At 56.4% G+C, this 86,160-nt stretch carries 74 protein-coding genes and 1 tRNA gene; 39 read left to right on the top strand and 36 right to left on the bottom strand.

The features are described from left to right. Positions 1-1,230 (bottom strand): tetratricopeptide repeat protein (locus VFU50_17565; protein HEU5234673.1); only part of this gene is annotated, 1,230 nt, incomplete at its 3' end. An 89-nt stretch (positions 1,231-1,319) separates the two neighbouring features. Here VFU50_17565 and VFU50_17560 point away from each other — a divergent pair. Then, positions 1,320-3,755, top strand: coding sequence for a M1 family aminopeptidase (locus VFU50_17560; protein HEU5234672.1), 2,436 nt, complete (start codon positions 1,320-1,322; stop codon positions 3,753-3,755). A 124-nt stretch (positions 3,756-3,879) separates the two neighbouring features. On the opposite strand, the gene VFU50_17555 is transcribed toward VFU50_17560, so the two are convergent. After that, positions 3,880-5,562 (bottom strand): hypothetical protein, encoded by a 1,683-nt coding sequence (locus VFU50_17555; GenBank protein ID HEU5234671.1) that lies wholly within the window; start codon positions 5,560-5,562, stop codon positions 3,880-3,882. A 76-nt stretch (positions 5,563-5,638) separates the two neighbouring features. Here VFU50_17555 and VFU50_17550 point away from each other — a divergent pair, with 76 nt between their 5' ends. Next, entirely contained in the window at positions 5,639-6,397 is a 759-nt protein-coding gene (locus VFU50_17550) for an ATP-binding protein (GenBank protein HEU5234670.1), read from the top strand. 229 nt (positions 6,398-6,626) lie between these two features. Next, positions 6,627-7,661, top strand: a complete 1,035-nt coding sequence (locus VFU50_17545) for a PRC-barrel domain-containing protein (GenBank protein HEU5234669.1) — start codon at positions 6,627-6,629, stop codon at positions 7,659-7,661. 109 nt (positions 7,662-7,770) lie between these two features. On the opposite strand, the gene VFU50_17540 is transcribed toward VFU50_17545, so the two are convergent. The 4 genes from VFU50_17540 to VFU50_17525 all read right to left on the bottom strand — a co-directional run bounded on the left by VFU50_17540 (position 7,771) and on the right by VFU50_17525 (position 12,135). Then, positions 7,771-8,700 (bottom strand): hypothetical protein, encoded by a 930-nt coding sequence (locus tag VFU50_17540; protein ID HEU5234668.1) that lies wholly within the window; start codon positions 8,698-8,700, stop codon positions 7,771-7,773. Between the two features lie 186 nt (positions 8,701-8,886). Beyond that, positions 8,887-10,101: a hypothetical protein gene (locus VFU50_17535; GenBank protein HEU5234667.1), complete on the bottom strand. Its 1,215-nt coding sequence runs from the start codon at positions 10,099-10,101 to the stop codon at positions 8,887-8,889. A 129-nt stretch (positions 10,102-10,230) separates the two neighbouring features. Next, a complete protein-coding gene (locus VFU50_17530) occupies positions 10,231-11,484 on the bottom strand; it encodes an HD domain-containing phosphohydrolase (GenBank protein HEU5234666.1) in 1,254 nt (417 codons plus the stop codon). A gap of 111 nt (positions 11,485-11,595) precedes the next feature. Continuing rightward, positions 11,596-12,135, bottom strand: a complete 540-nt coding sequence (locus VFU50_17525; GenBank protein ID HEU5234665.1) for a hypothetical protein — start codon at positions 12,133-12,135, stop codon at positions 11,596-11,598. Between the two features lie 566 nt (positions 12,136-12,701). Between VFU50_17525 and VFU50_17520 the strand changes: the two genes are divergently transcribed. Continuing rightward, the gene (locus tag VFU50_17520) at positions 12,702-13,859 is read left to right on the top strand and encodes a histidinol-phosphate transaminase (protein HEU5234664.1); all 1,158 of its coding nucleotides are present in this window, start codon (positions 12,702-12,704) and stop codon (positions 13,857-13,859) included. Positions 13,860-14,084: 225 nt separating this feature from the next. After that, positions 14,085-14,378, top strand: a complete 294-nt coding sequence (locus VFU50_17515) for a GlsB/YeaQ/YmgE family stress response membrane protein (protein ID HEU5234663.1) — start codon at positions 14,085-14,087, stop codon at positions 14,376-14,378. A 92-nt stretch (positions 14,379-14,470) separates the two neighbouring features. Here the strand turns inward: VFU50_17515 and VFU50_17510 are convergent, their stop codons facing one another. The 5 genes from VFU50_17510 to VFU50_17490 all read right to left on the bottom strand — a co-directional run bounded on the left by VFU50_17510 (position 14,471) and on the right by VFU50_17490 (position 17,787). Further along, positions 14,471-14,743, bottom strand: coding sequence for an isocitrate/isopropylmalate family dehydrogenase (locus VFU50_17510; protein ID HEU5234662.1), 273 nt, complete (start codon positions 14,741-14,743; stop codon positions 14,471-14,473). A gap of 32 nt (positions 14,744-14,775) precedes the next feature. Continuing rightward, positions 14,776-15,531, bottom strand: a complete 756-nt coding sequence (locus VFU50_17505; protein ID HEU5234661.1) for a metallophosphoesterase family protein — start codon at positions 15,529-15,531, stop codon at positions 14,776-14,778. An 18-nt stretch (positions 15,532-15,549) separates the two neighbouring features. Continuing rightward, positions 15,550-16,077, bottom strand: coding sequence for a DinB family protein (locus VFU50_17500; GenBank protein ID HEU5234660.1), 528 nt, complete (start codon positions 16,075-16,077; stop codon positions 15,550-15,552). Positions 16,078-16,215: 138 nt separating this feature from the next. After that, a complete protein-coding gene (locus tag VFU50_17495; GenBank protein HEU5234659.1) occupies positions 16,216-16,602 on the bottom strand; it encodes a DUF3224 domain-containing protein in 387 nt (128 codons plus the stop codon). A gap of 204 nt (positions 16,603-16,806) precedes the next feature. Next, entirely contained in the window at positions 16,807-17,787 is a 981-nt protein-coding gene (locus VFU50_17490; protein ID HEU5234658.1) for a YafY family protein, read from the bottom strand. A gap of 83 nt (positions 17,788-17,870) precedes the next feature. Here VFU50_17490 and VFU50_17485 point away from each other — a divergent pair, with 83 nt between their 5' ends. Continuing rightward, entirely contained in the window at positions 17,871-18,431 is a 561-nt protein-coding gene (locus VFU50_17485; protein ID HEU5234657.1) for a hypothetical protein, read from the top strand. 184 nt (positions 18,432-18,615) lie between these two features. Continuing rightward, entirely contained in the window at positions 18,616-21,153 is a 2,538-nt protein-coding gene (locus VFU50_17480) for an AMP-binding protein (protein ID HEU5234656.1), read from the top strand. Here VFU50_17480 and VFU50_17475 read toward each other — a convergent pair. Continuing rightward, positions 21,150-23,075 (bottom strand): alkaline phosphatase family protein, encoded by a 1,926-nt coding sequence (locus VFU50_17475; GenBank protein HEU5234655.1) that lies wholly within the window; start codon positions 23,073-23,075, stop codon positions 21,150-21,152. The genes VFU50_17480 and VFU50_17475 overlap by 4 nt on opposite strands. A 57-nt stretch (positions 23,076-23,132) precedes the next feature. Then, positions 23,133-24,695: a galactarate dehydratase gene (garD, locus tag VFU50_17470; GenBank protein HEU5234654.1), complete on the bottom strand. Its 1,563-nt coding sequence runs from the start codon at positions 24,693-24,695 to the stop codon at positions 23,133-23,135. Between the two features lie 90 nt (positions 24,696-24,785). Between garD and VFU50_17465 the strand changes: the two genes are divergently transcribed. Together VFU50_17465 and VFU50_17460 are read left to right on the top strand one after the other, a co-directional pair. Continuing rightward, complete coding sequence (locus tag VFU50_17465; protein HEU5234653.1) at positions 24,786-25,838, top strand: 2-dehydro-3-deoxygalactonokinase; 1,053 nt, start codon at positions 24,786-24,788, stop codon at positions 25,836-25,838. Continuing rightward, positions 25,835-27,544, top strand: a complete 1,710-nt coding sequence (locus tag VFU50_17460; protein ID HEU5234652.1) for an IlvD/Edd family dehydratase — start codon at positions 25,835-25,837, stop codon at positions 27,542-27,544. The genes VFU50_17465 and VFU50_17460 overlap by 4 nt, the downstream gene beginning before the upstream one ends. A gap of 262 nt (positions 27,545-27,806) precedes the next feature. Here the strand turns inward: VFU50_17460 and VFU50_17455 are convergent, their stop codons facing one another. Then, positions 27,807-29,525: a dihydroxy-acid dehydratase gene (locus VFU50_17455; GenBank protein HEU5234651.1), complete on the bottom strand. Its 1,719-nt coding sequence runs from the start codon at positions 29,523-29,525 to the stop codon at positions 27,807-27,809. A 245-nt stretch (positions 29,526-29,770) separates the two neighbouring features. Further along, positions 29,771-31,048 (bottom strand): MFS transporter, encoded by a 1,278-nt coding sequence (locus tag VFU50_17450; protein ID HEU5234650.1) that lies wholly within the window; start codon positions 31,046-31,048, stop codon positions 29,771-29,773. A 456-nt stretch (positions 31,049-31,504) separates the two neighbouring features. Between VFU50_17450 and VFU50_17445 the strand changes: the two genes are divergently transcribed. Together VFU50_17445 and VFU50_17440 are read left to right on the top strand one after the other, a co-directional pair. Next, the gene (locus VFU50_17445; protein HEU5234649.1) at positions 31,505-32,314 is read left to right on the top strand and encodes an aldolase/citrate lyase family protein; all 810 of its coding nucleotides are present in this window, start codon (positions 31,505-31,507) and stop codon (positions 32,312-32,314) included. Next, complete coding sequence (locus VFU50_17440) at positions 32,311-33,279, top strand: aldo/keto reductase (protein ID HEU5234648.1); 969 nt, start codon at positions 32,311-32,313, stop codon at positions 33,277-33,279. Before VFU50_17445 ends, VFU50_17440 begins: the two co-directional genes overlap by 4 nt. A gap of 11 nt (positions 33,280-33,290) precedes the next feature. On the opposite strand, the gene VFU50_17435 is transcribed toward VFU50_17440, so the two are convergent. Then, positions 33,291-33,716, bottom strand: a complete 426-nt coding sequence (locus tag VFU50_17435; protein HEU5234647.1) for a type II toxin-antitoxin system VapC family toxin — start codon at positions 33,714-33,716, stop codon at positions 33,291-33,293. Continuing rightward, positions 33,713-33,979: a hypothetical protein gene (locus VFU50_17430; GenBank protein ID HEU5234646.1), complete on the bottom strand. Its 267-nt coding sequence runs from the start codon at positions 33,977-33,979 to the stop codon at positions 33,713-33,715. Before VFU50_17430 ends, VFU50_17435 begins: the two co-directional genes overlap by 4 nt. 163 nt (positions 33,980-34,142) lie before the next feature. Here VFU50_17430 and VFU50_17425 point away from each other — a divergent pair, with 163 nt between their 5' ends. Next, a complete protein-coding gene (locus tag VFU50_17425; GenBank protein HEU5234645.1) occupies positions 34,143-34,331 on the top strand; it encodes a type II toxin-antitoxin system VapB family antitoxin in 189 nt (62 codons plus the stop codon). Between the two features lie 600 nt (positions 34,332-34,931). Next, positions 34,932-35,537 (top strand): hypothetical protein, encoded by a 606-nt coding sequence (locus VFU50_17420; GenBank protein HEU5234644.1) that lies wholly within the window; start codon positions 34,932-34,934, stop codon positions 35,535-35,537. 41 nt (positions 35,538-35,578) lie between these two features. On the opposite strand, the gene VFU50_17415 is transcribed toward VFU50_17420, so the two are convergent. The 12 genes from VFU50_17415 to VFU50_17360 form a co-directional block, all read right to left on the bottom strand. Continuing rightward, positions 35,579-35,655 (bottom strand) — tRNA-Pro (locus VFU50_17415). 83 nt (positions 35,656-35,738) lie between these two features. After that, positions 35,739-36,746, bottom strand: a complete 1,008-nt coding sequence (locus VFU50_17410; protein ID HEU5234643.1) for an alpha/beta fold hydrolase — start codon at positions 36,744-36,746, stop codon at positions 35,739-35,741. 466 nt (positions 36,747-37,212) lie between these two features. Then, positions 37,213-37,734, bottom strand: a complete 522-nt coding sequence (locus tag VFU50_17405; protein ID HEU5234642.1) for a hypothetical protein — start codon at positions 37,732-37,734, stop codon at positions 37,213-37,215. 154 nt (positions 37,735-37,888) lie between these two features. Further along, positions 37,889-38,746, bottom strand: a complete 858-nt coding sequence (locus VFU50_17400) for an AraC family transcriptional regulator (protein ID HEU5234641.1) — start codon at positions 38,744-38,746, stop codon at positions 37,889-37,891. Positions 38,747-38,884: 138 nt separating this feature from the next. Continuing rightward, positions 38,885-39,688 (bottom strand): hypothetical protein, encoded by an 804-nt coding sequence (locus VFU50_17395; GenBank protein ID HEU5234640.1) that lies wholly within the window; start codon positions 39,686-39,688, stop codon positions 38,885-38,887. Between the two features lie 335 nt (positions 39,689-40,023). Continuing rightward, entirely contained in the window at positions 40,024-40,533 is a 510-nt protein-coding gene (gene def, locus VFU50_17390; GenBank protein HEU5234639.1) for a peptide deformylase, read from the bottom strand. A gap of 124 nt (positions 40,534-40,657) precedes the next feature. Beyond that, positions 40,658-41,842 (bottom strand): chorismate synthase, encoded by a 1,185-nt coding sequence (gene aroC, locus VFU50_17385; protein ID HEU5234638.1) that lies wholly within the window; start codon positions 41,840-41,842, stop codon positions 40,658-40,660. 191 nt (positions 41,843-42,033) lie between these two features. Beyond that, positions 42,034-43,299, bottom strand: coding sequence for a glycosyl hydrolase family 18 protein (locus VFU50_17380; GenBank protein ID HEU5234637.1), 1,266 nt, complete (start codon positions 43,297-43,299; stop codon positions 42,034-42,036). 410 nt (positions 43,300-43,709) lie between these two features. Beyond that, on the bottom strand, positions 43,710-45,491 hold the full coding sequence (locus tag VFU50_17375) for a hypothetical protein (protein ID HEU5234636.1): 1,782 nt from the start codon (positions 45,489-45,491) through the stop codon (positions 43,710-43,712). Between the two features lie 2 nt (positions 45,492-45,493). Further along, positions 45,494-46,258, bottom strand: a complete 765-nt coding sequence (locus VFU50_17370; GenBank protein HEU5234635.1) for an ABC transporter ATP-binding protein — start codon at positions 46,256-46,258, stop codon at positions 45,494-45,496. A 16-nt stretch (positions 46,259-46,274) separates the two neighbouring features. Continuing rightward, complete coding sequence (locus VFU50_17365; GenBank protein HEU5234634.1) at positions 46,275-46,538, bottom strand: hypothetical protein; 264 nt, start codon at positions 46,536-46,538, stop codon at positions 46,275-46,277. Continuing rightward, positions 46,538-46,894, bottom strand: a complete 357-nt coding sequence (locus VFU50_17360; GenBank protein HEU5234633.1) for a helix-turn-helix transcriptional regulator — start codon at positions 46,892-46,894, stop codon at positions 46,538-46,540. The genes VFU50_17365 and VFU50_17360 overlap by 1 nt, the downstream gene beginning before the upstream one ends. Positions 46,895-47,033: 139 nt before the next feature. On the opposite strand from VFU50_17360, the gene VFU50_17355 reads away from it, so the two are divergent. Next, entirely contained in the window at positions 47,034-47,366 is a 333-nt protein-coding gene (locus VFU50_17355) for a helix-turn-helix transcriptional regulator (GenBank protein HEU5234632.1), read from the top strand. Further along, positions 47,363-48,022: a permease prefix domain 2-containing transporter gene (locus VFU50_17350; GenBank protein HEU5234631.1), complete on the top strand. Its 660-nt coding sequence runs from the start codon at positions 47,363-47,365 to the stop codon at positions 48,020-48,022. The genes VFU50_17355 and VFU50_17350 overlap by 4 nt, the downstream gene beginning before the upstream one ends. A gap of 129 nt (positions 48,023-48,151) precedes the next feature. On the opposite strand, the gene VFU50_17345 is transcribed toward VFU50_17350, so the two are convergent. Together VFU50_17345 and VFU50_17340 are read right to left on the bottom strand one after the other, a co-directional pair. Beyond that, positions 48,152-48,871: a GvpL/GvpF family gas vesicle protein gene (locus VFU50_17345; protein ID HEU5234630.1), complete on the bottom strand. Its 720-nt coding sequence runs from the start codon at positions 48,869-48,871 to the stop codon at positions 48,152-48,154. Between the two features lie 35 nt (positions 48,872-48,906). Beyond that, a complete protein-coding gene (locus tag VFU50_17340) occupies positions 48,907-51,015 on the bottom strand; it encodes an ArsA family ATPase (GenBank protein ID HEU5234629.1) in 2,109 nt (702 codons plus the stop codon). Positions 51,016-51,377: 362 nt separating this feature from the next. Between VFU50_17340 and nadA the strand changes: the two genes are divergently transcribed. From nadA to VFU50_17290, 10 genes are all read left to right on the top strand, one after another. After that, on the top strand, positions 51,378-52,490 hold the full coding sequence (nadA, locus tag VFU50_17335; protein HEU5234628.1) for a quinolinate synthase NadA: 1,113 nt from the start codon (positions 51,378-51,380) through the stop codon (positions 52,488-52,490). Positions 52,491-52,627: 137 nt separating this feature from the next. Beyond that, complete coding sequence (locus VFU50_17330) at positions 52,628-53,065, top strand: DUF2203 domain-containing protein (protein HEU5234627.1); 438 nt, start codon at positions 52,628-52,630, stop codon at positions 53,063-53,065. 87 nt (positions 53,066-53,152) lie between these two features. After that, positions 53,153-54,382 carry a hypothetical protein gene (locus VFU50_17325; protein HEU5234626.1) on the top strand — a complete coding sequence of 410 codons (1,230 nt, stop codon included), beginning with the start codon at positions 53,153-53,155 and terminating at the stop codon, positions 54,380-54,382. A 106-nt stretch (positions 54,383-54,488) separates the two neighbouring features. Further along, the gene (locus VFU50_17320; protein HEU5234625.1) at positions 54,489-54,719 is read left to right on the top strand and encodes a hypothetical protein; all 231 of its coding nucleotides are present in this window, start codon (positions 54,489-54,491) and stop codon (positions 54,717-54,719) included. An 18-nt stretch (positions 54,720-54,737) separates the two neighbouring features. Next, positions 54,738-56,399, top strand: a complete 1,662-nt coding sequence (locus VFU50_17315; protein HEU5234624.1) for a hypothetical protein — start codon at positions 54,738-54,740, stop codon at positions 56,397-56,399. 79 nt (positions 56,400-56,478) lie between these two features. Then, positions 56,479-56,991 carry a DUF1572 family protein gene (locus VFU50_17310; GenBank protein ID HEU5234623.1) on the top strand — a complete coding sequence of 171 codons (513 nt, stop codon included), beginning with the start codon at positions 56,479-56,481 and terminating at the stop codon, positions 56,989-56,991. A 93-nt stretch (positions 56,992-57,084) separates the two neighbouring features. Further along, a complete protein-coding gene (locus VFU50_17305; GenBank protein ID HEU5234622.1) occupies positions 57,085-58,395 on the top strand; it encodes an enolase C-terminal domain-like protein in 1,311 nt (436 codons plus the stop codon). Between the two features lie 241 nt (positions 58,396-58,636). Then, on the top strand, positions 58,637-59,368 hold the full coding sequence (locus VFU50_17300) for a response regulator transcription factor (protein ID HEU5234621.1): 732 nt from the start codon (positions 58,637-58,639) through the stop codon (positions 59,366-59,368). Between the two features lie 7 nt (positions 59,369-59,375). Then, on the top strand, positions 59,376-60,089 hold the full coding sequence (locus tag VFU50_17295) for a HAMP domain-containing sensor histidine kinase (protein HEU5234620.1): 714 nt from the start codon (positions 59,376-59,378) through the stop codon (positions 60,087-60,089). A 107-nt stretch (positions 60,090-60,196) separates the two neighbouring features. Beyond that, positions 60,197-60,550: a hypothetical protein gene (locus tag VFU50_17290; protein ID HEU5234619.1), complete on the top strand. Its 354-nt coding sequence runs from the start codon at positions 60,197-60,199 to the stop codon at positions 60,548-60,550. On the opposite strand, the gene VFU50_17285 is transcribed toward VFU50_17290, so the two are convergent. The 5 genes from VFU50_17285 to VFU50_17265 form a co-directional block, all read right to left on the bottom strand. Beyond that, positions 60,504-61,523 (bottom strand): Gfo/Idh/MocA family oxidoreductase, encoded by a 1,020-nt coding sequence (locus VFU50_17285; protein ID HEU5234618.1) that lies wholly within the window; start codon positions 61,521-61,523, stop codon positions 60,504-60,506. The genes VFU50_17290 and VFU50_17285 overlap by 47 nt on opposite strands. Further along, positions 61,520-62,278 carry a glycosyltransferase family 2 protein gene (locus tag VFU50_17280; protein HEU5234617.1) on the bottom strand — a complete coding sequence of 253 codons (759 nt, stop codon included), beginning with the start codon at positions 62,276-62,278 and terminating at the stop codon, positions 61,520-61,522. The genes VFU50_17285 and VFU50_17280 overlap by 4 nt, the downstream gene beginning before the upstream one ends. A gap of 15 nt (positions 62,279-62,293) precedes the next feature. Continuing rightward, positions 62,294-63,562, bottom strand: coding sequence for a hypothetical protein (locus tag VFU50_17275; GenBank protein HEU5234616.1), 1,269 nt, complete (start codon positions 63,560-63,562; stop codon positions 62,294-62,296). 178 nt (positions 63,563-63,740) lie between these two features. After that, positions 63,741-64,469, bottom strand: a complete 729-nt coding sequence (locus tag VFU50_17270; protein HEU5234615.1) for a GntR family transcriptional regulator — start codon at positions 64,467-64,469, stop codon at positions 63,741-63,743. Positions 64,470-64,541: 72 nt separating this feature from the next. Continuing rightward, positions 64,542-65,285, bottom strand: coding sequence for a GntR family transcriptional regulator (locus VFU50_17265; GenBank protein ID HEU5234614.1), 744 nt, complete (start codon positions 65,283-65,285; stop codon positions 64,542-64,544). Between the two features lie 193 nt (positions 65,286-65,478). Here VFU50_17265 and VFU50_17260 point away from each other — a divergent pair, with 193 nt between their 5' ends. From VFU50_17260 to VFU50_17195, 14 genes are all read left to right on the top strand, one after another. Next, a complete protein-coding gene (locus VFU50_17260; protein HEU5234613.1) occupies positions 65,479-68,955 on the top strand; it encodes a TonB-dependent receptor in 3,477 nt (1,158 codons plus the stop codon). A 99-nt stretch (positions 68,956-69,054) separates the two neighbouring features. Beyond that, on the top strand, positions 69,055-69,984 hold the full coding sequence (locus VFU50_17255) for a tetratricopeptide repeat protein (GenBank protein HEU5234612.1): 930 nt from the start codon (positions 69,055-69,057) through the stop codon (positions 69,982-69,984). 135 nt (positions 69,985-70,119) lie between these two features. Next, the gene (locus tag VFU50_17250; protein ID HEU5234611.1) at positions 70,120-71,859 is read left to right on the top strand and encodes a CRTAC1 family protein; all 1,740 of its coding nucleotides are present in this window, start codon (positions 70,120-70,122) and stop codon (positions 71,857-71,859) included. A gap of 374 nt (positions 71,860-72,233) precedes the next feature. Beyond that, complete coding sequence (gene ispH, locus VFU50_17245; GenBank protein HEU5234610.1) at positions 72,234-73,223, top strand: 4-hydroxy-3-methylbut-2-enyl diphosphate reductase; 990 nt, start codon at positions 72,234-72,236, stop codon at positions 73,221-73,223. Between the two features lie 8 nt (positions 73,224-73,231). After that, on the top strand, positions 73,232-75,181 hold the full coding sequence (shc, locus tag VFU50_17240; protein HEU5234609.1) for a squalene--hopene cyclase: 1,950 nt from the start codon (positions 73,232-73,234) through the stop codon (positions 75,179-75,181). Positions 75,182-75,313: 132 nt separating this feature from the next. Then, entirely contained in the window at positions 75,314-76,432 is a 1,119-nt protein-coding gene (gene hpnH / locus VFU50_17235) for an adenosyl-hopene transferase HpnH (GenBank protein HEU5234608.1), read from the top strand. A gap of 135 nt (positions 76,433-76,567) precedes the next feature. Beyond that, positions 76,568-76,972: a hypothetical protein gene (locus VFU50_17230; protein ID HEU5234607.1), complete on the top strand. Its 405-nt coding sequence runs from the start codon at positions 76,568-76,570 to the stop codon at positions 76,970-76,972. 37 nt (positions 76,973-77,009) lie between these two features. Next, entirely contained in the window at positions 77,010-77,972 is a 963-nt protein-coding gene (locus VFU50_17225) for a S1/P1 nuclease (GenBank protein HEU5234606.1), read from the top strand. 91 nt (positions 77,973-78,063) lie between these two features. Further along, positions 78,064-78,621 carry a sigma-70 family RNA polymerase sigma factor gene (locus VFU50_17220; protein ID HEU5234605.1) on the top strand — a complete coding sequence of 186 codons (558 nt, stop codon included), beginning with the start codon at positions 78,064-78,066 and terminating at the stop codon, positions 78,619-78,621. Next, a complete protein-coding gene (locus VFU50_17215; protein HEU5234604.1) occupies positions 78,618-79,382 on the top strand; it encodes an anti-sigma factor in 765 nt (254 codons plus the stop codon). The genes VFU50_17220 and VFU50_17215 overlap by 4 nt, the downstream gene beginning before the upstream one ends. 87 nt (positions 79,383-79,469) lie before the next feature. Continuing rightward, positions 79,470-81,377 (top strand): malto-oligosyltrehalose trehalohydrolase, encoded by a 1,908-nt coding sequence (gene treZ / locus VFU50_17210; protein HEU5234603.1) that lies wholly within the window; start codon positions 79,470-79,472, stop codon positions 81,375-81,377. Between the two features lie 13 nt (positions 81,378-81,390). After that, entirely contained in the window at positions 81,391-83,577 is a 2,187-nt protein-coding gene (locus VFU50_17205) for an amylo-alpha-1,6-glucosidase (GenBank protein ID HEU5234602.1), read from the top strand. Between the two features lie 54 nt (positions 83,578-83,631). Next, positions 83,632-85,554 carry a non-homologous end-joining DNA ligase gene (gene ligD / locus VFU50_17200; protein ID HEU5234601.1) on the top strand — a complete coding sequence of 641 codons (1,923 nt, stop codon included), beginning with the start codon at positions 83,632-83,634 and terminating at the stop codon, positions 85,552-85,554. A 44-nt stretch (positions 85,555-85,598) separates the two neighbouring features. Further along, a partial coding sequence (locus VFU50_17195) for a class IV adenylate cyclase (GenBank protein HEU5234600.1) occupies positions 85,599-86,160 on the top strand: 562 nt, incomplete at its 3' end.

The following is an 86,160-nucleotide window of genomic DNA, read 5'->3' as shown; positions in this document are numbered from 1 at the left end:
CGTGTCGCGGATGTATTCCACGTAGGCGAGTGATTCGACGTAAGCCACGGCGGCGCGATTCGAGTCGTAGCCGATGAAGCTGCCTTCGAGGGCTTGCAAAGGAGCTTGTTTGCCATCATCGAACAACTTTGCGAGCTGCATCCGATAGCGAGCGGCAGATTGCGGTTCCACTAACTGCGCGAAACCTTCGTTCAACCAGACGGGGCAATGGCCGTTCGTCGCCTGACGAATGAATGAGTGCGCCAGTTCGTGCTTGAGCACGCGCGAAAGTTCGGGCGTGACACCGGTGAGCCCTTCGACTGGAATTCGCAGCTTGCCATCATTCAGCGCGGCAGTCCACGCAGGAGCGAGGGTAACGTCGAAATATGTTTGGTTGGTGTATAGAACGACGATGATCGGGTCGCGAGGCAGCAGACCCATGGTCGAAACGAGGTCGCCGAAATGGCGCTCCAGCGTGAGCAGAATCTCCTGGCGCAGCTTGGGCGTTGCCATCTCGCCTTCGTAACGCATGTTGAAGTGCGTGCTGGCCTCGCTGCGGAAATCAGCTTCTGCCTTCGCCTGCCGCGTGATTGTCTTGAGGTAGTTCTCGGCTTCCTTATCGTTGGGATCGAGTTCCTTGGCTTTGGTCAGCTCGTCTACTGATTCGCGAAGGCGATCGAGCTTGTAATAGATCATCCCAAGAATTTTGTGCGCGAAGCCGGAATCCGGATTCTTGCGTACGGCATCTTCGCCATAGCTCTGCGCCTGAGTCGCCTGATCCTGCTTGAGCAGTGCCCACGCATAAATGGCGGATGCCTCGCCGTTTTCTGGCGCCAGGCTGACAGCGCGCTCCAGATGAGCGCGGGCATCATCAAATTTGCTTTGCTGCTGCTCCTGAATTCCTAGTGTGATGAGCGCGGCTATCAACTCTTCTTTGTTGCCGCTCCGCTCGATTTGAGCGAGGCGCTCAGGAGTGATTTGCCCGTCGGTATGCTTCAGGTTCCCCGAAGCAACTCTCGGCGCGGCGATGTTTACGCTCGCGGAGGATGCTCCGGGAACGCCGGCCCCTGCTTCTATGTGATCGACGGTGGAGGAGGGGATAGCGTAAGTGTCGTCGCCGATGTCATACTCCACTCGCTCCCCTTTTTGTCTTGCGGCGTCAGCCAGAATGGTGCGTCCATTCTTCAGATAGATCGTGTCGGCCGTAGCGGCACACGAGAGCGCAAGCAGGATGGCAAACAGGGGACGCACAGCGCAGATTCTAGCAAGCTGAATTCGCGGTTCAGCACAGCGCCACTGCGAAGGAACTGACCTTGGTAACACACCCGAATCCGAAGTTCATGGCCTGCAATCGCGTTGTGTGCGTGCTCGCAACTGCGCTCCTGGCCATCTGCGCAGCAGGAGCGCAGGTACCCGGGGCAAATTCGGCCTCCAATCTATACCGCAATCTGTGGGATTCGGGACTCGACATCGCCAAGGTGTATCACGTGCGCGACGCAACATTTGATCGCGAAGATCTGCACTTCGCGCTGAACGATGGCTGGATCATCGTCGGAGAAGAAGTCGCCGGCCACGTGAATGCTGTCTTCTTCGTGGGCGATGGAGAGGTGCTGGTGATTCCACCGGATCGAAGCGAACGCGCGTCGATTGGACTCTTCCTGAATACTGGCGTTCTCGAAGAAAAATTTACCTCGGCTTACTTTCGCTTCTTTGATGATCGATTTCTTCAAGACCTCGATCCCGCGCTGCGCAAAGAGGACAACCCGGAGATCGTCGATAAAGCCAACGCTGCCGCCAAGGAACTTGCCCGCACCGACGCTCTGCGCCTGCTTCTTGCGTACATGAACACGCCAGTTGGTGGTCACCAGGATAGATTTCTTCACGCGCGGGTAGTTGGCGTGTCGCGCGGCACCTTCGATGTTTTCTATGACGAGGCCGCTCCGGAGCAAATCGCCGTGGGACAGGTGACATACGCTCCCGGCGGAAGGCCTTTTTATAACGTCTGGACATCATTCGTGTCGCGTTCCCATAGGGACGAAGAGCCATCGGCGACCGCAGGGCTGCCGTGGGTACCAAAATCCTTCCACGTAAAAGTGAACGTCCATCCTCCGGAATCACTCGACGGCGATGCCGAAGTCGAGCTGGAGACCTTGCAGCCAAACACGCGCGCTGTGCTCTTCGAACTCTCTCGCGCGCTGAAGGTCTCGTCGGTGACAACTGATGGACATGCGGTTCAATTTCTGCAAAACGAGGCCGTTGAAGGTTCGCACATCTCGCGCGAAGGAAACGATTACGTCGCGGTTGTCCTCCCGGCAGCTCCGCAGAAGGGTCAACGATTCAAGCTGCGCTTCCTCTACTCCGGTTCCGTGCTGGCCGATGCCGGCGGAGGACTCCTCTACGTCGGCTCGCGAGGGAACTGGTTTCCTAATCTGGGACTCAATATGGCGATGTTCGATCTGGAGTTTCGCTATCCGCAGGAGTGGACGCTGGTGGCGACAGGCAAGCGGATCTCGCAGCAAGTCGTTGAAGGAGACAACGTTTCCCAGTGGGTTTCTGAGCACCCCATTCCAGTTGCTGGATTCAATTTGGGACATTACCAGGCATCGGAGGTCATGGCGGGCAACGTTAAAGTGGAGAGCTTCGCTGCACCAGGAGTTGAGAGGAGTTTCCCAACCGCTACACAGACGGTAGTGGAACCCATCATTCCTCCTCGTCGAGGCGATCATCCTCACACCGTGCAGGTCCCGCTTCCCAAACCAAAACCCGCCGGAGAGATCGCCGCGACGGAAGCGGCTGCCGCGATCGACTACTTGAGTCCGCGCATTGGCCCATTTCCCTTCAGCAGTCTTTCTCTTACGCAAATGCCTGGCGATCTCAGCCAGGGCTGGCCAGGGCTCATCTTTCTTTCCAGCTACGTATTTGTGCCGCAGCAGGAGCGTGGAGCGGCGGCCAACTCGGATTTCGATCGCGTGCTCTTCGATCGACTTATGGTGCCGCACGAGACCGCGCATCAGTGGTGGGGCGATTCAGTCTACTGGTCTACGTATCGGGATAAATGGATTTCCGAGGCTCTGTCGAACTACTGTGCGCTCTTGAGTTTTGAGCGAGACTATCCAAAGGACTTCCGCGAGGTGCTGGAATATTACCGTACGCGGCTTAATGACAAAAACCCGGAAGGAAAACCAAATCGGGAGGCCGGGCCGGTGACACTTGGTCATCGCTTGAACTCCTCCGCGTTTCCACAGGGTTGGGACCTGGTTGCTTATGGACGCGGCGCCTGGCTGATCCACATGTTGCGCGAATTCCTGCGCGACGGCACCCGCATCCGCGGCAGCAGCGGATCCGACGATCTCTTCTTCTCCGTTCTCCATGAGCTGCAGCACGATTACGCTGGCTCCCAGATGAGCACGCTCGACATGCAGCGCGCATTCGAGCGCGTGCTGCCGAAATCGCTCTATTACGAAGGCAAACCTAAACTCGACTGGTTCTTCGATGGATGGGTGAACGGCACTGCGATGCCGCATTACCAATTGACAAATGTCCGCTTCAACCGACATGCTGCCGGCGTGCGCGCAACGGGAAACATCCTGCAGAAGGATGCGCCGGAGGAGTTGGTGACCGCAGTGCCTGTCTATGCGGAACTGCAAAAAGGCGATCTGCGATTCGTCTCGCGCGTGTTTGCAGATGGCAGCGAAACGCAATTTTCATTGACCGTGCCTGCAGGAACGAAACGGCTGGTGGTAGATCCTTACGGCACCATCCTGACTTCGCCATAGCTGACGTGGAGCCGGGCGCCCTCGCCCGGGTTTTCGCGGATGCGAACCACTCTGTTTGCTGATTAGAGAACCTTTCATGCCCGGAACACCCGCCCGAGGGCGTCCGGCTCCACGGAATCGCGATCTAAATCGGATCGATCTCGCCGTTCACGATCATCGATTCGGCAATTTTGCGTGCACGGCGGAACGTAGCGGATTGGGGATCACCGGACGGAAGAGCATCGACGAGCTTCGCTAACTCCTCGTCGAAGAGGCGCGTGATCAACTCCGGCGTGTGCTTCACCGACTTTCCGTCATCATCAGCGATCTGCACGCGGTCGCGATGCTGCACGCGTTGCGCGATCATTAGTCGATAGATGCGATCGGTGGCGAGATCCTCCATGTATCCGTCCAGCAGGCTGGCTCCCCTACCGTTGAGAACGCCATTGCGATAGCGAATCACCGTCCGCACAGCAGCACGAGTTCCGGCCAACGTTCGCTTGCCCACATTGGTTGGTTTGGGCCGGAGGTTGGGATAGCGTTCGCCTACAGCTTTGTGTGTCTTGATCTGGTTCGGAAATGGGAATTGTTCGACCGCAATCTGGTTTTGATCAGGATGTCCCGTCCAGGCTCCGTCGAAGCCACGGTCGGCCTCGTTCTTTTTATCTTTTTCCAGAACTGAAAGTGCACGGGCGTTTAATTCAGGGTTGGTGCGATCAGGATACAACGCGGTCATGCCACCGATGGCAAGCGCACCTCGGCCGTGGCAGATCGAAACCAGCAAATCGCGCAGATTCTGGAAGAACGGTACGTCATGTGGAATCGTGTTGCGGTCGGGAAGGATCCACTCCGAATCGCTGAGATTGAAATGGATCAGCGAAGCCATGTAATCCCAGCGCCCAAGATTCAGCCCGAGCATGTGGTCGCGCAGATTGTAAAGAAACTCTTCCATCTGGAAAGCGAGCGGATGTGACTCGACGAGCGCCATGCATTTGATGTAGCCATGCTGCCATCCGCGCCGGCTCTCGATCTCATTGAAGAGCTCGTTCCACCAGAGGGCCTCTTCCGCCGATTCCGATTTGGGAATATAAAAAGAAAGCGGATGCCGGAGCTTGGCTGCGTCGACTTCGAAGGCGATGCGGCAAACATCGTAGAGCGAGGCGGAGGTCAGGTCGTGGCTTTGGTTCTCGGCCGCATCGGGGCCGGAAAACTCGGCTTTTCGGCGCTGGTCCGAATCCTGCTTACCTCCCGACATCAGTCCGGGTAGATGCTGCGAAAGATGAAGCCCGCGCGCGCGTGTGAAGATCACCGTCTTACTCGGGGCAATCGTCACCTCCTTGTTGCGCTTCTTATCGAAGTAACTCAGCTCGCCTCGGAGCGCCGAATGAATGTTCTTGATTCCGAGCTCGAGATGATCCCAGAAGTTCGCCATGGAGTCTTCGAGATCGAGCATCACGCCGGGGGCTCCTGAGTTGAGCATCTTCACCACCAACTCGGCGTCATCCGCAGGGCCGGTCATCTGATTGCGCTGGTCCTGGCACCAATCTGGAACCGTGATACTCCATTTACTGGTTGTCGCTTCCGACTCAGGAAGATGATTCGGCAGCTTGCCCGCGTGCGACTCAGCGAGTACTCGCTTGCGCCTGGCTACGAGCTCCCGTTGCCGCGGAGCAAAGCGCGCATGCAGGGGAAGATAGAAATCGAGAAATCCGGGAGGAAGGTCACGCTTGAGGTCGATGTTTGCGGGCGCGGAGTTGATGGCAAATCCGTGGAGTTGTTCCATGCTGCTTGAAACTGTAGCAGAGCCAACGTGGAGCCGGTTGTTCACTTCGCGGCTCTACCCTATGATGAAGTTCCGGCTGCTCTCCTGAGCGGAGCAGTTAGTTTCTTCAAAACGAGTCCCTGTGTCGGTAGAAACTTGTCCTCAGTGCGGCGGATCTGGGTGGAGGACCATCCCTGCGACTTCCACAAAGCCGCAAAGTGTTACGCGCTGCGAGTGCCGGGTCGGCAACTGGTCAGAGCGGCTGCTGAAAAAGGCGCGCATTCCGGCGCGCTACGAGCATTGCACGCTCTCGAACTTCGACTCGGATTTCCCCGGAGCAGATCGGACTCTCCCGGGCGCCCTGTTCCAGGCGAATCGATTTGTCGAGGAGTATCCGCTGGAGAATACTGGCCTGATGCTGCTGGGGCCAATCGGCGTTGGCAAAACGCATCTTGCTGTTGGCATTCTGCGGGAGTTGGTGGTTCAAAAGAATGCCTCCTGTCTCTTTTACGACTATCGCGAGCTGCTGAAGGAGATACAGAATTCCTATAACGCAAGCGTCCAAACCACGGAGCTGGAAATTCTCAAACCGGTCTTTGAGACCGAGGTGCTCGTTCTCGACGAACTCGGCGCAGTCAAGCCGACAGAGTGGGTGTGGGACACTGTGAGCCACATCCTTAACACCCGCTATAACGATAAGCGAACCACCATAATCACCTCGAACTTTGCTGACCTCCCGCCTGCCGCGACTGAAGCGAGAAGCGCCTTAGGGCGCGTCGCTCGCGACGAAACTCTCGGCGACCGCATTGGCGAACGTATGCGGTCCCGTTTGCACGAGATGTGCCGCAAAGTTGATATGCAAGGCAGCGATTTCCGCCAGAGCATCAGAAGAGCGCACTAGGAATCGGGTGATCGGGCGATCGGGTGAAGTGAAACCACTGTCAGTTAAGAGTTGTGAGCCGCGAACCGTCAGAAAAGCGGGCCGGAAAAGCAATGGTTTTTAGATCACCCGATGACCCGATGGCCCGATCACCCAATGTTCGGCCTCCCCTGCCGACTACGTCGCATCACAACTATTGCCGGAGTTTCTCTTCTGCTACTCCGGTCATCTTCATTTCAGGAGCACTGGCATGTCTCACGTGGGGACTCTGCGCGACTTCCGTTTTGACAATCAGGCCGATGACATTCGCGGCGCCGCTTTGTACGGACGCGACAACGAGAAGCTCGGTAAAATCGACGATGTGATCTTTGATCACTCAACCGGCCAATTGCGATATGTGGTCGTCGACACCGGCGGCTGGCTGACGAGCAAGCACTTTCTCGTTGCGCCTGAACGCATCCGCGCTCGCAGCAACAAGGAAGACGAGTACCTCACGGACCTCTCGAGGAAGCAGATCGAAACTCTGCCTGCATACGACGAGAGCAATCTACGCGATGAAAAGCACTGGGAGGAATACGAGGGCGACTATCGCAAAGCCTCCGGACTTGAGGAGACCGGCGGGGTGATGCATCAGGCTGGAGGCACCAACATCCTCGTTCCCGACACCCTTCCGGCAGAAGGCCCCGCTCCCACGACGCGCACTGGTCAGCCCGTTTCGGGATACAAGAGCCCGATTCATCATCGCCAGAGCGGACTGATGGACACTACTCCGATAGGCGTAGGCCGAAACGCGGACGACGAACGTCTAACCTTCGTTCCCGACGCGATCGATGCGGATCGCGGCGATATTAAAGACATGCCCGCAAAGCCCGAGGCCGCGCAAAACGCAAATCTTTCAGGCAGCTCGTCGGGACTGGCCACCGAGGTGGTTACAAACGCTCGTCCCAGAGATATCGTTCATCGCGGCGATGACCGCATCGATCATCCACGTTCGGAAGTCGTGGAAGAAACCATTGAAGGCGATGCGATCTTTAATGCAGAAGACGTAGAAGGGCGAACACATCATCGGGGGAACGTACATGATGCGGATCTGCCGAGCTATCCAACCGTCGGCGGAGAAGAAACGCAGACTACGCAAGGCCGCCTGCCGAACTATCCGGATGCCAGCCAGGGACAGCGCTGGGCTCGCTTTGAAGAAAATCTGCGCCGCCAGCGGCCGAAGATTGTAGGTCGTTGCAGCGTGTGCGAGGAGTTCCAGAATCGCCGCAAAGAAGACGCCGCGTAAAATCCGGGGTTAACACGAAGGTCACGAAGGTTAAAAAAGGAAAGGTCACGATGTGCAATTATTCGTGACCTTTCTTTTTCGAACTTTGTAACCTTCGTGTTAACCCCTGTCACATGTTTGTGTGCCCGCTGCGCATGGTCTCATTGAACTTCGGCTTCAGCAGGGCAAGGGATGATTCCATCTGCTTCGCAAACACTCCTGACTGGGCCGCTAATTTGTCGGTTGCGGCAGCATATTCGCCGGAGGCATCCAGCGTGAGCCATCCCTGGTTTGCCAGGTCACGCGCGCGAGCACGTAGATCTTCGATCGAGCAGTCAAGGTATTGGGCGTCAAATGGATCGGCTATCCATGCCGGCTGACGCTCACCCAAACGCGCGCTGATCCAATAGACCTTGCAGCAGAGAAATTCGTTGCGCTTGGTTTCGCTAGTCTCGCTGAAGATGAAGCGCTGCTGGCGGAAGCTGTAATAGCGCGTGCTCACCGGCACAGGCTGGCGATTGCCGCTCTTGAGCAGCTCCAGTTGACCGAGATCCAACGTCTTCCGTATGGCATTGAAGGTCACGGCTTCGGCATAGGGTTGTTCCAAAGTGGGAAGGACTTCGGCGAAAGTCACGGTCAGGCTGGCGGCGATCTTCGCGTGAAGAGGACTGCCCGGCTCAGCCAGTTGAACCACTCCGTGGAGGATGAAGGAATCTGCTCCTGAGGTGGAGCGATGGTACGGCCAAGTGAACTGCTGCATCGACAGTGGCAGGCCGTGCAGGGTCAGGAAAACATCAGGACGCGGCGAGGACATGCGCTTCGCCAACGTTTTGAAGTAAGAGGCGAGTTCTTCGCCGAGAGCGGGCTTCTGCTCGATCTCCGCGCCGAGGCGCTCACTGGTTTCGATGGTCTGCGTCACTCCGGTCGCAGACTTCAGCTGCAATTTTGCCGTCGGCGCTCCCGTGAAATCGGTTCCTGATTCAACTGCGGCGATCGAAAGTTTCGCTTTAGTCGTGTATTCCTGAAGTAGTTGTGCGATGGATTCTGATGCGGTGGGCATAACGCGAATTTATTTTACTAAGAAGACGCAAGTTCGGTACCGTTCGCGGTAGGGAATGGGTGTCTCGATCATGACTCGCCTCACTCCGCACAATCGGACCGACCAGGCGTTTAGAAGGGATGAGACTCTCATGAGAGAGCTAAGGACTAAGACTCATGATATTTATGCGGCACCGAACGTCAGCGGCTACTGCAGCATCTGTGGGTTTCGGTTGGCCTGCAGAACCTGCTGCGCTCGAGAAAAGAGTTCGAGCACTTCGAGCGGCTTGGTGACGTGGGGCAACATGGCGGTTTCGAGAATTTCGCGAGTTTCGGCGTTCGGTTTTCGCGATACCGTCAGCAGCATACGATCGGCGAGTTCGGGGCGATGCTCGCGAATCCATGAAACCATGCGCTTGCTGGAGAAATTTTCTTCGAGCTCTTCGTCGAGAATCACAGCGTCCATCTTCTTCGTACGAAGCAAATCAATGGCATCGTTCGCGGTGAGTGCCGGGACGATCTCTGCTCCCAATGCACTCAACACCGAACGTTCAAACTCCAGCACGGCTTCGCTGCGCTGAATCAGCAGAATGCGCGAGCTGCCGGATTCAGACGGGTTCGGCTGCCACACCGGAGCGGCTTCGGCTGTCTCAGGCCGCTTTACGAGCAGAGGCCGTGGACGCGTAAGTTCCGTCTTGGGAGCGGCGATTGGAGCTTCGACACGCGCGAACCTCGGTTGTCCCGATACGGTGGAGAGCGCCGCGATCACGCGCCTGGCTTTTTCAATCTGCTCTTCCATGCGCGCGACCAGATGAGTGGAGCGCCCCTCGATTGTTTCCGCTTTGAGTAACTCGATGTAGCCGAAGATTGCGGCCAACGGGTTGATCAAATCTCGCGCGATGCCGCCAACCAATTTCGAAAACTCGTGATATGCAGCCGCTTCATTGCTGCGCATGGCGTCGCGTCCGACCTGCGATTCGAGCCCGAGCTTGACGACGTTTGCGACCAAGTCGGCAATCTTCTGCTGCGTGCGCTCGAAGCGACGCGAGCAGTGATCGAAAAAAGCAAGGGTGCCGAAGATGCGATCTTCGTTCTCGACGCTTACCCACAGCGACGCCGAACTCGCAAAGTCGAAATTGGGAAGGATGGTGCTGAGCGCGTCCCAATCACGCGAGACGATGATTCGTCCTGATTGGCGCCGCACATGATCGGCGAAGGCGGGCGGCAGAGCATCGGGAATCTGCAGTTCATTCCCGGCGCGCTGATTTACGCGCACAGTGCCAACATGATCGAAAGGCGAGCCCGGAGTGGCATAGAAAGCGCAGCAGCCCACTTCGAGAAGATCTCCAGCGGCCTGCAAAGCGCAAAGAAGAAATTCCTGCTCAGTACGGCAGAACGCGGCCGCCGTGCCGGTGGCAATCATCGCGTCACAAATTTCTTCGATCGAGTACAAAGTTTCCCAGTTATGAAAAAGGCATGAGCAACGTCATGCCAAACAAATCCAAAAATCTGATCCTGCAAAACTTCGACAAATTAGGCGGCGACTCCGACCTTACGCCGAATACGCGCGATGCCCCGTCAATCTGCCGACCAAATCGCATGACAACCGATCGAGATCCGCAGTCGTAATCTGCGTTGTACGCTGCGGCGGCAACAAGCGGGTCTCGCTTTTGCCTTCCACATCGCGCCGCAAATGCACGAGCAGGGCCTGAACTACGCTAGAATCAAACTTCGTCGGCGACAATCGAACCAGCTCATGACAGACGCTCGCCACCGAACTCGACGCCCGATACGGACGATCACTGGTCATGGCGTCAAACGTATCCGCGACCGCGACGATGCGGACCGAAAGCGGAAGCTCGTCGTTGTGCAGGCGATCGGGGTATCCGGAACCGTCGGCGCGCTCGTGATGCCAGCGCACCACCTCGGGCACTTGTGGCCACGGGAAACGCACGGACGAGACGATCTGATGTCCCATCACGGTATGGTCGGCGATTGCGCGAAATTCTTCAGGACGCAGTGTCGAGGCCTTCGAGAAGAATTGCTTGTCGACGGTTACTTTGCCGATGTCGTGCAGATGACCCGCAGCGCGGATTCCCGCCACTTCTTCTTCATTCATGCCTAGCGTGCCGGCAATCCCGGCAGCGAAGCGGGCGACGTGTACCGAATGTCCACGCAGGTACTGATCCTTGCAATCAATCGTAGTTGCGAACGCTTCGAGAGCATCGTCGTAGGAATGATGAAGCGAGCTGAGCAAGCGCAGATTGTCCGCGATCTGATGCCGGAGAGACTCAGCCAGAGAATGGTTGTGCAACACTAGCGCCAGATGTGGCGCGAGCATGTCGAGGCATTCGATGTCGGGTGCGCCGTACGACTCGCGTCCTAAACGCGCGCCCAGCACGAGCATGCCCACCGGGCCTGTGTTCACGCGCAATGGCGCCACGCATTGAATTGAAGAGAGGAAAGGAAGGTCCTGAGAACCGAAGAACTCTTGTATGTCCTGCGGGCGAATGGGAGCACGCGGCCCGCGCGCCTGCTGCCAGTTTTGCGGCTGCGCTCCAAGGAGCGGCAGTACCGAATTGGGACTCAGCGATGGAAATCCGTGAGCGGCAACGCAGGTAAGCTTGGTGAAGTTGCCGTCGAGCAGCAGGATCGCCGCCTGCTCGGCGTCGAACGCGATTGCGACTCGCTCCAGGATTTGCCGGACCGAATCGGAAAACTCCCGCTCCGACGTCGCCACGGGGCCGATGTCGGCAATGGTCCTCAGTACGGCGAAGAGGCGGACGAGCTTCGAGTTTTGTTCCATCGAAAGACGAAGCGACGGAACCGACAGAGCAACTAAAACATAGCACCGCAGGCAGGGCATCCCAGTGGATTTGTGAGGAGTGGTTAGTTGCTGGTTTGGTACATTCCAGCTTTACCGCGTGTAGGTGGGAGGCTCCTCGGGATCGAGGGCGACCTGGTCATGAATCTCCCGAATCCTTCCGTAGACCGCACGCCGAATCGTTTCCAGATTGTACGTGCGCACAATGAAGATCTCGGTGGCGTACAGGAAATTCCACTGCTCATCATCCATACGTTTGCGAATACCGGCGGGCGTAGCCACGACGTAAGTCACTGTCCAGCGAAAGTCTGAAGCCGAGTCGTAAAGCTCGATGATCAATTCGTCGGCGAAGCAATCAGGATCAGGAGGCCCGGGAGCGGCGTCGAAGTGCTCGAAGTTGAACTGGGTCACCCGCACGCGTCCGAGGTGGTCGGAGACGGGTGCCAGATCGGCTTCTCGTGCGGCGCGCGAGGAACCGGCGAATGCGTGGTCGAATCGGCGTTCGAGCCTGGGATCGAGCGGAGCATAGTCGCCCAATTTGCCTTTGTCTTTGCGGGTAAACATCAGGCGTACAGCCGAATAGAAGACGATGCCAACGACCACGAACAGCGCAAACTCGATTTGCTTATTCATGCAGGCCCCTTGCTTGCGCGCTGCCACCGGCCTTGGAAGGCTTTCCGATGCTACTCAAGCCGGAGTTTTTCCACAGGTTTGTCATGAAAGATGTCCAACCAGAGTCGCTCCTGGGGCATCGCACTTGGGATGCCGTGGGAGTTCTCCGGGCATACCAGGTCCAATGGCCAAGAGGAAGACGCATGCTGCAGTGAAGCCCCTCCAGAAACAAAGGACTCCGAGGCTCTGGATCGACACCGCTAATCTTCCCACCTCTCTAGCGCGGCGAAAAATGAGGCCGCAGCCGCTTTGGAAAATGACATCTTCCCCTCCGGAAGGCTCGCAAAATCATTATCTACAGTTAGCAGATGCAGTTCTGAAGCGAGTCACGTTCGATTCGCCCACGGGGCTGAGGGAGCGCCTGCCCCATCTGGTTTCCAAAGTCGGCTAAAGCTTCCATCGACCGCACTGCTATAACGGCGCTACAATCCTGCGTGGTTTAGGATGGCGCACACAGGACCGTCAAAGCTCGTGAACGGCCTTGGTCGTAAGTTGTTGGTTCTTTGTCCTGTCCGGAACGGCTTTCGATGATTACGCGTCGGCGATTTCTCCACTCGCTCGGATTTGGCGCTGCGGCTGGCGCTGCGCTCGGGTCGTTACCATCCGCGCTCAACGCCTTCGAGCCCTCGCGACATGCCCAGGCGGTTGGCGCCAAAACGGCACTCGGAGCTGCGCGTGCGAATGCCATTCTGCTGAACAGCAACGAGAACGCTTACGGACCTCTGCCGAAGACCGTCGCCGTAATGCAGCAGGCGCTCGGTTGGGCAAATCGCTATCCTGATTTCGATTACGATGCGCTGGTATGGGCTATCGCCGATCTGCACAAGATCAAGCCGCAGCAGGTAGTGACAGGTTGCGGATCGACAGAAATTCTGCGAGTCTCCGCGGCTGCGTTCCTCGGACCCGGTAAGAGACTTATTACTGGGTGGCCGACGTTCGAGGCGATCGCTTCCTACGCCGATGCAGCGGGCGCAGAGGTCGTAAAGATTCCGCTGACGAGCAGCTACGCCAACGATATTGATGCGATGCTGTCCCAGGCGCAGAGCGCGCCATCGTTGGTGCATGTGTGTAATCCCAACAATCCCACGGCGAGTCTCACTCCACGCAAAGATCTCGATACCTTTATCTCTAAACTGCCGGAGAACACGTACATTCTCATTGACGAGGCATATCATCATTTCGCAGTCGGCGCCCCTGAGTACAGTTCGTTTCTCGATCAGCCAATCGACAATCCGCGCCTGATCGTCGCGCGGACGTTCTCGAAGGTGTATGGCATGGCGGGCATGCGCCTTGGGTACGGCGTGACTTCGATCGAAACCGCGGAACGCTTGCGTCGCTTCCAAACTCAGGACAATGTCAACATGGCAGCAGCTCAGGCCGGACTCGCTGCTCTTGAAGATACGGACGAAATGCAGACCGCAGTTCGTCGTAATACAGCTGACCGACAGGAATTTTTTGCGCAAGCCTCACGACGGAATCTGAAAGCTATTCCCTCTTACGCAAACTTCGCAATGATTGATGCTGGACGTCCTGCCCACGCAGTGAACAGCTACTTCAAGCAGAACGGAATCTTAGTAGGACGAAAATTTCCGCTCATGGATAACTTCGTCCGCGTGTCTTTCGGGAAGCCGAACGAGATGCAACAGTTCTGGCGTGTGTGGGATGAAATGAAGAAGAGCTCCTAAGCTTCTAAGCTGCTCAGCTCCTAACCTTGTAAGCACGTTAGTCCTCTCCCTTCATAGTGCAACAACACTGGCGCTGCATGGTGTTTTTACAGGCATCTTCATTGATGGTGCACCGATTCTCGAAGCTTAGGAGCTTAGAAGCTCAGCAGCTCAGAAGCTTGCCTGTCATCCTCGCATTCGCTCAACCCATCTAACCCTCAAAAGCTTTCCAGGGAGGAACACAGAATGCACGGGGTAATTTGGTGGATCATAGTCGGTCTCATCGCCGGCTGGATTACGGGCAAAATCATGCGCGGCGCAGGTTATGGCGCGCTCGGCGATATCATTTTGGGAATCATTGGCGGGGTTATTGGAGGCTGGATCATGCGTGCGATCGGATTTTCCGCGCAAGGCGGCATGATCTACACCATCATCGTAGCCGTGATTGGAGCCGTGATCCTCACAGCAATATTCAGAGCGATTACCGGCCGAGGGCGAGGAAGAGGCGACACGTCGTCGAATTTGCGACGGGTGGCCTGAACCTGTCAAACTTCGTTAACGGCGTCGTGAGACGCCGTTTTTCTTTGTCCAAATTGAGGACGTGCAAATCAGCACGGCAAGGTTGTCTAGATCTATCTGAGAGCACCCGCGTCTGTAGCGCCCTTTGCGTGAGCGACCTCGGCAAGAATTGCGCTTCCCAAGTCCTGCGTTGTTGCATTTCCACCCAGATCTGGAGTCTTTGGTTCACTCGCTGCAATCACGGTTTCGATAGCCTTTTCTATCTCTAAGGCAGCCCCCTCGCCAAGATGTTCGAGCATCATCGCGCCTGACCAGATTTGCGCGAGAGGATTGGCGATTCTTTTGCCTGCTATGGCGGGGGTCGAACCATGCACGGGTTCAAACATCGAAGGAAATTCCCGCTCTGGATTCCACGATTTCAGCTCATTCCATGCTGAGTAAATAGCTCCAACATCGAAGCTTCGCTGGGGGAACTCAGCACGTACTTCGCTGCAAACTCCTCTGCCTCAGGATAGGCAGTGCCACGTACGCGCGCCGCGGCTCGCGGCAGGTCGTAGTCGGTATGGCGTAGCTCGACGCCGGGTCCGAGCAGCAACCAGTCTGCACCTGTTTTTCCGAAGGGCATGCCTACGCTGCCCGCATTCAGTACGCGAACGTTACCTATCGTGCGATCGAACTGCATGTGCGTGTGGCCGCAGACTACTACTCCTGCTTCCACTCCGGCGAACGCCGGTAACACCGCACTTTCGGGAGTAAGACGAGTGAAAATCTCGTTTTCATTTCGTGGCGTCCCATGGCAAAAGAGAACTTCCCCCAGGCCCTCGATGTTCTCGGTAAGCGTTCGCGGCCATGAACGCAATACGTGCTCGTCCGACGCGCTGATCTGGGCTGCACACCAGCGCATCGACATTTTTGCCGACTCTGGCATTCGTCCCGGGTCCCTGCCTTCGCATGCGGTGAGGAGGGCTGCTTCGCAATTCCCGAAAATAAACTCGGTTGGTTGTTCAAGGCTCCGAACTCGTGCGAACGCCTCGATGGCCATTGGTCCAGGAAATACATCTCCTCCGATGACAATCTGGTCCACGTCCTCGCGGCGAAGCTCGTCCAGCACTGCCTCCAGCGCAGGCAGATTGCCATGGACGTCGTACAACGCCGCAACTCGCTTGAAGCTCACAAGATTTACTTCAAGTGTCTATTTCACTCCGTTCTTTGGGTCCCAGGAGCCTTGTTCTTTGCGCACGTAGATGATCTGGCCGATGTGGTACGCATTATGCGTGCTGATGTGAGTAAATAACTGGGCGTTTTCCTTTACTTTGGCTTCATCGGCGGTCTCAACCCATTTTTCCAAATCGGCCAGGACTTGATCGAGTTGTTGCACCACATCGTTCCAGCTCTTCTCGTCGAAGTTATTGAAGGTGTCATCGTTGTTGCCGCTGAACTTCTCCGGCTTCTCACCTTTCAGTTTCGCCAGGCTCTGCCGATTCCAGAACACGAGGTGATAGGCAAGCTGCCCGACCGAGTGGTTTCCCTTGCCGTCGGTCCATTTGGCCTGCTCCGCCGTGAGGCCCTTCACGGCGATGTTCGCCGGCACGAACCACTCTTCGCTGTTGTGGGTTGATTTGAGTTCTGCGAGCAGCACGTCGCGAAGGTTGGTGGGCTTCTTATTTTGTGCAAAAACGGGAACCACGGACAACAGCAGGACCACTATGTGTTTCTTCATTCGCCAGTTCTCCGGAGAGTTAGGTTTGCAGTCACTGATTCTAAGGTGTCAGGACGTACATTTGCTGCCAGATGAGAAGAATTGTGACCAGTACACGGGTTGAAGCTACGGAATGTGCGCACTTCCAGTGCTCCAAAGTCACTGTGATTCGGGCAGCGTGTATTCGAAGTCGTAGGAGTGCTTTCCATCCGGGGCAATAATGATATTCATCTTACCTTCGAGACCAGTGAGTTGACCGGTTCCGGACGTGGGTACAACCGTGATCGTCAGGGTGGGCGTGCCATTAACCATTGTGGCCTCGTGTTGCAGAACAAATGTTCCTGTGTGTCCTCTCAGAGATCCTGTTACCTTCTCGAGAGCAACGTAGGCAAGTCTGGCATAAGCAAGCATCTCGCCTTTGCTGCTGGCTTCAAGGTCTCCGTGAAACTGCTTGTCGATCGACATTCTGCCGAAATCCTTGTCGTCGTTATAGGCGGGTAGCGGATTGAGCTTGACGTCAAACGGTCCGGTGGCGTGATGGGTCATTCTGGCTTCTTTCTGGGTTGAAGGCGACGAAGAAGTTTGGGCATACACGGCGCAGGATAGTGCGGAGATGCCCAGCAGGAAAATTGCAAGGCTATAAAATCTTTTCTGCATATACCTCACTGTTCCATTCTGAAACCAGAGTCGCTAGCGAGAGCTAACACTTCGAAACGACCGTAATATCTGGTAATCATTCTTGAGCAGCCGCTAGGCGTGAGCTTCCAGAATCACTGTTTCCAATCTGTGCACACGTTCGAGCGCCGCCGTTAATTCCGCTGCGACACGTTTACGAAGACTCAACGGCTCTATTACATCGACACGCGCCCCTTGTGCGAGCACCAGAAAGCAGGCCTGATCTTCGTCGTCGAAGCGCACATTCATCGTGAACCACCCATCGGCATCCGGACCGCGCCCGTCTTCAGTGGCCATGTGCCATCTCTTCATTTGCTTTGCGCACTCCGGATGCAGCCGCAGAACGGCATCGAAGTGAGGCCAGCCATCGCGAAATCGCTGAGCCGACGACCGCCAGTACTTAGCGAGGTCGAAATCGCTGGGGCGCTCGCTTCTCTGCTCGAGCAAATTCGCTTTTTCGATGCGGGAGACACGAAACGTCCGCAGTCCCGCCTGTGTATTCGCAACCAGGTACCACGTTCCGCTCTTTGCCACCAGCCCGAGCGGATCGATGATTCGGTCCTCACTCTCGCGACCATTCTTCGCGTAGCGGATCTTAAGTTTGCGGTCACGCGAGACGGCGTCCTGCACGATCGGCAGCGTGGAGAGGTTTTCTGGCGTTCCTCGCCAGCCCGTGGTATCTACGAAGAGCCGCTGCTGAATTGATGCTGCCTTTTGCCTCATCGAATTCGGCAACGAAGCGAGCAGCTTCGCTAAAGCGCTCTCGGCTGCGGCCGCGAGTCGAGCGTCGCCGATCACTCTCGGCTGGGCCATGAGCAGGGCTCGCAGTTCAGCTTCATCTAGGCCCGGGACTTGCGTTCGCCAATCTTCATCGAGCTGCCACCCACCGCGTGCACCGCGCAGCGCAAAGACCGGCACGCCGGCAGCGCTTAGTGCGTCCATATCGCGGTGCAGCGTACGCATCGAGACCTCAAGCCTCTTGGCCAGCTCACGACCGGACATCCGTCCGTGCGCTTGCAACAACATCACGGCAGAAAGTAAACGATCGGCTCTCATGAACCTGCCCTCTTCGACCGCCAAGGATTATTTGGGCGGAATTATGACATGAGCTGTCATAAATGGACGGCTACAGTGCCGGAGTGGCGATTTTATTGGTCGATTCGAAAGATCGAAGAAAGAGGCTGCAGATGAAGCTGACTGAGCTGTTCTTAGCACAATTGGAACGTGAAGCCGAAGGGACTCGCCATGCGCTGGAGCGCGTGCCCGAAGGTCGCAACGATTGGAGACCTCACGAGAAATCGATGCCGCTTGGTTACCTGGCGGCACTGGTTGCCAGGATGCCCGCCTGGGTGGCAATGACCATCAACACGGATGAACTCGTCCTCGGCTCCAATGGTGGATCAAAGTTCACGCCCAAGCCGTTGGCCACGAGAGCTGAGCTTCTGCAGTCGTTGGAAGAGTCCGTTGCCGAGGCACGCGAGGCGCTTAGCAGCACGAATGATGAACATCTGCTGAAACCGTGGCGCTTCGTCGCCGGCGGTCAGGTACAGAGCGAAGATCCGCGATACATTGTGCTCACTGATGCCGTCTTCAGTCATCTTGCGCATCATCGTGGTCAGCTGACGGTTTACTTGCGGCTAAATGAGGCGTCGGTGCCGGCCATCTATGGACCCTCGGCTGACGAAAGACAGATCGCCTGAAGACAAACAGAACTGTCAGGAGCAGCAGCACCTAAGGCTTAAGCAAGCTCGCCCTTCAGCCTTTCGCGTTCTTTTAACATCAGCAAGAGCCCCGCGTGTAGCAGACGACCCTTATATCTCGTCTTAAGGCCAAGAACACGTGTATCGCTCGTTCAAAAGGTAAGTCGGTTATTTACACTGTCTCGTGCCGCGAACCTCCGTTACTGAATACCTGGAACAATTCTCACGTCATCGGCGTGACATAGCTTGTGTATTCCCGCGCGGGTACCGCATAGTTCGCTGGACGTACAGTGAGCTCCTCGGCCAGGCGCAACGCGTTGCCACGTTTCTCGACCACATTGGGATAGCAAAGGGCGACCGCATCATGCTCTGGGGGGCAAACTCCGGAGAATGGCTCGCATCCTTTTGGGGCGCGGCTATGCGCGGAGTGGTTGTCGTTCCCATGGACAACGCTGCCGCTCCGGAATTCGCGCAGAGAGTATTTGAACAAGTTCAAGCCAAACTCCTGATCAGTTCACGCGGACTCACGTTGGCAGCGGCCAATGGAAAGACTCTTCACTTTGAGGGCTTCTCGTCGCTTTCCGTTTCCGCAAAGGCAACTGCGACATCGGTGAGTTCTTTGAGCCGCGAAGATCTGCTGCAAATCGTGTTCACCTCCGGAACAACCGGAGAGCCAAAAGGCGTCGTCATTACTCACGGCAATGTCCTCGCAAATCTCGAACCGATCGAGCGCGAAATACAGAAATATTTGCGTTACGAGCGTATATTCCATCCACTTCGTTTTCTCAATCTGCTTCCGCTCAGCCACGTCTTCGGACAATTCATGGGCATTTTTGTGCCACCGCTGATTGGAGCTATGGTCCATTTCTCTGAATCCATCAAGGCTTCAGACATTCTCAATACGGTCCACCGAGAGCGCATCTCGGTGCTGATTACAGTACCGCGGCTGCTTGGCTCTTTGCGGGAGATGCTCGAGGCTTCGCTGCGGGAACGACTTGGAGAAGAACGTGTCCGTTCCGAAATGGAATCAGCCGGCCAGGAACACTTTGCAAAACGCTGGTGGCGCTTCCGTCGCATTCATTTTCAATTCGGCTGGAAGTTCTGGGCAATTATCAGCGGCGGGGCCACTCTCGATCACGATGACGAAGAGTTCTGGCGCAGCCTCGGCTTCGCGGTGATTCAAGGTTATGGACTCACTGAAACTACTTCTCTCGTAAGCCTGAATCATCCTTTCAAACTCGGCCGTGGCTCCATCGGCAAGGCGCTTCCTGGGCGCGACATCAAACTCGACGCATCAGGCGAGATTCTCGTGCGCGGCGACAGCATCGCCAAAACTTATTGGGTGAACGGGCAGCCTGTCGCCGCGCGCGAAGGCGAATGGTTCCACACCGGTGACTTGGGCGCGATCGACGAAGCCGGCAATCTGTACTTCAAAGGCCGCAAAAAGAACGTGATCGTTACCGCGGAAGGGATGAACATTTATCCCGAGGATCTGGAAGCACAAATCCGCGCGCAACCTGAGGTGCGCGACTGCGTTGTCGTCGCAGTGCAGAGAGGAGGAAATGCCGAGCCGTGCGCCGTTTTAATCCTCCAACCTGATTTTGCTCACGACGGCGGTGGAGCGGCTGCACAAGCCATTGGTCATGCAAACCAGAAACTCTCCGCACATCAACGCATTTGGCGTTGGCTTATCTGGCCCGACTCCGATTTCCCTCGAACCTCTACCCAAAAGCCTCGCCAGGATCTGATCTCTGCCTATGCTCATGCGCAAGTTGAGCGCTCCGGAAATGGGAATGTCCCGCGAAGCGCTGTTGAGCAGGCTATTGCTGGTCTGAGGAAGCGGGGAGCAGGCTCATCCGCGAAGCTCGATGACGATCTGAATCTAAGCTCCATTGATCGCGTGGAGCTGCTCACGGCCCTCGAACAGCGATATCAGGTCGACTTGGATGAGAGCCGCTTCTCCGAAGCTAGCACGGTCGGAGAGGTAGAGCGCATCCTCAACGAAGCTAGCCAGGCGCCGCGAAGCCGAAAGTATCACTATCCACGATGGGCTCAGAAGTGGCTCGTCCATTGGCTCCGCGTCGCAATTTATTACCTCTTTACCTGGCCCGCGACGCTCATTATGGCGAAGCCCACGGTCGTTGGAGGCCAGCGGCTCAGAGCCTGCAATTCGCCACTGCTCTTCATCAGCAACCATGTAACGTATATCGACGCTGGGCTGCTGATGTTCGCCATGCCGCCAAGATATCGCCAGACGCTCGCAATCGCCATGCAGGGCGAACTGCTCGCCGAAATGAGAAATCCTCCAAAACAGATGAATGTTTTTCAGAGAGCAATCGAAGTGCTCTCCTACTGGCTCGTGACTGCATTGTTTGACGTGTTCCCTTTGCCGCAACAGTCAGGTTTTCGCGAGAGCTTTGCGTTTGCCGGACGGTCGATCGATCGCGGATACAGCGTTCTTGTCTTTCCCGAAGGGCGTCGCACCACAGATGGAGAGATGTCTCCATTTCGTGCAGGCATCGGCATCCTTGCGCAGCAACTCAAAGTACCTGTCGTGCCAATGAGAATCGACGGGCTGTTTCCGCTGAAATCGGAACAGCGTCATTTCGCTCGCCGAGGCCAGATTAAAGTGATTGTCGGGGAGCCCGTGCAATTCCCTGAGCACATGAGCGAAGAAGACATCGCGCGAGCTTTGGAAGAACGCGTGAAGTCCCTAACTTAGAACGTAGGTCCTACCTCGCGCGATTGACTGCAGACCCCATTCGTCGGCTGGGTTGGCAAAGCTGGAGGCGTCTTCCAGGCCGGCGGCTGTGTGAAATCGAAAAACTCGCTCATGTCATCCGCCCACGCGTCCCGTTTCGTAAGCGCCGGCACGTCGAACGTGCTCTCGATCAGCTTCAGGATCGAGGTCAGCTCGCGCGGTTTATGCGAGACAAAATGCGGTTTCACCCACGGTGAAATGACCATAATGGGAATGCGGAAACCGGATAGGTTGAAGTTTGCCTTTACATCGCCGCTCTTCAAAATTGGAGCAATATCATCGGGCGGCGGCACCTGGATTGGCGGCACGTGATCGTAGAGTCCTCCGCCTTCGTCGTAGGTAAGAACAAATACTGATGACTGCCATGCCGTGCTATTCATCAGCGCCGAGATAATCTTCTGCACCAGCGCCGCACCGCTCTGGACGTTGTTGTCTGGATGCTCATCCAGTCCCGTGGCTCCGGCGCGTTCGATAAAGACTACCTGGGGCAGGTCATCATCTGCGGTTGGGGACGCGAGTACACTGTACCAATTGCTGATGTTGTAGACCTTGGGCTTTATATCGCTACGATAATAATCAGCAAAGTTGCTCAGATAGATATCGCTGTCCTGATAGTAGTAACGCCAGCTCACGCCAGCGTCATTTAACGCGCGAAAGATCGTCTCTTGTGACCAGCCACCGGCTCCGGGAGTCGCGTTCACCGTATGTCCGAAAGAGGTGCCTGTGAACATGTACATGCGGTTCGGAATCGTGTTCGACGGCACGGATGAGAAGAATCGATCGCTCGTAGCAAATTGCGTCGCCAACTCGTAGTAATAGGGAAGATCCGTCTGATCGTAGTGGCCCATCTGCCTGGTTCCGTCGGGATCTTTTGTCGTTGTATTCAAGGTTTGCGCGAACTTGTCCATCAGGAACTTCGCGCCGCTGAAGTCCGATTCCATGAACGTGTCCGGCGCCTGAAGATCCATGTCGGTGTGGCTCTCATTCCAGGCGAAGTCGAGACCCTCCGTACAGACTGTCTGGTAGTGATACGGCTTGACCAGTTTTCCCGTTTTGGTCTTCAGCTCAGTATTCGGATTGAATCCATCAATATCGGTGGCACTGGCTCCAGGAACTTTCGACGCTCGGTACGCTCCAAGCACTCCGAAGTAGTTGTCGAAGGTGCGGTTCTCCTGAAGCATGACGATGATGTGTTTGATCGGATGATCCGGAATCACCGGTGGCGGCACGGCTACGCTGACTACAACCTGCTGACTCAGCTTCGCGCCGCTCTGATCCGTAGCAGTGGCTGTGTAAGTTGTCGTCACGCCCGGCGCTACCTTGAAAGAGCCGTTCGGCAGAAGCGCGCTTAGGTTTCCGACTCCCTGGTCAACCGACAATGAGCTGATTCCCTGCGAAGTCCAACTCAGCATTGCGCTGCCGCCCGGTTGAATCGTGTCGGGCTCGACCGAAAAGTTGAACTGCACCGGCAGAACAGTGATCGTTGCGCTCGAACTTGCCTGATGGCCGCCGGCGTCCGTCACCGTAGCGACATAAGTGACGGTGGTGCTGAGCGGGAATGTTGCCGATCCGGTGGGAAGCGTGAGTTGGCGATCCTCGGCTTCAGGCAACGAGGGAGAAAAAGTGATCGATGCGGCATTGCTCGTATTCCAAGTCACGGTCGTGAGCTGTCCGGCCACAACCGTCTGCGGGTTTGCCGAAAGCGAGACGCTCGCCGTTTGGCCGGGCGCTGTCAATGGATTTGCGCCGCTGCCCACCGATGCAACCTGCGGCGATGCGCCACCCCCACATCCGGCACAGAAAATAATGATGAGAATTGTTGCGAAAACCAAAAGCTGCTGAAGATTTATATGACGAATGTTCACGACCCGGACTCGACTCACGAGCTTTGATTCAGCAGCTCTGGCCAGAGTTGCCGGTCGTGTATTTCTAAGTCTGCATCACGTTACGGGCGCCGGATTGAATGGTGCGAGCGCGTTGTGAAGGCCCCAGTGCTCGGCCCAGGTCTTCTTACTCCCACTGGCGACCTCAAGGATGAACTGAAAAATCTCCCAGCCGACCTCCTCTACGGTTGCCTGGCCGGTCGCGATACGTCCGGCATCGATGTCGATCAGGTCCGGCCAGCGTTCAGCGAGCGCCGTTCGCGAGGAAACTTTCACAACTGGCACCATCGCCAGGCCGTAAGGACTGCCTTCCCCAGTCGTAAATATGTGAAGGTTCATCGAGGCAAGTTGCTGCGTTCCACAGACGAAGTCGCTCGCCGGAGTCGCGGCAAAGACAAGTCCTTTCGATTTGATCTTCTCTCCTTGGGAAGCGACGGCCATGAGCGCCGACGTGCCTGATTTGGCGACTGATCCGAGGGCTTTCTCGACGACATTGGCCAAGCCGCCGCGCTTGTTTCCTGGAGTGGGATTCGCAGTTCTATCTGCTCCGCCGCGGGCGAGGTAGTCATCGTACCAGCGCATCTCCCGGATCAAGTCACGCGCGACCTGCTCGTTGATCGCGCGAGGCGTAAGCAGATGTACCGCGTCGCGAACTTCCGTGACTTCCGAAAACATGACCGTTGCTCCGGCTCGGACCAGCAGATCAGCCGCATAGCCAACCGCCGGGTTGCAGGTGACGCCAGAAAAAGCATCGCTTCCGCCGCATTGAAGCCCGACCACCAGCTCCGAAGCAGGAACCGTTTGCCGACCCCTGCCATTGAGTTGCTCAAGCCGCTTCTCGGCGGCGCGCATGATCGCCGCGACTACCTCTCCAAAACCGTGCTCATCCTGCATACGAATAACAAGCGGATCGGATTCCAGAATGGGAAAGGCCTTTGTATCGTGATCAGGAAAGAGTCGCGATGGCTGCAGCTTCTCGCATCCCAGACTAACCACCATTGGGGTCGATCCTAAATTCGCGTGCATTCCGATGTGCCGTAGCGTGGCAACCGGAATCTCTGAACCGGGCGCATCGAGCGCAACTCCGCACCCGAAAGTGTGCGTGATAGCGATCACATCATCCACATTCGGGAATCGCGGAAGGACTTCGTTCTTGATACGGCGAACCGCATAATCCACAGTGGGAGCAACACACTGAACTGTTGTCGTTATCCCCAGAATGTTCTTTGTTCCGATGCTGCCATCGGCATTGTGATATCCCGCAAACGTGTAACCGGTGAGAGCCGGTTGGCGAGGCGGCGGAGTCGTGGCCAGCGGAAGGTCATCGAGAGGAGGAGCTTGCGGAACATCAAGCATCTCCTCGCGCACCCAAGCGCCCGCACGAATGTTGCGATTCGCGAAAGCGATCGTGTGCCCATATCGCACCACGGGTTGGCCCTTGTCGATGTCGCACAACGCGACCTTGTGTGCCTGCGGAATTTTGTCGAGCAGTGTTGGCCCGTCGGGAATCTGAGTTCCGGCAGATAAGCCATCATCCGCGACCACAATGGCCACGTTGTCGCGCGGATGCACGCGAATGCACAGCGGTGCTGAGCGGCTTGGCTGCATGGATATGGCCATGTTAGCGCCTCTTCTTTAATCAGCAAGAGCGCACGTTTCGTGTACTAAGAAGCAATTCCTTTCGTCCTGACGTATATTGCAGAACATTCCATGTCATCACCAAGTGAGCCGCGCGAAAAGCTCTGCGCCATTTACGTGGACATGGGGACGACCAATACTCGAGCGTGGCTGATGGAAGGAAGCCATGTAATCGCACGGGAGTTCTCCCCTGTCGGCATCCGCGACTCAGCTCGCGAGAAGTCGCCGAAGATAATTCACGAAGGTTTGCACGCGCTGATCGTACGACTTCGTGAGGTTCGTTCTCGTCATTGCAGGCCAACACACATCGCCGCAGCGGGGATGATTGGCTCCTCTCTCGGCCTGACTGAAGTCCCGCACGTTATTGCTCCAGCAGGATTCGACGAATTGTCAGCCGCCGCGCAGTGGCACCGTTTCGAGCACATATCTGATTTGCCGATTCTTGTGGTCCCGGGAGTGCGCTGCGGCCCCACGAATCCCCGTATCGAACAGATTGAGTCCGTGGATGTGATGCGTGGCGAGGAAACGCTCTGCGCAGGGCTCGTTGCTCTCAATGTTGTGAGCCGTTCCGACGTCGTTTTGAACCTGGGTTCGCACTGGAAGGCAATTCAGCTCGATGCAAAAGGACGAGTGTCCTCCAGCAGTACTTCATTATCAGGCGAACTGATTCACGCGACGCAGCAACATACAATTCTCGCCGATTCCATCGCGATGAACTGGCCCGATCGGCTCTCGCTGGAATGGCTCAAATCGGGAATGGAACTCGCCCGGCAGTCTGGACTCGCGCGTACACTCTTTTGCGCGCGGCTGCTTGACCTTTCTCATACTGGTACTTCAGAAAATCGTTTTGCATTCGCGGTTGGAGCTTTCGTCGCATCAGACCTGGATGCACTGCGAAAACGGGGTGCTCTCAGTTCACAGCACAAGATCAGCATTCTCGGCAGCAAAGCGCTTTCCGAGGCATGGCAATTCGGTCTCAGCGATGCCGGCGTTCCATCTGCCACCATCGACTCGGGAACTGTCGAGAATGCCTTTTTAACCGGGCTAAGGCTTATTCTGGAGAAAGCACGCCATTCGCTGGATCGATCTTCAGCTCACAATATTCGGAGGAACTTCAGCTCATGAAGCTGCGCAGCACGGCGTGGTTTGGGCCACGCACTCGCGACGGATTCATTCATCGCAGTTGGATGAAGAATCAAGGCTTGCCCGATCACCTTTTCGACGGGCGTCCCGTTATAGGAATCTGCAACACCTGGTCAGAGCTCACGCCGTGCAACGCGCATTTCCGCCGCATCGCCGAATTTGTGAAGCGCGGCGTGTACGAAGCTGGAGGCTTCCCTCTCGAATTCCCGGTGATGTCTCTCGGCGAGACGCTGATGCGTCCGACCACGATGCTCTTTCGCAATCTGGTGAGCATGGACGTGGAGGAATCAATCCGCGCGAACCCGATCGACGGAGTCGTGCTCCTTGCCGGTTGCGACAAGACGACGCCTGCGCTCCTGATGGGCGCAGCTAGTTGCGATCTGCCCTCGCTCATGATCTCCGGCGGCCCGATGCTCAATGGAAAATTTCGCGGGCAGGATATTGGGTCCGGCACAAACGTTTGGAAGTTCAGCGAAGACGTGCGCTGCGGCGTGATGAGCATCGGCGACTTCATGGATGCCGAAGCCTGCATGAGCCGCTCCGCCGGACACTGCATGACCATGGGCACCGCTTCCACGATGGCCTGCGTCGTCGAATCGCTCGGTATGGGACTGCCGATGAACGCCGCGATTCCCGCCGTCGATGCGCGTCGCTACACGCTGGCGCACAATGCTGGGCGTCGCATCGTGGAGATGGTGAAAGAGGATCTGCGCATGTCAAAGATCCTTACGCGCAAAGCATTTGAGAACGCGATTCGCGTAGTGGGCGCAATTGGCGGCTCGACGAATGCAGTGATCCATCTCATCGCGATCGCCGGCCGGGTCGGCGTGGAACTCTCGCTTAAAGATTGGGACACCCTCGGACGCAACGTTCCCTGCCTGCTGAATCTCATGCCCGCAGGCAAGTACCTGATGGAAGACTTTTACTACGCCGGCGGATTGCCCGCGATCATTCGCGAACTCGGCGATCTCATCCATCGCGATGCCCTGACCGTGAACGGGAAGACGATTGGCGAGAACGTGAAAGATGCTCCTTGCTACGACGCTGATGTCATCGCTCCACCGGAAAAACCGATTCGGGAACACAGCGGAATCGCCGTCCTGCACGGAAATCTCTGTCCGAATGGCTCCGTGCTGAAACCATCTGCCGCAACTCCCGAACTGATGAAGCACACAGGTCGTGCCGTCGTCTTCGAAAACATCGAGCACTTCTACGAGCGCATCGATGATCCCAATCTGGACATCGATGAGCGCTGCGTGATGGTGCTGAAGAACTGCGGTCCACGCGGCTATCCGGGCATGCCGGAGGTCGGCAATATGCCTCTGCCTTCGAAGATTCTGAAGAAGGGGATCACTGACATGGTTCGCATCTCAGACGCGCGCATGAGCGGCACTGCGTATGGAACCGTCGTCCTGCACGTTTCCCCGGAGGCGGCAGCCGGTGGCATTCTCGCCGTCGTGAAAGACGGCGACACGATCGATCTGGATGTTGAGGCGAGAAGGCTGCATCTGAATGTTCCCGATCAGGAAATCAAACGCCGCTTAGCCGACTGGAAGCCGCCGAAGCCGGTCTTCGAGCGTGGGTACTACAAGCTCTACTTCGATCACGTAATGCAGGCCGATAAGGGAGCCGACCTGGATTTTCTGCCGGGCGGCAGCGGCGCCGGCGTGCCGAGGGATAGCCACTGAATCAGAATCGGCAACTTTCTTGAAGGAACAGCGATATATACAGGGAATGGATTCGTGAAAACACGAAAATCCGCAAATTTGGCCGCAAATTCGAAAATTTCTTTCACGACCAGGGAATTAACAGGGAAAGCGGGCATTTGGGCGGTAATGCAAAGACATCACAGGACTTCCTTGCACTGACTCGGGCTTTCAAAGAATTAACAGGGAAACAACAGGGATTTTTTTGGCAAAGCGCACGCAAGACAATCAGCGCCGAAATAAGTTAATCCTTGCCGGCAGTCCTGGTCGGCTTCACAAGAAAGTCGAAGTCGCACCCTTGCGGTGCCTGCATGACGCAGCGGCGGTACAGTCCTGCGTAGCCGCGCTCTGGAACTGGGGGCGGTCGGAATCCTGCGAGTCTTGCCTTCCGCTCTTCTTCTGAGATCAGCAGGTCGAGGCGTTTCTTCGAAACGGATAACGCAATGCGGTCCCCGGTTCGCACAGCGGCGAGCGCGCCTCCGGTCGCAGCTTCCGGAGCGACATGGAGCACGACAGTTCCAAACGCGGTACCGCTCATTCGCGCATCGGAAATGCGCACCATGTCTTTCACTCCTTTACGAGCGAGTTTGCCAGGTATGGGAAGATAGCCCGCTTCCGGCATCGCCGCGGCCAATGGCCCGGCGTTCTTGAGCACGAGAAAATCCAGCGGAGCTACGTCGAGATCGGGATCATCAATGCGCGTCGCAAGATCATCCAGTCCATCGAAGACAACCGCACGACCTTCGCATTCGAAAGATGAAGGATTTGCAGCAGCGCGTTTGAAGATGGCGCCGTCGGGAGCGAGGCTCCCGCGCAGAGCAACGATGCCTCCGTCAGGCGAAACGGGTTCAGATAGTCGATGAATCACTTTGTGATCAACAAAGGTCGAGTGCTTGTCGTCTGTGAGCCGTTCACTCAACTTGCGTCCATCGACGCCTATGCAGTCGAGATGAAGCAGCGGACGCAGTTCACGCAGCAGAGCCGCCATTCCACCGGCAGCGTGAAAATCTTCCATGTAGCCCTCGCCCACCGGCTTGAGATCGACCAGTACCGGAGTCTCATCGGACATTCGATTCAATTGGTCGTATGAGAGCGGAATGCCAAGCCGGCCCGCGATCGCGGTGAGGTGAATCACTGCATTAGTCGATCCGCCAATCGCGAGCAGAACTCGCAGGGCGTTCTCGACAGATTTCGGCGTGATGATTTGTTCGGGAGAAATAGGCTGATTAGCGAGACGTACAGCTGTCTTCCCGGTGTTCTCGGCAGCGACGAGTCGCGCCGCGTGAACCGCTGGAATCGCTGCTGTCTCTGGTAGCGTCATGCCAAGCGCCTCGGCGACGCAGGCCATCGTGCTCGCCGTTCCCATTACGGCACAAGTGCCGGCAGTGACTGCGAGATTGCCTTCAACTTCAAAAATCTCTTCGTCGCTCACTTCGCCGGCGCGATACTTCGCCCAAAACCGGCGGCAGTCCGTGCAAGCCCCAAGACGCTCACCGCGATAGCGTCCAGTCATCATCGGTCCGGTGACAAGCTGAATCGCCGGCTTTCCCGCCGAGGCCGCGCCCATAAGCTGCGCCGGAACCGTCTTATCGCAACCGCCGATCAGAACAACCGAGTCCATCGGCTGCGCCCGGATCATCTCCTCCACATCCATCGACATGAGGTTGCGAAACATCATGCTGGTGGGATTTAGAAAAACTTCGCCGAGAGAAATCGTTGGAAAGGGCAGAGGAAGCCCACCGGCCGCGAGTACGCCACGCGAGACAGCCGCGACGAGATCCTCCATCGTGCGATGACAGTTATTGAAGCCGCTGCCCGAGGTCGCAATCCCGACTATCGGCCTATCGAGCATTGCTCCGGAAAAGCCCATGGAACGAGCAAACGACCGCCGCAGATATCGCGAAAACTTACGATCGCCATAATTGGTGAGCCCACCATCGAGCCCCTGCGGTTTATCGCTCATTCGTCTTCATCGCCTGGAAAAGTCAACATTCAGTTCAGCATGGAGCCACGGAGAAAAAAATAATTTGAACACGGAGGGCACGGAGGACACAGAGGGATCAAGACGCCAAAAAGCCTGATTCCGTTCCAGGACCAGTGTTGAAAGTGTGTAGCGATTTTTCGAAGCCTGAATCTACCTCTGCGTCCTCCGTGCCCTCCGTGTTCAATTGTCTTGCTGTGCCTGTCTGTCCACGGCTCCGTTGCGACTCAAGTAGCGGCTCGTCGCTGAGCCGGGCGCAGACAGAAGCACAGCACGGCCCCAAGCAGCAGCGCGGCGCCTAAGCTTCCGAACCCATACACGAATCCGCCGGAGCGCTTCAGGAAATATCCGATCACGACCGGTCCGAAATAGCCTCCGAGATTTCCAATTGCATTGATCAGTCCCATTGCACTGGCTACTGATTTCTGCGGCAAAGTTTCCGTGGGGATCGCCCAAAATGGTCCAAGCGACGCGTACACGGCGCCGACTGCTATGGAGAGTAATGAGAAGCAAAGCAATGGTCGCTGCTGCACAGCCAGCGCGAGCAAAAATGCTCCACCCGAGACAATGAACGTTACGCTCATGTGCGCACGACGTTCGCCGGTTCTGTCGGAGCTCTTGGCGGTTGCCACCATCATGATTGCTGCCAAAATGTAAGGAATGCTGACGATGTTTCCCAGCGTGAGCTCGCTGAGATTCTTGGCTTTTTCGAGGGCGGATGGCAGCCAGAACAGCGATCCGTAACTGCCGAAATTGCGCATGAAATAAATCACGATCAAGAGCAGCACTTGTGGGGAAAGCAGCGTAGCCAGGTATCCTGTGCGTTCCGCGCTTCTTGCCTCGGCGGCTTCCTGAGCGAGGGTGGTTTCGAGATAGTCGCGCTCGCCCGCCGAGATCCATTTCGCATCTTTGGGATAGTCGTCGATCATCGCCAGCCAGATGAGCAGCCACAGGAACGGAAAGGCGCCTTCGACGATCAGCAGCACTCGCCAGTTCCAGTGCTTCAGCAGCCATCCGGAGAACGGTGAGGAAATCACGACCGAGAGCGGAAGGCACAACATCCAGTAGGCGTTCGCGCGCGCTCGCTCATGGCGCGGAAACCAATGCGCAACCAATACCAGCACCGCCGGCCAGACTCCGCCCTCTGCCAGTCCCAAAACGAGACGCATGATCCAGAACTCGCGCGCCGTGTTCACGAGGCCAGTTGCAATCGAACAGAGTCCCCAGGCAACCAGCAGAATGGCCACAACGCGTTTCGCGCTCCAGGTTTGCGCGAGATGTCCGGCAGGCATCTGGAGGAAAAGGTATCCCCAGAAGAAGATGCCCACCGCATCTCCCGCCTGCTGCGGATCCATGTGCAACTGCGCGCTCATTTGCGGCAGCGCCATCGACACGTTGGTGCGGTCGATGTACGAGATGGTGTACATGACGAACGAAACGGTGAGAATGCGCAGCCAACGTTGATCCTGCGTGCTAGCGGGAGCCGGGGTGATGGTCGATGACAACGTTTGCCTCAGCGTAAAACTGGGGATTTCAGCGTTTTTGTAGATTCATTCTGTGGATGTCGATGTTTTTCGGTTCTGTCATCCTGAAGCGCTTCTGTTGCGCGAAGGATCTCCCGTAAAGGCATCTGACTTGATCGCATTCGAGTGGCTCCTTCACCATACCGTCACGACCGCTCGGCCGAAGGGCCTCTCAAGGGCATTTCAGCCTGAAGCATCATCGGAGATCCTTCGCGCAAAGGATGCGCTTCAGGATGACAGAAAGTAGAAGGGCTCGTTGCAAATGAATTCGGCCTTTCCCGAACTAGAGTCTCATCTTCCAAAAACCGAAAACCTCCGTCTTGATATTCTCTGCTGTTCCGGACTTGAACCCGGCATTCTGCTGAATAAAACCGATGAAGCCAGCGTGCACCGAACATTATCCACATCACACGATTCCTGTCACCGGGCGACCATTCGATGAGTGAAAAAAGAACAACGCGCGTGAGCCGCGCAGTTAAAGAATCCGGCGCACCTCTGCTGGGCATCGCTGCATATTTCTACGATCCGATCTTTGTCGAGATCGCAGCCAAGCTTGGCTTTCGCGTGCTCTGGATCGAGATGGAGCACGCGCACATTACGTTCGCCGAAGCAGCCAATCTGTGTCGCATTGCTTCGGGCGCTGGGATGCTCACGATGATTCGCATCCCCGACAATCGCCGCGAGAGCGTGCTCAAGGCGGCCGAGTGCGGACCGGACATCCTCGACCTGCCAATGGCTGACTCGCCGGAGATCGTGCGCGCGTTCACCCAGCACGCCCGTTTTCGGCCGGCAGGCGCGCGCGGATATTTCAGCGTTCCTCGCGCACTCGATTATGGAATCACCGACAGCCTTCCCGCCGCTCAGCAGAAGGTCAACTCTGAACTTTGCCTGATGATCCAGATTGAAACTGAGGAGGCGGTAAATCGCGTCGATGAACTCTGCGTGATCGATGGCATCGATATTTTCATCGGCCCAGCGGATCTTTCCGCGAGTCTTGGCGTGCCCGGCCAGACAACGCACCCGAAAGTGGCCGAAGCGATTCAGAAGATTCTGCGCAGTGCGCGGAAGCACGACAAACTGGTCGCGGTCGGCGCTCCTCTCCCTGACGTGCAGTTCTGGGTCGACCAGGGAATCGACCTGCTTTTCTGCGGCAACGACATTGCGTGTCTGCGGATCGGCGCGCAGACGATTCTTAAACAATTAAACGAGGCCATTCATAACCGGAAAGCGAGCACTCCTGCCCGATGATGTTCAAGAAGCTCAATCGTACTGACCTGAATATCTCCCGCCTTTGCTTCGGCACCATGACATTCGGCAAACCTGCGGATCAGGCGACCTCGACGCGCATGGTCGATCAATGCATCGAGGCCGGTATCAATTTCTTCGATACCGCCAACATGTATCAGCTTGGTGTTGCTGAAACCATGCTCGGCGAGGCTTTGAAAGGGCGCCGCAAGAACCTCATCCTGGCCAGCAAGGTCCGTTTCAAAATGGGAGACGGCCCCGACCAGAGCGGCCTCTCGCGCAAAGCCATCCTGCGCGCAGTCGAGGAGAGCCTGAAGAGGCTGCAGACCGACTATCTCGACATCTACTATCTGCATTATCCCGATTACGACGTCGCGACTGAGGAAACGCTCGACACGCTCGAATTGCTGGTGAAGCAAGGCAAGATTCGCTATCCGGCTACTTCCAATTACGCTGCATGGCAGCAGGTCGAAATGCTCTGGATCGCCGAGAAGAAGAACTACAAGCCGGCGGTGATCACGCAACCGATGTACAACCTGTTGGCGCGCGGCATCGAGCAGGAATGGCTGCCGATGACCAAGCACTACGGGTTATCCAACATCGTCTATAACCCGCTCGCGGCCGGCCTGCTTACCGGCAAGCACCAGATGCAGACGGTCACTCCGGGCACGCGGTTCGACAACAACAAGCTCTATCAGGACCGCTACTGGCACAAGCAGGACTTTGAAGCGGTCGAGAAACTGAAAGTCATTTCGGAGAAATCGGGACGCTCGCTGATCAGCATTGCCTTCAACTGGCTCCTGCATCACACCGCGAGCGATTGCGTGATCCTCGGCGCATCGCGTCCGGAGCAACTCGCCCAGAACCTCGCGGCGTGTGAAGAAGGACGTTTGCCAGAAGATGTGGTCAAAGCGTGCGATGAAGTCTGGAGAGAATTGCGTGGTCCAATTCCGGTTTACAACCGCTAACCGAGCCGAAACTAAAGTTTCGTCATCCACGGATCGATTATGGGAACGGGAAGATCGTCGAAGTGGGGTTTATTGCGGGTGGCCAAGGCCGCATTCGACGCGAGAGCAATTCCGGCGATCATTGTGTCTCTCAGTTCTACTGGACGTCCGGCTTTCTTTCTGCCCGCCATGAGATCGGCGGCGTGTTCAGCAGCGCTTGCGTCAAAGGCCGCAATTCTTCTATCGAGGTTTTCTGTTACCAGGGTCTCGAGCCGCTGCATCAGTGCCGAGCGCTTGCGGCCAGATGCAATGATTTGCAAACCGTAATGGAGCTCCAGCAGCGTGATGGATGTTGTCCAAATCGAGGAACGCGGTTGCCGGTCGAGCCAGGCAATCACTTGCCCATCGGCTGGGTGGCGCATTAGAGCGGAGATTACATTCGTATCGAGAATGATCATTCGTCGAACCTGACCGTTTCGATCGCGTGACCCCGTAATTCGGGAATTTCTGAATCCAGGCGACAATCAGCGAACAGACGAGCAATAGCAGTCCCCAGACCACCGGTAGCCTCGGCGTTCTCCTTGACGGCGTTGCGCAGTATGTCACGGACCTCGTCTTCCATACTTCGGCCGTGGCGGGCCGCGCGCTTCTGCAGACGGCGTTTAGTCTCCGGCTCGAGATTGCGAACAACAAGTTGCGCTTTAGCTTTTCGACTTGCCATAGATTATATGATATCACGATATCATTTAACAGCCCGTCAACCCTTTGCCTTTCGAGTTCCGCAGAGAAGCTTTTTTCGGTGTGTCCGTGGCAACATATCCGTCGCTACTATTGAATTGATATATATGGTGTTGGTAGTATGTATATACATTTAGACAGAACATATGGCAGTGGCTCTTACATCTATTAGGCTCGATAAGCGACTGGCAGATGAGGCAGCCGAGGTTTTGGGCGTCAAATCCCGAACGGAAGCTGTTCACGCCGCGCTGCGCGAGATCGTTGCTCTTAAGCGTTTCAAGAAGCTGATGTCGAAGTACGGCGGAAAGCTCGAATTTTCCGGCTACGATGAGTAATTTCGTTGTCTTCGATACTTCAATATTTATCGATCATCTCCGTACAGGCCGACACGAGCAGCGCCTCGCAGCAACGACCGGCCTGGTGCGAAATTCAGCCGTAGTGCTCGCAGAGCTAAGCCGGGGAGCCACTAAGCTGTCAGAGCACGAATTTGTCGAACGACTTGCTCGGAACCATCCAATCTTGACGCCGAACCGAGCAGAACTGGCTTGAATCAGGACGCTGCTTAGCAGGATTCGTGCCGACAAGGTCTTCCATGCGGAAAAGCTTCGCGATTTACACTTTGATCTCCTGATCGCACTGACCGCCAGATCTGCAGGAGCGCGTCTCGTGACCGCAAATCATGCTGATTTTGAGCTGATTGCCGGCTATCGCAAAGTGCAACTAGAGCTCTGTTGAGCTGGCAAAGCGATAGTCCAGAGCGGTCCGAGCATATGTTTCTCGATGTCGGAACAGCCCATTCGGCAGGCAAGGCCCAGCGCTGGAACAGTTGCTTTGAAGGCAGTTCTCTTGCTTGTAAAAGCGGCCGAGATTCGCGTAGCATTAGCGCCCGGATTAGGCAAGCTCGGAGCGCTATGCCGCCGCAGGGGGAGGTAATTTTGGCAAAGCTGGAAGACAACGACGACCAAGAAAAACGGATTGAGGACTTGAAGCGCCGTGCAGAAGAGCTTTGTGGCGGCGAGATGGAAGTGGGCACAATGGATGACTGCCCGGCGGAATTGGAGGAGTCATTCTGGAAGTACGTGGTCGACTACGAGGAAGCTCCATTGACCACGAACTTTCAGCAGCTGGAGGATGCTGGCGTGTCGCTTCCCGCACCGGATTCGTTGAATGACGAGGAACTCACGGCAAAGCTTTGGGAGGTGATCCATAAGCTCGCGTTGCTTCGAGTATTCATCTCACAAACAGACCATCTCAGCGACCGCGAACTCTATACGCATCTCTGGACCGAATCCCTGCGCGAGGAAACTCCGATGTTGCCGGCGTCTGCAAATGGGGCCTGGCACATCGAAATCCTGGGCGGCTGGAGCGCCGAGGATACTGAGCTCTACCTCAAGTACTACGCTGATGAAGCCTGGCGCCGCGACTGGCATAGGGATTGGCCCAACGATCCTATACCCCCGCACGAGGCCTTGCCCTACGACCGTGACCGACTGCTGCCCAAAGCGGATTACGACCTTCCCGTCAGCGGAGAGCCGAACTGATGTGGAGATTGGTGTTGGCAGCTGACTGATAGCTGGATTGCTGGTCGGGGCGGAGGGATTTGAACCCACGACCCTCTGCTCCCAAAGCAGATGCGCTACCAGGCTGCGCTACGCCCCGACTAATCCGATTGTAACTTACCTGCTTTCAAAACCCGCAAAGGCACGCTCCTGTGTTGAGGCTCCGTCGGGTCGGGCCGAAATTCACGGCCGACTGGCAGGTTCTTTGATGAAATCGATCACTATTCTCTCCGCCCAGCGCCCATCATAGCCGTTGGGAGCGGCAAGAAACGCGCAGTGGCCGCCGTTGCGAGTTTCGATCAAGCGAATCGCAGGGTTGCCCACCAGCTTGGCTCGGGTTTCCGGCAGGATGCGGATGAAGGGATCGTCATCAGCGTGAAGTACCAAAGTGGGAACGCGAATCTGTTCTAAAACACGAGCTGCTGCTGCGCGGTGGTAGTAGTCGTCTGCTCCGGCGAAGCCTTCGTAGCGCGCTGTGATCTCGTGATCGAACTCGCGAATGCTGGCGAAGCGGCGTAGATGCGCGAGATCGTACACGTCGGGAAATAGTATGGCTTTGCGCTGATAGCGTTTGCGTAATCCGCGGAGAAAACGCTGCTCGTAGAGCCAGTTGCGCCAGGAGTGCAGCGCGTCGGCCGAGGCGGCAAGGTCCATGGCAGGTGAGACCGTTGCGAACACTTTTACTTGTTTCGGCGCATGATCGCTCCATTCACCCGCCAGTTTGAGCGCCAGATTCCCTCCCATGGAAAATCCCACAATGGAAATCCGCCGCAAGCCTTCTTCTTCGATTAGCGCTTCCGCCACTGCGCCTACGTCGGCGGATAGTCCAGAGTGGTAGAGCGTGGGAGTGAGCGTCTCGGTGTCGCCGCAGTTGCGCATGTTCATGCGGATGACGCTCATGCCGGCAGCCCAAGCCTTGCTGCCGGTTCCAATCACGTACTGCGATTCAACCGATCCTTCCAGGCCATGAACGATGATGACGGCCATTGCCTCCTTACGATTCGATTGCCAGTGGCAAACGCATTCGACCTGAATGTGCGCGCCGGAGCGATGCTCATCGACGACAAAGCGCCGCCGCTCGCCTGGGGGAAGAAGATTGGTGCGCGGCAGGAAGTTGCCGGCGATCGTCTGCAAATGTCCGTGCCGGAGCCCGCGCCGGGGAATGAAGTTGAACTCGGAAGAGATGTCCATGCCGAGGTTACAGGTGACGGGTAACAGGGAACAGGAAAAACATCGAGCCGACTCGATTGCTCAGGGACTGGCGAGTCTTTCCTGTTCCCTGTAACCTGTCCCCTGTACCCTAATTTCGTATGCCTATCTTTGAGTATATCTGCAAGGATTGTGAGCGCCGCTTTGAAGCGGTCGTTCGTGGAACTGATTCTGCCGTTTGTCCCTCCTGTTCAGGGAAGAATCTTGAGCATCAGTTGTCGAGCTTCGCGGTGGGGAGTTCGGAGAAGAGCTTCGCGTCGTCACCAGCGCCATGCGGGAGCTGTGGCGATCCTCGCGGCCCAGGCGCCTGCTCGATGAACTGAGTTCTGCAACTTCACAAGACTTTGCGGGAAACGCAGGACTCGTGTTCGCTGTGCCGACTGTCGAGCTTGCACTTCGGCCCGTTTCACATGCAGCAGAGTGCGCCGCACGATGTACCTTGATTAACTTACGCGGATTGCGATGCGCCACGAGCGGTGCCGGGAACAACCTCCACGTTTGCTATTCCCATAAACTTGCGAGCGGCGAGTGCGATGGGTAGTCCGACAATGAGCATGTGCTCGACCAAATTGACGACGAACAACATTCCAATCACTGGCCATCGGTGAATCGCGGATAACGGGATTACGACGAAGTTCATGAACAGATAAACAGCAACGCCGAAGAACAGACCAGAGTAGAACGCCCGGCGAATCATCCACGTGAGTTTTCGGCTCGCAAGGCAATAGGTCACGGCTGCGCCGAAGGCGATGGTGAAGTGCAGAAGCAATCCAAGCAGGGCAGTCGCCCCGCCGCCGCGAAGCGCAGCCGGACCGACCAGGCCTCTGGCGATTCCTTGCAGCAAGCGTAGCGGCGGAACGCCTCTGGCGCCATAAAGTGCAAAAGCATAGGCGATGTCGAGAACTCCGCAAATGAGTCCACCCCAGAAAATAGCCATTCCCATTCTGGGCTGACTATTCTTGTCCTCCATTTCAAGGCTCCTCGGTCGGAGTCGGAGCCAGCGCGCAAGCGCTCCTGCGCAGCGCATTACGCGCTGGAACTCCGTCCCACGTCGCACAGCATGAACAAAACTTCGAACGTAATCGCGCAGAATCGGCTGGAAATCGAACAGATTCCGACGAAAACTATCGCTTCAGAGACTTGGGCGAAATCCCGAGGACTCGCTTCATCTGCGCCGCCAAATGACTCTGGTGCGCAAACCCAGTCTCGAGCGCTACCTGGCTGACCGGCAAGTCGCCTTTGCGCAGCAGCTCTGCCGCCCGATCAATCCTTCGCCGGATCACGTACTGATGCACCGGTACACCAACCGCCTTGCGAAATAGAACCTTGCAGTGAGAAACGCTCAGGCCCGCGACATCGGCAATCGATTGCAGGGAAAGATCGGCCCCGAGGTTCTCCTCGATAAACGCCAGAACCTGTTTGAGCTTGTGGGGGGATAGTCCGCCGTTGAGGTTTGGAGAAGTCTGCAGCGAACTATGGTTCGTCACCAGCTGCAACGCCAATGCCGTTGCCAGGCTGTCCATGTATAGGCGCCCGCCTGGACATCCAGTTTCCATCTCCGCCTTCAGCGCCCAGGCAATGTGTTCCAGGCTGGTATCGCGAGTCTGAAATCGGTTTCTGATTTCAACTCTGCCGGGATCGGCGTCGAGTTCCTCTGCCGCACGTTGCAAGAGCTCCGGCTCAAGGCCAACGACGAGAGCGGTGTCTTTGTGCTTGAGTTCCCAAGTGCCGGGGAGAAACGGCGGAATTACGTCAATATCACCGTGCACGGCATTCCCGGTATGGGACACGCCACCGCGGCGGCACGTCATCACGGCGGCAGGTCCGACGTGGATTGAAACAATCGTCCGAGCCGAACCGCCGAATTCCACCAGCCCAGGTTCATCCGACATCAAGGTCACGCGCACCCGGTCCGTCGAGGAGGTAAAGAGAATCTCGCGTCCGGGAATCGGTGACAGGAGAACTGAGCTGCTCGTCTGCATAGGCTAAAAGACGTATGAGCTGCCCATCAGTTTGCAATCCGCCACGGCGAGAGTCGAGCAAAAACGGACGATAAAGAGCAGATTAAGCCCGATGCTCCAAGGTAGGTTAAACGCTGAATATGGAAGGTTCTAGAGATCCTAGTCGTAAATGCAGAAGTAGCGCCTCTGCCGCGTATCCTTCCCCTGGCGCAGCAGATCGATCGACTGTTTGGCGCATGCGGATTCAGTGCTCTGCGGATATTTCTGGGTGAGCTGGTTGTAGTAATCCAGAGCTCGTTCGCCGACGCTCGCGCCATCGACATACCGCTCCGGCTCTACTTCCTCTTCGTTATTCTGTGGCGCCTTCCCCAACGACCACCAGGTTTCATAGGCCTGCGCAAGATCGTAATCAACTGTCGCCGCGTGCGCGTTCTCAGGATGCTGTTTGAGGAATGCTTCGCCCTCGCGAATCACATCGCGAAACTGATCACTGCCTTTCGCGCAAACGCTGCTGGTATCCCAGCCATGCTTTAGCAGCAGAACGAATGCATCCTCCCCACTGGGCGTGTCGGGGTAATCACGCCACAGGACCCACAGCAAGTCGTTCTGATATTCATAGCTGCCCCCCAGCTCCGCCCATGAGACGGTTAAGCCATAGCTCTTGAGCTGATCGATCTTCTGTGTCATATCGGGAGTCGGTGGATAGGTGAAAGGAAAAAAAAGATTGGCAGCAACCTGGTTGGCTGCGAGCAACAGTACAGGTTTTCGGTCGGCCGAGGCGTTGCCGGCATCTTGCAAGATCTGAATTAACATCGAGAATCTTTGATCAAAACTCGCCTTCGTATCTTCGGGCACGACAAGGTTACCCAAATTGGGAAAGTCCTTCTCCAGCTCTTTGATCAGCAAGCCTGCAATTTCTCTTCCCGTTGGAGGCTCGCAGGCATCCGGCTCTTGTTCATCCATTTCTGCCGCTGCCGGGGAGATCGGTTGTGCTGCAGGGGGCGCCGGAAGCGGCTGCTGAGGTGGCGGCTGAGACTTGGGTGTCGCCTCGACTCGAAGCGTTGCTATGGCCCGCGCCGTTTGTGGCGGTCGAGGTTCTCGGAACCGGGTAGCCATGAGCCACGTGCCGGCAGCGAGCATCGCAACGACAGCAAACCAGCGCCAAACCCTTCGCGAAGACAGAAGGCTCACTTTGAAACTCACTTATCTGAGTTGAGTCAGAGTCTGCCATATGCGGCGCGCGTTTCGTCCCACTGTCGGCAACCAAAGGTCACCTAAGTGTTAGCTCTCCTGATTCGCTACCACTCTCCGGCTTTCTGCAGCTTTCGAATTTTGCGTTTGATGAGGTCCCGCTTGAGTGCGCTGATATGTGAGATGAACAACTTTCCATTCAGGTGATCGGTTTCGTGCTGCATGGCGCGCGCGAGCAACTCTTCACCGTCAGACTCGAACCATTTGCCTTCGACGTCCTGCGCCCGCACCGTGCACTTCATCGCGCGCGTCACGTTCTCGCGAAAATCCGGGAGGCTAAGGCAGCCTTCACTATGCGTCTGGCGGCCTTCTTTGCGGACGATCTCAGGATTGATGATTACTAGCTTTGCCCCGGGATCTTCCTTGAATGAGCAGTCGATTACGGCGATGCGTTTGGAAATCCCAATTTGGGGTGCGGCCAGCCCTACGCCATGGGCGGCGTACATGGACTCGAACATGTCGTCGATCAGCTTCGTGAGTTGTTCGTCAAAGACCGTGACTGTGGCGGCGGGCTTATCCAGAACGGGATCGCCATACTTCACGATGGGATAGATCATTTTGTAGTCGTCGAGGTCCTCATCGATCGAGGGGTGCGGGCGATAGGCGATAGGCAGTAGGCTTCAATAAACCGACGTATTGCCCATTGCTTACTGCCTATTGCTTACTGCTTATTGCGTTCGTTTAATACTCCGCGATCTGCTTGCAATAACTTTTGTAATTCCGTTCGAGCTCGGTCGCCGAATCTCCGCCGAATTTCTCCAACGCAACGCGCGCCAGAGTCAGCGCGACCATCGCTTCTGCGGCAACTCCCGCTGCTGGCACCACGCAGACATCCGACCGCTCGTAGGCAGCTTTCACCGGCTCGCGTGTAGCGAAGTCGACAGATTCCAGCGGACGCCGCAGCGTGGAAATCGGCTTGAGGTAGCCGCGAACGACGATATCTTCTCCATTAGAGATGCCGCCTTCGATCCCGCCGGCATTGTTGCGAGCGCGTGTGAAGCGAGTGAAACGATCGTCACCATTCTTTTCGCCGGAATAACCGATCGCATCGTGGACCTGTGAGCCGAACGAAACTGCCGCCGTAACCCCGCGTCCGATCTCGACCGCTTTCACCGCCTGCAGCGACATGACGGCGGCAGCAAGCTGGGCGTCGAGACGCTCGTCCCAATTCGAGTACGTTCCCAATCCGGGAGGAACGTGATGACCGATCACCTCGAAGATGCCCCCTACTGAGTCACCCGTTCGCAGCGCCTGATCGACCTCGGCTTTCATGCGCTGCTCGGCTTCGACATCGGCGCATCCCAGCAGGACTTCTTCTTTTCGCGCGAGAGCCCGCACCTGTTCCCAATCGGGAATGCCGTCGTAATTCGCTTTGCCCACAGCGATTACGTGACTGAGTACTTCTACCTCAATGCTCTTGAGCAGCAGTTTTGCCACGGCACCAACTGCAACGCGAGCCGTCGATTCCCGCGCCGAAGCTCGTTCCAGTACATATCGCGCTTCGGGAAGGTTGTACTTGAGCGCTCCCGCCAAGTCAGCGTGACCAGGACGGGGCGATGAGACTCGTTTGTGCTTCGCCGGATCACCTGCGCCTACGGGCAGAACCTCTTCCCAGTTCTTCCAATCGCGGTTTTCAATGCGCAGCGAAATCGGAGAGCCGATCGTCTTGCCATGCCGTACCCCGGAGATGAAATGTGCCGTATCGCGCTCGATGCGCATGCGCCCGCCACGGCCATAGCCTTGCTGACGCCGCCACAGCTCGTGGTTCACGAACTCCTGATCGATCTCGATCCCCGCAGGAATGCCCGAGATCACCGCGATCAGGGCTTCTCCATGAGATTCACCGGCTGTGCAGAAACGAAGCATGAAGCGTTGATTCTAATAGAAGTGGTGCATACGGGTGTGTCGCGCCGCGTGAACCTGTTCGAAGCGATTGGCCATGGTGATAGGCAATAAGCGATAGGCAATAGGCGGTAGGCGAAAGCCAAACAGCGAAAGTCGGTTCGGTACGGTGCAACCTTGCTTTGTGAATGGTTTTTTGTGTTGTTGCCTACTGCCTATTGCCTATTGCCTCTGCTATTGCTCGGAGGCATCCGACTACCGCCAGCCAGTGCCCGCAACAGCTCCGCATCCAGCGTGTCCTGGCCCATCTCCCAGAACATCACCCCTCCGAGATGGTGTTGGCGCACATACTTGAGCTTCGCCTGCATTGCCTCCGGACAGTCATAACTGAAGAATTCGTCGTCGTTCCAAATCGAGCATGTCGCGAGCTTGGCATAGTACTGGCGATCAGCGCTCGCAGGCAGTGTTTTCAGGTTGCGATACTCCGGCGGAAGTTTCGACGCATCCTTGGCTGGTTGATAGAGACCATGATTGGTGTCGCTCACGCCAGTCCAGCCTTTTCCGTAAAAGGGAACGCCAAAGACAATCTTGCGCGGCGAAACACCGGCGCGAAGGAAATCCTCGACGGCGTGCGCGCCGTAATGTGTGTCCATCGGAGGCTTCGAAGGATCCGCCGGATCGTGGAAGAGCGCGCTGTGCAGGTTCGTGGTCTTCTCGCCGTTCCAGTGAAGGTCATAAGCCATGATCGAGAGATCGTTCATGTACCGGCTAAGCGTTTTCAGATCGAAGTGCTTGTAATCTTCCGAGCCTGCTGGAATGGCCGCCGTGAGCAACAACCCAGGACGAACCGCGTCGAGCTGACGCCGAAACTCAGCCGCCATGGCATTCATGTTCTTCGTGTCTTCCGGACGGCCGGGAATCATGCCTCCGTCCACCGGATATTCCCAATCGATATCGATGCCGTCGAAAACTCCCGGCGCATGAATGCCCGGAGCGAAGTTGCCCTTGATGTAGATATCCACGCAGGACCGCACAAAATCGCGCACGTTGGCCGGCTGCGCCGCGTCAGAAAATCCATCGGAATTCGCCCAGCCGCCCAGCGAGATCAGGATTTTCAATTTGGGAAACTTCTTCTTGAGCTCCTGAAGCTGGTGAAAAGTGCCATGGAGCTGATTCGAGTCGGAGGAATCGGCTGTCCCATCCACAGTCTGCTCCGCAGGAAACTGCTTTTTCAACTCGACATCGGGATTAGGAACTTCGCATCGTTTCTTCGCGACTTTGCCAAAGGCGTAGTCGAGTTGAGTGAGAATCCCCGCGGCGCCATTTTCGGCAAATTGTTTGAGTGGATAGTCGCCAGAAACAGCGTGGCGCTCGGCATAATAGCCGACTACCTGAAATCGAGGAGCTTGAGCGAACAAAGGAACAGCAGCAATCAGGAAGAGAAGGACTTCGAGTCGCAGACGACGGGAGTAATCGAGCATTCAGTCCTTTTATTGCACAGCAAATGCGAAGTTTCTGCGCTCTGGCGACAGCAATGTATCCGACCCAGATGTCCACCGGCTCAGTGACAAAATGTTATCTATTCTCGCTATTAAGCGGCTATTTTTCGCCGATGCTTTTAACGTCTGTCATCCTGAAGCGCTCTTTTGCGCGAAGGATCTCCCGGGCTCTTGGCCAATGAACATAGCGTTTCTCGTAGAGAGCCACTCTAAAGCATTTCAAGCCGAAACATCCCGGGAGATCCTTCGGCCAAAAGATGGCCTTCAGGATGACAAATGATTGAGAGCATCGCCGGGAACAATCTCCAGAAATCCAAATAAGCTCGAGAGATAGGAGAGGTGGACTAGATCGCCTGGAAACACGCTGTAAGAATCTCTTCTTGCGTCGAAGTCTATGAGGGTTGCTTCCGCGTCGCTCCAGCGGCTTGCGAATCTACGTTCTCATCATCATTCGTGAGATCGCGATCGCCCGCCAGATCGAGCGAGAAGAAGGAGTCAGGCGGAACATCGTCGAATTGGAGCGAGATGTGAGGAGCATTGGCGAATTCCGCTCTGCGATGAAAGGCTACTGCCGCGAATGCAGCCACAACAATTAACACGACGACGTACGCAACCAGGCGATTCAATGTCCAGGTTTCAATTGCACCCAGGGCATTCATTCCGAAAAAGATGATCGATCCGTACAGCGCCAGCGTGACCTTCAGGTTCGCCTTTCCCGGCAGGTATGAGCACGCGAACGGTATTTTGCGAAAACCGTTGAGTGATCGTTCAACCATGAAGACTCCGATCAGGATCAACACGAGAATGTGTTCGAGTGCAGGCCGGCCGGACCACATGCCGGCAAACAGAACGGCGCAGACGATCCAAATCGGGAAGGCAGAAATCAAATACAACGAGCTACGCACCGCGTTCAGGTACTCCGATGGCCGGTGGACCAGGGTGGTACGGAAGACCCAGTTCGCCCGCAGCGTGTGTGGAAGAACAAAGGACGCACGGACGGAGAGAATCGCGAAAAACAGCAGGAAGAGGCTGGCCGTGATAAACGCATGTATAGGCAATCTTTCCTGCACGTTGCTCTCCCGAAACGTATTGAAGTACGCGAGCGCTATGGCAACTCCGATACCGAAATAGAACGCAATCAACAAGCGATGCTGTCTACTGCGCGCCAGTGTGCGCGCCGTAAAGAGCACGAGTGCGCGTTGAAGCGGTTTCCTGAATGCTCTCCGCTGTAACCATCGCACAAGCATCCCAGTGCCGTGGCTCCGTTCTGCTGGCAGAATGTCAGGCTGCTCGACAATGCGGCGCATCGTCCGCGCGTAGCTTAGAGCGTAGGCCACTGCCGCACCGAGCAATGAGGCCAGCAGCGCCCATATTGCGCGGAGGGCTAGCCAATTGAATGCGCGTCCGGGCGCAGATCCGTTCAATTTGTGAAAGAGCCCGAAGAACCAGTACGAGGGCGTCCACAGCAGCCACTGGCTCGGGCGAGAAGCAAACAGGTCCCTCGGCGTGGCTAAGGGCGGCTTCAAGAAATAGATCGCCAGTACGAAGAAGAAGACAGTGACCTGCAGCAATCCTGAGATTCGGAAGAAGAGACGCTGAGGAAGTACCTGGGTGAGAATTCCCTGAATGGAAAGAACGGCGCAGGCAATAAAGATTCCCGCTGCAAGCATCGTGATCCAATACGCAAGGAATGTGCGCAGCAGAGTGAAGAATCCGCCGGCACTCGGAAGCAGGACGAGCGGATAGCAGAAACTGGTGAAGATGTTTACCAGCACCACCGCCGCGCCGGTCGCGCTGCCAATCGCCGCAAGTTTCGCCAGCAGGATTGTGCGGCTGCGAACCGGTAGAACTCCAAGCGCAATGCAGTCGCGCCGATCAGGAATCAAAGTATCCCAAGAAAGCACCATCAAGAAAGCAGAGACTGCAATCGTCGTGGCGATCAGGAACTCTTCGTCGTGCCAGGCGTTCACGATGAGCGCTGCATGCGATTGTGTTGATGTACCGTAGCGAGGGACCAGAAGAATCGTAAGAACGAAGCTAAAAGCTCCCAGCAGCGCCGCAAATTGGACGAGCAGGTTTTGCGATTCGGCGCCGTTCGACAGCAACTCGAAATCGAGAATGCGGCTGAGGAAAGCGCGGAACAGAATCTTGACCTGCTTCGCCTCGCTGAGCATGACTACGTCTCCATCAGTTCGACGATCTCTCGTGTCACTTCGCTCGGATCCTGCTCCACCGCGAGTTGCGCAAAAATCTTTTCCAGCGACGCAAGCGACATCAGCGTCCGCAGCTTCTCGATGGAATCGTTTGCGACCAGATGCCCTTTGTGCAGGATGATCACGCGCGAGCAAACGCGCTCGACCGTCTCGAGTTCGTGCGAGCTGAACAGCACGACTTTGCCGCGTGCCGCGAGCTGGCGGATTAGATCTTTCAAGATCATCGCCGAGTTCACATCGAGTCCCGAAAAGGGCTCGTCGAGCAGGATGAGATCGGGATTGTGGAGAAGAGCAGAAGACAACAAGACCTTCTGGCGCATGCCCTTTGAGTAAGAAGAGATCGCGACGTGACGGTTGTCTTCGAGCGAGAACAGGCGCAGGAATCCGTTTAGCCGCGCTTCTAACTGCTGCTCAGGAATCCCCCGCAGCTCGCCCACCATGCGGATGTACTCTTCGCCGGTGAGGTGTGGATACAGTTGCGGCTCTTCGGGAACGTATCCGAAGGATTGCCGGTACTTGATGCGATTGCGGCTGATCGGTTCACCACGAAAAAGAATCTGGCCTTCGCTGGGGTCGATCAGACAGGCGATCATCTTCAGCGTTGTCGATTTGCCTGATCCATTTGGCCCGAGATAGCCGGTTACTTCTCCGGCAGGTGCTATGAAGCTGACGTCAGAGACGGCGGGAATCGCCGCGTAGAGTTTCGTAACGTGCCGCAACTCGAGCATAGAGTCGCCAACTTTCTCAATGACGATGGTTAGCTGCGAAGACTCCTGCCAGCGCGACCGCCACCTGCAGCGCTCCAATCGCAATCCCGATCGCCCACTTCCATGCGGCGCGGCGAAGAATCCACTGGCGTGCGAACGACTTGATGATGTCGAAAAGCAGGTTGAGCTTGCTTGCACCGCGCGCGGCTTCCTCATCGAAGATCCAGAGAAGTTCCTTCGAGTATTCCGAGTGAAACTCGTCTGGATGCAGATCCAGGAAAAACAAATAGAGCTGCCGCATCAGGTCGCCCTCCGCGGCTTCGGTACAAGAGCATGTGCTCGCGCTTCGCGCAGTACGCGCTCCAGGCGCGCGACATCCGCCTCGAGTACACCACGTCCGAACCGGGTCAGCCGATAGTACTTCCTTCGCGGATCCTCACTCGCTCCGCGCGAGGACACCGTCTCGATCAGCCCCTGTTCTGTTAACTTCTGCAGGTTGTCATAAAGCGTGCCAGGGCCGAGCTTGTAGCGTCCTTCGGACTGACGTGCGACATCCTGCATGATTCCGTACCCATGCCGATCTTCGCCTGCTAGGGCGAGCAAGATATGCAGGCTCGCGGGTGAGAGAGGCAGGTGAGGTGTGTAGTCGTCGGTCATAGACGCTCGGATAACGTTATATCGGAATCCGAGCTATGCGTCAAACTCGGAACCGACTCGCGCTGAGCTGGCGATACGGCCAGCGAAACGCGCAGGTCTTTGACTTTGGTACGCCACTTTCTTCTATAATGTATAGGTAATGCCTACTCACGATTTTCTCGGTGAATTCGAACACATCGTTCTTCTGGCAGTTTTGCGCCTCGAAGATCGCGCTTATGGCGTTACTGTGCGACAAGAGATCGATTTGCGAACCAAGCGGGAGGTGTCCATTGGTGCCGTGTATGCGACTCTCGATCGATTAGAAATAAAAGGGTACGTTAAATCGCGCAGCGGGGATCCTACCCCAGAGCGTGGTGGTCGGTCGAAGCGCTTTTTTCAGGTGACAGCTAAGGGAATGGCGGCTGTGAACCGCACACAACGTGCACTCCGGAGTCTGACTCAGGGACTCGATCTAATCGGGAGTTATTCATGATTTTCCAAACTGATTCGACCTGCCCGCCTCATCTGGCTGCATGGCTGATCACTCTATTTAGCCCTTCCAAAGAAGCGGAGTGTGTATTGGGTGATCTGCTGGAGGAATACTCCCACCTGTGCTCGCACTCGGGAGTTGCCTTCGCACGAAGCTGGTACTGGCGACAGACACTTAAGACAATCGCAAATTTTGCAATGGCTGGATACCGCGCCGCGCACTGGTCGATGATCGCCGCAATACTCGGCGGCTGGCTCCTAAATGGCTTTTTGCATGGCTTGCTCGACAAGGCACTGTCCGCTGCTACCGACAAATACCTCTTGTACTGGTCGAATCATTTCAAACTTTACCTGTTTCTGGCGGCAAGGGGAATGTTGATCGGAAACCTCATTGCTTCGACGCTGGTGGGATCCTTCGTCGGGTTTGCGAGTAGAGGCAGGGAGATGCTCGCCACAACGACTCTAAGTCTCGTCCTCGGCGCAATGGCTGTTGTCGGCTATCTCGTCGTGGCGCTTATAGGTCGGCATATCTTTTTTTGGGGGATCGCATGGTACTTCGCAGGTCTGTGCGCAATCGTGGTTGGCGGAGCTATTGTTCGGATGAGCAGGTCGCGCCGTCAACTCGATCTTGCCGATGCGCAATTGCACATTCCATCGTAGGCTTGTTGACAAATTCTCGCGCAAAAGAACAGTCATAGATTGCCGGTTCTACCAACTCAGAGCCGGAGGCCGTCTATACGGCCATCTCCGGCACCGCCTACCGGCTGCGGCGATTCCGTTTGCTCCTGGCTACACGAACGAATACGGCGGCCAAGGTCCGGTGCATTGAATTTCGCGGCGGTCGGCCCAGCGGGTGGCATACTTCTTTAGGGCCTTGTCCCATTTTGGGCGATCCTTCTTTCGTACTAAGAACGTTGCCTGCCATTCGAGTTTTGGCTGGCTGGAGCTGACTTTGCCGGTTGGAGCAGAATCAGCAGCGATGGATTGGAGTTCGCGAGCGAACTCCGCCACTTCGGGGTCGAGTTCGGTGCGGCGCTTTACCTGGGTCGCCGCCGATTTGGCGCGCAGGTAGTCGCGTCCGGAGGCTACGTTGATCTCTGCAGCCGGCGCGGCAGTGTTCAGAAATACCTTCACTCCCCATTCCTCTGCACCGTCGATGCGGGCGAGCTTTTGTTCGAGTTGGTCCTTCTGCTCGCGGATGTGGTCGGCGAGCGATTTCTCGGTTTTGAATACAGTTCCAAATCGGGCAGGGAGCAGAGTGACTGCTTCGGAGATCTGGGCGACGGTTCTTTGATGACGGACGCTCACTGCCGAAAGCCACTCGAGGTTCTCCATGTTCGCAGCTAGCCGCTCGCCGAACTCGACGGGCGAAACTCGGCTGTACCAGGCGGTGAGGCCGGCGGCTTCGAGGTGCTCTAAAGGGGAGGCGCCGTCGATCGAAGTTGGCACCTTCAGCTTCGGAGCTTTGGCGCTGATGCCGTAGAGATAGAGCAGGTGCTTTTCTGGCATTTCAAGAAACCGGGGTTAACACGAAGGTCACGAAGTCAAACAGAAGGCCACGGAGAGCGTCTTCGTGAACTTCGTGTTGCCTTCCTGACCGGAGCCCGCCCTGAGCTGGTCGAATGGGTGTTCGCTCTTCTTTCTATTTCCCATAATCGTTCGGTCAATCGCTCCAGTCCATCTTCTCCTGAAATCTGACGGGAGAAGTCAGGGACTGCGAAATACTTCCGCTCGGAGCTCAAACGTGACAACGTTGCTAACTGCCATTCCCGCGCCAGGCGGCAGCGTGGGCATTTCCCATTCTGGTTCGGCAGCAAGCGATTCACGAAGATTGCTGCCGGTTTGAGTTCGAGATCGTCAAGGCTCGCAAGCAAGCGTCCCGTCTGGCGGTCAGGCAGCGGCTCGGCGAGCAACACGACAAACACGCTTGCGCGCTTGCGATCTTTCAATAGTTGCGCCAACTCTCTCGCGCGCTGCGAGATCGATGCGACCTCGACAGCCAGTTCTTGCGCCAGCGGCAGTGTACGGTGCGCTGACAGGCTTTTCAACAGCAGGCGCGTCCAGACGACTAGACGCTCAGGCGTGCGCAGAAGTTCGAGCGCGTGTCCGGTGGGCGCCATGTCGATCACCAGCGTCAGGTCGCGGGATTCGATGAAGTCGAGCAGCTTGAAGACGGCGAAGATCTCGTCGACTCCGGGGGGTACGATGTCGAGCAATGCTGAGAGCATCTCGTGCTCGAACGAAAGTTCGACATGCAGCCCGCCTTGCTGCACCTGCAGCGATTGCGCGATCACCTGCTTCACCTTGCGGCTCCAGGCTAGGTATTCGGCTGTGGAATCGACTTCGACGGCCTGAAACTGTTTGTCGTGCAGTACCGGTTTGGGAACTGGTCCGACGTTTTGCTCGAAGAGGTCGTCTAGCGACGGCGCGGGGTCGGTGGAGCAGATGAGCACGTTTGCCCGCGGATGTTGTTGGCGGTGGGTGTAGGCCAGGCCGCCGGAGATGGTTGTCTTGCCGACGCCGCCTTTGCCGAGCGTGAGAGTGAGTTGAGTGCTGGGATCGGGCCATTCCGTGGGCTGGAGGGTCACTTCACTGGCTTTCTTGGGTCGAACTGATTTCAGCTTCATCGCAGCATGGTGCTGCTCGGAGCTGGCCATTCGGCCAGCTCCGACCCCCCGGCTACCGCCGGCGGTTCTGTTTTCTGCGCGCCTACCGGTGGCGGTTCCGTACACTTGCCCGCCGAAAGCGCGCAGGTTTTCGAGGCCGATCGGCGGCGCGCCGGAATCTTCTCCTACGCGAATTTCCGCATTCGGGAATCTCCGCGAGACGAACCTGCGTGCCGCTTCGTAGAGATGAAATCTTTCCTGACAGCGTTTGCAGGTGGTCTTGCGTGTCACTGCGCGATTGATGACTACTTCGGCTATCTCTGCTTGCGAATCTTCCTCCAGCATCCGCGCCGTTCGCGATGCCTCTTCGAGCGAAAAGCGCTCTGCGCTCGTGACCATCACCAGCCTGGCTTGTTCGCTGGAGAGCGCTCGGCGCAGCGAAGAGAGCACTGCGTCCCATTGATCAACGACTGCGGGACGCCTGGCTCTGGTGCTTCCGCCGAAGTGTTCGGCTAGTACTTGATCGCGGCGTCCGGAGAGTTCGAGGAAGTCGAGAAAGCGGGCGAGCTGGTCGGGAATCCGGAAGAGTTGGAGTGTATGTCCGATGGGAGCGGTATCGACGACGATCTCGTCGAACTTCGCACTCTCCAGCAAGTCGGAGATCGTGAGCAGGGCGCTTACTTCGGCCAGGCCGGGCAGCGCGGTTTCGAGGAACGACTCGATCTCATTCCTCGAGAGGAACGTTCCTTGTTCCATTAGTTCCGTGATGGCGCCGCGATAGTCGTTGAGGAACTCCTGGAATCGGGCTCCGGCATCAACTTGCCAGACTGAGAGCTTGCCTCCGTTCCCGGTGCGCAGATTTTGGAGTCCGGATTTGAGCTTTGTATCCAGCACATCTCCCAAGGAATGAGCCGGGTCGGTCGAGATCAGTACTACGCTTTTTCCGGGTTTGGAGCTGGCATGCAGGGCATAAGCGGTGCTGACCGTGGTCTTGCCGACCCCGCCTTTGCCGAGAAAAAACGTTAGTTTGGGCTGGCGTTTCGGCATACGGAGGAGCGAACACAAAGGTCACGAAGGCACAGAGAAGGTCACGGAGTCCGGCCTTAGTAATCGTACAGAAAGGCTACTGGTAATGGCTAAGCGGCAGATATCCGCTGTTCGCGTTGCACCGAGGGCCTCAGAAATGCGACACTATATAGGTCTAAGCGCCTGAAAACGCCAGCAACCTGGCGACTTTTGGGCGGCTGGGACATCGAATAGATGTCGGCTTCAACATCCCCGTAGGTCGGGCGCGAACCAGCGTAGTGGACCTACTGGAGCCGGCGGATTGCTTTCAACATCCCCGTTTCGAGCAGCCGAACCGAGTGAAAGCCCGGCGGTTGTGTCGAGACTGAAGGCGGAAAATAGACGTGACGACTGCAACTGCACAGGTTTCCTGTTCGCTTGAGAACTACTTAGTTCTCCCCGATCACACCATGGATGAGCGCATTGCCGCTGCCCGGCGCGAGCTGGGACGCGATTGCGTAATATTGGGCCATCACTATCAGCGAGATGAAGTGATCCGCTTCGCCGACTACACGGGCGATTCCTATAAGCTTTCCAAGATCTCGGCGCAGGCCGATGGGCGATTTATTGTCTTCTGCGGCGTGCATTTCATGGCGGAAAGCGCCGATATTCTGGCGCGTCGCGAGCAGCAGGTGATCCTGCCGGATCTGAATGCCGGCTGCTCGATGGCCGACATGGCAGAAATCGGTCAGGTAGAGGACTGCTGGGAGCAGCTAGAGCGGCTTGGGGTTCTCGAAAACGGGCTTGTTCCTCTTACTTATATGAACTCCACGGCGGCGATCAAAGCGTTTGTCGGTGAGCGTGGTGGGCTCGTTTGCACGTCGTCGAACGCTGGAAATGCCTTCCACTGGGCCTATAAGAAAGCTCCGAAAGTCTTATTCTTACCCGATCAGCATCTTGGCCGGAATACCGCTTACGCGATGGGAATTCCGCTTTCGGAGATGGTGGTCTGGGATCCTTACATGCTGAATGGCGGAGTCACACCCGAGCGTCTGCGATCCGCCAAAGTGATTCTCTGGAAAGGACACTGCTCGGTTCACCAGCGTTTCCTGCCGGAGCATGTGGACAAGGTTCGGGCCAAATATCCGGGAATTCAGGTGATCGTCCACCCGGAATGCCGGTGGGAAGTCTGCCAGAAGGCTGACCGGCTCGGCTCAACCGAACGGCTGATCAAGATCATCGAAGAAGCTCCGAGCGGCACAATGTTCGCCGTTGGAACTGAAATTCACCTGGTCAACCGCATGGGCAAGCGCTTTGCTGAGCAGGGCAAGAAGGTGATCACGCTGGACGACTCTGGCTGTTTGTGCACCACAATGTTCCGGATTTCTCCGCAGCACCTGGCGTGGGCTCTCGAAAACCTTGTTGAAGGCAACGTCGTTAATCGCATTCGAGTTGCGGATGACGTGAAGTATTGGGCTAAGGTTGCGCTGGACCGAATGCTGGAGATCGGAACCTAGACGGAACCTCTTCGAGAGCGCCGCGCTGGTGTAATTTCGTGATTTCCCGATTTCGCGATTGTGTGATTTGTATCGCGAAAGCCAGATCGCGAACTCAACCGGCTGCTTTGCAATCAATTAAAATAGTTTCTGACACCATGGCACAAAAGCATTTCACTCTGCAGGAAGCACAAGTACTGCTTCCTGTACTCAAGTCGCTGCTGAAGCAGGCGATTGACGGCAAGCAGCTGATCGAAACCATCGACGCCGAATTCCAGGAACTCGCGCAGCGCATTTTCCTCTCCGGCGGTTTGTTGGTCGAGATCGGCAAGGCGGCGATGCGGCGTGCCGAGCGCGAAAAAACCGCACAGCGAATCAAGGATGCGGTTGCTGAAATCGATGCTACTGGCGTTCAGGTAAAAGATCTTGATATGGGCCTGCTGGATTTTCCGTGCGTTGTCGATGGCAAGACCATTCTGCTCTGCTGGAAGATGGGAGAAGAAAAAATCACGCACTGGCACGATCTTGAGGAAGGCTACGCCGGTCGCAAGCCAATCGACGAGACGATCACGAAGGTCAAGAAGAAGCCTAACTAGATTGGTCCGCACAGCTTCGAGATTGCCGCTATCGGGAGCTACAATTCTGTGTAGCCCTAACTCCTTGATTCAGAGTCAGACTGTTTGGTGAAAATCAGTTCCCCTAAAGCTTCTGTAAGCATTTTTCTCCTCTGCGTATTCGCAGCCTTACTGTTCTCTGCGTGCGGGCACGGTGACGGAAAGCAAGATGAAATCCTGTACGTCACCGCCGCTCCGCAGGCTGCGCTTCGCGACCGCGTCGCGCCTGTGTATTCCAAAACGGGAATCGTTAAGAACGGCGATAAAGTAGTTGTCCTGGAGCGCGGCAAACGCTGGGAGCGCGTACGCAACGAGAAAGGTGAGGAGGGATGGCTCCAGGACCGTTACCTCGTCGGTGAAGATGTTTTTCGCGGCTTTCAGCAGCTCAATCGCGACCACCAGAACGATCCTGTGCAGGCGCATGGCGTGCTGCGCAGCGACTTCCGCCTGCATCTCACGCCCGGGCGTGACACCGATCGCCTCTTCCTGCTGAAAGAGGGAGACAAGATTGATCTGCTGCAGCGCGCAGCGGTTTCGCGTGCCGCGAGTTCTGCGCCTCCGCCACCTCTGCTCCAGGCATCGGCTTCAGCAACTGCGGAAAAATCCGAAGAGAAGCAGGATGCAAGCGACGCCGCGAAGGAAGACGAGACCGAATACAAAAGCAAGGAACAGCCGGCCTCTGCTGCGCCAGCCAAGGCTGCGCCAACTAGCAAAAAATCCTCCAAAGGTAAGCCGCAACGTGTTGCCGAAGATCAGCCTGTAGTGCCGGCAGTGCCCATGGAAGACTGGTGGCTGGTTCGCACTTCCCAAGGGCATAGCGGGTGGGTTCTTGGGCGCATGATCGACATTGACGTGCCGCTCGATATCGCGCAGTATGCGGAAGGCCAGCGCATCGTTTCGTTCTTTCCCCTCACCACCGTTCATGATCCCGAGCTAAACAAGGACGAGTCCTATTATCTTGTCCTGCTCACCGAACCCAAAGACGGCATGCCCTTCGACTACAACCAGGTTCGCGTCTTCAGCTGGAACGTAAAAAAGCACCGTTATGAAACGGCTTACCGCGATCGCAACATCTTTGGTCTGCTGCCGGTCTCGGTGGGACAAGAACAGTTCGAAAATCTTGGCACTGAGCCAACATTCACCATCCACGTGCGGGACGAAAACGGCAGCACCGTCGCGCAGAAGTATCGGTTAGAGGGTGTGATCGTCAAGCGAGTCCTCGCGCCGGGCGAGACTCCAGTGAAAGCTGCTCCTGCGAATCTTCAATCCAAAGGCAAAGCGAGGCGAGCAGCAAAGTAGCCGGTCTGACTTGTTTGCTCGCGTCAAACTGCGCCGACGCAGCGGCTGATTCTGCTGCCATCCTGGGCGGGCATCAGGCTGTTACGTTAACGAATCCAAGCAAGCCATGGCAGAAAAGGTGAAGCAGCTTGGGTTGAAGCGGGACTACGCAAAGTACCTCTACTTCCTCGACAAAGACGGCAACGTTTGCCAGAAGCCGAAGTCGGGTGAGGGCAAGACTGAGGTCCTCGTCGAGCATGCAGTCGATCGCGATAATCAGTTTCTATATTTCATCGACAAAGAGGGCGACGTCTCGCGCTCCCCGCGGGTCACTCGGGGCAAGAACAAAGCTGCATAGCGCGGTACCATTCCAGAGGTGAGTACAGCCGATACTTGGAAGCTTCTTGTCTTCCGCGATGGGCGGAGTGTACGCAGCGGTCCAGAGCTGCTACGCGGATTACTCGCGCAGATCGAAGCGGTCCTGTCGCTCACCGACTTTTCCAATCAAATTGCTCGGGACGAGCTGATCGATGCTCTCCTCCGCGCAGGCGGACTCGAATGCGCTCTGGTTGATCACGATGCCGGCAGTATGGAAGCACACGTAATCGCTGAAGCAGCCGACCAGCTTGCGTCGGCGCTGCTTACCAAATCACGTCCGCACATCTCAGCGAAGCTCGCAGCCACTCTTGGAGAGTTACAGGTCCCACGGTCGCTCACGCTGTCCACTCCGGAAGGATTTTGTTATTACGCGCTGCATCCACTCGACTACGCCGATTTGCTCGCTGCCGAGGCGACATGTCCGCCAGCGGCGGCGGTGGTCGGTATTCGCTCGATTGGTACGACACTTTCCGCAATCGTCCGCGCATGGTTTTCGGCGAAAGGAATTGGCGCCGCACGAATCACGGTGCGCCCTATTGGACATCCGTTCGAACGTCGCCTTCCTGTCACCCAGGATGAGCGGAACTGGATCGCAGCACAGAACGGGCAGAACGCGCATTTTTTCGTTGTCGATGAGGGTCCAGGGCTGAGCGGTTCGTCGTTTCTCTCGGTTGCGGAAGCTTTGGTTGAAGAAGGTGTTCCAGCCGAGCGCATCGTTCTCATGCCAAGCTCTACGCCGAACCTCGAGAATCTCTTCGCTCCTAATGCCGCTCAGCGCTGGAAGAACTTTCGAACTACTCCGCTCAAGCCAACTCGCTACATGCCATCGCAAGCCGACGAGTACATTGGAGGCGGCGCATGGCGAAGTCGAGTATTCGACTCAGAAGCGGACTGGCCGGGGGTGTGGCCTTGGACTGAGCGCCAAAAGTATACTTCCCGGAATGGAACTTTACTTTTCCGCTTTGACGGTCATGGACACTATGGAAAGGCTGTGCGCCAACGCTCTCAACTTTTGGCGAACCATGGTTGGGGACCACAGATCAGCTCTGGCGGAGATGGCTTCAGCGTGTCCGCGTGGTTGAGCGGAGCGCGTTTACAGTGCGCAAATCGCGAGGTGGTGACGCATTTGGCCCGATACTGCGCCTTTCGCAGCGAACACCTGACCTCCCCGGTGGCTTCCGAAACGGAACTTGAGCATATGGCGCAGATCAATTTAGAGCGAGCACTTGGAGTATCTCGGCAAATCAAGTTGCCGGTGGAACGACCCGTGGTCGCCGATGCGCGCATGATGCCGTTCGAATGGATTGCCCTAAATGACGGCAGTCTGCAGAAGTTCGATGCCGCAGATCATGGCGATAACCACTTCTTCCCTGGCCCAACTGACATCGCGTGGGATCTCGCCGGAGCCATTGTTGAATGGGAGCTGAACGCGGAAGCTGCCGATCTGTTACTCAGCGAATATTGCCGCATCAGCGGGGACGAGGTCCAAAAGCGTCTTCCCGACTACTTGATCGCATATTCGTCCTTCCGTATGGCATTCGCGCAGAGCGCCGCAAATTCCATTGCTGAATTCGGAGAAAAATCCCGCCTGCGACAGGAAGCAACCAGGTACACAACTGCAGCGTTGAAGCTACTAGAAGGAACCGCAGTAGCTCCGTGACACTTGTACTTGCCTTCGTGACCTCCGTGATCGTTCTTGGTTTTCGCAGCCGGTTCAAGTCAAAGTCTATAATCCCGCCATGCCGCCCAGAACTGTCACTGCCGAATTCATTGAGTTCTCTCGCTGGAAGCTGCTGGAGCAATACTGGCCGCGTCTGCATACGTGTGTGGATTCACTGAATGACGAGCAGGTGTGGTGGCGTCCAAATGAGGCAAGCAACAGCATCGGCAACTTGATTCTGCATTTGAACGGAAACGTCACCCAATGGATCATCGCGCCGTTCGCCCATCGCGAGGACAAGCGGAACCGTCCCGCCGAGTTCGCCGAGCGGCGACATCTTCCCAAAACAGAAGTTATCGAGAAGCTTGCGGTTACAATGCAAGAAGTCGCAGAGGTGCTTCCGCGCATCTCCGAATCGGAGTTGGTTCAGACCTACCAAATTCAGGGTTACACCGTGAGCGGCCTGCATGCCGTGTATCAGGTGATCGAACACTTCGGCCTGCACTACGGCCAAATTACATACATCACCAAGATGCTTCAAGGCGAAGATCTCGGGTTCTATCGCGAATTGCAAGCTACGGGCCGCCTCTAGAGCTACATTGGCTTTGACAGCGGTATTCCCTCAGTCGCTGTTCAAATCCTCAAGTAATGCTTCCGCAAAGAGTCGTCACTGATGGAGTTCAGAATGCAAATCGCTGATATGAGCCTTCATCCCCTCGCCATAGCGGACCCTCCGCTACGCAGCTCTTATGGTTTGCATGCGCCGTACGCATTGAGAACCGTTCTGGAACTCAAGAGCGAAGATGGAATTGTCGGTGTCAGCGAGACCCACGGCGGCGAGGCGATCCTGCAGGCATTCGGGAAATTACGAAGCCGAATCCTAGGACAGGATGCATATCGGCTCTGTGGACTTCTGTTGCCCATGGTCGACAGCAGCGGCGTCACCGGCCGGTTTGACCGGTCCCAGACTTACTACCTCCCGGGCGAGAATCCCGCCGACGAAGCTGCGAGGCTTTATTCTGCAATCGAGATTGCCTGTCTTGATTTGATTGGCAAATCCGTAGGCAAGCCCGTTTGCGATTTGCTTGGAGGGCGAGCTCGAAGCGAAGTTCCGTTTTCGGCATATCCGTTCTACAAACATGCGGGTGGTGGCGGCGAGGGGGATGACATGCGCGAAGACGAATACGGCGAAGCGCTCACGCCGAAGCAACTCGTCGCGCAGGTGAAGCAGATGTTCGCGAAATATGGATTTCGCGAGATCAAGTTCAAAGCCGGCGTGCTCGATCCTGCAGAGGAGACCGAGACGGTCCGGCAGCTTCGGGCAGAGTTTGGTCCCACTGTTCCGATTCGCCTTGACCCGAACTGTGCGTGGTCAGTAAAAACTTCTGTTCAGATCGGAAAAGCTCTGCGCGAGGAACTCGGGAATGGTGGGTACCTCGAAGATCCTACGGCCACAATTCCCGGAATGGCGCAAGTTCGCCGCGAGTTGCTCAATGGCGGGGTGGAAACGCCATTAGCGAGCAATGTTGCGGTGACCGGATTCGCCGACCTGCCCGAGACGATCCGGATGGACGCCGTGCAGGTTGTCCTCTGCGATCCTCATTACTGGGGCGGCATTCAGCAGGTGAAGCATCTGGGCAAGATCTGCCGCACCTTCGGGCTGGGGCTCTCGATGCACTCCAATTCGCATCTCGGTGTATCTCTCATGGCGATGGCCCATGCTGCTGCGGCGACCCCTCAGCTTACCTACGCCTGTGACACGCATTATCCCTGGCAATCAGAGAAGGACGAAGTTGTTGCAGGTGGCAGGATCTCGATCGCAAACGGTTGCGTTCGCATCCAAGAAAAGCCCGGATTGGGAATTGAACTGGATCACGATCAGCTCGCGCGCGGCCTGGAGCGTTATCATAAGCATCCATACCGGAAGCGCGATGACGAGGCTGAAATGCGCAAGCACGTCGACCCAGATTGGCGCCGCGTTTTGCCGCGCTGGTGAATCGTTACGGCCACGCGCTCATTGCTTTTGACGGAAACTTGTCGTGGCAAGCATCGACAACCACTATCTGGAGAGTCCATATTTCAGCGCTAAAGCTTTTTCCTTAAATATCCTTCAGCAATTACTGACTCGCTCTTGGAATTAGCATGAGCCTCGGCTATTCGTTGACAAGCGGTTTGCAGCATCGCTACATTCGATTTGTAAGCCCTAATCTTTGTTTTTTCTCCCGCGATACTACTTCATGAGAATTCTTCTCGCCGAAGACGATGTGTCGTTAGGCAATTTTGTCCGCAAGGGCCTGGAAGCTGAACAACATCAGGTGTATCTCTCTCACGCCGGGGATGAAGTCGATTTCCTGCTAAGCACGCAGGAATATGATTTGCTCATCCTTGACCTGAACCTGCCACGCGTGGACGGGGTACAAATACTGCGGCGGATGCGCAACGCCAACAACAACACTCCCGTATTGGTTCTAACGGCGAGGAGCAAAGTTGAAGATCGTGTGACGCTGCTCGATCTCGGCGCCGATGACTACCTGGTGAAACCGTTCTCTTTCTCGGAGCTTTCCGCCCGAGTACGCGCTCTCTTGCGCCGTCGCGCAAAGCCAATGGAGGACAGGCTGCGCATCGCGGATCTGGAACTCAATCGCGTTGATCGGCGCGTTACCCGCTCAGGAAAAGAGATCGAGCTAAGCCCGAAAGAATATGCGCTGCTCGAATATCTTATGGCCAACGCCGGCCGCAAAGTGACGCGTACCATGATTCTCGAGCGCGTATGGCAACATTCGTTCGATACCAGCACCAACGTCGTAGACGTATACATCAATTATCTTCGCAAGAAGGTCGATGGCAATCTCGAGCCGAAGCTCATCCGTACGGTCCGCGGAGTAGGCTACGTCCTGAGCGATGGTCTGGAGTTCTCCACTGCCGACTCTGAGGATTCCTCTACGACCGCCCCCAGCGCGGCCTCGTGAGTTGCGCGTGAACGAGAACGTCAAGCGTGAATCCGGCGCTTCGCTGGTTGAGAATCCTGTACTGCCGCCGGAGAACCTTGCCGAAAGCTTCTTCCACAAGCTGAGCCAGCCCATCGGTGCAATATATGCGTCGCTCGAACTTGGACTGATGAGCGATGATGCCAAACAACTTAAATCCGCAATTGAAGCTGGCCTCACCCAATTGGAGCGGTTGCGCTGGCTGTTTCAGATTGCGCGGGAGTTCTTTGCGACCGATTTTGGCGCACGCGCGCGCGTTGTTTCGCTTCGTGAATGCATTCAAGCTGCGGTGAGCAACTCGCTGCCTGTAGCGGAAGCAAAAAAGATCCGCTTCGTCATCTCTGGGGATCAGGATTCACAGGTGCTGGCGGATCCCGTCTATTTGCGGGATGCGATTGAGAATCTCTTTACTTGGTGTGTCAGAAAAAATCCAAACGCAGCGGCAATTACGGTAAAGCTCTTGTTCCCCGCCGGAAGAACTCAGATCGAAATTTCTGATGAGGCGTCTTACGATCCCGAGTCAGCGCCGAACATCTTTGAACCGTTCCCACCTGGAGTGCAGATCGAACCCGGAGAGTCTGGAAATCTTGATCTCGCGCTCAGCCAACGAATCATTCGCGCGTTTGCGGGGGATGTAGAGTTACGCGCTACCGCCACCGGAAAGAATTGTTTTCGGGTCGTACTTCCTCGGCAGAATTCCTGATTTCTTTAATTATTTTTCGTCTCTAAGAAGAATTTAATTTTCATCTAAGCCAATTCTTATTCTGAAGCGCTACACTCGCTCTCCGTCGTGCGGAGAGGATGCACATCTTGCAAGCTGACGTTCAGAACGTAATCGTAGCGGGCAGTACTCCCACGCATCAATTGACCGGACGCTCGGTAGGCGAGTGCTGCGAGATCGCTATCAACAACGGTCAGCGCTTTCCGGGAGAGATCATCGGATTCCGCGGATCGGCGGTGCTCTCGACGGCGCTCGACAAGCCCATGGGAATCCGCTATGGCGACCGCGTGATCAGCACCGGGAATCGCCCCTCGATTCGCGTCGGCGAGAGCCTGCTTGGGCGCGTGATCGACGCCACCGGCACTCCAATCGACGGCGGTCGGCGGCCAATGAGCCTTAGCTCAGACCTGCTGCGCGATGATGCGCTTCGATCGCGCGATTGATTTGCAGCGCAACTTCCAGGGCGCGGCGGCCATCTTCCAACGAAACCACCGGTTTGCGGCGCCGACGCACCGCATCCAGGAAGGATTCGATCTCGGCTCGCAAAGGCTCGCGTGGTTCCACTTTGGGCTTGTCCAAAGCAATGCCCGGAGCCGGACCTAATCCGGACGGAGGGATCTTTCCACTCATCAACTCTGCCGCAGCGCGCTCATCGACGCGAATGCTGATGAGGTCCTGCCGTCCATAATCGATCGAGATGTACTGATGCGGCTGAAAGAAGCGCACCTTGCGGACTTTCTCAGTGCTAACTCTGCTGGCGGTGAAGTTGGCGACACAGCCGTTTTCAAATTCAACACGCACATTCGCAATATCAACCTTGTTGCTGATCACAGCCAAGCCAACTGCACGAATCTCACGGACAGACGAGTTCACGAATGACAATACAATGTCGAGATCGTGAATCATCAGGTCCATCACAACATCGACATCGAGCGACCGCGGAGTAAAGACGCTAAGGCGGTGAACCTCGAAGAACATAGGATGATTCACAATGGGAATTGCAGCGAGCACCGCAGGATTGAATCGCTCTAGGTGCCCAACTTGGGCGACCCGATTGTGCTCCCGAGCTACCGCGACGAGCTCATCTGCTTCCACCAGAGTCGCGGCCAGCGGCTTTTCGATTAGCACATCAATGCCATTGCGCATCAATTCGCTCGCAACCGTAAGGTGATGGATGGTTGGGACGGCTACCGAAGCGGCATCAATTCTGTCCTTAAGATCAGAGATCGACGAGAGCGCCTGCGTCTGAAATTCTGCTGCTACCGCTTGCGCTGCAGTCTGATTTTTGTCAACAACTCCGGCCAATTCAACACTTCCATTACTGGATTGAAGTTGTCGATATACGCGAGCATGGCTACGCCCAAACGCGCCGCAGCCGATTACGGCCACGCGAAGCTTCTTGTCGGAAATTGTCATTCAAAGAACCGGAATCGCAGAATGTGCCAGATGGCGGCAATGCCATCGCGCCAAGTAATCTTCTTGCCTTCCTCATAAGTGCGTCCGTGATACCGAATTGGGACTTCGTAAATCCGGCAACCGAGGCCCGCGACTTTGATGGTGAATTCTGGCTCGAATCCGAAACGATCGCTCCGAAACCGCAGGGCATCGAGGACCTCGCGCCGAAACACCTTGTATCCGACCTCCATGTCTGTCAGGTTCAGGTTGCAGAGCATGTTGCAAAAGAACGTCAGCGCCTGATTGCTCAAGTAGTGCCAGAAGTAGAGCACGCGATGGGACCCGCCATGAAAGCGGTTCCCGAATACCACGTCGGCAAAGCCTTCAAGAATGGGTTCCAGTAATTGCGGATAGTCGCGAGGATCGTATTCGAGGTCCGCGTCCTGAATCAAAATAACATCTCCGGTTGCATGCTTGAACCCTGTGCGCAATGCAGCGCCTTTTCCCTGATTCTCCTGATGAAGTACAAGCTCGATCGGAATCCCAAACGCCGATCGCATCGTGTTAGTGAGTCCGGGAAGAAGCTCTCTTGTGCCATCGCGGGAATAATCGTCAACGATTATGAGCTCGTGCTCAAGCGGAGTGGCGGCAGTTAGCACGCGTTCTAAGGTGGTCCCGATCGTGTCCTTTTCATTGAAAACCGGAAGCACGATCGATAGCCGCCGCAATGGCTTGTCTGGGTTGATCACGAACTTACGTGAGGGCACGATCTCCATTAGCTCGCAGCTCTCCTATGCGACATGCGGTGCGGTTACACGTTTTCGAGGTTCGGCGGCAAGAAATAGTCCCACTGCCAAAACCAGCATCTGCGGCTCGATCGGCGCGCGATATCGCGGATGTGGGAATGTCAGGTAATACACAAGCGGAACAGCAAACAACAGTGAGCTAAAGAGAAACGTGGCCGGATTCGCGCGTCGCCACATCACCCACAGTCCTCCGAACGCGAGAATCGAAGAGAGCAGAAAGCCCAAATTGCGACTCTCCGATAACGCCGCCACACCGGTATCTCGCGGCGTGTCGTACCAATAGAAGACCGCGCGACGGATGCAGAGTGTCAAAAACTTTCCCGGATGCGTGCGCACAAAATTGAGGGCTTCGGCTTTCTTCATCTGAACATAAGCAACTTCGCCCATCTGCTCATACTTTTGCAACTCCAAAACGTTACTGCTCGGATGCATCCAGAAACGCCATAACCCAACTGCATCCTCGGCATTGCCCATGCGAAACTCGGCCCAGAAGTTACCGCGTACCGGAATGAAACGGTGGAAGACATAATAGTTGCGAATAGTCCACGGACTGACTATGGCAATGAAGATCGCGCCGGCACAGGCAGCTTGGATGAAAGGCTGCGCTCGACCCTTAGCCTGTATCTGCCGAACTAGCAGCCAAGTCCCGGCGAAGGGCAGCCAGAGCAGAAGAGACGGATTGACCAGGGCGATAGCTCCCCAAAGCACTCCAAACTGCAGCCACTCCCTCCAGCGCGCAACCGGAAGGAATTCCCATTTCCGAACTGCTAACCACTGGATTCCTGCCATTTTCAAGCTCAGCAGGAACACACAGGCGAGCAGGAGAATCGCCAGGCTCGTTTCCCACGCCCACTTGATCGCCCAATACCAGGCATAGGGCAAGAGCGCAGCCAGCCATCCGGACCACCACGCCGCACGAGGTCCGAACGTGCGCCGTGCAGCGTAGAAAACGGGGAAGATAGTCAGCGATGAGAAGATGGAGTTGATGGAAAGAATTGCGATCGCGGATGACGTGGTGTACACGCCGAAGGTCTTGAAAACGCCTGCCAGAATATAAGGATAGACCGGCGCGAGCCACGCAGTGGGTCCGGTGCCGGCGACGAAGGGAGAACTGAATCCGTGACCGGTCGCTATCGAATCCGCGATTCTTCCTGTCTCCCAACCAAATCCAAAGCTTCCCTGCAGCTTGGAGATCCGATACGTGTGGCCGATCAAGATAGCTGTTTCACGCGCAACGAGTCCCACCCAAAACATGAGCGCTGGACGATGAGACCACTTCGTAAGCCGGCCGCGTTCGTGGCGTGGCGCGTTTGCGTCTGTTACGGACTCGATGCTGTGAATTTGAAGACTCCCTGAATCGCCAGCATAGCATTGGCGAAAGCTCGCGCCAGGGAGTGGTGCGGACAGTTCGTCATCCAGCAGACAAGGATAGCTAGCGGAAGCGCCGTATGTGCAAGACATGCCGGTCAGAACGGTACAGTCCAAGCACGTACAGCATCGCCTTTCCGTCAGTAGAGAAGATGGTCTGACGAATCCTCAGCAGCGGAGATCCCTGCGGAACTCGCAGCAACGATGCGGTTTTCGGATCGGCTACGGTAGCGTCGACGTCCTCGTCGGCATACGCGATTCTGGTCTGGTAATCCTTCTCAAGAAGAATAAAGAGCGAGCCACGTTCAAGCTGCGAACGCGTGATGCTCCCGTACGTCTCGGCGGAAAGGTACGACGTTTCCAGGGCAAACGGCTCTCCTCCAGCTTCGCGCAGACGTTCGATATACAGCAGCCGCGTCGTCGCAGGGAGAGCCAGACGTGCGGAGATGTCCTGCTCGCCATGGAGGGTGCTGAGGTGCAGCACGCGTGATTGCGCGGTCATGCTGCGTCCGGACATCTGCTCGGTGAAGCTGGTCAGCTTGTTGAATTCGATTTTCGGAGGAGCAACGTAGGTTCCAGATCCGCGATGACGCTCAACCAAGCCCTCGCGCTGGAGTTCGGCTAGAGCGTGGCGCGCAGTCATGAGACTCACGCCGTGTACGCGCGCCAGTTCGCGCTCGGAATCGACCAGTTCGCCCGGCTTCAGCTTGCCGTCATCGATCTTCTTCCGGATGGCGTTCTGGATCCGCCGATACGCGGGAAGGGCGTTTCCATTCGCGTCAGAGCTCCTCATTGCCTTCAGCATACATCGCGCTAATTCGTTTTATTCCTCGTGTGAACCCCAAAATGCACGCTGGCGGCAGCTTCAGCGCGTCCGACGAATCGTAAACGTATGCCGGTCGGAGCGGTAGAGGCCGAGCACATACGTGATTGCGCTTCCCATTTCGGAAAAGATGACCTGCCGGATTCTGAGCAACGGCGCTCCCCGCGGAACGCTCAGAAGCCGTGCCAACTGGGGATCGGCGACGGTGGCATCGATGTTTTCGTCCGAGTAAGCCAGCTTCGCTCCAAAATCCTTCTGCAATAGTAGGAACAACGACTGTCGATCGAGCGGAGCGCGAGCCAGTGCTCCGTATTGCTGTGCGGAGAAGTAGCAGGTTTCCAGCGCGAACGGCTCGCCGGCCGCTTGCCGCAGTCGCTCGATCACTAGTAAAGGAGTCATGGGCGAGAGCCCAAGCCGCGCGGCGATGTCTGGCTCGCTTTGGATGATCCGCGACGAGAGCACCTTCGACTGCGGCGCCAGGCTGCGCGTCGCCATCTGCTCAGTGAAGCTGGTGAGACGATTGAATTGAATCTTCGGCGGCGCAACAAACGTTCCTGAGCCGCGGCGTCGCTCCACGAATCCATCGCGCTCTAGTTCGGCCAACGCGTGGCGCGCAGTCATCAGGCTCACCTGATGGGCGCGCGCCAGTTCCCGTTCAGAATCAACGATGTCTCCGGGGCGAAGGCGTCCATTCTCGATTCGCTGGCGGATGATTCGGTGGATGCGCCGGTACGCCGGCATCGAACTTTCAATCTTTGAAACTCTGGCGATAGTGTGTTGTCCCATTTGTCGGGTGCGCTGGAGCTTTGGACTACGGCCGATCTAACCGCTATAGAGAAATTTAATGGCTGCTATAGGACAACATCACCTGTCCTTCTGAATTCTGCACTTTTTTTCTTGACAACGACTGCGAGTGCTATATAGCTTATTCGACTCATAGCGGGAAATCAAGAAATTTCACGCGCATCAGGAGGCTTTTGTGAAACGCAGACTGCAATCCCTGCGAGGGCTCTCCCTTTTGGCTGTCTTCACTCTGGTCATCTCACAAGCGACATTGGCACAGCAGGTGACGGCGAACATTACCGGCACGGTGCTCGATCCAACCGGGGCTCCGATCGTTGGCGCAACCGTCACCGCGTCGGACACAAACCGCGGCGCGGTGTACACGGCCAAGAGCAACGAGAGCGGCATCTACAGCATCCAGCGAGTTCCAATCGGGACGTATGCCATTAAGGCGGAATCGTCGGGCTTCGAATCGGCACAGCATTCCGCCGTGACGCTCGATCTGGATCAGACCGCGCGCATCAATTTCGATCTAAAAGTCGGCAGCGTAAAAGAGACTGTAGAAGTGAGCTCTGAGGCTCCAGTGCTGCACACCGATACGACCGAAGTGAGCACGGTCATCGATGCTCAGACCAACGACAATCTCCCGCTGGCAACGCGCAATCCTACGCAGCTGACGCTGCTCGCTCCCGGCTCGGTGACGGTCGATGCAGCCAGTTTCAATTTGGGATCGAACACCGCCGAAGGTGGCGGACGACCCTATATCAACGGCAACCGCGAGCAGGCCGACAACTTCCTGCTGGACGGAGTCGATAACAATCAGACCTCAGAAAACCGCCTTGGCCTCACACCTGCGCCGGACGCGATTCAAGAATTCAACCTGATCACGCAGAATGCGCCCGCGGAATACGGCAACTTCGATGGCGGAATCATCAACACGACTTTGAAGTCCGGCACGAACGCATTCCACGGCGATGTGTGGGAGTTCTTCCGTAACGACGCGCTCAACGCGAACAAGTGGGAGAACGGGCTGAACCCGGCGACCCCCATCGGCACACCAAAAGTTCGCTGGAACATGTTTGGTGGAACTCTGGGTGGTCCAGTGCTTAAGAACAAGCTATTCTTCTTCGCCGATTACCAGGGCGGTCGCCTCGACCATCCGCCAACTTCTTCCTGCAACGGCGGTGGAGGCACTTGCTCAGTCCTCACGACAGCGGAGCGAACTGGCGACTTCAGCGCGTTGCTTTCGCAAGGCGTGCAATTATTCAATCCGTGCGCGCCGGGAACCGGCGTTTCCGGAACACCTTGCAGCCTGGTTGCACCGGCTGCAAGGGTTCCATTTGCGAACAACATCATTCCTTCGTCGATGCTGGATCCAGCTTTTACCAAGCTGGTGACCTCCAGTCTTTATCCGTCTGCAACTCCTTTATCCAACGGATTTGGATCAGCGATCGACTCCTTCGGACAGGCGTTTAACTCTGACCAAGGCGACGTCAAGCTGGACTACAACCTGTCCAGTAAAGATCGATTTAACGCACGCTATTCCCAAGGCAAGCAGAACGATCCCAGCAGTAGTTCAATTCTGCTTTTCGGCTCGGTAGTCAACACTGCGAATCTTTACAACACGTCTACGAACTGGGAGCACATGATCTCACCCTCATTGGTGAATGAGGCCCGATTCGGGACGAACTACATCAACTTTGCCAACAACAACTACACATTTGATAAATCTGTTCAAACGCTCGCCGGCGGGCTGGGAATTAACGGAGTCACTTCGGCGGGTCTGCCGCTGTTCGGTTTTGGTGGCGGCAGCGTTACGAATTCCGCGTGCGGTGCGCTGAGCTGCATCGGCAACAACATCGCTCTCGAGAACTTCGCATCGACCGTCGTCCAGTTCAACGACAACGTTATCTACAGCCACGGACGGCATGTATTCAAAACCGGCTTCCAGATGAACCGGTATCGAATCAACGTCTTCTATGCCGGTAACGGTGGCGAACTTGGACTACTGCTATACGACGGCCAATATTCAGGGCCAATCGGATCGAACGTCACTGCTACTCAACAAACGGACGCAGCCGCAGCCGACTTTGCGCTCGGCTTGCCATCCCTGGTAGGTCGCGGCGTGAGCGGCGGCGGCGGCGGAGCATGGCATCAGCAGGACTGGCTGTATGCAGGTTTTGTTCAGGATGATTGGCGCTTTACCGATCACCTGACGCTCAACCTCGGGCTCCGCTATGAAGCACGTACGCCCTGGACCGAAGTCAACAATCGCCAGGTCAACGTGAACATCATGACTGGAGCTCTTGAGTATCCAGGCAATGCAACCGTCGTTGGCTCCGGCAGCAATGGCTTCAGCAGCGGATTGTACAAATCGACCTATGGTCTGCCGGATTTTCAGCCGAGAATTGGATTCGCGTGGACTCCGTCCCGATCTGGGAACAAGATGGTCGTTCGTGGCGCGTACACCATCTCCTCTTACTTGGAGGGCACAGGAACGAATCTGCGTTTGACGCAGAATCCTCCTAACACGCCTCCACAGACACAAGCAGTCAATGTGACCTCTGGAACGCCTTTCACCACCGAAGCTGGACCGAGCGCCGGTGCGGTGATTGGAGGCAATCCCTTCCTGGGAGCAACGATGCTTGCCTGGAATCCAACCGTTCAGCCAGCGATGGCACAGCAATACAACCTCACCATCCAGCAGGAAGTTGCAAAAAACACCTCTCTACAAGTTGGCTATATCGGACAGCATGCTACTCATCTCATGGTTCCGGTCTGGCTTACTCAGAATCAACTCGTTAACGGCAACGTCGTTTCGACTCCATACGTCGGTGGCATGAACCCACCGGGCGTAAACGGATCAACTGTCGCTTCGCCGACCTATGGTCCAAACGGATTCGGCGTAGTAAAAGACACCGCCTCCATCGGTGCGATGAAGTACAACGCGCTACAAGCTGTCCTGCAAAAGCGTGAAAGCCACGGGCTGGAGACGCAAATCTCCTACACGTACTCGAAGTGCATGACGGACAACAGCGGCTACTTCGGAACCTGGAGCGGCACCACGCAAGCTACGCCGGCTTCTCCGTACTTCCAGAATCTCTATAACGAGCGCGCGGAATGGGCTCAGTGCTACTGGGATTCCAAGCACATAGTCAGCGCCTACGCGATCTATCAACTGCCAGTTGGACACGGCAAGCAGTTTGGTAAAGACCTGCCTGCGGTAGTTGATGCTGTTGTTGGGAACTGGTCGGTCAACCCGATTGTCTCCTGGCATACAGGGTTCCCGCTCGCTCTTTACGGAAGTGATACGACTGGAACTGGTTCCCCCGGTGCTCGACCCAACTGCAACGATGCTTTGTTGAGCTATCCGAAGACCACAGACACGAGTGGCCTGCTCTGGTTCAATCCAGCATTCGTCACGCCGACAGCTCCTGGACAGTTTGGCAACTGCCCGGCGCAGGGTCCGGTGATTGGACCTGGCTACATCGACGCCGATATAAGCCTTCAGAAGAATTTCCCAATCGGCGAAGTGCGGCGGTTCCAATTCCGCGCCGATTTTCTGAATGCCTTTAACCATCCCAACTTTGCTCACCCGAATATGAGCACAGGGGTCATCAACTCAACTCAGGATGCGCGACAGATACAACTGGCGCTGAAATTCTACTTCTGAATCGCACACAGAAGAGAAAAGGGGAATGGCAGGCGTAACCGCGTCTGCCATTTACTTTTTCGAGCAGAAGCTCTGCTGGTCCGGCTTATGATTTCGTCCATGGTGTCCCGCTTTGTCAGCGGCTCTGTGTTGGTGCTGACTGTCTCAATCCTTTCCTTCGGCCAAGGTTCTCCGTCGCAGCCGCCCGCTGCAGCTGCGAACCATGCCATCAATCTCGCAGCCACCGGGCGCTGTGCTGAGGCGATTCCCGAACTGAAACGCGCGGTGCATCAGTCGATTGCAGCAGACGTAAAAAAGAAGGCCGGCCTCGCGGGATTGCGCTGTGCCATGACTCACAACCAGCCCTACGAGGCTGTCGATTTCCTTCAGGTTTTGAATCGAGACTTCCATGACGATCCTGAAGTTTTGTATCAGGCAACGCACGCATACTCCGATTTGGCAATTCGCGCTTCACAGGACCTATTACGCGTGGCCCCATCTTCTTATCAGGTGCACGAGCTGAATGCCGAATCGCTCGAGACCCAGGGCAAATGGGATGACGCGGCCGCCGAATACCGCAAAATTCTCGCAATGAATCCGAACCTGCCTGGCATTCATTACCGGCTTGGCCGGCTCTTGTTGTCGAAACCGAATCCCGGCCCAGACGTCGTGGACGATGCAAGGAAGAATTTCGAACAGGAACTTAAGATCGATCCCCAGAATGCCGGAGCCGAATATGTCCTGGGCGAACTCGCGCGGCAGTCGAGTCAGTGGCCGGAAGCCGTCAATCACTTCTCGCGCGCGACGAAGCTCGATGCCAACTTTGCCGAGGCTTATCTCGGACTAGGATCGTCTCTAATCGGCGAAAAGCGATATGCAGATGCGTTACAGCCGCTGGAAACCGGCGTGAAGCTTCAACCCGAGAATCCAGCCGGGCACTATGATCTGGCAACCGCCCTAAGCCGCACCGGACATAAAGAAGAGGCCGAGCGTGAATTCGCGATTCACCGCAAGATGCAGGAAGCAAATCCGTCGGCGACTCCGCAGTAACGGAAGCGGCGGCGGTAGCCGCGGGGGCAGCCGCGTGTTTGCGGCTGCTTGCCGGATTCGGTCAACTCACGTTACTCGGAGCTGGCCATCCGCCATCTCCGGCCCAGCGGCTGTTGCCGGCAGTTCTGATAACTTGTGATCAGACAATTTCCAGTCGGGCCGAACATCATCTCCTCTCTCACGCGCCGCGCTTTCCTCCAGAACCTCGGCAAGGCGGCTGCGCTCTCAATGCTTTCCCGATTGGGGTTCGGTGCTCAACCGCTTTCTCCATTCGAGGAAGTTCCGCCGTCGGCGAGCGGCATCACCTGGGTGCACCGCAGCGGAGCATCGCCGCACAAATACTTGCCCGAGACCACTGGCGCGGGCTGCGCCTTTCTCGACTACGACAACGACGGTTGGATGGACATCTATCTCGTCAATAGCGGCAAATGCGACTTCTTCGATCCGAATCCACCTTTGCGCAATGCTCTCTACCGCAACAACCGCGACGGAACGTTCACTGACGTCACCGAAAAAGCAGGGGTTGGCGGCGGAGGATTTGGGCAGGGAGTTGCAGTCGGTGACTACGACGGCGACGGCTTTCCCGATCTGTACGTTACGCAGTACGGCCGCAGCATCCTCTATCACAACAACGGCGACGGTACGTTTACAGACGTTACTGAGAAAGCCGGGGTGGCCGCTCCGGGCTGGTCGTCGAGCGCCGTGTGGTTCGATTACGACAACGACGGCCGTCTCGATCTGTTCGTCTGCCGCTTCGTCGATTACAGCAGAGAAAAAGATCAATTCTGCGGACAAGTCGAGAAGCAGGAGCGTCACTATTGCATTCCGCGCATTTACAAGCCGATGGCCAGTTGGCTTTTCCATAACAACGGCGACGGCACATTCACCGATGTCAGCAAGAGCTCAGAAATCGCTGCCCATTTAGGGAAAGCGTGGGGTGTAGTAGCCGCGGACGTAAACAACGATGGACGCATGGACCTGTTCGTCGCCAACGACACTGCCCCCAACTTCCTGTTCATAAATCGTGGCAAGGGGAAATTCGAGGAAATTGGAGAACCGGCAGGCATTGCCTACAGCGCAGCCGGCCGTCCCAGATCAGGAATGGGCGTGGACGCAGCCGATTACAACCAGGACGGCAACATCGATCTCTTCGTCGCCAATATCGATAACGAAATGTACGCGCTCTACAAGAACAACGGCGACGAGACCTTCGATGACCAGGCACTACCCACAGGCATTGGGAATGCGACGCGACTCATGAGCGGCTGGGGACTCAAGTTCTTCGATTACGACAATGATGGGAACCTCGATCTGTTTCTCTCCAATGGGGAGCCGGATGATCTGATCAACCTCCTCGATGCGCGCGTCTCCTATCGCGAGCCGCTCATGCTCTTTCAGAACACCGGCTCCGGATTCAAGAACGTGAGTGCTCAATCTGGGCCAGTCTTCGCGAAGCCCCTTTCAGCTCGTGGTTTGGCGATCGGCGATTTCAATAATGATGGTGCAATCGATGTCCTTATCTCGTGCAACAATGGCGGTCCATTGCTGCTGCGCAACAACATTGGCGCAGAAAGTCATTGGGTTGGTTTGAAGCTGGTCGGCAAAAAGGCCAATCGGGATGCGATCGGAGCGCGTGTGACCTACCAGGCCGGCGATCTGAAGCGTAGTCACATGAAAGTAGGAGGCGGCAGTTATTTGTCTTCGCACGATCCGCGCATCGTGCTCGGTATCGGCAAAAGAACGAAGATCGACTGGCTTGAAGTGAAATGGCCGCAACCTAGCGGCGCTGTCGAGCGGTTTACAAATGTTCCTATCGACCGCTACGTCACCATCATCGAGGGTACCGGTAAATGGCAGGTGACGAAATGGGCATAGTTGTCGCTGGGCAAATCTTCGTCCAGAGTTGAGTTTCTGCAAGGAAATCGAAACGCAAATCGCGGCACATTGAATAGGTACCGTGCGTCGAATAGGTACCGTGCGTCGAAACAAGCTGCACCGCCAGAGACAGCTCGCGACCATAATCGGCGTTAGATAATCCTCATGCCCATCGCCTTCGGTCTGAATGACTGCTCTGACGGGGTTGCAAGGAGGAAACGATAAAAAAATGCGGTTTCCCCATTAATGGCCCAAATGGTGCCGTCCAGTGTTAATTCACGCCATTTCATTCACTTGCATTGACTGGCTCAACCCCGCTCATTAGGGTTGAAATGGGATATCTGCTCATTCACGGTTATACTTAGAGACAAGGAATGACCCTGCCAACCGAAGAAAAGATCGTCCTGCTGCTCAAGCCTCGCGGATTTTGCGCGGGTGTTGTGCGCGCTATCGACATCGTTCGCATTGCGCTCGAAACCTTTGGCGCTCCGATCTACGTACGTAAAGAAATTGTGCACAACCGCTATGTTGTCGATGACTTGGCGGCTAAGGGAGCGATTTTTGTCGACAGCGTCGAGGACGTGCCTGAAGGGGCGCGCGTCATCTACAGCGCGCACGGCGTAGCCCCGGAAGTGCGCGAAGCCAGCAAGGCGCGCAAGTTGAAGGTGATCGACGCGACCTGCCCGCTGGTGACCAAGGTCCACGTTGAAGCTATCAAGTTTGCTAAGCAAGGCAATTCGCTGATTCTGGTCGGACATCGCGATCACGACGAGATCATCGGTACACTCGGCGAGGCTCCAGAAGTGACGCAGGTCGTTAGCTCTCCCAAGGAGGTCGACAACCTGCACGTTCCCGATCCGGAACGTGTGGCTTATCTTACGCAGACGACGCTCTCGCTCGACGAAGCCAAAGACATCATCGAAGCTTTGAAGCGCAGGTTTCCCAAGATCCATGGGCCCCATGCGCAGGACATCTGCTACGCGACCGAGAACCGTCAAATTGCAGTGAAGAACGTCGCCCCACAGGCCGACCTGCTGCTGGTTGTCGGTTCGGAGAATAGTTCCAATTCAAACCGACTGGTCGAAGTTGCAACTCGCCTCGAGACTCCCGCGTACTTAATTGAGAACTGCCGCGCGATCCGTCCGGAATGGCTGGAAAGCGTGAAGACGGTTGCGTTGACGGCCGGAGCTTCGGCCCCGGAGTGCCTGGTGGAAGAAGTGGTTGAGTATCTCTCCACAAAGGAGGGCTTCAACCGCGTTGAGGAAGTCGAGATCATGGCGGAGAACGTCCGTTTCGGACTGCCGCCGGAGATCGTGGCCGCGATTCAGGCCGCGCCCTCCCAGACTGCCGTCGCCGCGGAATAAGGCAAGCTATGGACGAATCCCCCCGTCGCCCTGTGCAGATGGTGTTTGGCAAAATCGATGACATTGCCAGCCGCGTAGCCGCAGCGGTGGATGGCGCGCGTCGATTCCTCTTCTCAACGCAAGATCCCGAAGGCTTCTGGTGCGGCGAACTCGAAGCCGATACCACCCTAGAATCCGATTACATCCTGCTGCACACGCTGCTTGGGACGCGCGATGAAGTGCGCCTGCAGAAGACCGCACGGGAGATCATTCGCCATCAGAACGAAGATGGCGGGTGGCCGATTTACCACGGCGGTCCTTCGAATATCAGCGCAACGGTGAAAGCGTATCTGGGACTGAAGCTCACCGGACACAGGCCCGACGATCCCATTTTGGTCCGCGCGCGTGAGCGCATATTCGCGCTCGGTGGCGTTACTGCGGTCAACACCTTTACGAAGATCTATCTCTGCTTCCTCGGACAGTACGACTACGATGCCGTCCCTGCAGTCCCGCCGGAGATCGTGCTATTCCCGAAGTGGTTCTGGTTCAACATTTACGAAATTTCGTCATGGTCGCGCGGCATTCTTGTGCCGCTCTCGATCTGCTATGCGAAGAAGCCGTTCAAGAAGATTCCCGACGAGATGGGGATCCAGGAGTTGTTTCCCGACGGACGCCACAACACTGATCTGCGTCTGAAGTGGAGTGACAAGCTCATCAGTTGGCGCAACTTCTTCCTGGTGCTCGATCGTCTTACGCACTGGTTCGAGGCGGTTCACGTGCGCCCGCTGCGCTCGATTGCCTTGAAAGCTGCCGAAGAATGGATGATCGAACACATGGAGATGAGCGACGGACTGGCCGCCATCTATCCGGCGATTATGAATTCGATCATCGCGCTGCGATGCCTGGGCTACTCGACCGACGATCCGCAGGTGATCCGTGCAATCGATGAGTTCGAAGCGCTCGGAATCGAGGAGGAAGAAACCTTCCGCATGCAGCCCTGCAAATCGCCTGTATGGGACACGGCATATGCTGCGTTCGCGCTCGGCGAAGCCGGAGTGCCGGCGACCGATCCGCGCATGGTGGCCGTTGGGGAATGGCTGCTGCAGAAGCAGGTCACGCACAGGGGCGACTGGTCAGTGAAGGTGAAAGATGCGGCGCCCGCGGGCTGGTATTTCGAGTTCAACAATGAGTTTTATCCCGACGTGGACGATACCGCGATGGTCGCGCTCGGTCTGAGCAAAATTCAGGTGCCGAACGAGCGTTACCAGCACGAATCGGTACAGCGAGCGATCGACTGGATCTTTGCCATGCAGTGCAAGGATGGTGGGTGGGCATCGTTCGACAAAGACAACGACAAGATGATGTTCGAGCACATTCCCTTCGCCGATCACAACGCCATGCTCGATCCAGCGACGGTGGACATCACTGGCCGCATCCTCGAGTGTCTCGCGACCTACGGTTATACACAGAGCGATCGCCGCGTGAAGAAGGCGCTCGAATTCCTGAAACGGAAGCAGGAATCCGATGGCTCATGGTTCGGGCGCTGGGGCGTCAATTACATTTACGGGACGATGCTCGTTTTGCGCGGAATGGAAGCCATGGGTGTGGACAATCACGAGCCCTGTATTCAGCAGGCCGCGGAGTGGCTGCGCATGTACCAGAACTCGGATGGCGGATGGGGCGAGAGTTGCATGTCGTACGACGATCCCACTAAAAAGGGGCTAGGTCCGAGCACACCCTCACAAACGGCGTGGGCGATTATGGGATTGCTGGCGGCTGGCGACACTCGCAGTGACGCTGTGGCCCGCGGCATTGCATATCTGCTGCGAACGCAGCGCAAGGACGGCGGTTGGGATGAGCCGCAGTACACAGGAACCGGATTCCCTCGGGTATTTTATTTGGCGTACCACCTGTATCGGGTGTACTTCCCATTGATCGCGCTCACGACATACGGGAAGGTATGTACAGAACGCAATTAGCATTGTCATTCCGACCGTAGGGAGGAATCCCTACCGTGCCCAAACGGTATCGGTATAAATAGGGATTCCGCGCCGCCAAAGCACGCGGTTCGGAATGACAAGAGAAGAAGCAGGACAGAGGAGAGAAGGAATTTGCCGGGACCAATCTCACAAATGTGGACGGTATCGACTTACGTCCTTAAGCAGAAGCTGAAAGGACGCAAGCGCTATCCGCTCGTGCTCATGCTCGAACCCCTCTTCCGCTGCAACCTGGCGTGCGCCGGATGCGGCAAGATCCAGTACCCCGCTCACATCCTCAAACAGCAGCTCACGCCGGAAGAATGCTTCCGTGCCGTTGACGAATGCGGCGCGCCGGTGGTCAGCATCCCGGGCGGCGAACCGCTCATGCATTCCGAGATCGATAAGATCGTGGAAGGCTTGGTCTCGCGCAAGAAGTACATTTACCTCTGCACCAACGCGCTGCTGCTCAAAGAGAAGCTCGATCTGTTCAAGCCCAGTAAGTACCTGACCTTCTCGGTTCACATCGATGGTCAACGCGAGCACCACGATTTTTCCGTCTGCCGCGAAGGTGGATACGACATAGCAGTCGAAGGCATTCGCGAAGCGATCCGTCGCGGCTTCCGCATCACAACCAACACGACGCTGTTCGACGGCGCTGATCCCAACAGCGTGCGTTCGCACTTCGACGAAATGATGAAGCTTGGCGTGGAGAGCATGATGCTCTCGCCGGGCTATTCGTACGACAAGGCACCGGACCAGAAGCACTTTCTCGGACGTGCCCGCACACGCCGGCTTTTCCGCGCCATCTTGTCTAATCGCAAGAAGAGTTGGCGGTTTAATCAGTCGCCCCTATTTCTTGAATTCCTGATGGGCAAGCAACAGTATTCATGCACACCGTGGGGCATGCCAACGTTCAACATCTTCGGCTGGCAGAAGCCTTGCTATCTGTTACAAGACGGATACGCCGACACGTTCCAGGAGTTGATGGAAGCAACCGAGTGGCACATGTACGGTACCGAATCGGGAAATCCGCGCTGCGCGAACTGCATGGTGCATAGCGGCTACGAGGTTTCGGCAGTCGATCACACGTTCAGCTCACTGCGCGGATTCCTGCAGACCATCCGCGCGACTTTTGCGAGCCATAAGGACGAAGGCGCGCTGAAACTGCTGAACGATCCAGTGCGGCCGGTGCACGCGTTTAATCCGCTGGTACAGATTGAGACAAACAGCGAACAACTCACCCGGAGTTAACACGAAGGCCACGCATCGATAAGTCAGTACGGTTCGCGGTAGCGAATGGGTGAACAGACACAATCGAGCTAACCCGATCCGCTACCGCGGACGGTACTGACTTTGTGATCTTCGTGGTAACCCAACGGAGTTTTGATGAGCATCAATCCAGAGACCCTCGAAGTAGCTCCAGGCACAGCGCACGAAAAACTCGAAGGCTGGCTTCCCAATCTAGGAAGCGAAGAAGACATTCGACAAGCACTGGAAAAAGCCTTTGACTATCGAGGCGATGTGGCCATCACGCGAAAAGATGGCAGCAGGATCGAAGGCTATGTCTTTGACCGCAAAACAGGAAAAAGCCTCGCCGATTCATTCGTTCGCATTATCCCCAACAACGCCCGCGAAAAGCTCTCCATTCCCTACTCCGATATCGTCGCTCTAAAATTCAGCGACCGCGATCCCGCGGCCGGCAAGAGCTTCGAAGCCTGGGTAAAGAAATACTGGGAAAAGCGTGCAGCCGGAGAGAAAAACATCCAACTCACGCCTGAAGCGCTCGAGTAAGCGTCAATAAGGGCACCGAGCAGGTAGAATTTCCGCGATGAAATTGAAAGCCCTGTGTTGCTCGTTCGTTCTTCTACTCGTCTCAGCATCTTCGACGCCGGCTCATGCCTGGGGGTGCGAAGGTCATCAGATCGTCGCCCTGATTGCGATGAAGCACCTGCAGCCGCAGGTCGCCGGACAGGTGAATGCGATTCTCGCGACGGCGCCGGTCAACTCCGCTCTTCGCCGCTATTGCCGCAATCTCGGCCTGCCTCCAATCGCCGATGCGGCCACCTGGGCCGACGATTATCGGGCTGAGCAGCCCGATACCGGTCCTCTGCACTACGTCAATATTCCTTTGAACGTCACGCGCGACAAATACGACGTGTCGCAAATGTGCCAATCGGGCTGCGTGATCGATGCGATCAATAAGTACGTTCAGCAGCTCAAAACCAGCAAGGATGCCGCCGCCCGTGGCGACGCTCTGCGCTTTGTCATTCACCTGGTCGGCGACATTCATCAGCCGCTCCACGATGAAGACAACAGCGACGAAGGCGGAAATTGTGTGCCGGTTGCCTTCGAAGATGAGGCGCCGCGCCTTACGAGCCCGCAGCGCGAAGACTACTTCCCGAATCTGCACTCGGTTTGGGATACCGGTCTTCTCGAGAGCCTCCTTGACGATCACGACATGACGGTCGAGGAGTTCGCCGACTTTATCGACATCCGCTATCACTCCCGAGCTCCTCGGTGGAACGTCGGTCAGCCAATCGATTGGGCCTGGGAGGGACACGACGCTGCCGTCACCGCCTACCGTGCTCTGCCTGCTTTCATTCCCCGTGAGCCCGGAAACAAAGTCAGTTCATGCGCCGACAACCACATCGGCAAGCGCATGGCCGACCTGCATATTGATTTGGGTGCCCGGTACGACGATGTGTCGCATCCGATTGTCGAAGAACAGCTTGCGAAAGCAGGCGTGCGCTTGGCGACGCTGCTCAACTCCGCTCTGGGAAGTGGCCGCTGAGTGACTTGTCTCCGTGTGCGTTAGAATCGGCCTTCACCTCCTCGGAAATGCAATCCGAGCGACGACACTGATTCGTTCTTAAGGAAAGGAAATGAGCTCGGCCACGAGCGCCAAAGACCACTCCCAGGTGACGGATTCCATGCTGATCTCCCGCATCCGCGCCGGCGACCAAGACGCGCTTGCCGTGCTGCATGACCGTTACGCGCAGGTGGTGTATTCGGTGGCGCTGCGCGTGCTGGGCGATACTGCGCAGGCCGAAGACATCCTGCAGGAAATCTTTCTGCAACTTTGGAGGAAGCCGGAGACGTTCGATTCAAATCGCGGCAGTCTCGGCGCCTGGCTCGCTGTAATCGCACGGCATCGTGCAATCGACCAGTTGCGTAGGAGGCGTCCGGAGTCGGATATCGACGACGTAGTCATTTCCATCGATTCCGATTTGGAACAGACGGCGGACCGCAATCGGGCGATTGCCAGAATCCGCAGCGCAGTCGAGCAGTTGCCGCTTGAACAACGCCGAGCGCTGGAGCTTGCTTTCTTTCATGGCCTCACGCATTCCGAAGTTGCGGCCAAAACAGGCGAGCCGCTGGGAACAATCAAGACGCGCATTCGAGCAGCTCTGGCAGCGCTCAGAAAGGGGCTCGCGGCATGAGAGATCATCAGCAATTCGCAGACGATCTAGCGCTCTATGCGCTGCACGAGCTGCCTGCCTCCGATACCGCAGAATTTCGCGAGCACCTCAAGGAATGCGCAGGCTGCCGACGCGAACTGGAAGAAATCAATTCGCAAATGGCCATGCTGGCGTTGTCGAGCGTGGGGTCTGCCCCTCCACAGCGTTCGCGTGAGCGGCTGCTTCAGGCAATCAGGACCGAGCCGCCGCGGGTGCGGCGAGTGGTGATGCGCAGGCCATGGTGGAGCTTCGTCCCCACTTTTGCGGCAGTGCTGCTGGCTATCTTCGGACTGATGCTTTGGCGCGAGAACACCAGCTTGCGAAACAGACTCGAAGCGACGCAGCAGCGCTTCGAGCAGCAGCAGGGAGATCTGGATCGTGCACGGCTTGTCCTGGATGCACTCACGTCACCCGAGTCGTCGCACTTCGCGCTGGTTTCGGTGAAAGACCAGCCGGTTCCTGAAGGCAAGGCCAGCTACATGCGCAAGACAGGGACAGTGGTCTTCACTGCTCAGCATCTGCCGCCTTTGCCGCCGGAAAAGACGTACCAGTTGTGGCTCGTGCCGGCCAGCGGCACCAAACCAATGCCGTGTGGAACCTTCAAGCCCGATACCAACGGAAACGCAGCCATGGTCACCCCCTACGCGGAGAAAGATGCCTGGCCCAAGATGTTCGCCGTAACCATCGAGGCTGAAGGTGGGAGTCAGACGCCGACGATGCCGCTGGTGATGACGGGCTCCTAAGTGGCGGACTGAAGCCTTTCCGCATCTCACTTTTTGCATCTGACTTTATGTTGAGACGCTGCTTTCTTTGCGTCCACTTCTTCCGCGATGAATCCCATTCTGAAAGAACCCCAGTCTGTAACTCGCACGCTTGCCGTTGGACCAGAATTGCAGCCCGGCGGAGGTACCCATTTTCGCGTGTGGGCACCCAAGCGGCGCTCTGTTGAGATCGTTTTTTTCGAAAGCGACCGTGAGCCTGGCAAATCATTTCCGCTCGATCGCGAAGATGACGGCTACTTCTCCGGCTTCTTAGCAGATGCAAACGCTGGAACCCGCTACAAGCTGCGCGTCGATGGCAACGAGACTTTTCCCGATCCGGCGTCGCACTGGCAGCCTGAAGGGCCGCATGGAGTTTCTGCAGTCGTCGATCACCAGAAGTTTGCCTGGACGGACAAGGATTGGCCCGGCGTCAGCATTCGCGGACAGGTCATTTACGAACTGCACATCGGAACCTTCACACCAAGTGGCACTTACGAATCAGCAAAAGAGAAATTGCCGTTGCTGAAAGAACTTGGTGTCACTGTCGTCGAAGTGATGCCTGTGGCGTGTTTCCCCGGAGAGTTTGGCTGGGGTTATGATGGAGTGAACCTCTACGCTCCGTACCCCCGCTACGGCACTCCCGACGACTTCCGCAGCTTTGTCGATTACGCGCACAGCATCGGCTTGGGAGTAATTCTTGACGTTGTCTACAACCACGTGGGTCCAGATGGGAATTACCTGACGCAGTTCTCTGATGACTACTTCCATCGCGAGCACACGACCGAATGGGGAGACGCGATCAACTTCGATGGCGAGAACAGCGGACCGGTGCGCGATTTTTTCGCAGGCAATGTCGAGTACTGGATTCGCGAGTATCACCTCGATGGTTTGCGCTTTGACGCGACGCAAGCCATCGTCGATCGATCTCGTGAGCACATTCTCGCGGATATGGCGCGTCGCGCTCGCGCCGCAGCAGGTAATCGCGAGATCATCCTCGTCGCTGAGAATGAAGCACAGGAAGCAAAGATCGCCAAACCTGTCGAGCGCGGCGGCTACGGCTTCGACGCGCTCTGGAACGATGACTTCCATCACAGCGCCATCGCCGCTTCCACGGGGATGAGGCAGGCTTACTACACAGATTATTCCGGCACTCCGCAGGAGTTCATTTCGGCGATCAAGTACGGCTATCTCTATCAGGGCCAGTACTACAGTTGGCAAAACAAGCGCCGAGGTGAAACTACGCTCGGAATGGAGCCAGCGGCATTCGTCACGTTCATCGAAAATCACGATCAGGTCTCGAACTCAGCCCACGGCAAGCGTCTGCACCAGCTCACGAGTCCGGGACGTTATCGCGCACTCACGGCGCTTACGCTGCTTGGCCCGGGAACTCCGCTGCTATTTCAAGGCCAGGAATTCGGATCCAGCAAGCCATTCCTCTTTTTTGCCGATCACAATCCAGAGTTGGCAAAGCTCGTGCATAAAGGTCGCGCAGAATTTCTCGCGCAGTTTCCTCAGCTCAAATCCGAGGAGATGCGCGCCCGCGTTCCCGATCCGGCGAGGCGAGAGACTCTCGATGCCTGTAAATTGGATTGGAGCGAATGGGAGCGAAACTCGCATTTTGTAGCGCTGCATCGCGATCTGCTGCAGCTTCGGCACACGGATCCGGCATTTCGTATGCAGCTATACGGACGAGTTGACGGCGCAGTAATCGCGCCACAGGCCTTCGTGCTGCGATACTTCGTCGAGGCTGGTCAGGATCGCCTGCTCGTCATAAATCTCGGCGCCGATTTGGATCTGCGCCATGCACCCGAACCTCTGCTCGCCGCGCCTGAGAACAAGCGTTGGCAAGTCCTCTGGTCGAGCGAAGAAATGAAGTACGGAGGATCGGGATACATGAACCCCGATTCGGACCAGGGCTGGCGAATTCAGGGCGAGTCGGCGACCGTGCTTGCGCCGGCCACGACCGAAGGCAACTGAGAACAAGACCGACTTGGTCAAGACGCAAGACATCCCGATCCTGTACCGCCGCGGAAAGAACACACCTGATCGCCGCATTCTCGACAGCATCACGCGCGAGTTCTCGTGGGACGCTTCCCACAACGGGCACGATCAAGAACGCTGGGAGACGCTGCTCACACGCGAGTGGCTCGTCACCAATGGCCTTGGCGGTTATGCATCCGGCACGGTTAGCGGCGCACCCACCCGACGCTTCCATGGCGTTCTCATCGCCGCGCTTCCCAGTCCGCATGGAAGAACGATGATGCTGAACGATGTCTCCGAGCAGGTGCTTCTTCCAGGCGGTGAACTCATCGACCTCGGTGGTGAAGAAACATCAACCGGAGTTTCGAATTTCCGCGCGCTCTCGCATCTGCAGGCATTCCGGCTGGAAGCTGCACTGCCCGTTTGGATTTATCGCTTCAACTACGGAAAAAACGCGCTCGAAAAGCGTATTCATCTCGTTCATCGGCAGAACACAGCACACCTCACTTATCAGTGGCACGGCGCGGCAGGAGTAACCCTGCGCCTTCGTCCAGCGATGCATTTTCGTCCGCACGAGGGACAGCTCTCCGGTCTTGATCCGAAACGCTACACATGCGAAGTCAAAGAAGACTGGCTCGAGATCAGCAACCATTCCGAGTTGCCCATTCTGCGCATCGGCATTAATCGTGAGAACGCTGCCTTTCATCCAGACGAAAAAACGATTCCCGATCTGCGCTTTCGTGTGGAGGCGGATCGCGGCTACGACTACGAAGGCGATTTGTGGTCACCCGGATACTTCGAACTCCAGCTTGAGCCCGAAAAGCCCGTCAGTTTGATCGCATCAACCGAATACCAGCAGGCGATTGAAGCGCTTGATCCCAACGAGGCGTTCCATGCCGAAATGGAACGACGACGGCGGCTAATCAGCGTAGCCAACCCTGGCTTGCAGGATGCATTCGGTGGAGAACTCGTTCTCGCCGCCGATCAATTCCTGATCACACCCACAGGACGGGTTGCCGACACGGCGCGAGCGCTCGCTGCAGGCGACGAGATCCGCACCGTCATCGCCGGCTATCACTGGTTCACTGACTGGGGCCGCGACACCATGATCAGCCTCGAAGGGCTGACGCTCGCGACAGGTCGTCACGCCGAAGCTGGATACATCCTGCGCACGTTTGCTCATTACATACGCGACGGTCTAATTCCGAATATGTTTCCCGAGGGCAAGAACAGCGGCCTGTATCACACAGCGGACGCCACGCTGTGGTTCTTCCACGCGGTCCACAAATACGTGCAGTACACAGACGACCGCGCAACTCTTCGCCTACTTCTGCCGCAGCTCTGCGACATAGTCGATTGGCATGTGAACGGCACTCGGTTCGGTATCAAAGTCGATCCGAAAGACGGACTTCTCGCGCAAGGAGCCGACGGCTATCAGCTCACATGGATGGACGCCAAGGTCGGCGATTGGGTCGTAACTCCGCGTCGCGGCAAAGCCGTGGAGATCAATGCGCTTTGGTACAACGCGCTGCGGCTGCTGGAGGAATGGACGCGCGAAGAACGTAGTGAAGAGTCGGCACAGAAATTCTCGAGCTATGCCAATCGCGCTTTCGATTCATTCAACCAGCGCTTCTGGTACCAGGAAGGACGGTATCTGTATGACGTGGTGGACGGCGAAGATGGAAAAGCAGATCCGGCACTGCGTCCGAATCAACTGTTTGCGATCTCGCTGGAACATCCCGTTCTGGAACAGCGCTACTGGGCGCCAGTGCTCGATATTGTCGAGCGCAAGCTGCTGACGCCGGTTGGCCTGCGTTCACTGTCTCCCGATCATCCAGATTACAAGCCTCGCTACTTCGGCGACCTGCGTGCCCGTGATGCTGCGTACCATCAGGGCACAGTGTGGGCGTGGCTGATCGGGCCTTTCATCGACGCCTGGTTGAACCTGCACCCAGGAGCTTTCTCGCAGGCGAGAAAATTTCTTTCAGGATTCACAGATCATCTGAGTGAAGGCTGTATCGGCTCGGTGAGTGAAATCTTCGACGCCGATCCGCCATTCACGCCACGCGGCTGCATCGCACAAGCCTGGAGCGTCGCAGAACTGCTTCGATGCTGGGTAAAAACATCAGCGGCGGATTCGCCGGCGGCTCAGGAGCAGGATATTGAAAGTTCTACGAGCGATTTTGTTATCGGCTGAGCGGTTCGCGTGGAGATAACGGTCTTGCTGTAACCTGTAAGTCGCCTTACATCTATGGCTCTCGACGAATACAAACGCAAGCGCAGTTTCGATCGAACGCCCGAGCCTCCTCCTAAGCTCGATCCCAAAAAGGGTTTTCGATTCGTTGTTCAAAAGCATCGTGCTTCTCATCTGCACTATGACTTCCGCCTCGAAATGGAAGGAGTGCTGAAATCATGGGCAGTGCCAAAAGGGCCATCGCTCGATCCCATCGACAAACGCCTGGCCATGCAGGTGGAAGATCATCCGGTGTCTTACTTCCACTTTGAAGGCATCATTCCGCCCAACAACTACGGAGCGGGCACGGTAATGGTTTGGGACACAGGAACCTGGGAGCCGCTAAGAGAAGACTATTCGGACCATCCGGCCAACCGCAGCGAGCGCGAGAAACAGGCAGCAGCCATGCTGGCCAAGGGAGATCTCAAATTCCGCCTTCATGGGCAAAAACTCAAGGGCGACTTCGTGCTGGTGAAGATGCGTTCGCGGCGCGCAGGTTCAAAAGGCACCGAATGGCTTTTGATGAAGAAGCGTGACGGTAGCGCAGTCACCGGCTATGACATTGATAACTACGACTACTCCGTACTGACTCGCAAAAGCCTGGCTCAGATTGCCGGCGACGAAGGCGCCCGGGAGTGGCAGAGCAATCGTTCGGCATCATCGGGAAAGGCGACCGGCAAGAATGCCTGGCTTGCCGATTCCATCGCCCAGCACGATAGGCAGGCCCGCACCCAGCAAAAGAAAAAAGCAAGCGCGACTGCTTCAGCCGCAAGCGAAAAACCGGCAGGATCGAATCCCAAAAAGAAACCCTCGAATTCCAATTCGGCTTTGTCCAATCGCGGGCCCAAAAAAGCTGGCTCTCAAAGTGATGGTGCCTTTGGATTGGATAAGCTCAAAGGCGCGGTCAAAGCGCCGATGCCGTCGACGATTCGGCCGATGCTGGCAACGCTGGTTGATGACGCATTCGATGACGACGACTGGCTCTATGAAATCAAGTGGGATGGCTACCGCTCTGTGGTTTTCTTCGGCGAGGACGGCGAACGTTCGCTGCGAATGGTATCGCGCAACCAGAATGATCAGACGAACGAATTCCCAGAATTGCACGCGATAGCCGACAGCTTGCACTGCCGCTCGTGCATCGTGGATGGTGAGATCGTTGCCCTCGACGAAGATGGGCGAGCCTCGTTCAGCCTGATGCAGCAGCGCAGTGGACTATCTCTGGATGGCAAACGCCGATCGCCCGACCACAGCGTTTTCATCATGTATTACGCCTTCGATCTGCTCTACCTCGAGGGCTACTCGCTGCTGAACGTTGATCTGGAAGAAAGGAAAAAGCTCCTTGTCGCTGTAGTCCGGCCGAGCCAGGTTCTGAAGATATCCGATCATTTCGTCGCCAATGGACATGCTTTGCTCGATGCTGCGCGTCAGCAGAAGCTCGAAGGAATAGTCGCCAAACGGCGCAAGAGCTGTTATGTGCAGAAGCGCAGCAGCGAGTGGTTGAAGATCAAGATTACGCAACGGCAGGAGTGCGTGATCGGAGGCTACACCGATCCGCGCGGCAGTCGCGAGCATTTCGGGTCGCTGGTACTTGGACTGTATGACAAACAAGGCAACCTGGTGCCGGTCGGACAGGCTGGGAGCGGCTTTACTCATACGTCACATGCCGAAATGTGGAAGAAACTCCACAAGCTTGAGACGAAGCAGAATCCCTTCACGGGAAAGGTGGACAGCCCGCGCAAGGTGCATTTTGTTAAGCCGGAGCTGGTGGCTGAAATCAAGTTCACTGAATGGACGCACGAGACGGATATCGGCGGAATCAAGATGCGCGCACCAGTCTATGAAGGGTTGCGCGAGGACAAGAACCCGCGAGAGTGCGTCTTCGAATTCAAGCATCCGGTCCTCGAAGAAGTCAGCAAAGCAGAACGTGGCAAAGCATCGTAAGCCGCATTGCATCCCCAGTACATCTGTTTCCATAGAATTTCTACATGCCCGCTGAAGAAGTCGAAATCAAAGTCCGAATTGGTGATCTCGGCGACCTCTCCCGCAAGCTCACTGCGGCAGGATTCCATCTGGTCACGCCGCGCACTCACGAGATGAACACGCTTTACGACTTCAGCGATGGCCGACTGCGCACACGCGGAGAGGTGCTGCGCATCCGCAAATACGGCTCCAAGTGGACGTTAACTCACAAGAGCAAAGGCAATGCGGGCAAGCACAAATCGCGCGTCGAAACCGAAACGGAACTCGCGGATGGCGAAGCGCTGGCACATGTATTCGAAGCCATCGGCTTGGGTCCGTCTTTTCGCTATGAAAAGTACCGCGCTGAGTGGAGCGACGGGCAAGGCCATGTAGTAGTCGATGAAACACCCATCGGCAACATCGCTGAACTGGAAGGCTCGCCTGACTGGATCGATCACACAGCAGGAGTCCTGGCGATAGGGGAATCTGAGTACATCACCGCAAGCTACGCTCAGATGTTCAGTGAGTGGAAAACAAGAACCGGTAGCAAAGCTCGCGAGATGACGTGGGCCGAAACGGGAAGTCAGT

The sequence above is a fragment of the Terriglobales bacterium genome (assembly GCA_035764005.1).
Taxonomy (GTDB): Bacteria; Acidobacteriota; Terriglobia; order Terriglobales; family Acidobacteriaceae; genus Gp1-AA112.
The sequence above is the reverse complement of the archived record's forward strand: the minus strand, read 5'-3'. Positions and strand labels throughout refer to the sequence as shown.

Excerpts from the sequence above, each read along its gene's own strand:
- VFU50_17535 (HEU5234667.1), bottom strand. The coding sequence starts at position 10,101 with ATGATTGCCACCGGCACGGCGGCCGCGTTCTGCCGTACTGAGCAGGAA.
- VFU50_17345 (HEU5234630.1), bottom strand. The coding sequence starts at position 48,871 with ATGCCAGAAAAGCACCTGCTCTATCTCTACGGCATCAGCGCCAAAGCT.
- VFU50_17370 (HEU5234635.1), bottom strand. The coding sequence starts at position 46,258 with ATGCTCGAGTTGCGGCACGTTACGAAACTCTACGCGGCGATTCCCGCC.
- def (HEU5234639.1), bottom strand. The coding sequence starts at position 40,533 with ATGATCTATCCCATCGTGAAGTATGGCGATCCCGTTCTGGATAAGCCC.
- VFU50_17520 (HEU5234664.1), top strand. The coding sequence starts at position 12,702 with ATGATTACGCGTCGGCGATTTCTCCACTCGCTCGGATTTGGCGCTGCG.
- VFU50_17275 (HEU5234616.1), bottom strand. The coding sequence starts at position 63,562 with ATGTTTTGGGTGGGACTCGTTGCGCGTGAAACAGCTATCTTGATCGGC.
- VFU50_17495 (HEU5234659.1), bottom strand. The coding sequence starts at position 16,602 with ATGACCCATCACGCCACCGGACCGTTTGACGTCAAGCTCAATCCGCTA.
- VFU50_17430 (HEU5234646.1), bottom strand. The coding sequence starts at position 33,979 with ATGGCAAGTCGAAAAGCTAAAGCGCAACTTGTTGTTCGCAATCTCGAG.
- VFU50_17510 (HEU5234662.1), bottom strand. The coding sequence starts at position 14,743 with ATGTTTGAACCCGTGCATGGTTCGACCCCCGCCATAGCAGGCAAAAGA.
- VFU50_17310 (HEU5234623.1), top strand. The coding sequence starts at position 56,479 with ATGCCGCCCAGAACTGTCACTGCCGAATTCATTGAGTTCTCTCGCTGG.
- VFU50_17360 (HEU5234633.1), bottom strand. The coding sequence starts at position 46,894 with ATGACCGACGACTACACACCTCACCTGCCTCTCTCACCCGCGAGCCTG.
- VFU50_17530 (HEU5234666.1), bottom strand. The coding sequence starts at position 11,484 with ATGGAACAAAACTCGAAGCTCGTCCGCCTCTTCGCCGTACTGAGGACC.
- VFU50_17405 (HEU5234642.1), bottom strand. The coding sequence starts at position 37,734 with ATGGAGGACAAGAATAGTCAGCCCAGAATGGGAATGGCTATTTTCTGG.
- VFU50_17350 (HEU5234631.1), top strand. The coding sequence starts at position 47,363 with ATGATTTTCCAAACTGATTCGACCTGCCCGCCTCATCTGGCTGCATGG.
- VFU50_17220 (HEU5234605.1), top strand. The coding sequence starts at position 78,064 with ATGAGCTCGGCCACGAGCGCCAAAGACCACTCCCAGGTGACGGATTCC.
- aroC (HEU5234638.1), bottom strand. The coding sequence starts at position 41,842 with ATGCTTCGTTTCTGCACAGCCGGTGAATCTCATGGAGAAGCCCTGATC.
- VFU50_17265 (HEU5234614.1), bottom strand. The coding sequence starts at position 65,285 with ATGGGACAACACACTATCGCCAGAGTTTCAAAGATTGAAAGTTCGATG.
- VFU50_17225 (HEU5234606.1), top strand. The coding sequence starts at position 77,010 with ATGAAATTGAAAGCCCTGTGTTGCTCGTTCGTTCTTCTACTCGTCTCA.
- VFU50_17255 (HEU5234612.1), top strand. The coding sequence starts at position 69,055 with ATGGTGTCCCGCTTTGTCAGCGGCTCTGTGTTGGTGCTGACTGTCTCA.
- VFU50_17410 (HEU5234643.1), bottom strand. The coding sequence starts at position 36,746 with ATGGACATCTCTTCCGAGTTCAACTTCATTCCCCGGCGCGGGCTCCGG.
- VFU50_17445 (HEU5234649.1), top strand. The coding sequence starts at position 31,505 with ATGAGTGAAAAAAGAACAACGCGCGTGAGCCGCGCAGTTAAAGAATCC.
- treZ (HEU5234603.1), top strand. The coding sequence starts at position 79,470 with ATGAATCCCATTCTGAAAGAACCCCAGTCTGTAACTCGCACGCTTGCC.
- VFU50_17525 (HEU5234665.1), bottom strand. The coding sequence starts at position 12,135 with ATGAATAAGCAAATCGAGTTTGCGCTGTTCGTGGTCGTTGGCATCGTC.
- VFU50_17455 (HEU5234651.1), bottom strand. The coding sequence starts at position 29,525 with ATGAGCGATAAACCGCAGGGGCTCGATGGTGGGCTCACCAATTATGGC.
- VFU50_17285 (HEU5234618.1), bottom strand. The coding sequence starts at position 61,523 with ATGACAATTTCCGACAAGAAGCTTCGCGTGGCCGTAATCGGCTGCGGC.
- VFU50_17365 (HEU5234634.1), bottom strand. The coding sequence starts at position 46,538 with ATGCGGCAGCTCTATTTGTTTTTCCTGGATCTGCATCCAGACGAGTTT.
- ispH (HEU5234610.1), top strand. The coding sequence starts at position 72,234 with ATGACCCTGCCAACCGAAGAAAAGATCGTCCTGCTGCTCAAGCCTCGC.
- VFU50_17230 (HEU5234607.1), top strand. The coding sequence starts at position 76,568 with ATGAGCATCAATCCAGAGACCCTCGAAGTAGCTCCAGGCACAGCGCAC.
- VFU50_17465 (HEU5234653.1), top strand. The coding sequence starts at position 24,786 with ATGTCATCACCAAGTGAGCCGCGCGAAAAGCTCTGCGCCATTTACGTG.
- VFU50_17440 (HEU5234648.1), top strand. The coding sequence starts at position 32,311 with ATGATGTTCAAGAAGCTCAATCGTACTGACCTGAATATCTCCCGCCTT.
- VFU50_17375 (HEU5234636.1), bottom strand. The coding sequence starts at position 45,491 with ATGCTCAGCGAGGCGAAGCAGGTCAAGATTCTGTTCCGCGCTTTCCTC.
- VFU50_17435 (HEU5234647.1), bottom strand. The coding sequence starts at position 33,716 with ATGATCATTCTCGATACGAATGTAATCTCCGCTCTAATGCGCCACCCA.
- VFU50_17515 (HEU5234663.1), top strand. The coding sequence starts at position 14,085 with ATGCACGGGGTAATTTGGTGGATCATAGTCGGTCTCATCGCCGGCTGG.
- VFU50_17280 (HEU5234617.1), bottom strand. The coding sequence starts at position 62,278 with ATGGAGATCGTGCCCTCACGTAAGTTCGTGATCAACCCAGACAAGCCA.
- VFU50_17545 (HEU5234669.1), top strand. The coding sequence starts at position 6,627 with ATGTCTCACGTGGGGACTCTGCGCGACTTCCGTTTTGACAATCAGGCC.
- VFU50_17330 (HEU5234627.1), top strand. The coding sequence starts at position 52,628 with ATGGCACAAAAGCATTTCACTCTGCAGGAAGCACAAGTACTGCTTCCT.
- VFU50_17215 (HEU5234604.1), top strand. The coding sequence starts at position 78,618 with ATGAGAGATCATCAGCAATTCGCAGACGATCTAGCGCTCTATGCGCTG.
- VFU50_17400 (HEU5234641.1), bottom strand. The coding sequence starts at position 38,746 with ATGCAGACGAGCAGCTCAGTTCTCCTGTCACCGATTCCCGGACGCGAG.
- VFU50_17270 (HEU5234615.1), bottom strand. The coding sequence starts at position 64,469 with ATGAGGAGCTCTGACGCGAATGGAAACGCCCTTCCCGCGTATCGGCGG.
- shc (HEU5234609.1), top strand. The coding sequence starts at position 73,232 with ATGGACGAATCCCCCCGTCGCCCTGTGCAGATGGTGTTTGGCAAAATC.
- ligD (HEU5234601.1), top strand. The coding sequence starts at position 83,632 with ATGGCTCTCGACGAATACAAACGCAAGCGCAGTTTCGATCGAACGCCC.
- VFU50_17425 (HEU5234645.1), top strand. The coding sequence starts at position 34,143 with ATGGCAGTGGCTCTTACATCTATTAGGCTCGATAAGCGACTGGCAGAT.
- VFU50_17380 (HEU5234637.1), bottom strand. The coding sequence starts at position 43,299 with ATGCTCGATTACTCCCGTCGTCTGCGACTCGAAGTCCTTCTCTTCCTG.
- VFU50_17490 (HEU5234658.1), bottom strand. The coding sequence starts at position 17,787 with ATGAGAGCCGATCGTTTACTTTCTGCCGTGATGTTGTTGCAAGCGCAC.
- garD (HEU5234654.1), bottom strand. The coding sequence starts at position 24,695 with ATGGCCATATCCATGCAGCCAAGCCGCTCAGCACCGCTGTGCATTCGC.
- VFU50_17560 (HEU5234672.1), top strand. The coding sequence starts at position 1,320 with ATGGCCTGCAATCGCGTTGTGTGCGTGCTCGCAACTGCGCTCCTGGCC.
- VFU50_17305 (HEU5234622.1), top strand. The coding sequence starts at position 57,085 with ATGCAAATCGCTGATATGAGCCTTCATCCCCTCGCCATAGCGGACCCT.
- VFU50_17460 (HEU5234652.1), top strand. The coding sequence starts at position 25,835 with ATGAAGCTGCGCAGCACGGCGTGGTTTGGGCCACGCACTCGCGACGGA.
- VFU50_17320 (HEU5234625.1), top strand. The coding sequence starts at position 54,489 with ATGGCAGAAAAGGTGAAGCAGCTTGGGTTGAAGCGGGACTACGCAAAG.
- VFU50_17500 (HEU5234660.1), bottom strand. The coding sequence starts at position 16,077 with ATGAAGAAACACATAGTGGTCCTGCTGTTGTCCGTGGTTCCCGTTTTT.
- VFU50_17300 (HEU5234621.1), top strand. The coding sequence starts at position 58,637 with ATGAGAATTCTTCTCGCCGAAGACGATGTGTCGTTAGGCAATTTTGTC.
- VFU50_17355 (HEU5234632.1), top strand. The coding sequence starts at position 47,034 with ATGCCTACTCACGATTTTCTCGGTGAATTCGAACACATCGTTCTTCTG.
- VFU50_17540 (HEU5234668.1), bottom strand. The coding sequence starts at position 8,700 with ATGCCCACCGCATCAGAATCCATCGCACAACTACTTCAGGAATACACG.
- VFU50_17340 (HEU5234629.1), bottom strand. The coding sequence starts at position 51,015 with ATGCCGAAACGCCAGCCCAAACTAACGTTTTTTCTCGGCAAAGGCGGG.
- VFU50_17395 (HEU5234640.1), bottom strand. The coding sequence starts at position 39,688 with ATGGATGAACAAGAGCCGGATGCCTGCGAGCCTCCAACGGGAAGAGAA.